Genomic DNA, 112,512 nt, shown 5'->3' with positions numbered 1-112,512 from the left:
ATGGACAGGGGCAGGCCATCGGCCACGCGCAGTTGCTCGATCACCAGGTCCACGCCCGTGGTCTGCTCGGTCACGGGGTGCTCGACCTGCAGGCGCGTGTTGACTTCGAGGAAGGAGATGGCACCCGTCTGGCTCAGCAGGAATTCCACCGTGCCCGCGCTGACGTAGCCGGCCGCCGCGCAGATGTCGCGTGCGGAGCTGTGGATGCGGGCGCGCTGCTCGTCGCTGAGGAAGGGCGCCGGGGCCTCTTCCACCAGCTTCTGGTTGCGCCGCTGCAGCGAGCAGTCGCGCGTGCCCAGCACGACCACGTTGCCATGGGTGTCGGCCAGCACCTGGGCCTCGATGTGGCGGGGGCGGTCCAGGAATTGCTCGACAAAGCATTCGCCGCGGCCGAAGGCGGTGACGGCCTCGCGCACGGCCGAGTGAAAGAGTTCCTCCACCTCGTCCATGCGCCACGCGATCTTCATGCCGCGCCCGCCGCCGCCGAAGGCGGCCTTGATGATGATGGGCAGGCCGTGCTGCTGGGCAAAGGCCAGCACTTCGCCGGCATCCTTGACGGGGTCCGGCGTGCCGGCCACCAGGGGAGCGCCGACCTGCAGGGCGATCTTGCGCGCCTCGACCTTGTCGCCCAGCTTGGCGATGGTCTCGGGCGTGGGGCCGATCCAGCGCAGGCCCGCATCCAGCACGGCGCGCGCAAAGGCTTCGCTTTCGGACAGGAAGCCGTAGCCGGGGTGCACGGCGTCGGCGCCGCTCTTGTGCGCGATGGCGATGAGCTTGGCGATGTTCAGGTAGGTGTCGGCCGGGCGCTCGCCGTCCAGGCCATAGGCCTCGTCGGCCATGCGCACGTGCAGGGCGTCGATGTCGGCATCGGCGTAGACGGCCACGGATTTCACGCCGTAGTCGGCGCAGGCGCGGGCGATGCGGACGGCGATCTCGCCACGGTTGGCAATCAGGACTTTTTTCATGATCAGCTTCTTTCAGTTGCGGGCAGGCGCCACCGGGCGCTCCCCGCGTTCAGTTCTTGGAGCCTTGCGCGCCGGGGGTGTATTCCTCGAAGGCGCGGATGGGGTTGAAGCGGATCCAGGCGCCCACGGGAATCTGGCCGGCCAGATCCAGGTGGTGCGGCGCCACGCAGCCGATGACGGGATAGCCGCCCGTCAGCGGATGGTCGGCCAGGAACAGCACGGGCTGGCCGCTGGGGGGCACCTGGATGGCGCCCAGCGGCGTGCCTTCGCTGGGCAGCTCGCCGGCCACGGCGCGCGCCAGGGGCTGCTCGCCCGCCACGCGCAGGCCCACGCGGTTGGACTGCGGCGTGACCTGCCAGCGCTGCGCGGCCAGCAGGGCCACGGCCTCGGGCGTGAACCAGTCGGTGCGCGGGCCCAGCTCCACGTCCAGCACCACGTCCTGCCCGGTGGTGGGCAGGGATTCGGGCGGCAGCTCGGGTGCGGCCACGGCCTTGCGGTCCGCAGGCCGAACGGGCAGGACCTGGCCCACGGCCAGGGCGGCTGGGCCGACATTCGCCAGGGTGTCGGTGCAGGCGCTGCCCAGCACGGGCGTGACGGCAAAGCCGCCGCGCACCGCCACATAGCAGCGCGCGCCGGCCACGGGCTGGCCCACGGTCAACTGGTCGCCATCGGCCAGGGCCACGGCCTGGTAGCGCGGCACGCTCCAGCGCTGGCCGGACCCGGTGGTCACGGTCAGGGGCGCATCGGCGCCCGTGATGGCGACCACGGTCTCGCCCTGGCTTTGCAGCGACAGGCCACCGCCCACGGTCTCCAGCACGGCCAGGTCGCTGGCATTGCCGACCAGGCGGTTGGCGGCCTTGAAGGCTGCCTGGTCCATGGCGCCCGAGGCCGAGACGCCCTGCCCGGCCTGGCCCAGGCGGCCCCGGTCCTGGAACAGCGTCATCAGGCCCGTGGCCTTGACGCGCAGCGCGTTGCCTTCATGCGGCGCGGCCTGCGCCACGGCGGGCGCGGGCGCGTCATCCACCTGGGCCATGCCGGCCGCATCGACAAAGCGCACGCGGTAGCCGGGCTGCAGCAGCGCAGGCAGTTCGCGCGCCAGGTCCCACATGCGGGCCGAGGTGCGGCCTATCAGTTGCCAGCCGCCCGGGCTGGCCTGGGGATAGACGGCGCTGAACGTGCCGCCCAGCGCCACCGAGCCGGCCGGCACGCGCGTGCGCGGCGTGGTGCGGCGCGGCACGTTGAAGATCGGATCGCCCCCGCTGAGGTAGGCAAAGCCGGGCGCGAAGCCCGTGAAGGCCACGGCGTACTCGCTGCCCGTGTGGCGGCGCACGACTTCCTCGGGCGTGATGCCCAGCAGCTGCGCCACGTCGGCCAGGTCCTCGCCGTCGTAGTGCACGGGAATCTCGACCAGCACATTGCTGCGCTCGGCCCGCTGGCCCAGGTCGCGCGCGGCAATGCGGCGCACCAGCTCGGCCACGCCCAGCCTGGCGGGCGTGAACTGCACGAGCACGGTGCGCGCGGCCGGCACCAGCTCCTGCACGCCATCGATGGGCTCGCGCTGCAGCGAGCCCAGCAGGGCCAGGGTTTCATCGAGATCGGCCAGCTCCACCATCAGGGCCTGCCGGTTGACGGGTAGAAAACGCATGGTTTGCCCTCAGCCCACGAAGGAGGAAATGCGCACGCCCTCCTGCTCGAAACGTTCGCGCAGGTGGCGTGCAATGGCCACGGCACCGGGGCTGTCGCCGTGCACGCAGATGGAGTCGGCGGCAATGCGCACCAGGCTGCCATCGACGGCCTCGACCACGCCGTCGCGCACCAGGGACAGCATGCGCGCGGCGATCTGGTCCACATCGTGCAGCACGGCGCCCGGATCGCGGCGCGAGACCAGGGTGCCCTCGGGCGTGTAGCCGCGGTCGGCAAAGGCCTCGGCCACCACGGTCAGGCCCGCATCGCGCGCCCAGTCGATCAGCGGCGAGCCCGCCAGCGCCACCAGCACCAGGCTGGGGTCGATGGCGCGCATGGCCGTGATCACGTCCGCGGCCTGGCGCCTGTCGTGGGCAATGGTGTTGTAGAGCGCGCCGTGCGGCTTGACGTAGCGCACCTCGGTGCCGGCCACGCGGGCCAGGCCCTGCAGCGCACCGATCTGGTAGATGACGCCGGCCACCAGGTCGGCGCTGGCCACATCCATGTTGCGCCGGCCGAAGCCGACGAGGTCGGGATAGGACACATGGGCGCCCACCATGGCACCGCGCTCGCGGGCGGCCTTGAGCGTCTCCAGGATGCCTGCCGGGTCGCCGGCATGGAATCCGCAGGCCACGTTGGCGCTGCTGACGATGTCGAGCATGGCGGCGTCGTCGCCCATGCGCCATCCGCCCAGGCTCTCGCCAAGATCACTGTTCAGGTCAATTTTCATCGTTCTCTCCTCGCCGGACTCGGTGCACAGGCTCTCAGTGCAGCTGGCCGGCGTTTTCCTTCAGATCCTGGGTCACGGTCAGGGCCGTGCGAATGGTCTCGCGCACGGCGGCCACCTGGTCGGCCAGGCACATGCTGGGCATGCCCGGCTTGCGCGCTGCCTGCTCGGGCAGGGCCGGCACGTGGATGAAGCCGCCACGCGCGCCCGGCGCCGCCTTGCCCTGGGCCAGCCAGTGCATGAGCGCGAAAAACACGTGGTTGCAGACAAAGGTGCCCGCCGTGTTGGACACGGAAGACGGAATGCCCCGCGCGCGCAGGTTGTGCACCACGGCCTTGATGGGCAGCGTGGAAAAGTACGCGGCGGGCGCGCCCGGGATCACCACCTGGTCCACGGGCTGGCGCGCCGCATGGTCTGGAATGCGGGCGTCGTCGATATTGATGGCCACGCGCTCGGGCGTGAACTCGCTGCGGCCACCGGCCAGGCCCAGGCTGATGACCAGCACCGGCTGCAACTGCGCAAGCGCCTCCTGCAGCTGGCGCAGCGACTCGCCGAACACGCAGCGCAGCTGCAGGCCATGGACGGTGGCGCCGGCCACGGTCTCGCCATGCAGGGCACGCGCCACTTCCCACGAGGGATTGACAGGGTCCTGCTCGAACGGCTCGAAGCCGGTCACCAGGATGCGCGGGGAAGTGGAATCGGTCATGGCAACAGTCCGTCCTTTAACGGAACATCAGGAAGTACAGCAGGAAGACATTGGCGGTCAGCAGGGCCAGGGCCGTGGGCACCTGGGCGCGGATCACGGCATTCTTGTCGATCTCCAGCAGCGCGGCGGGCACCAGGTTGAAGTTGGCCGCCATGGGCGTCAGCAGGGTGCCGCAGTAGCCCGAGAGCATGCCGATGGCCGCCATCACGGCCGGGTCGCCATGGTAGACGCCGACCAGGATGGGCACGCCCACGCCGCCCGTCATCACGGGGAAGGCCGCGAACCCGTTGCCCATGACCACGGTGAACAGCGCCATGCCCAGCACGTAGACGGCCACGGCCACGAAGCGGATGTCCATGTTGATATAGGTGGTGGTCACATAGGCCACGGCCTTGCCCACGCCGGCGTCCGAGAACACCAGGCCCAGCATGCCCAGCATCTGGGGCAGGACCAGGGCCCAGCCCAGCGCATCGGTCAGGCGGCGCGATTCGCGCATGCCCTGGGCCGGCGTCTCGCGGGTCAGCCAGCAGGCCAGGCCCAGCGCCAGCACGCAGCCCACGCCCAGGCTCACCAGCGTGGTGGCCTTGGGGTCCAGCAGGGGCGTGCCGCCGAAGACCAGGTGCGAGGCGCTGAGCGTGCCCACCATGGTGATCAGCGGAATCGCCAGGGCCGGTGCGAACAGCTTGTTGCCCAGGCGCTTGGCGCTGGCCAGGTATTCGGCATCGCTGCGCGGCGCATGGCGGCCGCTGCCCACGCCGCCGAAGCCGGCGATCAGGGCCATGGCCACGGCGATCACGCCCACGACCACGGGCGGCAGTTCATTGCCCACCAGGAAGACGGCTGCATACAGCGCCCAGAACAGGCCGCTGGACCAGCGCTTGGGGTTGCTGGCATCGCGTAGCGTCATCACGGCCGTGACGGCCAGGACGAAGCCGACCAGGTAGTACAGGTGTTGGATGGTCAGCGTCATTTCAGGCTCCCTTGGCTTGGGTGGCGTTGGCGTTGGCTGCGTCGGCTTCGACACCGGCCTTGTACTGGGCCAGTTCGCGCTCCAGCATGCGGTCCAGGCGGCGCAGGCGCCAGGCATGGATCACGAAGGCGCAGATCGCCGTGGGAATGCCCCACAGCGCGACGTGGATGGGCTCGACCTCGATGCCGGCTTCCTTCAGGAAGGTGGTCATCAGCACGATGGCGCCGAAGGCCACGAAGATGTCCTCGCCGAAGAACAGGCCCACGTTGTCCGTGGCGGCCGAGTAGGCGCGCAGCTTGTCGCGCACCTTGGCGGGCAGGATGCCGAAGCGCGACTGGGTCGCACCTTCGGCCATGGGCGCCAGCAGCGGGCGCACCATCTGCGGATGCCCGCCCAGGCTGGTCAGGCCCACGGCGGCCGTCAGCTGGCGTGCGGCCAGGTAGACGATGAGCAGGCGGCCTGCGGTGGCCGACTTGATGGAGCTGATCCAGTTCTGCGCGTGCTGGCGCAGGCCATGGCGCTCCAGCAGGCCGATCACGGCCAGCGGCAGCAGGATGATCAGCGGCAGGTTGCGCGTCTTGATGAAGCCCGTGCCAATGGTGGCCAGCACCTTGTCGACGGGGAAGCCCGCCGCCAGTGCCGTGCCGATGGCCGTGACGATCACGACCAGCATGGGATTGAAGCGCAGCACGAAGCCCGCAACGATGATGGCCACTCCGATAAGCGGCCAGAGATTGACGTCAGTCAGCATGATGATTCCCCCTTCACACCCCGCGGTGCGGGGCGGCCGTCAAGCCGCCCCGCAGGCCCAACCCGGTGGCGTGGAGTGCGCTGCCAACCTGGTTTTGTTCAACAAAACAAAGAATTTGTCTTACAGAAACGAATTGTGAATAAGACAATCAGCGCATGCTGATAGTACAAGCCCGCATATCGTTGCCCAAGGATTGAGCACGCACGGGGTTTTCAAATGCCAAAAACTATCGGATATTGAACATCCATAGAAGGCATGAACACAACAATGCCCCTGCCCCGGTATCGCCTGTGACGAGGCCGCCTCCTACAATGGGCCGCCCTCCCGGCCTGCGGCGCACGCGTGGCAGTCGGCGTGAATGGCACCTTCCTGCTCCCATCCCTTTTGTCCGAGCTCTGAATCCATGCAACGCCGTCAACTTGTTTCCCTGCTTCCCCGTGCTGCAGCCATCGCAGCGGTTCCCGCGCTGGCGCCGGCCTTCGTGCGCAATGCCTTCGCCGATGAGGCAGGCCTGTCCGCCAAGACCATCACCATCGGCTGCTCGGCCGCCATGAGCGGCCCGCTGGCCGGGTTCGGCTCCGACATCAAGCTGGGTACGGAAGCGGCCATGGCGCAGATCAACGCACGTGGCGGCATCCAGGGCCGCACGCTGCAGCTGCAGATGGTTGATGACGGCTACGTGCCCCAGCGCTCGGCCGACAACGTGCGGCAGATGCTCTCCAAGGGCACGGCCTTTGCCCTGCTGTCCTGCGTGGGCACGCCCAACAACGCCGCCGTCATCCCGCTGATCGAGGAAGCCGGCGTTCCCTATGTGGCGCCCTTCACGGGCGCCTCGTCGCTGCGCAAGGGATCGCGCAACGTCTTCCATGTGCGCGCCAGCTACACCACCGAGGTCCGCCGCCTGGTCCAGCGCCTTGCGGGCATGGGGCTCAAGGGCATTGGCATCGTCTACCTGGACAACGCCTACGGCCGCGAAATGCTGGAGGACGCCACGCGCGCCCTGGAGGCCGAGAAGATGGCCCCCGCCGTGCAGGCGGCCATCGCCACCGATGGCAAGAATCTGGCCGATGTGTTGAACAAAGTGGACGCGGCCCACCCCTCGGCCGTGCTGCTGGCCACGGCTGGCACGGTGTCGGTCGATCTGGTGCGCGGCCTGCGCAAGAGCGCGCCCGGCGTGCTGCTCACCGGCCTGAGCGTGACCCTGCCCAACGACAGCCTCAAGCCGCTGGGCGAGGACGCCCGGGGCATTGCCCTGACCATGGTCGTTCCCGCGCCGCACCAGGCCAAGCTGCAGGTGGTGCGCGACTACCAGGCCGCCATGCGCGCCCACGGGCAGCAGGAGTTCTCGCTGGGCACGCTGGAAGCCTATGTGAACACACGCGTGCTGGCCGAGGGCCTGGAACGCGCAGGCCGCGACCCCAGCCAGGCCAAGCTGCGCTCGGCGCTGGCCGGCATCCGCAACTGGGACATGGGCGGCTTCGTCATCGACTACAGCGGCCAGACGCCCCATGTCGGCTCCAGCTTCATCGACCTGGGCGTGCTGGGCAATGCGGGGCGCTTCATCGGTTGATGAAGGCGGGTGGCTTGCGGGCCAGGCCGCTGGCGGATCGGCCCATCGTTTCTTCCTGTCGCTGCACCAAGGAGCCTTCGCCATGCCTGCCGAACGTCACCCACTTCCGCACCCCACCTTGCACGCTGCCTTGCACGCTGCTGCACATCCCGCTTCGCACCGGGGCCTGCAGCGCCGCCTGCTCATCCTGGCAGCGGCTGCCCTGCCCGGTCTTGCGCTGGCGCAGAAATGGCCTGCGCAGCCCGTGCGCATCGTCGTGCCCTACACGGCCGGAGGCGGCTCGGACAACATCGCCCGCGCGCTGGGCACGGAGCTGTCGCGCGAACTGGGCCAGCCCGTGGTCGTGGACAACAAGCCCGGCGCCTCGGCCATGCTGGGCGCCGAGCTGGTGGCACGCGCCGCGCCCGACGGCTACACGCTGCTCCTGGCCGACATGCCGCACACCATCACGCCCAGTCTCTACAAGACACCGTACGACGCGCTCAAGGACTTCACGCCCGTGGCCCTGATCGGCTCCTCGCCGCTGGTGCTGGCCGTCAACCCCAGGCTCAAGGCGCAGAGCGTGAAGGAATACATTGCGATGGCCCGGGCACGGCCCGGCCAGATCAACTTCGCCTCGGGCGGCACGGGCACGGCCACGCATCTGGCAGGCGAGCTGTTCAAGCAACAGACGGACACCTTCATCACCCACATTCCCTACAAGGGCTCGGGCCAGGCCGTCGCCGACGTGGTGGCCGGCCATACCGAGAGCATGTTCTCCTCGGCCCCCACCGTGATCCCCCATATCAAAAGCGGCGCGCTGCGCGCCCTGGCCACCACGGGTGCCCAGCGCTCGCCGGCCCTGCCCCAGGTGCCCACGATGGCCGAAAGCGGCGTGCGCGGCCTCACCGTGCTGCACTGGTTCGGCCTGCTGGCGCCTGCCCGGTTGCCCCCCGGCATACAGACCGCGCTGCACGATGCCGTGGCCCGCGCCATGGCCACGCCCGCGCTCCAGGCCAAGCTGCAGTCCCTGGGGCTGGAACTGACGCCCCGCACTGCGGCGGAGTTCGGTGCCCAGATGGAGACCGACGCCGCACGCTGGGCCCGCGTCATCAAGGAACGCAACATCAAGGCGGACTGAATGCCCTCCCTGCACCATCACCACGACGCCGTTGACCTGCGCAGCGACACCGTCACGCGCCCCACGCCGCAGATGCTCGAAGCCATGGCCTGCGCCCCGCTGGGCGACGACGGCCTGGACGGCGACCCGACGGTGCGTGCGCTGGAAGAGACGGCCGCCCAGCGCTTTGGCAAGGCCGCAGGCCTGTTCGTGGCCAGCGGCACCATGGGCAACCTCGTGGCCGTGCTCGCCCATGGCCGCATGCCCGGCGAGGTGCTGGCCGAGGCCGGCAGCCATCTGCTGAACGCCGAGCGCGCAGCCGCAGGCCTGACCGGCATGCACTACCGCAGCCTGCCCGGCGACGGCGGCCTGATCGCCCTGCGCGCGCTGGAGGCGGCGCTGGACACCTCGGCATCCGCGCGCTGCCCCAGCGCCCTCGTGGCCGTGGAGAACACCCACAACGCACGGGGCGGCAGCGTGGCGGCGCCCGAGTCGCTGGCGGCCCTGCATGCCCTGGCCGCCCGCCATGGCGTGCCCGTGCATACCGATGGCGCGCGCCTGTTCAATGCCGCCGTGGCACTGGGCCTGTCCTGCCGCGAGATCGCCGCGCACACGGACTCGGTCACCGTCTGCCTGTCCAAGGGCCTGTCGGCTCCGGTGGGCTCGGTGCTCATGGGCCCGGCCGACTTCATCACGCAGGCGCGCGGCATACGGCGCATGCTGGGCGGCACCATGCGCCAGGCCGGCGTGATCGCGGCGGCGGGCCTGGTGGCGCTGGAGCACATGGTCGATCGCCTGGCCGAGGACCACGCACGCGCCCGCCGCCTGCACCAGGGCCTGCGCGCCATCCACCCGGCATGGTGCGCGGCCGAGCTGCCGCAGACCAACATCGTGCAGGTGCGCGTGGGCACCAGCGCGGCCGATGCGCGCCTTTGGGAGGCACGCCTGGCCGAAGCCGGAGTACTGGTGCGCACGGGCAGCGCAGGCCTGCTGCGCCTGGTCACGCACCGCCACATTGACGACAAGGCCGTGGACAGCACCCTGCAGACCTTCACCCGGCTGCACCACGACAACTGAGCACCGCGCGAGGCCGGCAGGAGTGCCGGCCCTGGCTACACTGCCCATCGACCCTTGCATCCCCCATCACCATGACCCGCAGCACCGATATCCTCAACCTGACCGACCGCGTGACCGAGCAGCTGCGCAGCAAGCTCATCGATGGTGCCTGGGAGCCCGGGCAAAAGCTGTCGGAGGCCTCACTCAGCGAAAGCCTGCAGATCTCGCGCAACACGCTGCGCGAGGCCTTCCGGCTGCTGACCAAGGAGGGGCTGCTGGTGCACGAGCCCAACAAGGGCGTGTCGGTGGCGGCGCCCAGCATTGCCTCCATCATCGACATCTACCGCGTGCGCCGCATGGTGGAGTGCCAGGCGCTGGCCCAGGCCTATCCCATGCACCCGGCTCGCAGCCTGATGCGCGAAGCCGTGGAGGCAGCGCAGCGCCACCGCGAGGCCCAGGACTGGTCCGGCGTGGGCACGGCCAACATGAGTTTCCACAAGGCCGTGGTGCAGTTGGCCGACAGCGAGCGCCTGGACACCATGTTCGAGCACCTGCTGGCCGAGCTGCGGCTGGCCTTCGGCCTGCTGCGCGACCCGCACTTCCTGCATGCCCCCTATGTGGACATGAATGCGCGCATCCTGCAGCAGTTCGAGGACGGCAAGCCGGCCGAGGCCGCTGCCGCGCTCAATGACTACCTGGTGCATTCGGAGCGGCTGATCCTGGCCGCCTATGCCCGACGCCTGGCTGAGAAGGGCATCAAGGTGTGAAAGCAATAGACACCCCCTGAGTCGCTTCGCGCCTTCCCCCTCTCTCGCTACGCGGGAGGGGGACGACACCCTCGGTGCGGGGCGGCCCTTCCTCGGTGTCCCTCGCTTGGGGTAGCGCCGGTTTCATAGGCGGTGTTCAGCGCACAACACTGGCTCGCATTCAACGCCGCGCGTCCAGGCTCCAGCGCGCCACGGGCGCCAGCATCAGTTGCACGAATCCTCCGGCGATCGCCAGGTTCTTCAGGAACTGCACCAGCTGGCCCTTGTCGCCGAACTGGTTGTGAAACATCAGCGCCGACATGACGCTGAACACGGCCATCACGGCCGCGGCCTCGCGGGTGCGCCAGCCCAGCAGCAGGGCCGTGGCCACGCCCAGCTCCACCACCAGCGCCATGGCATACGACAGCATGGGCAGCGGCAGGCCCGCCTTGGCGATATAGGCCATGGTGCCCTCCGGCCCCATCAGCTTGCCGATGCCGCTGTAGATGAACAGCAGGCTCAGCAGCACCCGGGCCAGCAGCGGTGCGAAGTCGGCCCAGGGCGATGCTGCGGCGTGGGCAGCGCGATGCGTGGCGGCGCGCGTCATCGCATCAGCCCGGGACACGGCCGGAACCCTGGCCTTCGGCCGCCTTCACCGAGCCGCCCAGGCGCTGCACTTCGGCCAGGTACTCGGGGCCGCTGCGCATGCGCTGGTACTGGGCCAGGCGCTGCTGGTAGTCGGCATCCCAGTGGTTCACGTCGGACTCGCGGTAGACGTTGAGGCCGGCGCGGTTCCACAGGGCCAGGTCGGCCTGAACCTCGGCGCGCGACAGCGCGGGGCCGGAGGCGACGGGCTCGGCGCCGAACCAGGTTTCTGCAGATACCGTGGCGGCCGGTGCGGCCGAGGCCATGCCCGACCACAAGGCGGAGGAAAGGGAAACGATGGCGAAGAGGGTCTTTGCGTGCTTCATGGCGAATCCTTTGTCAAATCCTGCAGCGCGTGATTGCGTTCTGCATGGCTGCAGTCTCGTCTTCGCCCGCCTGCGCGTCAGTGCCTAAACGCACAGCTTTGCGCAAACTCTCCGGTTCCCGCGCTCACCGTCCACGTCCACCATCCACGCTCAGGGCCACTGCAGGCCGGGCCGCGCCACATGCAGAGCCTGCAGGGGCTCGGAGCGCCCGCGCACCTGCACCTGCCGGACTTCGCCCAGGCCATCGGCAACGCCCGCGCGGCGCGCCACCTCCAGCGACAGCACCAGCCGGGCCTGGGCGCTCTTGGTGTATTCCTGCAGGCGGCTGGCCGTGTTGACCACTTCGCCCACGGCCGTGAAGGTGGTGGTGTGCTCGAAGCCCACGCGCCCCACGGCGGCGCGCCCCGCATGCAGGCCCATGCCGAAATCCACCGGCTGGCCGAACTGCGCCTCGAAGGTGTGGCTCCATTCCTGCATGCGCCGGTCGATGAGGGCGCTGGCCTGCACGGCCTGGCGGCAGGCCGTGTCCAGGTCGGTGTCCAGGCCGAAGATGGCCATCACGCTGTCGCCGATGAACTGGTTGGCCATGCCGCCGCTGTCGTGCACGGCCTGGCCCACGCGCTCGAAATACTGGTCCAGCACCCAGGACAGGTCCACGGGCCATTGCCGCTCGGCCAGGCCGGACCAGCGGCGCAGGTCCACGAACAGGATGGCCACCGCGCGCACTTCGCGGACCTCGCGCTGCTCGTCACCCCGCCCGGTCTGGGCGGCTGCCGGCGAGCGGAACAGCGGCGCCACCTGCACATCGCCCGTGGGCCGCAGCTGGCAGGCCAGCCGCACGTCCTGCGGCGCGCCCACGCGCTCCAGCGTGAGACGCTCGTCCCGCCCCGGCGCAGGCAGGTGGGCCGCCGGGCCGGACACGCGCACCCGGCAGGTGGAGCAACGCGCCCTGCCGCCGCACAGCGACAAATGGGCAATGCCATGCTCGCGGCTGGCTTCGAGCACGCTCATGCCCTGGGCCACCTGCACGGTGCGGCCCGGATAGTGCAGCAGCACCTGGCGGGCGCCGCGCAGGCGCATGCGCCGCCACAGCCAGGGGCCGGCCAGCAGCGCGGCCAGGCAGGCCAGCCAGCCCTGGCGCAGCCCGGCCGTCAGCGCGCGCAGCCACTGCGATGCCACGGGCGAGGGGCCGGCCGGCGCTGGCAGGCCGGCTGCCGCGATCTCGCGCGCCATGGAGACGATGCCCAGCGCCGCCAGCACGGGCAGCAGCACGGCGGCCGTGAGCAGCAGCGGCTGCCAGCGCCGCCACCAGCCGCGCGCACGCAGGGCCATGTGCAGGCCCATGCAGCCATGGGTCCAGGCGGCCATCATCAGCAGCAGCTGGATGGCCATGCTGGACGGATTCCAGGAAGAACGCACGATGCGCGCATACGAGGGGTCCACGCCCCAGGCCTCCTGCGCCAGCCGCGTGGCCGGCACGTGCAGGGCCAGCAGCAGCGGCAGGCCCAGTCCCAGCAGCAGCCGCACGGCCTCCAGCGCCGGCATGCGCAGGCTGCGCCGCCGCGCGAGCGCCTGCAGCGCCAGCCCCATGTGCACGGCCAGCGCGCCGTAGAGCAGCAGGCTGCCGGGCAGGGATCGCCACACGCCGTGGACCCCCTCGCGCACGGCCTCGGCCGTGCCCAGCGAGACCAGGCCCAGGGCGTGATTGAACAGGTGCAGCGCCGCATAGGTCCACAGCACCAGGCCGGTGGACCAGTGGAGGCTGCGCAGGGACGGCAGAGCCGGATGAGGGACACGGGCCATGGAAAGCGATGATGCGCCCGACGGCGGAAGAAGACAGGAGAAGACCGCAAGAACGGCAGCTTGAAGGAACTTAGGCCGGGCCTGGCCGATCCAGAATCTTTGTACCTTACGCCCGCTATTGGTTCCATGGCCCACCCCACCCAGCCCTCCAGTTTCGCCCTGCGCGGCATCGCCCTGTTCGAGGGCCTGGGCAGCGCCAGCCTGGACCGCATCGCCGCCGACTGCGAATGGCGCCCGCTGCAGGCCCGCCAACCCGTGTTCAGCCGCTGCTCCACGGGCAGCGACGTGTTCTTCCTGGTCAGCGGGCGCGTGCGCATCACCACCTATTCGCCGGGCGGGCGCGAGGTCAGCTTCCGCGACTACGGGCCCGGCGAGCACTTCGGCGACCTGGCGGCCATTGATGGCCAGGCCCGCTCCACCGATGTGGTCACCCTGGAATCCTCGCTGCTGGCCAGCCTCTCGCGCCAGGACTTCCTGGCCCTGCTGGCGCGCGAGCCCGCCGTTGCCCTGCGCATGATGGAGGGCCTGGCCGGCCTGGTGCGCCGGCTGACCGACCGCGTCATGGAACTGAGCACCCTGGGCGTGCCCACGCGCCTGCACATGGAGCTGCTGCGCCTGGCGCGGGAGGCGGGCGTCTCGCCCGAGCACACGGCCCTCATCAGCCCCGTGCCTTCCCACTCGGTGCTGGCCAGCAAGATCAGCACCAACCGCGAGCAGGTCACGCGCGAGCTGGGCGTCCTCACCCGGCGCGGCCTGCTGCGCAAGGAGGGGCGCCAGGCGCTGCTGGTGACCGATGTGCGCGCACTGCAGGCGCTGATAGCGCAGGAAAGCTAGGCGGACTCCATTAGCCAGCCCTGCGGCGACCACACCAGGCGGTCGGTCAGACCGATGGCCTGCAGAAAATCCTCGTCATGCGAGACCACGACCAGCGTGCCGGCGTAGCCGCGCAGCATGGCCTCCAGCGCCTGCAGGGAAGGCAGGTCCAGGTGGTTGCAGGGCTCGTCCAGCAGGAGCAGGGGCGCGGGCGGCTCGGCATGCAGCGCGCAGGCCAGGGCAGCCTTGAGCTGTTCGCCGCCGCTGAGCCGGCCCACGGGTTGCTCCAACTGCCGGGCCGCCAGCCCGAGCCAGGCCAGGCGCGTGCGCAGCACATCCACGGGGGTGCCGGGGCAGGCGTCCTGCAACTGCTCCATCACCGTGCGCCCGGGCTGCAACAGGGACAGGCGCTGGTCCAGGTAGGCACAGGCCTGCATGCGGCGCACCTCGCCCGCCTGGGGCGCAAGGCGGCCCGACAGCACATCCAGCAGGCGCGTCTTGCCGCAGCCGTTGGGACCGGTCACGGCCAGGCGCTGGCCGCCGTACAGAGACAGGTTCAGGCGCGGCCCCGTGGAAAACGAAAACGGCAGCAGCACATCGTCCAGCAGCGCCACCACGTCGCAGGGAGCACCGGCCGGTGGCGGCGCCTGCATGCGGATGCCGGCCTGCAGGTCGATCTGGCGCGCCGCCTCGCGCACGCGCTGGTCCAGCGCCTCGCGCGTGTCTGCATGCTGGCGGCGCAGCCGGCCGGCCGACGCCTCGCTGCGCTCCTTTTGCCGGTCCAGCAGAATGCGCGCCTGGTTGGCCTCCTGGCCCTGGCGGCGGCCGCGCGCCTCGCGGCGCTGCTGGCGCTCCTGCTGCTCGCGCAACTGCTGCGTTTCGCGGCGGCGCTCCAGCTTGCGCTGCTCCAGCAGTTGCACCGCAGAGGCCATCTCGCGCGCCTTGGCTTCGGCATAGAAGGCGTAGCCGCCGCCGTAGCTGCGCAGCCCCTGCGGCGACAGCTCCACGATGCGTTCCATACCCTGCAGCAGACTGCGGTCATGGCTGACCACGACCAGGCCACCGGGCCAGCGCTGCAGTTGCGCGGCCAGGGCCTGGCGGCTTTCGCGGTCCAGGTGGTTGCTGGGCTCGTCCAGCACCAGATGGTCGGCGCCCGACAGCAGCGCGCCCGCCAGGGCCACGCGCATGGCCTCGCCGCCGCTGAGGGCGTGGCCCGGCGTATCGGCACGCAGATGGCCCAGGCCCGCCAGCTCCAGCTGGGCCTGCAGGCGCTGGCGCAGATCCCAGCGGTCGGCCAGCCGCTCGAAGTCCCGGGCATCGCAGCTGCCGCCCTCGATGCGCGCCAGCGCCTCCAGCGCGGGCTGCAGCCCGGCCAGCGCCGCCACCGAAGGCTGGTCATGCCAGTCCGTGCGCTGGGCCAGGTACAGCACCTGCCCCGAGCGCAGGCAGCGGCCCTGCGAGGGCGCATCCAGCCCGGCCAGGATGCGCGCCAGCCGCGACTTGCCCACGCCGTTGCGCCCCACCAGGCCGGTGCGGCGGTGGTCCAGGGTTTCGGAAAGATCGGAGAAAAGGGGGCTGCCATCGGGCAGCACGCAGGAAACGCCGTCGAGCGTGATCGTGGTATTCGTCATATCGCAGTTCATGGATGCCAACGCAGTTCCTTGCCGCTTTGCATGCATTGCGCGTGCGGTGGGCAGGGTCGGGAAAAGCGGGCCGCTGGGACAGCGGCAGCATCAATGGCGCATGGGACGAATACCTCCTGCAATGGCGAACGAAACCGCCATTATAAAAATCATGGGCCGTTCGTGCCGGCCACCGTGGCACCGGCGCCGCGTGCGAAGGCGCCGGCCTGCTCCGCTGGCGGCCCGGAACCGGTGGAGCCGGCGGAGCCGGACTGCCGGGCCGGGTTCGCAGGCGCCGGTGGCGCGCAGGGATTCAAAGACTGTGCCGGCGGGCGGCCCTGAAAGCACAGGGCGTTGAGCGCGATCCAGAGAGGCATGGTTCAGGTTCCGGGGTCGGCAGCAGGCGGCGGCCGGCGCGCGCTGCCGCGCGGCCCGGCGATGCGCCGCTGCCATTCAAGGACGAAGACGAAGAAGACGGGCACGAAGAACACGGCCAGCACCGTGCCGCTGACCATGCCGCCGAACACGCCCGTGCCGATGGCGTGCTGGGTCTCGGCGCTGGCGCCCGATGCCAGCATCAGCGGCACCACGCCCAGCGCAAAGGCCAGCGAGGTCATGAGGATGGGCCGCAGCCGCAGGCGCGCGGCCTTGATGGCTGCCTCGCGCAGGTCCTGGCCCTCCTCGCGCAGTTGCTTGGCGAATTCCACGATCAGGATGGCGTTCTTGGCCGACAGGCCGATGATGGTGATCAGCCCCACCTTGAAGAACACATCGTTGGGCATGCCGCGCAGCAGCACGGCCGCCACCGCGCCCAGCAGGCCCAGGGGCACGACCAGCATCACCGACAGCGGGATGGACCAGCTCTCGTACAGCGCGGCCAGCACCAGGAAGACCACCAGCATGGACAGGGCCATGAGCAGCGGCGCCTGCGCGGCCGACTGGCGCTCCTGCAGCGACTGGCCGGTCCAGGCCACGGCAAAGCCGGGCGGCAGCTGGGCCGCCAGCCGCTCCATCTCGGCCATGGCCGCGCCGCTGGACGTGCCGGGCGCAGGCGTGCCCGAGATGCGCGACGCCAAAAAGCCCTGGTAGCGCACCAGCTGCAGCGGCGTCTCCGACCACACGGGCGTGGCGAACTCGGCCAGCGGCACCATGCCGCCCGAGGCATTGCGCACGTTCAGCCGGAGCACGTCATCGACCTGCATGCGCGCGGGCGCGTCGGCCTGCACGATGACCTGCTGCATGCGCCCGGCGTTGGGGAAGTCGTTGACGTACAGCGAGCCCATGGCCGTGGACAGCGTCTCGCTGATGGCGGCAAAGCCCACGCCCAGGGCCTGGGCCTTCTGGCGGTCGATCTCCAGCCGCACGCTGGTGCCCGAAGGCAGGCTGTCCTGGTAGGCCGAGCCCAGCACGCTGCTGCTGCCGGCCAGCGCCAGCAACTGGTCGGTGGCCGACTTGAGCGCGGCATGGCCCTGGCCCGTGCGGTCCTGCAGGTACATGGTGAAGCCCGAGGAGGTGCCCAGCTCGTCGATGGCCGGGGGCTGCAGCACCATGATGGCGCCCTCGGGCGCATGCTCCATGGCCTTTTGCGCGAGCGAGACTTCCTCGCCCGCCGTGGCGCCGTCGCGCTGGTCCCAGTCCTTGAGCGTGGTGAAGGCCATGGCCGCGTTCGGGCCCGAGCCCGCGAAGCTGAAGCCCAGCACCGAGATGCTGGAGGCGATGCCGGGGCGCTGCGCCACATGCTCCTCATAGCGCTTGACCACGTCCAGCGTGCGCTCGGCCGTGGCATCGGCCGGCAGCTGGATGGACGCCATGAAGTAGCCCTGGTCCTCCTCGGGCAGAAAGGCCGAGGGCAGCTGGCGCAGTGCAAACACCAGGATGGCCACGATGGCCGCGAACAGCAGCATCATGCGGCCCGTGCGCCGGACCAGGCCCGTGACATGGGCCTCGTAGCGGTTCGTCAGCCGCTCGAAGCCGCGGTTGAACCAGCCGAAGAAGCCTTTCTTCTGATGGTGGCCCGCCGCCACCGGCTTGAGCAAGGTGGCGCACAGCGCCGGTGTCAGGCTCAGGGCCAGGAAGGCCGAGAACAGGATGGACACGGCCATGGACAGCGTGAACTGCTGGTAGATCACGCCCACCGAGCCGCTGGCGAACGCCATGGGAATGAACACCGCCGTCAGCACCAGGGTGATGCCGATGATGGCGCCCGTGATCTCCTTCATGGCCTTGAGCGTGGCATCGCGCGGCGACAGGCCTTCCTCGGCCATGAGGCGCTCCACGTTCTCGACCACAACGATGGCGTCGTCCACGATGATGCCGATGGCCAGCACCATGCCGAACATGGTCAGCACGTTGATGGAAAAGCCCGCCACCAGCATCACGGCGAAGGTGCCCAGCAGCGCCACGGGCGCCACGATGGCCGGGATCAGCGTGTAGCGCAGGTTCTGCAGGAACAGGTACATCACCAGGAAGACCAGCACCATGGCCTCGACCAGGGTCTGCACCACCTTCTCGATGGAGATCTTGACGAAGGGCGCGGTATTGAACGAGATGGTGTGCTCCATGCCCCTCGGCAGGATGGAGGCCAGCTCGGCCATGCGCTTTTGCACGGCGGCGGCCGTGCGCACGGCATTGGCGCCCGGCGACAGCTGCACGGCGGCGCTGGTGGCGGGCTTGCCATCCTCGCGGTTGGAGAAGGCATAGGACTGCGCGCCCAGCTCCACGCGCGCCACGTCGCCCAGCACCAGGCGGGAGCCGTCGGCATGGGCGCGCAGCACGATGGCCGCGAACTGCTCAGGCGAGGTCAGCTGGCCCTGCACGGTGAGCGGCGTGGTCACGCGCTGGCCCGGGGCGATGGGCGCATCGCCCACGCGGCCCGGGGCGATCTGCATGTTCTGCTGCTGGATGGCCTGGGTGAGGTCGCCCATGGACAGCCCGTAGGAGATCAGCTTGGCCGGATCGACCCAGACGCGCATGGCGCGCTCGGTGCCGAACAGCTGCACGCGGCCCACGCCCTCGATGCGCCGCAGCTCCTCGACGATATTGCGCGCCATGTAGTCATTGAGTGCCAGCTCGTCGAACTCGCCGCCCGGCGAGATCAGGCCCACCAGCAGCAGAAAGCTCGACGTGGCCGACTCCACCTGCAGCCCGTTCTGGCGCACGGCCTGCGGCAGGCGCGGCTCCACGGCCTTGATGCGGTTTTGCACATCCACCTGGGCCAGCTCGGGGTTGGTGCCGGGCTTGAAGGTGGCCTTGATCTCGGCCGAGCCCGAGGTGTCCACCGAGGACTCGAAGTACAGCAGGTGGCGGACGCTGGACAGCTCGCGCTCGATCAGCGAGACCACGGAGTCATTGAGCGTCTTGGGCGTGGCGCCCGGGTAGGTGGCATACAGGCTCACCGTGGGCGGCGCCACCGTGGGATAGCGCGAGATCGGCAATTGCGGAATGGCAAGCACGCCCAGCAGCACGATGAACAACGCGATGACCCAGGCAAAGACGGGCCGGTGAATGAAGAACTGTGGCATGGACGCGAGGTCTGGTTTTCAATGCACGCCAGGGCGCGCTGCGGAAAAAATACGGCGCCTGGCGCCGACACATCTGAGGGGCCATCCGGATGCAAATCCAGATTGCCAGGAGGCATGGGGATGGAGGAAACTCCTGCCGGTGCGGCTTCGGCCTGCGGCGTGTTGCCGCCAGGGCCATTCATCCATGGAGCCGCTGCAAAGCTAACAGCTCTCCCACCCGCTCATACGGCATTGCCGCTGTGACTTCATATTCAGGGATTTGTTTCGCATGCCGGCCAATTGCGGCGGCACAGGGAAACAGCTTGCGTTCTTTCGATGGCATTTCGGCCCGGGAAATGTGGAAGAACGATGGAGATGAACACAGCCCCCGCCGCGACCCCAAAATGGCTTCTATCATTGCCCAGCCCTTGCCTTTCCAGCCATCGACATCGCTCATCCTCGTCGCCGAGGACGAGCCCGAGATCGCAGACATCCTGTGCGCCTACCTGGCCCGCAGCGACCTGCGCACCGTGCATGCCGCCGATGGCCAGCAGGCCCTTGAACTGCACCACCACTTGAAACCCGATCTCGTTCTTCTCGACGTGCAGATGCCACGCCTCGACGGCTGGCAGGTGCTGTCCGAAATCCGCCGGCGCGGCGACACGCCCGTCATCATGCTCACCGCCCTCAACCAGGACGTGGACAAGCTCATCGGCCTGCGCATTGGCGCGGACGACTACGTGGGCAAGCCCTTCAACGCGGCCGAGGTCGTGGCGCGCGTGCAGGCCGTGCTGCGCCGCTGCGGCCAGGGCCGGCTCCGCGATACCAAGCTGCTGCAGGCCGGTCCCTTTCGCGTGGACCTGGACAGCCGCGAGGTCAGCGTGCAGGTGCAGGGCGCCACGCATGTGCCCGAACTCACCGTGACCGAATTCAACCTGCTGGCCAGCCTGGTGCGTTCGCCCCGGCGCGTGTTCAGCCGCGCCGAGCTGCTGCTGAGCTGCCTGCCCGAAGGCCACACGCTGGAGCGCACCGTGGACAGCCACATCAGCAAGCTGCGCAAGAAGCTCGAAGGCCTGGGCCTGCAGGGCATGCCCGACAGCGTGCGCAGCGTGGGCTACCGGCTGGGGATGGACCCATGAGCGCAGCGGCCGGGCTGCGCCGGCAGGTGGTGCTGACCATGTCGGCCGTCACGCTGGCCGTGGTGGTGCTGTGCGTGCTGGGCTCGTACGCCTTCTATGCGCTGCTGCTGACCTTTCACCCGGCCAGCGTCTCCGACGGCTGGATGCCCTCCAGCGTGGAGCTGGCCTGGGTGCTGCTGACCCTGGTGGTGGCCATGCTGATCGCCATCTTCGTGGCCACGCGGCTGTCGCGGCGCATCCTGCCCTCGCTGGACTCGGTGGCCATCAGCCTGCGCCAGCTGGCCGAGGGCGACCTGTCGGCGCGCGCCAGCACGGACGACAGCGCGCTGCACGAGGCCGCGCAGCTGGTGCACGACTTCAACAGCCTGGCCCGGCGCCTGGAAGGCATGGCGCAGGAGCGCGCCTTCTGGAGCGCGGCCATCGCCCATGAGCTGCGCACGCCCGTGACCATCCTCAGCGGGCGGCTGCAGGGCCTGTCCGACGGCGTCTTCCTGCCCAGCAAGGACATGCTGGCCAGCCTGATGACCCAGGTCGAGGGGCTGACCCGCCTGATCGACGACCTGCGCCTGCTGGGCCTGCAGGAAAACGGCCATCTGCAATTGCAGTTGCGCCAGACCTGCCTGGCCGGCGAGGTGCGCTCGGTGGCCCTGGCCGTGGGGCCGGCGCTGGAGCAGGCCGGCCTGCAGCTGGCGATGGAGCTCGATGACCAGCCCGTGGTCTGCGACCCCGTGCGCATACGCCAGGCCCTGCTGGCCCTGCTGGAAAACGCCATGCAGTACGCGCAGCCTGGCCCGCTGCTGGTGGCCGCGCGCGTGCGCCACGGCCTGTGCACCGTGCGCGTGGAAGACAGCGGCCCCGGCGTGGCGGCCGACCTTGCGCCGCGCATCTTCGACGCTTTCCAGCGCGGTGAAGGCGCCCGCAGCCGAAGGAATGCCAGCGTAGGAGCAGGCAACGGCAGCGGACTGGGCCTGGCCGTGGTGCAGGCCATTGCGCAGGCCCACGGCGGGCGGGCGCAGTGCCTGCCGGGCGAGCGTGGCGGCGCGCTGTTCGAGCTGAGCTGGCCGGCCTGACCTTGTCAGAGCCGCAGATCAGCCTGCGAAATCATCGGCCCGCACATGGCGTGCGTCCCAGGCGGCAGCCAGCGCAGCCGCCCGGCCCAGGCGCACGCGGCCTGATTCAAAGTCCACGATGCCTGCCTCCTGGGCCGCCGCAGGCCGCGCAGGCCGCTCGCGCGTGCGGCCGTCGGTGAGCAGCCACAGCCAGCCCTGGCAGGAGGCCTCTGCGCCGCAATGGCGCTGCAGCAACTGGCCCGCCTGCTCCACGGCCGCCTGCAGCGGCGTGCCGCCGCCCCCGCCAATGGGAGCGATCCAGTCGTCATTCCAGGCCGCTGCCTTGCGCGGCGGCAGGCGCAATTCCACGCGCGTGCCCGCAAAGCAGATCAGCGCCACCTGCTCGCGGCGGCGATAGGCCTCTTCCATCAGCGACAGCAGCACGCCCTTGGCCCGCGCCAGTGCGCCGCTGGCGGCCATGGAGGCCGAGCAATCGAGCACAAAGCAATGCAGCCGCGTGGCCTGGGGCGGCTCACGGCGGCGCTGCAGATGTTCAGGCGCCAGGGCCTGGGCGCCGCGCGCGGCCAGCGTGCGCGTCCAGTCCCAGCTGCCGGTGGGCGGCCCGCCTTGCGCCTGGGCCAGCCGGGGCTGGCCTGCCGCCTGCTGGCCCGCCCCCGCAGCCCTTGCCTGTGGCGCGGGGCCGCGGGGGCTCAGGCTTTTTTTGTGGCGGGCGCTCCCGACTTTGCGGCCTCGCGGGCCAGCAATGAGGGCACGGCGACACGCAGCAGGCCCACGGGCTCGGGCGGCATGGCGCCCCAGTCAGCCTCGGAGGGCGGGCTGTCGCCTGCGCCGTTGGCCGTGGATTCTGCAGGCGGCCGGATTTGTGCCGGCGACTGCGAAGGCGGATTCGATGGCGCTTGCTGTGGTGATTGCTGCTGTGGCCGTGGCTGTGGATGCGGCTGTGGCTGCGGCGCCCCCGGCTTGCGGCGGTGCACCAGCACCAGCTCGGCCACGGCCTGCACATGGTCGGGCGTGACCTCGGCATCGCCCAGCCAGGCGGCCCAGGCGCGGGCGGCGCGCAGCAGCACCAGGTCGGCGCGCAGGCCGTCCACCTGGGCGGCAATGCACAGCGCGCCTGCGGCCTGCAGCACCGCGTCGGACCAGGGCAGCGCGCCGGCCGGCTGCAGGCGCTCGCGTGCCGTGCGCAGCTGGGCTGCCAGCGCGGCCTGGGCGCCTGCATGGCGGGCGCGGAAGGCTGCGGGGTCGGCATCGAACAGCAGCCGCGCGCGCACGATGGCCTGGCGCTGGGCCGGGTCCTGCACATTGGCCAGGCGCACGCACAGGCCCAGGCGGTCCAGCAGCTGCGGGCGCAGCTGGCCTTCCTCGGGGTTCATGGTGCCCACCAGCACGAAGCGCGCCGCGTGGCGGTGCGAGATGCCGTCGCGCTCGACCACGTTGACGCCGCTGGCGGCGGCATCCAGCAGCACATCGACCAGGGCATCGGGCAGCAGGTTGATCTCGTCCACATAGAGCACGCCGCCATGGGCACGCGCCAGCAGGCCGGGCGCGAATTTGAGTGCATGGCCGGCCATGGCCTGGCCCAGGTCCAGCGAGCCGGCCAGATGCTCCAGCGAGGCGCCCAGCGGCAGCGTGACGAAGGGCGCGGCATCGATGAGCTCGGCCAGCGCCCGCGCGGCCGTGGACTTGGCCGTGCCGCGCGGCCCCTCGATCAGCACGCCGCCCAGTTGCGGGTCGATGGCGGCCAGCAGCAGCGCCTGGCACAGCAGGGGCTGGCCGGCGATGGCGGCAAAGGGAAACAGCGGCGGCAGCGCGGGCTGGGCGCCGCTGCCCAGGTCAGGGGAGGCGGTCATCCGCGCAATCCTTCGAGATGGTTTTCATGTTCCAGCAGCAGGTCTTCCAGCTGCTGGCGATAGTCGCCGGGCTGCTCCCACAGGCCGCGCTGCATGGCTTCGAGCAGGCGCTCCAGCATGTCGCGCAGGGCCTGCGGATTGTGCTGCACGAGAAAGTCGCGCGTGGCCGCATCCAGCACATAGGCGTCGGCCACCAGGGCGTACTGGTGGTCGCCCACCTGCTGCGTGGTGGCGTCGAAGCCGAAGAGATAGTCCACCGTGGCCGCCATCTCGAAGGCGCCCTTGTAGCCGTGGCGCTTGGCGCCGTCCATCCACTTGGGATTGGTGACGCGCGAGCGCACCACGCGCGCAATCTCCTCCTTGAGCGAGCGCACGCGCGGCTGGGCCGGGTTGGCGTGGTCGCCGTGGTAGAGCGCGGGCTGGCGGCCCGAGAGATGGCGCACGGCCGAGGCCATGCCGCCCTGGAACTGGAAGTAGTCGCCCGAGTCGAGGATGTCGTGCTCGCGGCTGTCCTGGTTGTGGGCCACCACGTCGAGCTCGCCCAGGCGGCGGCGCAGCGCGTCGCCTGCGGGCACGCCCTCGGCGTCCTGGCCGTAGGCGTGCTGGCTCCAGCCCAGGTAGGCCTGGGCCAGGTCGGCATCGCCCTGCCAGTCGCCGCTCTGGAACAGTCCGCCCAGGCCCGATCCATAGTGGCCGGGCGGCGCGCCGAACACGCGCCAGCCGGCCTGCAGGCGGGCCTGCACGGCGTCCATGCCCTGCGACTGCAGCTGCTCGGCCTCGGCCAGGATGCGCGCGCGTATGGGGTTGTCCTCGGCGTCCTCGTCCAGCGCGGCCACGGCCTGCACGGCCGCGTCGAACATCTGCACGGCGCCCGGGAAGGCATCGCGGAAAAAGCCCGAGATGCGCAGCGTCACATCCACGCGCGGCCGGCCCATGCCCACGCGCGGCACAACCTCGAAGTCCACCACGCGCTGGCTACCGGGCGCCCATTTGGGGCGCACCCCGATCAGCGCAAAGGCCTGGGCGATGTCGTCGCCGCCCGTGCGCATGGTGGCCGTGCCCCAGACCGACAGGCCCAGGGTGCGCGGGTACTCGCCATGCTCCTGCAGATAGCGCTCCAGCAGCCTGAGCGTGGCCTGCTGGCCCAGCTCCCAGGCGGCCTGGGTGGGAATGGCGCGCGTGTCCAGCGTGTAGAAATTGCGCCCCGTGGGCAGCACGTCGGGCCGCCCGCGCGAGGGTGAGCCGCTGGGCCCGGGCGGCACGAAGCGGCCCTGCAGGCCGCGCAGCAGCTGGCGCAGTTCCTCGCCGCCGCAGGCATCCAGCGCGGGCGCCAGCACGGCATGCACCTGTTCCAGTGCGGCGCGCGTCTGCGGCCAGTCACCGGCCGGGGCCTCACCTTCCAGCAGTTGCTGCGCCAGCAGTTCCAGGCGCTCGCGCGTGTCGCCTTCATGGCGCCAGGGCTCGTCGCTCACGGCCTGCAGTGCGGCGGGGCGCGCGCCGGTCCAGGGGCGTGCGGGCTCCATGCGCAGCGGGTCGAACCCGGGGCTGTCCAGCAGGTCGGCGGCCAGCGCTTGGATCAGGCCCTGGCCTTCGTCCGACGGGAAGCGCGCCAGCGCCAGCAGCGTGTCGCGGCGCTGGCGCCCTTGAGGCGAGGCGCCGAAGACATGCAGGCCGTCGCGGATCTGGGTTTCCTTGAGCTCGCACAGGTAGGCGTCTATGCGTTCGAGCACGGCATCGTCATCCTGCGCGGCACCGGGTGCCAGGTCCAGCTCCTGGTCCAGGTGCTGGCGGCGCACGATGTCCAGGATCTGGCGGCGCAGCAGCGCACCGCGCCGCGCATCGACCAGCAGGGCGTCGTAGTACTCGTCCACCAGGCGCTCCAGGTCCTGCAGCGGGCCGTGGTTTTCGGCGCGCGTCAGCGGCGGCATCAGGTGGTCGATGATCACGGCCTGGCTGCGGCGCTTGGCCTGGGCGCCTTCGCCGGGATCGTTGACGATGAAGGGGTAGAGATGGGGCAGCGGGCCCAGGATGGCATCGGGCCAGCACGCGCCCGACAGCGCCAGGCTCTTGCCCGGCAGCCATTCGAGGTTGCCATGCTTGCCCACGTGGACCATGGCGTCCACGGCAAAGCGGTCGCGCAGCCAGAAGTAGAAGGCCAGGTAGCTGTGGGGCGGCACCAGTTCGGCATCGTGGTAGCTCGCATAGTCCTGCGCGCCCATGCCTTTACCGACCAATGCACGCGCCGGCTGTATGCCGACAAAGACATGGCCCAGGCGCAGGCCCGCGATCATGAAGCGGCCCTGGCGCAGCAGCGGGTCGGCCTCGGGCGCGCCCCAGCGCGCCGTGATGGCATCGGCCATGCCGTCCGGCAGCGCGGCCAGGCGCGCCAGGTACTCGTCCAGCGCATAGCTTTGCCAGGCCGGGCGCAGCGGCCACTGGGCCGGGTCGTTGGCAATGCCCTGCTGCAGCAGGTGCATCAGCGCCTCGCCATCGGCGGGCAGCTGCGCGGGGTCGCCCAGCTCGTGCCCTTCGGCCGCCAGGTGCTGCAGGATGGCGATCACCGAGGCTGGCGTATCCAGCCCCACGCCGCTGCCGATGCGGCCTTCGCTGCCCGGATAGTTGGCCAGCACCAGTGCCAGGCGCTTGTCGCGCGCGGGCAGGCTGCGCAGGCGGCACCAGCGCCAGGCCAGGTCGGCCACGAAGTCCACGCGGTCGGGCTCGGGCTGGTAGGCCACCACGTCGGCCTGGGTGAAGGCGCAGCGGTGGGACAGGCCCTTGAAGCTGATGGCACGCGTGATGATGCGGCCATCCATCTCCGGCAGCACCACCTGCATGGCGATGTCGCGCGGGCGCAGGCCCTGGCTGTCGGCCCACCAGTCCTCGCGGTTGCCGCCGCTGGCAATGACCTGCAGCACGGGCGCATCGCCGGCCAGGGCCGTGCCCGATTCCAGCGCCGAAAACGCCGTGGTGTTGAGCACCAGCTGCACGGCATGGTCTTCGCAGAGCTGGCGCAGCGTGGCCAGGCACAGCGGGTCCTTGAGCGAGTCCAGCGCCACGGGCAGCGGGTTCATGCCGCGCTGCTGCAGCGACAGGGCCATGGCGTCGAAGGCTGCCGTATTGCCCGCCAGCAGGTGGGAGCGGTAGAACACCAGGGCCACGGTGGGCGCGCCCGGCGTCCAGGCGCGCTGCAGGTCGTCGATGCCGGCCACGTCATGGGCATGGGCCTGGACCTGGGCATGGCTCCGGGCAGCGAACAGCGCGGGGGGAACGTGGACAGCCGCCTGCGGCAGGGTGCGCGGCGGCAGCGGCGCATCGCCCTGGTCCAGCCCGTGGTAGACGGTGGCCTTGAGGAATTCGCGCGCATTGGCCGCGCCGCCCGAGCGCAGGTACTGCCACAGCTGGCGGCAGGCTGCGGCCGGCAGCGTGCTGCGCGCCAGCAGGTGCGGGTCTTCCTGCAGGTCACCCGAGAACATGGCCAGGCGCTGGCCCTTGCGGCGCGCCAGAGAGCCGATCTGCTCGATGCCGTAGGGCCAGGCCGATTCCGAGCCCAGGTGGTCCACGATGACCACGCGCGCATGGCGCAGCACCTCGTCCACATACAGGTCCAGCGAGGCCGGCTGGCGCAGGTACAGCAGATTGGCCAGCCGCACCGAGGGAAAGTCCGCCGACGCCCCGGCCAGCGCGGCCACGGCCGAGGACAGCAGGGCCAGCGTGGTGTCGGCCGAGCTCAGGATGACGATATCGGCCGGCGTCTGGTCGAGGCGGGTGACGATGCTCTCGTCCTCGACGAAGCCGCCGGGGCGCGTGGACAGCAGGTGCATGGAACAGGTTTCAGTGCGGAATCGGAAGGTCAGGCGGCCACATTCTCCAGGCCCTTGCGCAGCGCTGCTTCGTCAAGGTCTTGCCCGATGAACACCAGGCGCGTGCCGCGTGCCTCGCCCTCGCGCCAGGCGCGGTCGAAATGGTGGTCGAAGCGGCGGCCCACGCCCTGCAGCAGCCAGCGCATGGGCTTGCCCGGGATCTCGGCAAAGCCCTTGACGCGCAGGATGCTGTGCTGCTCCACCAGCGTCTCCAGCGCGGCCAGCAGGCGGTCGCGGTCCACGGCGGGCAGGTCGATCACGTAGGAGTCGAAGTCGTCGTGGTCATGGTCTTCGTCGTGGTCGTGGTGGCTCACGCGCTGGTCGATGGTGGTCTCGGCCGCCTTGGCCAGGCCCAGCACCACGTCCAGCGGCAGGCGGCCCTGGGACGATTGCACGATCTTGACCTCGGGCGGCAGCTCCTCGCGCACCAGGGCGGTCACGCGCGCCAGGGCCTCGGCATCGGCCAGGTCGGTCTTGTTGAGCACCACCAGGTCGGCCGCGCCCAGCTGGTCCTCGAACAGTTCGTGCAGCGGCGATTCATGGTCCAGGTTGGGGTCGGCGCGGCGCAGCTCGTCCACGGCCTGGGGATTGGCGGCGAACTGGCCGCTGGCGGCCGCCGGCGTATCCACCACGGTGACCACCGCGTCCACGGTGAACACGTTGGCGATCTCGGGCCACTGGAAGGCCTGGACCAGGGGCTTGGGCAGGGCCAGGCCCGAGGTCTCGATGATCACGGCGTCGATCTGGTCGCGGCGCTCGGCCAGCGCGCGCATCACGGGGAAGAACTCTTCCTGCACCGTGCAGCACATGCAGCCGTTGGCCAGCTCGTACAGCGCGCCTTCGCGCTCGTTGCCCTCGTCGTCGCAGCCGATGCCGCAGCCCTTGAGGATCTCTCCGTCGATGCCCAGCTCGCCGAACTCGTTGACGATGACGGCAATGCGCCGACCATCTGCGTTGTCCAGGATGTGGCGCAGCAGCGTGGTCTTGCCGCTGCCCAGGAAGCCGGTGACGATGGTGGCGGGAATCTTGGCGGTTTGCATGGAAGGTTCTCCAGAAAAAAGAGGAAGTCAGACGGTGGCGAAAGGCACGGCGCTGCGCAATGAAGGGAGAACCTCCTGCGCAAACAGTTCCATGCCGGCGAGGGCCTGGGCATCGCTCCACAGGCCGTTGGCGTTGAAGACGCAGCGCAGCTGGCCCATGCCCGTGCGCTCGCGCAATGCGGTGATCTGCGCATGGCACTGTTCGGGCGTGCCATGGATGAATTGTTCGGCCAGCACGCGCGGCACATCGATGGGCAGCACCTGGTCGGCCGGCACGCCGCGCTTGCCCGCAAAGTACACGCGCCGCTGGTACAGCTGCGGCCACAGCGTGGCCAGCTGGGCCTGCACGGCGGCCTCATCGGCACCGATGCAGACATAGCGCGCCAGCGATGAACGCGCACGCAGCGCGGCGGCATCGCTCCCGCGCTCCTGCGCGGCCGTGTCCAGGCGCTCCAGCTGCATGCCTTCGGGCGGCTCCAGGCTCAGCAGCAGGGGCAGATTCTGATCGACGGCAAAGCCCAGGGTCTCTGCCGTGGAGCCGGCCACATACAAGGGAGGATGCGGGCGCTGCACGGTCGAAGGCAGGGCGGGCCGGTCCTCGAAGCGCCACGGCCCCTGCCCCGCCACGATGGGCCTGCCCGACAGCGCCTCCACCAGGATGCGGCAGGACTGCTCGAAGCGTTCGCGCGTGCTGTCCGCATCGATCTGCAGGGCGCGCAGCGCGGCCGGCTCCGTGCCCCGGCCCACGCCCACGTCGATGCGGCCGGCGCTTTGCAGGTCCAGCTGGGCAATCTCCTCGGCCAGCATCAGCGGGTGGTGCAGCGGCAGCACCAGCACCGAGGTGCCCACGCGCAGCCGCTCGGTGCGCGCCAGCACGGCGGCGGCCAGCAGCAGGGGCGAGGGATAGGGCCAGGCGGTATCGGGCACGCGGAATTCGTTGAACCACACGCCCTCGAAACCCAGGCGCTCGGCGCGCTCGAACAGCGCCAGGAATTCACGGTGCCCGCCGCGCGTGGCGTCGCGCGTCCAGCCGGCCAGATCGATGCGCATGGGTTCAGTTCTCCTGTTTCAGCCGCGCGCGCAGCAAGGTTTGCGGGGGTGCGTCGATGCGCTCGAAATCCACGCCGAACACGGCATCCAGCCCCGGCGCATGCAGCAGCTCGGCAGGGGCCCCATCGAGCGCAATGCGCCCCTGGTCCAGCACGATGACGCGCCCGAAGTGCGCCAGCGCCAGGTCCAGGTCATGCATGACCACCAGCACCAGCCGCTCGCGCCCACGCTGCGCCAGCGCCTGCACCAGGGCCAGGCGGTGGCGCACGTCCAGCGCGGCGCCGGGCTCGTCGGCCAGCAGCACGGGCGGGTCGGTGGCCAGCACGGTGGCCAGCAGGGCACGCGCCTGCTCGCCGCCGGACAGCGTGGACCAGCGCCTGCGCGTGAAGTCCTGCAGCCCGGCGCCTGCAATGGCCGCCTCGACATCACCCCGGCCCGCCAGCCGCATGTGCATGAGCTCGGCCAGCGTCAGGTCCCAGTGCGGCGCAAAGCGCTGCGGCATGTAGCCCACGCGGCGTGCGCGCTCGGCCACGGGCAGGGTTGCAATGTCTTGCCCGTCCAGCAGCACGCTGCCGGATGCAGGCGCCTGCAGCCCCGCCAGCAGGGACAGCAGGCTGGACTTGCCCGCGCCATTGGGTCCCACCAGGGCCACGGCGCCGCAGGCGGGCAGCTGCAGCGAGACGGCGTCCAGCACACTGCGGCCACGATGGCGCAGCGTGAGGGACCGGGCCTGCAGGCGCGGTGGGGCGCAAGGGATGGCACCGTTCATGCGGACCTCAGCCTGCGCGCCAGCAGCACGATGAAGAAGGGCCCGCCCGCCACGGCCGTGACCAGGCCCAGCGGGATTTCGGCCGGCGGCAGCACGCTGCGCGCAATCGCATCGGCCAGCGTGACGATGATGGCGCCCGTGAGCGCCGACGCCGGCAGGGCCGCGCGGTGCAGCGGTCCCGCCATCCAGCGCGCGATGTGCGGCGCAGCCAGGCCCACGAAGGCCACCAGCCCGCCATAGGCCACGGCCACGGCCACCACCAGCGAGCCGGCCAGCACGGCCAGCGGCGTGAAGCGCGCCACATCCAGGCCGAAGCCCTGGGCCGCATCGGCACCCAGGCCCAGCAGGTCCAGCCCGCGCGCCAGCGCCATGGCCCCGGCCAGGCAGGCCAGGGAGGCACCGGCCAGCAGGCCCAGGCCGCTCCACGACGGCGTCTGTATGCCGCCCAGCACCCAGCTGAGCACCACCTGCAGGCTCACCGTCTCATCGGACAGCGCCAGCATCAGGAACGAGCGCAGCGCGCCCAGCACGGCCGCCAGCGCCACGCCGGCCAGCAGCATGCCGGCCGCATCGGTGGCACCGGCCACGCGCGAGACGGCCAGCACCAGCACGGTCGAACCCCAGGCGCCCGCAAAGGCCAGCACGGGCAGCGTCCAGGCCTGGGACAGGCCGAACAATAGATGCATGGGAACCAGCAAGGCGACGGTCGCCCCCAGCGCCGCGCCGCCCGAGGCGCCCAGCAGATAGGGCTCGGCCAGCGGATTGCGGAACACGCCCTGGAAGATGGCGCCCGACAGGCCCAGCAGCGCGCCCACCAGGGCGGCTGCCAGCACGCGCGGCACGCGCCACTGCAGCAGCAGCCGGCTGCGCAGGCTGTCTTCGCCGCCCAGCGCGGCCAGCAGGTCGGCCGGGCTGGCCCACTGGTGGCCCGCGCAGGCGGCGATCAGCAGGCTGGCCAGCAGCAGCAGGACCGCACCGGCCCAGGGGCGCCACGCAGATGGATGTGAGAGGGAAGTCATGCGGCCTCCCCGGCCCAGGCCGCAGGGTGCAGCCAGCGCGAGAGTTTTTCCACGCCGCCAAAGGTGCGCGGCCCGGGAATCAGGAACTCGGCGCGCGCCACCGTGGTGGCCCGGCCGCCGCGCACGGCACGCAGGTCGCGCCAGCCGCGCTGGCCGATCAGGTCCTGCATGGCCTCCTGCGTGCCCGCGAACAGCAGCACGTCGGGGTCGGCGGCAAGCACGGCCTCGGGCGAGACCTGGGGCACGGTGCCCAGCCCGTCCAGCGCGAACGCGGCGCCCGCGCGCACCATGGCCTCTCCCGTATAGGTGCCCGGCCGGGCCGCCAGCAGCATGCCATTGCCCAGCCGGCCCGTGACCATGAGGGCACGCGGCCGGGGCTGGCCGGCCACCTGCCGGTCCACGCGCAGCAGCCGCGCCTCCTGCGCCAGGGCCAGCGCCTGGCCGCGCGCCTGCACGCCCGTGGCGCGGGCCACCAGGCGCAGGTTGTCCATCACCTCGGCCAGCGAGCGGCTGAGCAGCACCATCACCGGCACGCCGATGCGCTCCATGGGATCGACCAGCTGGTGCGCCGCCTGGCGCGCGGGCGTGACGATGACCAGGTCCGGCTGGCGCGCCACCACGGCGTCCACCGAAAACCCCAGCCGCCCGCCCACCTTGGGAATGCGCTCCACGCCCGGTGGAAAGCGCGTGAAATCCTCCACGCCCACCACGCGGTCCAGCAGGCCCAGCGCGGCCACCAGCTCGGTGTTGGAGGCAAAGATGGAGACGATGCGCTGCGGCGGCGCAGCAATCTCCACGCGCCGGCCCAGCGCATCCTGCAGCACCACCGGACCGCCTGCAGCGACGGTGTCGGCCCAGGCCGCGGGCAGGCCGCAGCCCAGGGCCGCCGCCGCGCCCTGGCGCAACAACTGGCGGCGCGTGGTGCTGGATTGCCTCATGCCATGGTCCTCAAAACTCTGCTTGCAGGCCGACCATGAGTTCGCGCCCCGCCATCGACGTTCCGCAGCCGCCGTTCTGGTACGCCGGGTTGGCGATGCAGGGCGCACGGTCCAGCGCGATGAAGATGGGATGGCGGTTCAGGTCGAACAGGTTGTTGACGGCCGCGAACAGCTTGACGCCGCGCGACACGCGGTAGTCGGCCCGCAGGTTCCAGATGGTGAAGGCGCCCTTGCGGTGGATGAAGGTGCTGCTGGGCTCGCCCTGCGGGATGAGCAGCGCCTCTTCCGTGTCGTACCACATGGGACCGCGCAGCAGCGTGGACAGCTGCAGGCTCCAGTCGCCCTGCAGCCGCCCGCTGCCCTGGCCGTAGCGCACGCCGGCCGAGGCCTCGTAGCGGTACATGCGCTGCACCTTGTCGGTATTGGCCGAGGCGGCCGAGCCCTTGTCGCGCATGCTGAAGTGGTAGTAGCCGCCAGCCCAGGCCTTGAGCTGGTGGCCCGTCAGGTTCAGCGCCCGCGCCAGGTCCATGTCGGCCTGCATTTCCAGGCCGCGCGCCACGATGTCGGCCGCGTTGTTGGCGTAGTCCGAGGTGTTGGTCGTGGCCCCGCGCGAGACGGTGATGATGCGGTCGGTGATGGTGTTCTGGAACAGGGCCGCATCCACGCGCCAGCCGGGCTGCTGCAGCGCGGCGCCGACCTCGATCTGGCGGCTGGTCTCGGGCTTGAGGTTGGGGTTGCCGAAGGTGCGGCCACCGCCGACGGCCGTGAAGTCCGAAGCCAGCTCCGTGGCCGTGGGCGCGCGAAAGCCCGTGGAGGCGGCAGCGCGCAGCGTGAGCCGGTCCGTGGCCTTCCAGGTGGCGCCGGCCGACCAGGTGTGGTTGTCGTAGTCGCGCGTGCTGGCCTGGGCCAGGGCGAGGTTGGGCGTATCGTCGAAACGCGTCGTGCCCCAGGTCTTGCGCAGGCCGGCACGCAGGGTCAGGCGGTCGTCGAACAGGGTCTGCGCGTCCTCGAAGTACAGCGCGTGCACCTGCTCGGTCTGGTTGTTGTCGTAGGGCGCGACCTGGCCCGCCGGGCCGCCCGGCATGGCCACGCGCAGGCGGTCGGAGCGCAGCTTGCTGCGCTCCCAGTCGAAGCCCATCAGCAGGTCATTGGTCTGGCTGACACGCAGGCGCGGCTGAAAGCGCAGGCCCGTGGCGTCCAGCTGGCGATGGTTGTAGTCGCGCGCCGTGCCGGGCACGGCACTGTTGCCCGAGCGGATCACGGGCGATGCCCAGTTGAACTCATCGGTATCGACCAGGCTGTAGAGGTGGGTCGTCCAGCTCAGGCGCTGGCCGGGCAGTGCGCCCTCGTAGGTCAGGTCCAGCGAGCGGTTGCTGCGGTTGTCGCGGCTGTAGATGTTGGCGCCCGATCCGCGAAAACCCGCGTTGTAGATGCCGTCCGTGCGCATTTGCAGCTCCACGCGGTGCAGCTCGTGCAGCTGCCAGCCCAGGGCGCCGCTGGCGCCGCGCCGCTTCCAGCCCGTGTTCTCCATGCGCGTGCCGCCGTCGCCCGACTCGTAGTCGCCGCGCCCGCCTGCGCTCACGCCGAAGTACCAGTCGAAGCGGTCATTGGCGCCGGCCGTCTGCGCATCGGTGCGCCACAGGTCCCATGAACCGGCCGAGATCTGGGCGCGCGTGCCGGGTGCAGTAGCTCCCGTCTTCATGATGATGTTGACCACCCCGCCCATGGCCTGGCTGCCGTAGATCACCGAGGACGGGCCGCGCACGATCTCGATGCGCTCCACATCCGAGGGGCTGAGCTTGGACAGGTTGGCCGTGCCCGCGCGCCGGCCGTTGACCAGCACCAGCACCTGGCTGCGGAAGTCGCGCCCCTGGCCGTCGGTGGAGGCGCCGCGCAGGTTCATCGAGGTCTGGGCCGCCGTCCATTCGCTGAGAAAGCCCACGGCGTTCTCGGCCAGCAGGTCGGTGACCGAGCGCGCGCTGGAGCGCTCTATGGCCTCGCGGTCGATGGTCTGCGTGGTGCCCGCGATGCGGCTGCGCGCCTCGGGCCGCGCGGTGGCGGTCACGAAGACGGCGTCCAGCGCATCGTCGGCGGAGTCTGTGGATCGGCCCGAAGCCGGCTCCTGCGCGGCGCCGGCCGCTGCAGCGCAGCTGGCCAGCAGGACGGCGGCCGCTACGGGCCGCAGGCTGGCGACAAGAGGGAGAACAGAGAGAAGGCCGGAGGAATCGGCGGCCGAGGAAGCGAAGCGCATGCGTTGACCCAACTGCCCCACTCACCCGCGGGGCCTATCGTCTGAACCACGCCGCACAGCGCGCACGCCGGAGCCGGCCACGGCAGCGCAGGCTGGGGCCGGACCGGACAGGCGCACTCCCGCGGCGTCCGAAAGCAGTGCAGAAGGCCGGTATCCGGGCTTGCGGAACGCTGCGGCGCGCAGGGTGGGCGCGCTGCGGCAGGCATCCCCGCCTTCCCATGTCCGTCCAGACACAGTGGCTTGCGGCGCGCAACCGGTGGGTGGCGCGCCAGCGTGGGGAGTTGTATTCCGCTGACCGTTGCGGGGGCAGCGCAGGCATTGCGAGCGGCCACCTCGATGGCATCGCGCACCTGCTTCCCGTTGAACCCCTGGCCGGCAAGCGGCATGGGGCACCTTCAGCAACAGCGCACCGCCACGGCCCAGGGGCTGCGGCGGTGCGCCAGCGGCGGATTATCGCTGATGCTGTCTAGAGCCAGAAGCCCGGCACCCGGGCCAGCGCCCGCAGCGCGCGGCGGCTGCTGCGCGCGCTGGTGGCCAGGCGGGCCTGCAGGTAGCCGGCGGCGAACCAGGCGCGCGGGTCGCGCGCGGCCTCGGCATGGAAATGCTCGGCCGCCACGGCCATGTCGTTGTGCAGGCCCAGCGCGTCCTGGGCGGGCACCAGCGCCTCGGCAAAGCGCCGGCCCTTTTTGCCGGGCCACATTCCGGGCGCGAATTCCCGGGCAAAGTCCGCCAGGTAGCGCAGGCGCTTGAGCCGCTTGCGCACGCGGTGCTGCTGCGCCAGCGGCAGGCGGTCGAAGTGCCGGCCGTCGCGCAGCACCTGGCGGTGCAGGCGCGCCAGCCGCCGGGCCAGGTACTTGCGCGTGCCTGCGGCGGACAGGTGGGCAAAACGGGCCGATGGCTCTGCCTGCGCCAGCGCCTGGATCTCGGCCAGCGCGTGCAGGAATGGCGGCTCGCGCACGGCAGCGGCTGCATCCGCCTGCACGGCCTGCGGCGCCTGCCACTCGCACAGGGGCGCATGGGCGGCCTGCAGCAGCGGGCGCACCACATCGGCCAACGTATCGGCATCGCGCAGCGTGCCCAGTTGCGCAAAGGCCTGGGCCAGGGGGTCATCCCATTCGGCGCGCATGCCGGGCGCCAGCCCTGTGCACTCACGCAGCACGGTGCGCAGGCGCCGCAGGGCCACGCGCAGCTGGTGAATGGTCTCGGCATCGCTGCCACCGCCCTCCAAAACCGCCAGATGCGACTGCACCTGGGCCAGGGCAGCAGCCAGCGCCGCACGCACAAAGCCGGCCGCATCGGGCCGGTCAGGGTGCTGCTTCGCAGGGGTGGACATGGTCAGGAGAGGGTGTGCGGGCGCTGCTGCGATTGTGGGCACCGCCCGGCCCCCGGGTCAATCGGCGCCATCCCCGCTCAGGCTGTGCAGCGCGGGCCGGGCAATGCGCACATAGTCGGCCGAGTCCAGCACGATGGAGCGGTCCAGCCGGCCCGCGTTGAAGGCGATCTCGCCAAAGCGCTCGACCAGGGCCGGGTCCACCACCAGGCGCACCTGCGGGTTGAAGGAGAACGGCGGCACCGATCCCATCACGCAGCCCGTGGCGGCCTGGGCCTCCTCGGGCGAGGCCAGCGTGGCCTTGCGCACGCCCACGGCCTGGGCCAGGCGCTTGAAATCCAGCTTGCGGTCGCCGGGCAGCACGGCCAGGAACAGCTGGGGATCGCCCGCACCGGACGCATCGCGGCTCTTGCAGAGCATGGCCTTGGCGCCCTGGCCGGGGGCGGTGCCCCGGATTTCGGCGACCAGGTCGGAGCGGCCTTCGGCCGGATGTTCCAGCACGCGAAAACGCGCGCCCTGGGATTGCAGCAGGTCTACAAGGGTGTCGAACATGGTGGAAAGCGCAGAGAAGTCGTCTGGATTTTGACATTTTGTCCAATTCAAAACAAAATGTCCAATATGACCCAACGAACTCCTGAACAGCGCCAGCTTCTGGACCAGTTGGCCCAGATCGCCGAAGGCCTGGGCCAGACCTTTGCCCCGTTCTGCGAGGTGGTGGTGCATGACCTGCTCGACCCGTCCCATGCGGTGCTGGCCATCCACAACAACCTGTCGGGCCGCGAGGTGGGCCAGGGCGCGACGGAGCTGGGCCTGGCCCGCATCCTCGACCCCGGCTACGAACAGGTCATCGCCAACTACCCCAACCAGTTCGCCGATGGCCGCCAGGCCAAGAGCACGTCCATCGGCATCCGCGACTCCGAGGGCCGCTACATCGCCGCGCTGTGCATGAATGTGGACCTGACGATGTTCCAGGGCTTCCAGGGCATGCTCAACCGCTTTGCCGCCGTCAGCGGCGACACCCCCGCGCGCGAAATGCTGGACCCCACGGGCGCCGGCGCAGGCGCCGACACGGTGCGTGCCCGCATCGACCAGTTCGCGGCCCGCCTGGCGACCACGCCGCGCGCCCTCAAGCCCGAGGAGCGCCGCGCCCTGGTCCGCGAGCTCAAGGGCGCCGGCCTGCTCGATGTGCGCCGCTCCATGGAGACCATTGCCGCCCACCTGGGCGTGTCGCGCGCCACGGTCTACAGCTACGCCAAATAGCTTCCGGCACCCCGCCGGTCTGCAACCCCTTCTCTCCCGTACCGATGACAAGCCTTCCCACCTACGACGACGTGGCCGCAGCGGCCCAACGCATCCAGGGCCATGCCCACCGCACGCCCGTGCTTACCTCGCGCACGCTGGACGATGCGCTGGGCGCCCGCGTCTTCCTGAAGTGCGAGAACCTGCAGCGCATGGGCGCCTTCAAGTTCCGCGGCGCCTTCAACGCCCTGTCTCGCTTCAGCCCGGCGCAGCGCAAGGCCGGCGTGGTGGCGTTTTCCTCGGGCAACCACGCCCAGGCCATCGCCCTGGCAGCACGGCTGCTGGAGATCCCCGCCACCATCGTCATGCCGCATGACGCGCCCGCCGCCAAGGTGGCGGCCACCAAGGGCTATGGCGGCCAGGTGGTGGTCTACGACCGCTATACCGAAGACCGCGAGCAGATCGGCCGCGACCTGGCCGAGCGCCACGGCCTGACCCTGATCCCGCCCTACGACCATGCCGACGTGCTGGCCGGCCAGGGCACGGCCGCCAAGGAACTGTTCGAGGAAACCGGCCCGCTGGACGCCCTCTTCGTGCCGCTGGGCGGCGGCGGCCTGCTGTCAGGCACCGCCCTGTCCACGCGTGCGCTCAGCCCCGAGTGCGCGCTCTACGGGGTGGAACCCGAAGCCGGCAACGACGGCCAGCAGTCGCTGCGCGCAGGCCGCATCGTCCACATAGACACCCCCAAGACCATTGCCGACGGCGCCCAGACCCAGCACCTGGGCGGCATCACCTTCCCCATCATCCAGCGCGACGTGACCGACATCCTCACCGCCAGCGATGCCGAGCTGGTCGACGCCATGGGCTTCCTGGCCACGCGCATGAAGCTCGTGGTCGAGCCCACCGGCTGCCTGGGCCTGGCCGCCGCGCGCCAGAAAAGCGAAGAGCTGCGCGGACGGCGCGTGGGCATCATCCTCAGCGGCGGCAATGTGGACATGCAGCGCTTTTGCAGCCTGCTGGGCGCCTGATCCTGGTCCTGATCGAAGGCCGCCCTCACCCGCGCGGGCTGAAGGTGCGCGGAAACACCACGGGCGCGCTGCGGTCGGCCAGGCGGTAGCCCATGGCCGGGCGGCGTGACGTGCCCTCCACCTGGCCGGCCTCGACCAGAAAGCCGGCCGCCATCATGCGCGTGCGAAAACCGCTCTTGTCCACGGGGCGGCCCAGCACCACTTCGTAGGCCTGCTGCAGCTGCGGCAGCGTGAAAGGCTCGGGCAGCAGAAAGGCCGGCAGCGAGGTGTATTCCACCTTGCCCCGCAGCCGCTCCACCGCTGCGCGCAGGATCTCGCCGTGGTCGAAGGCCAGCGCAGGCTCGCGCAGCAGTTCATCGACGGCAAACCACGACACATCGGCCGCATTCGCGCCCTTGGCCAGGATCAGGTCGTGCCCCGGGATCAGCGCGAAATACACATGCGTGGCCGACCAGCCACGCGGGTCGCGCGCCGCGCCGCCCCAGCTTCCCAGCTGCTCCAGGTAGGGGCTGTCCACGCCCGTCTTGTCCAGCAGCTTGCGCCGCGCGCAGGCCAGCAGGTCCGCGTCCTGGCGCACATCCACAAAGCCGCCGGGCAGCGCCCACAGCCCCGGGAAGGGCTCGCTGCCCGCCGTGGGGCGCTGCACCAGCAGCACCTGCAGGGCATCGTCTGCCACCGTGAAGATGACCACGTCCACCGTGGTGAACGGGCGCGGGAAGTCCAGCGCGCCCTGCGGGGATGGGGAATTTTTTTCAGCCATGGGATGGATTGTGCTTGACGTGCCGAATTTTAAGTTGCACTATGCAACCCATACAAGTTGCACAGAGCAACTTAAAGGAGAAGCACCATGTTCGGCATCCGTTTCATCAAGTCCCAACCCACGGTCCACCTCATGCAGTTCCGCGCCGGCAAGGTGGTGCGCGAGGGCGCGGGCCAGTCCTTCTTCTACTACGCGCCCACCACCACCCTGGTCGCGGTGCCCGTGGGCAGCCAGGACTGCCACTTCATGCTGGAGCTGGTGACGGCCGACTTCCAGAGCGTCACCGTGCAGGGCCAGGTCACCTACCGCATCAGCACACCGCGCCAGACCGCCACGCTGATGGACTTCTCCCTGGCGCGCGACGGCCAGAAATACATGTCCGAAGACCCGCAGCGCCTGGGCGACCGCGTGACCATGCAGGCCGAGGTCATCATCCAGCAGGCCGTGCAGGCGCTGGAGCTCAAGCAGGCGCTGCGCTCCTCGGCGCTCATTGCGCGCACGGCCCAGCAGGAGCTGGCCGCCCAGCCCGAAATCGAGGCGCTGGGGCTGGAGATCCTGGGCGTCTCGGTCATGGCCGTCAAACCCACGCCCGACATCGCCCGCGCCCTGGAGGCGGAGGCGCGCGAGTCCAACCTCAAGGCCGCGGACGACGCCGTCTATGCCCGCCGCATGGCTGCCGTGGAAAACGAGCGCGCCATCCGCCAGAACGAGCTCGATACCGATGTGGCCGTGGAAAAGAAAAAGCGCCAGATCCGCGAGGCCCAGCTGGAAGCCAAGGCCGCCCAGATGCGCAAGGAAAACGAGCTGCGCGCCGAACAGATGTCCGCCGACGTGGCGCTGGAGACCAGCCGCCGCGACTTCGTCGAAGGCCAGGCCGCCAACAGCCGCACCCTGGCCGAGGCCGAGGCCTACCGCGTGGGCGCCGTCATGCAGGCCCTGGAGAAGGCCGATCCGCGCATCGTGCAATCGCTGGCAGCCGTGGGCATGCAGCCGGGCCAGCTCATCGCCCAGGCCTTTGGCGGCATTGCCGAGAAGGCCGAGCGCATCGGCCAGCTCAACGTCTCGCCCGAGCTGCTGCAGTCGCTCATGGGCGCCGGTGCAGGCCCTGCAGCCGCCGTGGCCGATCCCGAACCCGCAAGGAGCCGCCGTGAACGCCAATGAACGCAAGACCGTGCTGGTGGTGCGGCGCACGCGGCTCGATGAGCTGGTGGCCAGGTACCACACGCTGTCCCAGGCGCGCTTCTACATCGAGCACCTGGGCGCAGACTTCGGCGACTACCTGCGCGAAAGCGCCGCCTACGCCGCCGCCCTGCAGGCCGTGGTGCAGGCGCTGGAGGCACGCGGCCGCTACCAGATCGTGGACCGCGCCCTGGTGCCCAACTTCGTCTTCGGCGCCGACGACATCGTGGTGGCACTGGGCCAGGACGGCATGGTGGCCAACACCATGAAATACCTGGACGGCCAGCCGCTCATCGGCGTCAACCCCGAGCCCGCGCGCTGGGACGGCCTGCTGCTGCCCTTCGCCCCCGCCGACCTGGCCGCCCTGCTGGGCGACGTGGCCGCCAACCGCCGTCCCACGCGCGCGGTGACCCTGGCCGAGGCACGCCTGAGCGACGGCCAGGTGCTGCGCGCCGCCAACGACCTGTTCATCGGCCCGCGCAGCCATACCTCGGCCCTGTACGACATCGCGCTGGGCGAGCGGCAGGAGTCCCAGTCGTCCTCCGGCCTCATCGTCGCCACGGGGCTGGGCTCGTCGGCCTGGATCAAGAGCATCGTCACGGGATCGATGGGCATTGCCCGCGCCGTGCGCGGCGCATCCACCGACTTCGACTACCAGCCCTTCGCCTGGGATGCGCCACGCCTGGACTTCGCCGTGCGCGAGCCCTTTCCCAGCCGCTCCTCCACGGCCGAACTGGTCTACGGCCAGGTCACGGCCGGCCAGCCGCTGACCCTGCGCTCGCGCATGCCCGACCATGGCGTCATCTTCTCGGACGGCATGGAGGCCGACTACCTGCAGTTCACGGCGGGCATGCAGGCCACCATCGGCCTGTCGGACCGGCAGGGCTGCCTGGTGGTGTGAAGGACCGGCCCTGCAGCGTGGCGCAGCACCCTCAGAACACCTACAACAACGACAACGACAACGACAACGACAACGACAACGACAACGACAACGACAACGACAACGAACAGACCATGAATCTCGCAACAGCACCCTACCTGCAGCAATCTGCCACCTGGCCTTCCGAGGGAGAGCACATCCTCGCCCACTACGACGACTCCACCGTGGTGGTCTACCAGGCCTATCGCCCGGCCATCGGCCTTCATGCACTGGAGCATGGCCAGTTCGGCGGCCCGGACTTCAGCTTCACGCGCATGAGCTGGATCAAGCCCAATTTCCTCTGGATGATGTATCGCTGCGGCTGGGCGACCAAGGCCGGCCAGGAAGTCATCCTCGGCCTGCGCATACGCCGGACTTTCTTCGAGAGCCTGCTGGATGCCGCCGTACCTTCCACCTTCAACCCCCGGCTCTACGCTGGCCTGCCCGAGTGGCAGCAAGCGGTGGCCACCTCCGAGGTGCGCCAGCAATGGGATCCGGACCATGCCCCCAGCGGCGCCAAGCTGCCGTTGCGTGCCATCCAGCTGGGCTTGCGTGGCAAGCTGCTACGCAGTTTCGCCACGGAGGAACTGCTGGAGGTCATTGACATGACATCCTTCGTCATCGAGCAGCGGGCCCATGCCCAGGATGGAAATCCGATGCTCATGACTCCAGTGGAGCGCGTCTACGTGCGGCTCGACAGGAAGAATTGCGCACCTGAGAACTCCGTATGACCACCACAGACCACATCGCCTCCCTGCAAGACCTCCAGAACGCCATGGCCCAGGGCCTCACCCCGCGCTTCCTGCCGTTCTGGGGCCACCAGCCTGCGGCCGATGGCTCCATCGGCAAGACCTGCATGAGCCAGTGGTTCGAGGCGGGCTTCGAGGTCGATGGCCAGCACTACCCCACGGCCGAGCATTTCATGATGGCGGGCAAGGCGCGGCTGTTTGGCGACGAGGCGGCGCACGCGGCCATCGTGCGCTGCCGCACGCCGGGCGAGGCCAAGAAGCTGGGGCGTGGCATCCAGGGCTTTGATGAAGCGGCCTGGGTGGCCGCGCGCATGGGCATCGTGGTGCACGCCAACGAGGCCAAGTTCTCCCAGAACCCGGCCCTGGCCAGCTATCTGCTGAACACGGGCGACCGGGTTCTGGTGGAAGCCAGCCCCGTGGACGCCATCTGGGGCATCGGCCTGGCCGCCGACGATGTGCGCGCCACCGACCCCGCGCGCTGGCAGGGCCTGAACCTGCTGGGCTTTGCCCTCATGCAGGTGCGGGCGCGGCTGCGCAGCACCGCTCCCTGACCAACCATGAGCAAGAGCACAGGCATGGCCATGGACACGCTGGACCGATACCGTGGTGCCCTGCTGGGCCTGGCCTGTGGCGACGCCGTGGGGACCACGCTGGAATTCCAGCCGCGCGGCAGCTTTGCGCCGCTGACCGACATGGTGGGCGGCGGCCCGTTCTCGCTGCCCGCAGGCAAGTGGACCGACGACACCTCCATGGCCCTGTGTCTGGCCGAAAGCCTGCTCCATCGCGGCGGCTGCGACCCGCGGGACCAGATGATGCGCTATGCCAACTGGTACGAATGGGGCTACTGGAGTTCCACCGGCAACTGCTTTGACATCGGCATGGCCACCAGGGCGGCCATCCAGCGCTTCCTGGCCACCGGCGATCCGCTGGCCGGGTCGCCCAACCCGGACCAGGCCGGCAACGGCTCCCTGATGCGGCTGGCGCCCGTGCCCATGTTCTTCGGCCCCGACGAGGACCTGGTGCAGCGCATGGCTGAACTCAGCTCACGCACTACCCACGCGGCACCTGAATGCCTGCAGGCCTGCCGCCTGTTTGCCGTGGCGCTGTGCCGGGCGCTGCAGGGACTGCCCCGGTCGCAGGTTCTGGACCTGGGCGGCGTTCTGCAAGACGGCGCCAGCCCATGCCTGCGGGAGATTGCCCGTGGCGACTATCGCGACAAGCCGGCCGCACAGATTCGCGGCAGCGGCTACGTGGTGGACAGCCTGGAGGCGGCCCTGTGGTGCTTTGCGAGGCATGACAGCTTTGAAGGCGCGGTACTGCAGGCCGCCAACCTGGGCGATGACGCCGACACCACGGCAGCCATCACGGGCCAGTTGGCCGGAGCCCTCCACGGCGCCAGCGGCATTGCGGACCGCTGGCTGGAACGCCTGCACCTGGCCCCTGAGATCACAGCGCTGGCCGATGCGCTCTGGCAAGCCGCCAGAGGTGCCAGGGACGCTTCTCCGAACGTACCTCTCAGTACCTGAGCGGCCTGGCGCGCTCACGACAAGGACAGTCGCCGGGGCTGCGAGCGGACTGGACCGGGCTTGTCTGCGCAACCTCCCACGCACCCGAGCTCCGTGACACTCGGGCCTTGCTCTTTACGAATGGCGTGCATGAGCGGCTTTTGACTGAGCCACGCTCCATTATCAGAGCAGTCTGATTGCATCACCTCATATCTTCGGCGTAGAGTGCGAAATACTAAAGAGGCCACCCATCGAATGATTCGATGCTTTCATTTCCAGCCCCTCATTATTCACTCAAAAGTTCAATAAAACTATTGCGTGATATTTTCGAGAATCATACTTCAGCAATGGAGCGAATCAGTATCATGCATTTTTCTTTCATTCCCTCATTTTTCTCGCAAGTACGCCGCCTTGCATTGATCGCCATTCCATTTATCATCGCCTTTTCAGCGGCAACGATGAACACCAATGCCTTTGCCGGGGGCGTATTCTCCCCCACCAGCTCCAGCATTTCACTGCCCGAGGAAATAACAGTACCCGGAAATTACTCCAACGGATCGACGCTATGGAAGTCTACGGCAACCGTATTTCATCTTCGAGCAGTGCTGAACACGGCATTCGAGTACGATGTTTCCAAAGCTGTTGTAGCCGCCAATGTTCAATCCGGAAACAAGACGCCCGGATACAATAATGTCTACAGCACCAATATTCCCGGCATTGGAATCCGCTGGTGGGCAACATGGCGCGGCCCCAGCGCTCCCAGTGGCAGAACCATGCCCATTACCACCGAATCAGAAAATCATTCTGGCGCGCTGGGTTATTTCTGGAATGCTTCATCCACCCAGGATGTCTGGATCGAGCTGGTGAAAACCGGCAGCGTTTCCGCTGGCACGCTAACGGGCTCCGGGATGAACGTCGAGATGCGATTCCAGTGCCCCAGCTGCACCGCAGGAAACGTCAACCTGTCCGGCCGCACCAGGGTGGTGGTCGGTCCCTCCTGCTCGGTGGCCGCCTCGACCATCTCCGTACCCATGGGCGCTGTGCCCATCCTGCGTTTCACGGGCCTCCAGTCCACCTCCATCCCCCAGCACTTCGACATCACGCTGGAATGCAAGGGCGGTGCGCCCGAAAGCGTTCTGCGCCCCCACATCACGCTCACCGATGCCAACGACACCAGCAATCAGAGCACCGTCCTGACCTTGAGCCAGACCGCGCCAGACGGCAAGCCGGTTGCCACCGGAATAGGCATACAGATACTGAAGGATGGCACCGCTCTCGGCTACGGCCCGGATTCCAACGTGCCTGGCAACACCAACCAATGGAGTGCGGGAACCATCGTCCAGGGCGTTGCCCAGTTCAAGATCCCGCTGACTGCCAAATACGTGCAGACCGCTGCGGCAGTCACGACGGGGCAGGCCAACGGCAGGGCCACCTTCACGCTGAACTACCAGTGAGCAGCGTCCCCGCCCTCAGGGCTTCTTGTCCAGCTGCATTTCCCAGGACTTGAGCTGCTTGGTGCGGGCGCGGGCGAAGTCGCTCCAGCAGTTGGCGCGCGCATCGTCCTTGGCAAAGCTGGCGGAATTGAATTCAGAGAGGAACTCGCAGGCACTGCGCGCGTACTGCACCCAGTTCCTCTGCGCCACTTCCAGCTCTTCCGACGCCTGGGGCATGCGGGCCTTGAGCTTGAGCGACAGCGAGGCGTAGGCGGCCTTGACCATGGCCACGTTCTGCTCGTGCAGGCAGGCGCGCACCTCGGACATGTTGGTGGAGCTTTCCTCGCAATTGCCCGAGCTGGTGGGATTGGCGGCCCAGGCCACGGGGCTGGCACACAGCAGGGCGGCGCAGGCGAGAGGGGCGAGTAGGTACGCTAGGGCTTGGTGCATGGAAGAGGGCTCGCTGGGAGGTGCCGGTGGGCGCAGCACCCCGGCCGTCGCGATTACACCATCGACCCGCCTTGCCTCGGGCCCACATTCCCCTGGTGATCACCCTGATGCAGCGACGCAAAGTGCATAAACATGCTCCCAAAGCTTTGTTGCCGTGGGTCAAGGGCGGCCAGAAGATGCGGGCGTACGCATCTTTCGTTCGTCCCGACCGCCCCTGCTCCCGCCATGCACACAAGCCCCACCCTGCGCCGCCAGCCCCGCGCCACCCTTTCCGCATCCCTGACCTTCATCGCCGCCGCGCTGGCCCTGGCCTGCACCCAGGCCCGGGCCGATGCCACGCTGGACAAGATCAAGCAGCGCGGCAAGGTCACCATTGGCGTGCTGGTCAATGGCGGGCCCTTCGGCTCCATCGACCCGTCCACCCAGCAGCTCGTGGGCTGGAACCCCGAGCTGGCACGCGCCCTGGCCAAGGGCCTGGGCGTGGAGGCCGAGCTGGTCCAGGTGCAGACCGCCACGCGCGTGCAGTTTCTGCAGGCCGGCAAGGTGGATCTGCTGATCGCCTCCATGGAGCTGAACCCCGACCGTGCCGAGACCCTGGGCTACGCGCCCACGCCCTTCTACCGCGTGGGCGGCATTGCCGCCGTGCGCAAGGGCAGCGGCATCGCCAGGTGGGAAGACCTGCGCGGCAAGCCCGTGTGCGTGTCCCAGGGCAGCAGCTTTGCCAAGCCGCTGGCCAGCGAGTACGGCGCCCAGGTGCATGGCTACAAGAGCTCGTCGGACTCGCTGCTGGCGCTCAAGGGCGGCAACTGCGTGGCCGCCGTGCATGACAGCACGCTGATCTACCCGCTGCTGCGCAGCAACCCCGAATGGGCGCAGTACTCGGCCCCCATCGCCGGCGAGGTGCTGCCCGCGCCTTCCGTGGTCTGGACCCGCAAGGGCGAGGCCGACACCATCGCCGCCGTGGACAAGGTGGTGCAGGACTGGCACCGCACGGGCTGGCTGATCGCCGCCGAAAAGCGCGTGGGCATCGAGCCGGCCAACCCGCTGCTGCCCGAGCTGCAGGCCAAGTTCAAGTCCGCCAGCTGACCGCCGACCGCCACGGCGGTCCACCCCTGCTTTTTTTCGACCACCCAGGCCCAGGCCCCGCAAGACGGAGCCGGGCCTTCCGTTCCCTGATGGATTCACGCATGCCCCGCCTTCTTCCCCCCCTTGCCGCTGCCCTGGCCCTGCTGCTGGGCGCCGGTGCCGCCCACGCCGATGCCACGCTGGACAAGATCAAGCAACGCGGCAAGCTGTCCGTGGGCATTGATGGCGCCAGCCCGCCGTTCGGCGTGCTGGACCCCGCCACCGGCAAGACCGGCGGCTACCAGACCGAGCTGGCCGCCGACATCGCGCGCCGCCTGGGCGTGCCGCTGGAGACGGTTCCCGTGACGGCCTCCACGCGCGTGCAGTTCCTGCAAAGCGGCAAGGTGGACCTGTTGATCGCCAACATCCAGTGGACGCAGGAGCGCAGCGAGATCCTCTCGTTCGCGCCCACGCCCTATGACCTGATCGGCGGCGGTGCCCTGGTGGCCAAGGCCAGCGGCATCAAGCGCTGGGAAGACCTGCGCGGCAAGGTGGCCTGCGTGTCGCAGGGCAGCAACTTCGCCAAGCCCCTGGCCGAGAGCTATGGCGCCGTGGTCAAGGGCCTTCGCGGCATTCCCGAGTCGCTGCTGGCGCTCAAGGGCGGCACCTGCGCGGCTTCGGTCCATATCCAGCCCGCGCTCTATGAAAAGCTCACCGGCCCGAATGCAGCCGAGTGGAAGGACTTCGAGCTGGGCACGCAGGACCAGTTGATTCCCTCGCCCACCGTGGTGTGGACGCGCCGCGGCGAGGCCGACACCCAGGCCTTCGTGGACAAGGCCATCCAGGACTGGCACCGCACGGGCTTTCTGCTCAAGGTGGCCCGCGCCAGCGGCGTGCCCGACACCTGGATCGCCGAGCGCCACGAACGCGCGCTGAAGGGCCAGTTCGACCGCGCGCCCTACGACTTCGCGGTGTATGCGGCAGCGCAGGCCGATGCGCAGGCAACCCAGGCCGCCGCCAAGGGAGCCAAGCCATGAAGCCGACTCGCACCGCACTGGCGGCCCTGCTCGCCCTCACGGCCCTGGCAGCCCATGCCGACGCCACGCTGGACCGCATCAAGCAGCGCGGCAAGATCGTGGTGGGGGTGATGCTTTCGGGGCCGCCGTTCGGCACCATCGACCCCGTCACGCAAAGGCACGTGGGCTACAACGTGCAGCTGTCCGAGGGCGTGGCCAAGGGCCTGGGCGTGGGGGTGGAGACCGTGCAGGTCCAGCCGTCCAACCGCGTGCAGTTCCTGCAGCAGGGAAAGGTGGACATCCTGATCGCCAACATGCAGTGGACGCAGGAGCGCAGCGAGATCCTGTCCTTCGTGCCCACGCCGTTCGAGGAAGTCGGCGGCGCCGCCATCGCCAAGAAGGGCAGCGGCGTGCGCCAGTGGGACGACCTGCGCGGCAAGCCCGTGTGCGTGTCGCAGGGCAGCAATTTCACCAAGCCGCTGGCCGATCAATACGGCGCCCAGATCAAGGCCTTCCGGGGCCAGCCCGAGTCGCTGCTGGCCCTCAAGGGCGGCAACTGCGCGGCCGCCGTGCATGTCAGCCCCACGCTGCGCGAACTCGTGGCCAGCAATGCGGACTGGAAGGACTACGAGATCGTCTCGCCCGCCGACATCATTCCCTCGCCCTCGGTGATCTGGCTGCGCAAGGGCGAGTCCGACACGCAGGCGGCCATCGACCGCATCGTGCAGGACTGGCACCGCACGGGCTGGCTGATCGAGGTGGAGCAGCGCAACGGCATGACGCCCACGCCGCTGCTGCACCAGCTGCACGACAAGTTCAGGAAGGCGCCCGCATGAGCACCCACACCCACACCAGCACCAACACCAGCACCAGCGGCCACATCACCGGCCCCGCCGACCTTATCACCGCACTGCGCCACGCCCTGGGCGACGCCCATGTGCTCACGGGTGCCGATGCGGCCGGCTACCTGACCGACCAGCATGGCCGCCTCACGGGCCAGGCCCTGGCCGTGGCACGGCCTGCCGACACGGCCCAGGTGGCGCAGCTGGTGCGCCTGTGCCGCGCCCACCGCACGCCCATCGTGGCCCAGGGCGGCAACACCGGGCTGATGGGCGGCGCCACGCCCGACGCCTCGGGCCACGCCGTGCTGCTGTCGCTGGCGCGCCTGAACCGCGTGCGCGCCATCGACACCGACAACGACACCCTGACCGTGGAAGCCGGCGCCGTGCTGGCCCATGTGCAGCAGGCTGCGCGCGATGCGGACCGGCTGTTTCCCCTCAGCCTGGGCTCCGAGGGCAGCTGCACCATTGGCGGCAACCTGTCCACCAACGCGGGCGGCACCCAGGTGCTGCGCTACGGCAACGCGCGCGAGCTGGTGCTGGGCCTGGAAGTGGTGACGGCCGAGGGCGACATCTGGGACGGCCTGCGCGGGCTGCGCAAGGACAACACCGGCTATGCGCTGCGCGACCTGTACGTGGGCAGCGAAGGCACGCTGGGCATCATCACGGCGGCCACGCTGCGCCTGCATCCGCTGCCCCGCGCCCAGCACACGGCCCTGCTGGCCTTTGGCTGCATACGCGATGCGGTGGCCTTCCTCAGCCAGGCGCGGGCGGGCTTCGGTGCCAGCCTGACGGCGTTCGAGCTGATGTCGGACACGGCACTGGGCCTGATAGCCCGCCATGTGCCCGAGCAGCCGATACCGCTGGCGCTCAAGGCACCCTGGTTTGCGCTGATCGAGCTGTCCGACAGCGAGGGCGAGGACCATGCGCGCCAGCGCTTCGAGTGCGTGGTGGGCCAGGCCTTCAAGGACGGCCTGGTCACCGATGCCGCCATTGCCGAGAGCCTGCAGCAAAGCCAGGCCCTGTGGCGGCTGCGCGACCAGGCCCTGGGCGAGGCCCAGCGGCGCGACGGCCGCAACATCAAGCACGACGTGTCGGTGCCCATCTCGCGCATCCCCGACTTTCTTGCGGCCACGGCCGCGCTGCTGCAGGCGCGCTTTGGCGCCGTGCGGCCCGTGGCCTTCGGGCACCTGGGCGACGGCAACCTGCACTACAACGTGTCGCACGCGCCGGACAGCACGCCCGCGCAGCTGTTTGCCCAGGAAGACGCCATCCACGAGGTGGTGCACGACAGCGTGCACGCCCATGGCGGCTCCATCAGCGCCGAGCACGGCGTGGGCCAGACCAAGCGCGACCTGCTGCCCCGCTACAAGAGCGCCGTGGAGCTGCAGCTCATGCGGCGTCTCAAGCAGGCCTTCGACCCGCTGGGCCTGCTCAATCCCGGCAAGGTGCTGCAAGCCCTGCCGGACGATTTGCCGCACGACTTGCCGCAGGTTTCTCCAACGCCAACCGCCGCATTCCAGGAAGGCCCCACGCCATGACCACGCCCTTTCCCCTTTCGCAGCGCGTGCAGCGCGTCAGGCTCTCGCCCAATGCCGCGGCCAGCGCGCGGGCCACGGCCCTGGCCCGCCAGGGCCGCGACATCATTGCGTTGACCACGGGCGAGCCCGATTTCGACACGCCCGAGCCCATCAAGCAGGCCGCCATCGCGGCCCTGGCCCGTGGCGAAACCAAGTACACGCCCACGCCCGGCACGGCCGCGCTGCGCCAGGCCATCAGCGCCAAGTACCGGCGCGAGAACGGGCTGGACTTCGACGCCGGGCAGATCATCGTCAGCAACGGCGGCAAGCAGGTGATCTACAACGCGCTGGCGGCCACGCTGGACGCGGGCGACGAGGTCATCGTGCCCGCGCCGTACTGGCCTTCGTTTCCCGACATCGTGCGCGTGAACGACGGCACGCCGGTCATCGTGGATTGCGGCATTGAGCAGGGCTTCAAGCTCACGCCGGCCGCGCTGCAGGCCGCCATCACGCCGCGCACGCGCTGGCTGGTGCTGAACACGCCGGGCAACCCCTCGGGCGCCGTCTACAGCCGCGAGGAACTGGCCGCCCTGGCCCAGGTGCTGCGCCAGCACCCGCAGGTTCTGGTGCTGCTGGACGAGCTGTACGAGCACATCTGGTTCACGCCCCAGGCCCCCGCGCACTGGCTGGCGGTGGCCCCCGACCTGCGCGAGCGCACGCTGCTGGTCAACGGCGTCTCCAAGACCTATGCCATGACCGGCTGGCGCATCGGCTGGGGCGCAGGCCCGGCCGCGCTGGTGCAGGCCATGGTGGTGATCCAGTCGCAGGCCTCGTCAGGCCCCAATTCCGTGGCCCAGGCCGCAGCCACGGCGGCGCTGCAGTCGCCCGACCAGAGCTTTGTGCAGCAGGCCCGCAACGCCTATGCGCGGCGCGCGCAACGGGTCACCCAGGCGCTGGACCAGGTGCCGGGCCTGGCCCTGCTGCCGCCGGGCGGATCGTTCTTTGCCTTTGTGCACTGCGGCGCGCTGATAGGCCACCTGCGCCCGGACGGCCAGCCCATCGCCAGCGACACTGACCTGACCGAATGGCTGCTGGAGTCCGAAGGCGTGGCTGCCGTGGATGGCGGGGCCTACGGCCTGTCGCCGTACTTCCGCATCTCCACGGCCGCCAGCGACGAGGTGCTGGCCAAGGCCACGGCCCGCATCGCACGTGCCGTGGCCGCGCTGAAAGACCCCGCTGCGCAAGCGCATGCGCATGCACAGCCGGCTGCCCTGGAGGCCGTGCCATGAACGACAGCCTGCTTGCCCAGGGCGTGCAAGCGCTCAAGGGCCTGGGCCTGAACTACGCCTTCGTGCTGGACGTGTCCGAGCGCCAGGCCTTTGTGCGCGGCATGTTCGTGACCGTGCAGCTGGCCCTGCTGACCATTGCCGGCAGCCTGGCGGCCGGCGTGGCGCTGGCGGCGGCCCTGACCTCGGGCCGTGCCTGGCTGGCACGGCCTGCGCGCGCCTTTGTGGAGGTCACGCGCAACACGCCCACGCTGGTGCAGCTGTACTGCGCCTTCCTGGTGCTCAACATGCTGATCACCCAGCAACTGCGCGACTGGGGCGCGGGCAACAACCCTCTCACGCCTTTTGTCTGGGTGGTGATCGTGGTCTCGCTGCACAAGGGCGTGTTCCATGCCGAGGCGCTGCGCGCCGGCATCGAGGCCGTGCCCGCCACCACGCTGGAGGCAGCGCGCTCGCTGGGCTTTTCGCAGCGCCAGCTGCTGGTGCGCGTGCAGCTGCCGCTGGCCGTGCGCTTTGCCCTGCCCTCGCTGACCAACAACCTGGTGGACCTGGTGAAGATGACGGCCGTGGCCTCGGCCATTGCCGTGGGCGACGTGACCTACGAGTCCATCATGATCTGGTCCCAGCGCGACAACGTGCTGGAGCTGCTGCTGCTCATCCTGCTGTGGTTCGGCCTGCTGACCTGGCTGGTCAGCCTGGCGGGCCGCTGGCTGGAACAACACCTGAGGATGCCCGGCTATGGCCAATGAAGCCACCTTTAACCCCAGCGCCGCGCCCCGCCCGCTGCCTGCCGCCCTGCTGCGCGCGGTGCGCAGCCCCTGGCTGATCGCAGGCGCCGCACTGCTGGCCCTGTGTGCCTGCTGGGCCGCCACGGACAGCGCCCCGCCCGCCTTCGTGCACCTGTGGAAATGGCTGCCCGCGCTGCTGCGCGGCCTCCTGGTCAACATCGAGATCAGCGTGCTGGCCGTGGCCATCGGCACCGTGGCCGGCCTGGTGCTGGGCGCCCTGTCGCTGTCGCCCACGCCGGCCGTGCGCACCGGCGTGCGCTGGTATGTGCAGCTGTTTCGCAATGCGCCCATCCTGGTGCTCATCTACTTCACCACCTATGTGTTCCCGTTCGAGCTGAAGCTGGTGAGCTGGACCTTTCCGTTCCCCGACTGGGTCAAGGTAGTGCTGGGCCTGGCCCTGCCCACCAGCGCCAACGTGGCCGAGATCTTCCGGGGCGCCATCCAGTCCATTCCCAGCGCGCAGTGGGAGGCGGCCCAGTCGCTGGCCTTTCGCCGCAGCGAGATCTTCCGCCTCATCGTGCTGCCGCAGTGCGTGCGCCGCATGCTGCCGCCGTGGATGAACCTCTACGCCAGCATCACCATGAGCACCTCGCTGGCCTCGCTGGTGGGCGTGCACGACGTGGTGGATACCGCCCAGATCGCCAGCAACACCGTGGCACGCACGGACTTCACCATCCTTGTGTACTTCACGCTGCTCGCGCTTTTCTTTGCCTATTGCTATCCCATCGCCCGGGCAACCCGGGCATTGGAGCGACGCCATGAACGCCACTGACTCCTTTCTCTCCCAACTCGCCACGGCCGATGCCCCCGCGGGCACGGCGCCCGCACTGGTCCACCTGCAGGATGTGCACCTGTCCTTTGGCGACAACCAGGTGCTCCAAGGCATCGACGTGCAGGTGCGGCGCGGCGAGGCGGTGACCATCATCGGTCCCTCGGGCTCGGGCAAGTCCACCATCCTGCGCTGCATCACCGGCCTGCTGCGGCCCCAGCGCGGCGCCATCTCGGTGGCGGGCACGCGCGTGGACCAGCTGCGCACCGAGACCGAGCTGATCGCCCTGCGCAAGCGCGTGGGCTTCGTCTTCCAGCAGTACAACCTGTTCCCCCATCTGTCGGTGCTGGAGAACCTGGTCATCGCCCCCACGCGCGTGGTCGGCCGCGACCGCGCCACGGCCGAGCGCGAGGCCCGCGCCCTGCTGCAGAAGGTGCGCCTGGACCACAAGGAATCCGCCTACCCCGGCGAGCTGTCCGGCGGCCAGCAGCAGCGCGTGGCCATTGCGCGCGCCCTGGCCATGCGGCCCGAGCTGATCCTGTTCGACGAAGTGACCTCGGCCCTGGACCCCGAGACCGTGGGCGAGGTGCTGACCGTGATCCGCGACCTGGTCAGGGACGGCATGACCTGCGTGCTGGTCACGCACGAAATGCGCTTTGCCGAAGAGGTCAGCGACCAGGTCTATTTCACCGAGGCCGGCCGCATCGTCGAGCACGGCCCGGCCGCCCAGATCTTCGGCAGCCCGCGCAGCGAGCGCACGCGCGAATTCCTGCAGCGCGCCCTGGGCGATGGTGCACGGCCCAGGCCTGCGCCAGCCGCCCCGGCCACAACGCCGCTGCCCTTCAACAGCCTGCGCTTTGCCCTTTGACCCCCCACCTCCAGGAGCACATCCCCATGACCGCAGAAACAACGACTGAAACCCCGGCCGGCACAGGCGCAGATACAGGCACCCATACAGACGCCGCCGCCCGGCGCCGCCAGGCCGTGGACGCCGCCCTGGCCGACGTGCGCCAGCTGCTGCAGGCCGGCGCGCCCGACCGCAGCACCCTGTCGGCCATCACCACACGCCTGGAGCAGCTGGCCGCGCACAAGGCCTTGTTCAGCCGCGCGGACTTTCCCCCGCCCGCGCAGACCGAGGGCGTGGGCGCCTCCACGCGCTACCGCCTCAACCCGGCCGATGGCGATGCAGGCCTGGCCCTGTACCTGAACTCCATCAACCCCGGCAAGACCACGGCGCCGCACAACCACACGACCTGGGCCGTGATCGTTGCCGTCGAAGGCCAGGAGTTCAACCGCCTCTACGAGCGCACGGACGACCGCAGCAACCCCGCACGCGCCAGCATCCACCTGGCGCGCGAATTCACCGTGCAGCCGGGCGCCTCCATCGCCTTCCTGCCCGATGACATCCACAGCATTGCCGTGGTGGGCGAGCAGCCCACGCTGCACTTCCATCTCTACGGCCAGCCGCTGGAAACCCTGAGCGGCCGCGTGGCCATCGACCCCGACACCGGCGAAGTCAAGAACTACAACGCCGCCTACTTCCGTCCCAGCGAGGCCGTGGCATGAGCACCCCCCAAGACAAGCAACGGCCCCTGGGCCCGTCGACCCGCCTGCTGCACGCAGGCACGCCGCCGCTGCAGGGCGGCTCCGGCCCCGTCAACGTGCCCGTGGTGCGCACCAGCACCGTGCGCTTTGCCGACAGCGCCGCCTACGCCGACCTGCACCACCGCCGCGAGGCCGGCGAGCGCGTGGCCTCCTACGGCCGCCACGGCCTGGACACGCACCGCGCGCTGGAAGACGCCGTGGTCGCGCTGGAGGGCGGGCACCGCGCCTTTCTCACGCCCTCGGGCCTGTCCGCCATCACCCTGGTGCTCATCGCCCTGCTCTCGCCCGGCGACCATGCCCTGGTGGCCGACAGCGTCTACTCTCCCGTGCGCCGCGTGGACGCCACCTTGCTGCAGCGCCTGGGCATCACGCTGGAGTACTTCTCGCCCTCGCACGACGATCTGGCCGGCAAGATCCGCCCCAACACCCGCCTGGTCTACCTGGAATCGCCCAGCTCCCTGCTCTACGAGGTGCTGGACCTGCCCGCCCTGGCCGCCGTGGCACGCCAGCACGGCATTGCCGTGGCCACCGACAACACCTGGAGCGGCGGCTGGTTCTACCAGCCCCTGGAGCACGGCGCCAACCTCTCCATCCAGGCCGCGACCAAGTACATCGCCGGCCACTCCGACGTGATGCAGGGCATCGTCATCACCGACGGCCCCGCGCTGTCGAAGAAGATATCCACCGCCTACGAGGCCCTGGGCCTGACCATAGGCGCCGACGACGCCTACCTGGCACTGCGCGGCCTGCGCACCCTGCCCGTGCGCCTGGCCCAGCACCAGCGCCACGCCACCGAAATCGCGCAGTGGCTGGAGCAGCAGCCCCAGGTCGGCCGCGTCTTCTACCCGGCCCTGCCCTCCGATCCCGGCCATGCGCTGTGGAAGCGGGACTTCAGCGGGGCCAGCGGGCTGGTGTCATTCGCGTTTGCCGAAGGGGTGGACGCCGGTGCCGGCGCCGTGTTCGTTGACTCGTTGCGGCAGTTTGCGCAGGGGGCTTCCTGGGGCGGGTACGAGAGCCTGGCCCTGGTGGCGCAGCCTGAGCGGTTGCGGGAGCACAGTGTGTGGACGGGGACTGCGCCTGTGGTGCGGCTGCATGTGGGGCTGGAGGATCCTTTGGATCTGATTGCGGATCTGGAGAGGGGGTTTGGGGGGGTGGTGGAGCGGTTCAGGTTGGCTGCCTGAGCTTCCTTTTTGACTCTGTCGCACCTCTGGCGACAGAGGCCGGGTCTCGGCCCGGCAGCCGACTGCCCTTTCTTGATTCGCCAAGAAAGGTCAGATCAAAGAAGGCGACCCGGATGTCCGCGACCCCTTCGCTTCGCTACGGGGCAACCTGCGTCGTGGCGGTTGCGGGGTTCGCCGTGAAACTCTCTTCGCGCTGCGCGCTACGTTCAAACATCACGGCGAGTCAGATCACGAAGCAGTCCTGTCCTTCGGCAGGACTGCAACCCCGCAACCACCACGCCGCAGGCGCTGACATACGGGGAGTTTGCCCGGGCCTTCGCTTCGCTCGGCCCCTGGTTTGAAGCCGAACGCAGTGATGGCGACGGCTGTTGGCTGTTGGCTGTTGGCTGTTGGCTGTTGGCTGTTCCCCAGCCTCCCCCCTTCTGCCCACGCCTGCGTTGGGCGGGAGGCGGGGTGGCAAGCCTGCCGAAGGACAGGCTTGCTTCGTCATCTGACTTGCCGCAGTTGTTTGAGTGAAGCGCGCCAGCGCGCAGCGAGTTCTGCGGCACACCCCGCATCCCGCCCAACGCAGGTCGCCCGCAGCGAAGCGAAGGGTCGTGAGCAGTGCGGGGCGCGCTTCTTTGCTTCCTTTCTTATCGCGCGATAAGAAAGGGAGTCGGCTGCCGGGCCGAGACCCGGCCTCGAAAAACAACCACCCGGCAGGGACAAAAAAAGCAACTCAGACAGGCACCAGCCGAATCTCAGCAGCCCACCCATCCCTCTCCAACTGCCCCACCAACCCCAACTCCCAATCCAGATAAGCCCGAAACCCCGCATCCCTCAACCCCAGATCCCGATGCGCATAAGGGCTGTACCACTGGTCATCATCCCCCGTCAGCACATCCGCATCCCCCTGCCCCAGCGGCAGCCCGGCAGCAGCCCAGGCAGAAGTGCCACCGACAACGGAACGCACATCGCGCCCCGTGCGCGCCGCCAGTTCGGCCGCCACTCCACGGGCCAGCACGCCGTCCGGCGAGGTGAGCACCACGACCTGCGCTGGCGGCAGGGCCTGCACGAAGGAGGGCAGACGATCAGGCACGGCAAAGCGCGCGCCGGCGATGTGCTGCTTCTCGAAGGCGGGCCGGCTGTCCACGTCGAAGACGATGGCCCGGCCTTCGCCCAGCAGTTCCTGCGCCTGCTGCACGGACAGCTGGGGCGCAGGCGCGTGGGAGGCGAGCACGCGCACGGGTTCGGCGCCGACCTCCAGGGTGGCCAGCGTGGGCGGAACGTAGGTGAAGACTTCCCAGCCCAGCTGGGCCAGCCAGGCGCCGGTGGTGAGGGCGCGCACGCCGTCCCAGTCGGCCAGCACGATGCGTGCGCCGCGCGTGGCCGCGTATTCGTCGGTGGCCTGCACGAGTTGGCCGCCAGGAGCCCAGCGCCAGCCGGGCAGGTGGCCGGCCTGGTATTCCTCGCGGGTGCGCACGTCGAAGCGGTAGAGCGTGCGTTCGGTGGATTCGGATTCGAAGCGGGCCAGTTCGGCCGCATCAATGGATTGCACGCCAGCGCGCTGTGCCACGCTGGCTGCGCGCTCGCGTGCGGTGGCCAGGGCGACGGCGCCGGGCTCGGGCAGCGGGGTGCGGCGGCCATGGGCCAGCCTGCGGCCGGTGAGCAGCCAGTCCATGGTGCCGTTGCGCAGCGAGACGACCTGGTTGGGGATGCCGGCGTCGATCAGGGTCTGCGCGCCCACGATGGAGCGCGTGCGGCCCGCGCAGTTGACGACGACCAGGGTTTGCGGGTCCGGGGCGATTTCGCCGATGCGGTAGACCAGTTCGGCCCCCGGCACGCTCAAGGCAAAGGGCAGGCTGAAGGCCGCGAATTCCTCGGGCGTGCGGCTGTCGACGACGACGATGTTGTCGCCGCGCTGCACGCGCGCGCCCAGCTCGTCCGAGGTGATCCAGGGCGTGTGCTTTTCATGCTCGATGACTTCGCCAAAGGCCTTGCTGGGCACGTTTGTGCCGCTGAAGATTTCCAGCCCCTCGGCCGCCCAGCCTTCGGTGCCGCCTTCGAGCACGGAGACATTGGGCCAGCCCAGGCGCACGAGCTTGGCGGCGGCTTCATGGGCCAGCGTGCCGTCGCCATCCACCAGCACGATGCGCGTGCCGCGGCGCGGCACCAGGCGGTCGATGAGCTGCTCCAGACGCCAGGCCGGGGCGGGCGCCGCGAACAGGATGTGGCGGTGTGCGAAGACACCGGCCTCGCGCACGTCGAGCACGGCGATTTCCTCGCCGTCGGCCAGGGCCTGCCGAAGAGCGGCCGGTGTGACCAACGCATGGCGAATGGACTTGGGCGGGCCGAAGGTGCGGAACGTGCCGCCCTCCAGGCTCTCGAAGACCACGCGCTCGGGCATGCGCTCCAGGCCGCGCCCGTAGAAATGCAGGTGCAGGCCGGGCTCCTCGCCGATCAGCTCGATGGTGTGCACGTCGGTGGGCGTGAGCACTACCGAGGTTCCGCTGCCCACATCGACGCTGCGGCCCACCGCCAGGGTGTCGCGCAGCGGGTCGTCGGTCTTGCCGCGCGTGAAGAACACGTTGCGCTCCACGCCTTCGACGCCCGCGATGATGGCCCAGGTGGTGTGGTCATGCGGCGGCTGAGACTTGCCCGGCAGGCCGGTGGACAGGTACAGCGCATAGCGCCCGCCCAGGTCTTCGCTGAGCCGGTAGACCTGGGCCGGGTTGCTTGACGAGACGGGGAAGTGCGCATGCGGGAACAGTTCGCGCTGCAGGCCCAGCGCCTCCAGCTCGCGGGCCACGGCCTGCAGTTGCTCGGGCGTGGCCCGCTCGGGATCGGGGAGCAGGCGCCGGGCAGTGGCGATGAAGCCGGTGATGGCGGCTGCGCGGCGGCTGGCCACGTCGCTGCCGCTGAAGTCGATGGAGAGGTGGGTCTGTGTCATGGGAGTGCCTGGGAGGACGTTCGCGGGAGGACACGAAGTTAGGCCTCTCCCGCCCTGGCGCCAACGACGCATTGCAGATATGGATATGAGCTTTGGGCACTGCGCGCGCATGCGTGGCGCAAGCGTGACGCACGTTGTGCGGCAGCCGCATATGCATAGCCGCAATGCTTAGTTCACGCCGCGCCAGGAGCCTCCCAGACTGCGGGCATCGACTCTCTGCACTCCGGCACTCCCATGATCCGCACCCCGTCTGCGCTGCGCGCGCTGCTGCTTCCCCTGTTCTCCGCCCTGGCCCTGCACGCGCCGGCGGCCCTGGCCTCGGCCGACAGCTTTCCGAACAAGCCGGTGCGCATCATCGTGCCCGTGGCGCCCGGGGGCAGCGCCGACAAGCTCACGCGCACGCTGGCCGACAAGCTGGCCGCGCTGTGGGGCCAGTCGGTGGTGGTGGAGAACGTGGCCGGGGCCAGCGGCACCATCGGCGCGGCCAAGGTGGCCAAGGCCGCGCCCGACGGCTACACCCTGCTGCAGCAGGGCGAGGGCCTCACACTCAACGGCCTGCTGTTCGCCCAGCTGCCCTACGACACGCAAAAGGCCTTCACGCCCATCATCAAGGCCGTGGTCAATCCGCAGGTGCTGGTGGTCAACCCCGGCACGGGCCTGAACACGCTGGGCGACTACCTGGCCCGCGCCAAGGCCAAGCCGCAGAGCATCAGCCTGGGCCTGCCCGGCAATGGCGGCATTGCCCATGTGGCGCATGAAATCCTCACGCAGGAGACGGGCGCCAAGGTCAACTACATCCCCTACCCGGGCGGTGGCCCCGCCTCGCTGGACGTGCTGGGCGGCCATACCGACGCCACGCTGATCACGCTGGCCGCCGTGACCGAGTACGTGCGCGCCGGCAAGCTGCGCGCCCTGGCCGTGACCACGCCCTACCGCTCCGACGCCCTGCCCCAGGTGCCCACCATGGCCGAGGCCGGCGTGCCCGGCTTCTCGGTGGAGAGCTGGCAGGGCTACTTCGCGCCGGCCGGCACGCCCGCGCCCATCGTCGCCAAGATCAACCGCGACCTGCAGACCGTGCTGCAGGCGCCCGATGTGCGCGCGCAGCTGGAGCACATGGGCTTCAAGGTGGCGGGCGGCTCCCCGGCCGACCTGGGCCAGAGCCTGCAAAGCGAGCGCCCGCGCTACGCCCGCGCGATCCAGTCGGCGGGGCTGTCGCTGCGCTGAGGCGCTAGGGCACGGCGCTCCAACGCTTGGTGTGCGGCGCCACGCCGGGCAGGACCACCGTGATGTCCGCGCTGCCGACAGCCAGCGCCTTCACGGCAAGGTCCATGCACGGCTGGCCTGCGGGCCACGCAACGCTGGCACTGCCCACGCTAAGGATTGAAGGCTGGGAAGAGACCACACTGGCCTGCAGATCGGCCAGCGGATAGCTGAGCATGGCCCATGAGGTATCGCCCAGGCAGATGGCATAGGACTGCTGGTCGCCCACGGTCATCTGCACATTCGCCTGATCGGGGTCATCCCACTTCCAGCGATCGAAAGACAGCCGGGGCTCGACGACCTCAATGCGCTCGCGGCCCGGCTCGGGATAGAGATCGGGCATGGAGGGTGCCGAGACCTCCAGGTCCGTCGCGCCCAGCGCCAGTCCGAGCACCCGGGCCGTGCCGCTGTTGCCGTCGGGCGCGATCTCGACCTGTTCCTGCGCGGAGCAAATGGCCGCATCGATGCAGCGCAGCCGCGCCTGCATGGGCTGCTCGGGAAGCTCCTCGCTCCCGAGATAGGTGGGCCTGAGCACCACATCGGACGCAAACCCCTGGGCCACAGCCATGTCGCTGCAGTCGCCGCAGGGACGGTTGACGGTGAGGCCCCGGTCCGGCAGGACACGAATGATCTCGCTGCGTACACTTTGGCCTCCCGGCAGGTCGGCCCCTATGCGGTAGCTACCCCGCTGCGTGGCCTCCTCCACGAACAGCGCCGGTGTGCAGCCGCTCCAGGTCTGGATGAAGGCCTTGTCCACGACATCGCCGTCCTGCCTCAGGTCGCGGATGTGCTGGACCACATCGGCCGGCGAGCGATCGTACAGGCCCACGTCCACGCGCATGTCCGGGGCCACGGGGCGCTGCCGGTCGTAGGGCGCGGCCTCGGGCACGGACAGGCAGGCATGGAAGCCCTGGCGCAGGGACATGTAGCGCTGCGGGGTCAGCGCAGAGCTCGCGCTGGATATCTCGGCCGATCTGCGGGTGGACATCTCGTCCTGGACGATGAGTGCTACGGATTGCGGGCCCACCACCTCGACGGGGATGGTGGCCGTGGTCAGTTGCCGCCCCCCCGCGATCAGGCGCGTGGTGCCTGGGGCCAGGCCGATGATTTCCACGTACTCGGAGGTGCTCCACTCCGACATCTGCACAGACGAACGCACGGTCTGGCAGATCTCCGGGTTCTCGCAGCGCAAATCGACTGACACGCCTGAATACTGGTGCAGGCTGTCCGCATCCTTGCGCCACGACACGCGCACCGCCTGCGGCGCCGTCAGGCGCTGGCCGACCACCACCTTGCCGCTGTCGGCCGTGGCCGCAAGCGACAGCACCGTGGGCATCCAGACCTCGATCTCGCGGGACTCGCCTTCCGCAAAATCGCCATGCACGAGCACGCTGGCCCGTCCCGGGCCGACGCCCTTGACCGTGACGGGCGCGTCGTACTGGTACATCTGGCCTTCGGCCAGCTGCGTTTCGGCGGGGGCCACAGCCAGGACCGCAGGATTGGAGCTGGACAGGCGGGCCTTCAGCCCTCCTGCGGGCGGGGGCGGCAGCACCGGCGCGATGATGAAGGTCTCTTCCTCGCCCACGACGAGGATGCTGGGGGCGTAGTCGAGGCCGACGCGGACCTTGTCCGTGAACGTCAGCCAGACAGGTTCCTCGCCCAGGTAGTTGCGCGCCTTGGCGGACAGCAGCGTAGATTCGCCCAGCGCAGCCGCCGTGCCCTGGATCTGCATGTCCTGCGACGTTTCCCCTGCCGCCACCTTCACGCTGGCGGGGTGCGCCACGCGGCCTGCGGGCGTGCTGGTCAACTGCACCTCCACGCCTTCGGCAGGCGCGGGGTGGGACAGCTGGACCGAGGCCCGGTGGGGATGACCGATCAGCATCGCGCTGTGCGGCACTTGAAGACCGACCCGTGGCAGGTCGGCCACCGTGATGCTGGCCACGGCCTCGCCCAGATCGGGATGCCTGGCCGTGACCCGCGTGGTTCCGAGGTTGTAGGCGGAGCCTGTGACGTTGAAATCGGCTTGCGTCTGACCTTCCTCCAGATGCAGGCTGGAGCCGACGCTGGCGATGTGGGTGGCACCAGTCGCGAGGCTCACGGTCCGCCCGCCCGCAGGTGCCGGAACGCCCAGGTGGAGCGTCATGGTGCCGGTCCTGTCCCTGCCCACGGTGATCTCGGCAGGCTCGATGGAGAAGGGTGCGCGCCCCACCTCGATCAGGCCACCCTCCACCAGATAGGGAATGCCCGTCAGCGCCCATTGGACGGAGGTGGTGATGACACCCGCCGGCACCAGCACGGCATCGAGCCCGTTGCCCTCGGCACGCAGGCCGCTGCCGCGAGGCGAGGACTGCAGGTCCATGCGCAGGGCCGGGCCCTTGTGGTGGAGGATGGCGACATGGTCCAGGCCGGGCGAGGCACCCGCGACAACCATGCCGCTGCCGTATTCGATGCGCACATGGTCCCATTGCGTGGCCCCGCTCCGCGTCCCCGCGAGAAAGCGCCATTCGCCCCAATCGCCGGGCGCAGGCTGGGGCCGCGAGGAAGTGATGGTGATCGGCTGCTGCGCTGTGCCCATTGCGCGTACGGCGCCGTCCCGCACGGTGAAACTGGCACCCGGCTCCATCTGTATGACGAGCCCGGGCTCCAGCGTCAGCGTGGCACCGGACTCCAGCACCACATCCCCCTGCAGGAGCACGGGCGAACTGGCTGCCGGCCAGGACGCATTGCTACCGATGGACCCAGAGATACGCATGTCCGCCTGGGCCGGCAGCATGGCGGTCATCCAAAAAAGCGACCCCACAACCATCCACGCGAGCAGGCTGGCGACCCTGCGCAGCAGGAACAAAGCCTTCCGCGGACACTGGATCTGCGCCGCCTTGGCGCGCCGTCCCGGCAGGGAATGCCCGCCGCAGTTGCGGGAAATGGGAAAGGCAGAAACAAGGGCGCATTGCAGCAATGCGCCTCCTCCCGGCAGACTGACGCGCATTGGCGCTCCCTCGGCAGTGGTTTTGGTATCAGGATATCTGAGGGGTTGAAACTCCCCTCGCAGGACCGGCTCTCTTTACCGGCGGGCCATTGTATTGGCGCTTTGTCGCCGCATCAAATTCCATTGACTGGTTTTTTGACCATAGACACACATTCATCCGAGCATCAGCCATTCCATATCATGGCCTGTTCGATTGCATACCAACCAAATCCATTGCATTACCCATAATCGGCCGTATGCACTGCGTCATATGAAGCAAGACAGGGCCAACAGCAAAGCCGGCAGCTGCGGCGGCCAATCGAACGCGAGGTCCGGTTGTCCTGCCGCCATTTTCCGCACGGAGGCCCGCCAGGCTGCGCAGATCGCAGGTTGGAGCGGGTCGGCGATGGTGGGCAGGTGAAGTTGGCAGCGGCGCTCAGAAATCGCGGCCCCGTTGCCTCTTCCTGAATATGCGGCACGATGGGTTCCGCCGCAATACGCACGAAATCATCGATGGGTTGTCCGCCAATGAAGCAGCAAGCCTTGGCCAGGGTTTCCAAAACCACGCCCACGTCCAATTTCGGGAGTTTGCTGTAAATACCCGTGATGCACCGGTCGACGGCCTGCTTGTCCTCACCACCGAACGCATGCCCCTTGTCGGTGGATGTTCCAGATAGACCCAGTCTTGTCCTGGGTACAAGGCAACGGTTCCTGGTCCTGTGCCGCCAGGGCCCTATCCACCAGGGTCTCGGCCAATATGAAGACATGCTTGGGAAACGGCGCAGACGTCGGCCAGGTCTGCGGTCACGTTCGCTACGCCAGTTCCATCTGCATGGGTACGAAGGCCACCCCGTTCTTCTCCAGCGGCGCGCTGGTGGCCCGAAAACCCAGCCTTTCGTAGGCGGGTACGGCAAACGGCGTGGAGTTGACGGTGACGCTGCCGGCGTCCGGGTGGATGGCAGGCTGCAGCGCCTGCCACAGCCGCCTGGCCAGTCCCTGCCGCTGGAACGGCAGGCCAACGAACAGATGAAACAGATGGCGCCCGTCACGCAGGGCCGCCATGCCTGCCAGGGCATCGCCCTGCCTGGCAACGATGAAGAGGTAGCGGGGGTCCTGCAGGTAGGCCTGGAACGCCTGCGGCCCCAGGGCCTTCAGGAATTCCTGCGCGCCCTGGCTGCCGGAGTCCAGGGTGAAGAGGTGCGACACGCTGGAGACCAGCGCGCTGAACTCTTCGGCGTCTTCGATGTGTGCGGGACGAATGTGCATGGGGAAAAGTGCAAGGGCCGGAGGTGGAAAGGCCACGGGACCTGTCCCAGGTCCCTCCCCCGCAAGCCTCTCAGTAGGCGGCAGGCCGATTGTCCAGGCGCCACTTCTCCCCCTCGGGCGTGCCCGGCACGGGCGGGCGCAGGCCCTGGATGCTCCACAGGCTGAAGGGCGTCTCGTCCACATGCATCTCCCAGCGCAGGCCCCGGTCGGCAATGAAGGGGGACAGCTGCCGCCGCACGCCTTCGAGGAACCGTGTCTTGGTCTCCTCGTCGCGTATCTGCCGCGCGATGTGGTCCACGGAGATGCGCACGAAATCATCCGCAGGCTCGCCGCCGATGAAGAACGAAGTGCGGGCGACGGCCTCGAACACCACGCCCACGTAAAAGCGCGGCAGGTCGCCGTAGACGGCCGTGATGCGCTGGGCGATGGCCTGTTTGTCTTCATCGCTGAAAGCGTTTTCGGGGTGGTAGATCTTCCACAGGGGCATGGTTTTCTCCGGGTGCAAAAAAGAAAAGGTTTCGGGAAATCCGGGCTGGCGACGCGGCGGGCCGTCAGGCGGCGGGCCGTCAGGCGTCAGGCGGGCTGGCCTGCATCCGCACCCTGATAGCGCGCTGCCGGCACGCCGCTGAGCGTCAGCGCCTTGACGAGATTGGCGCGCGATTGGTCAAAGTCCAGCCAGGCGGTCGTGCTGCCCAGCGTGGGAAAGCAGATGGCCTCGCCCTGGTCGAGTGCGACCAGGGCCGTATCCACCAAGGACTCGGGCGACATGAACAGGTGCTCGGGAAACGGCGCGGGCTTGCCGCCGAAGAATTCGGAGTGCACCAGGCTGGGCATCACCGCCTGCACCATGACGCCGCTGGAAGCGAGCTCGGCCTGCAGCGAGCGCGTGAAGTTCAGCACATAGGCCTTGGAGGCGCCGTAGCTGGAGGCGCCCGGCACCGGCATCACGGCCAGGATGGAGCCGATGTTGATCAGCGTGCCCCGGCCGCGCGTGGCGAACAGCCGCGCCGCCGCCAGCGACAGCCGCGTCAGCGCATGGATGTTGACCATGACCATGCGATCGACCTCGCCTGCATCCACCTGGGCGGCCGGGCCCAGGGCACCCAGGCCGGCGCAGTTCACCAGCATGCGGATGTCACGCTCACCCGACAGCAGCGCCGCCACGCGCTGCAGGCCGGCGGCGTCGGCCAGGTCGGCGGCCACCACCTCCACCTCGCTGCCATGCGCGCTGCGCAGGCGCTGCGCCAGCGCCTGCAGCCGGTCCTCGCGGCGGGCCACCAGGATCAGGGAATGGCCCCTGGCGGCCAGGCGGTCTGCGTAGACGGCGCCAATGCCGGATGAGGCGCCAGTGACGATGGCGGTGCCTTGATGCGTGCTCATGAAGGAGGTCCTTGCTTGAAAAAGCCGTGGTTGATAGTGGCTCCAAATATAAACTCCAATCATTAGAGTTACAAGCACGCAATCCACCTTTGCGGGCCGGGCTTGCGTTTTGCTGAGACACTCCAGGCCTGCGACAACCGCGAACACACAAGGGAAACCCCATGCGATCCAAGAGCTTCGAGGGCATGGCCTGCTCGATCGCCACCGCGCTGGAGGCCGTAGGCGACCGCTGGGCCATGCTGGTGCTGCGCGACCTGATGCTGGGCCTGAGCCGCTATGACGACCTGAGAAAGTCCACGGACATCACCAATGCCACGCTGACCGACCGCCTGCGCCAGCTGGAGCAGACCGGCCTGGTCGAGCGCCGCCTCTACCAAAGCGGCCCGGACCGCTATGAGTACCTGCTCACGCCCAAGGGCCGCGACCTGTCCCTGGTGATCCAGGCGCTGGCCCAGGTCGGCGACCGGTGGCGCCTGCAGCAGCAGGCCCAGCCGCCCATGCGCTTTGTGCGCGCGCAATCGGGCACGCCCCTGCGGCTGGCGCTGGTGGAGGAGGAATCGGGCCAGAGCGTGCCCTTTTCCGAGCTGCGCGTGGAGGCCGGCCCCGGCGCGGACGACCTGACGCGCTGGCGGCTGTCCAAGCTGGCCGCGCAGGCCAGGACGCCGGCAGCGGCCCCCGGCGCGGATTGAGACCGGCCATGGCCGCGCCAATACCCGGCAAGCGCCCGCAACGCGCCCTGACCTACCGCCGCCACTGCGCGCTGGGCGGCGTGGAGATTCTCAGCGGCCATGCCGTGCAGCACCGCTATCCGCGCCACTTCCACGACACCATGGGCATTGCCGTCATCCACGGCGGGCGCGAGCTGTGCTGGAGCCGGGGCGCCGAGCGCGAGTTCACGGGGGGCGATATCGCGCTGTTCAACGCCGGCGAGATCCACGACGGGCGCCCGGGCGGCGAGCAGGGCTGGACCTACGACATGCTGCATGTCGAGCCCGCCCGCATGCACGCGCTGCTGGGCGTGCGCGATGGCTGGTTCGACGCCGTCAGCCTGCACGACCCGCAGACCCGGGCCTGCGCCCGGCAGTTGCTGCAAGGTCCGCAGGACGGCCTGGCCGCCGACGAGGCCCTGCTGGCGTTGCTGCGCCGCGTGGTGCACAGCCCCGGCCGGCCGCATGCGCCCGATGGCGCCAGCGCGGCGCTGCTGCGCGAGTTCATCGACGCCCATGCGGACCAGGAGCTGGGCGCCGCGCGGCTGGCCGCCGTCTGCGGGCTCAGTCCCGAGCACGCCATCCGCAGCTTCAGCCGCCGCTACGGCATCACGCCCCATGCCTACCACCAGGCCCGCCGCGCCGAAAGCGCCCGCGGCCTGCTGCGCGGCACGCTGGCGCTGAGCGAGGTGGCACTGTCTCTGGGCTTCTACGACCAGAGCCATTTCTCCAACTGGTTCCGCCGCGCGCATGGCGTGGCGCCTTCGCAGTACCGCCAGGCCATGCGGCCCTGAGCGGCCTTGAGCGGCCCGGCCTGATCAATTCCGTCCAAGACCGCGCGCTGCGGCCTGCCTAAGCTGCCACTCCTCGACAGACAGGAGTGGTGGATGAAGACACGGACCGTTGGATTTTTCGTCTTTGATGGCGTGGTGCTGCTGGAGTTTGCAGGGCCTTTGCAGGTGTTCGACGTGGCCGCGCGCGTGGCGGTGCGGCGCGGGCTGGCGGCCTCGCCCCCGTTTCAGCCCGTGGTGATCAGCCGCAGCGGCGCCGCCGTGCGCACGCGCGAAGGCGTGGGCATACAGGCACAGGCCAGCCTGCAGGACCATCCGCCGCTGGACCTGCTGATCGTGGCCGGCGGCGCCCTGCAGGCCGAACTGGCCGCGCCCGAGGTCGCCGCCTGGCTGCGGCAGGTGGCCGGCAGCAGCGAGGTGACGGGCTCCATCTGCGTGGGCTCCTTCCTGCTGGGGCGGGCAGGGCTCCTGGACCAGCGCGAGGCCACCACGCACTTCGAGGACACGGAAGACCTGCGCGCCATTGCCCCGGCTGCCCGCGTGAGCGCCGACAGGCTGTGGATCGATGAGGGCGCCATCGTCACCTCGGGCGGGTTTGCGGCGGGCATCGACATGGCCCTGCACCTGGTGGAGCGCCTGCTGGGCGCGGAGATCGCGGCCGAGACGGCGCGCCAGCTCGAGTACCAGCGGCGCAATGCCGCCGACCGGCAAGCGTGACGGGGCCATGCGCATGAACGGAAAGACAAGCTACCTGGCGCTGCTGGCCGTGGGCGGGCTGATCCTGAGCCTGTCCGGCGTGGCCGTGGCTTTCAGCAGCATGGGCACCAGCGCCATGGGCTTTTACCGCATGCTGCTGGGCGGCCTGGGGCTGGCCGGCTTTGCCCTGTGGCGCGGCCTGCGCTGGCGCATGACGCGCCAGGCCCTGCTGTACGCCTGCCTGGCCGGCGCCGCGCTGGCGCTGGACCTGTACTGGTGGCACAAGAGCATACGCATGGTGGGGCCGGGCCTGGGCGCCATCCTGACCAACTGCCAGTCGTTCTTTCTGGCGGGGCTGGCCTGGGCGGTGTTCCGCGAGCGCATCACGGTCGTCTACTTCGTGGCGCTGGTGCTGGCGGCCACCGGCATCCTCATGGTGTCGGGTGCGGGGCTGCCCGTGGCCGCAGGCCCCGATTCGGCGTCCGAGCACTGGCTGGGCGTGGCCCTGGGCCTGGCATCGGCTGCGGCCTATGCGCTGTGCGTGGTCTTCATCAAGAAGGGGCAGACCCCGCCGCACGCCACGCATCCGGCCGTCAACATGGCCGTGCTGTGCGCCGCCGCCGCGCCCTGCCTGCTGGCAGCCGCGTGGCTGGAGGGCGAATCGCTGGCCATTGCCAGTGCGGCCGATTTCGGCACGCTGCTGCTGTACGGCCTGCTGGTGCAGGGCGTGGCCTGGCTCATGGTGAGCACGGCCGTGCCGCATGTGAAGGCCTCGCTGGCCGGCCTCATCCTGCTGGCCGAACCCATAGGCACCTATGCCATCGACGTGCTGTTCTTCACCGCCCGGCCCACGCCGATGGCACTGGCCGGCATGGCACTGACGCTGGCGGCCATCTATGCGGGATCGACCTATGGGGGCGCGCCCTCTGGCGGGGCGCCCTCTGGCGGCGCGCCCTCCGGCGGCGCACCCGCAAGGCGCATGGCGAAGGCGCAAGGCTCCGGCCACTGACCACGGCGGTCAGTGGCCGGCCCGCTCGCTGCCTGTGCCGCTCACTTGGGCAGCAGCACCTTGTCGATCACGTGGATCACGCCGTTGGACTGGTAGACGTCGGGGATGGTCACCGTGGCCGTGCCGCCCTTTTCATCGGTCAGCATGATCTTGGAGCCGCTGGACTTGGCCACCAGCGTGCCGCCGCTGACGGTCTTGATGCTGGCCATGCCCTTGCCGTCCTTGATCATCTTGGACAGCGCCGCCGCATCCCACTTGCCGGCCACCACGTGGTAGGTCAGCACGGTGGTCAGCGTGCCCTTGTTCTCGGGCTTGAGCAGGGTGTCCACCGTGCCTGCGGGCAGGGCCTCGAAGGCGGCATTGGTGGGCGCGAACACGGTGAACGGACCCGGGCCCTTGAGCGTGTCGACCAGGCCCGCCGCCTTGACGGCTGCGACCAGGGTGGTGTGGTCCTTGGAGTTGACGGCGTTGTCGATGATGTCCTTGGACGGCAGCATGGGTGCGCCGCCCACCATCACATCGGCCATGGCAGCCACGGAGGCAGCCGACATCACGATGGCCAGGCCGAACGAGGCCAGCTTGCGGGTGTTTTGAATCGAGATCATGGAATGCTCCTAGCGGGTTGATGACGAGCCGAACGATTCCGGCTGATCTGGATACGCAGCGCAGCGGGGTCTGGATTCAAAAAAAACGGCGATCGACGCCAAACACAAAAAGTTACAACCACTTTCAATTGCGGCACATCCAGACCTGCGCGGCCTGCGTACTGCCGGATAGCGGGGACGCATCCCATTCCCCTGGAGCAGGTGGCCACCTCTTCAGTGGAACGCGCTTTCGCCACACCCGTGTGCTTTCGGCCGGAGGCGCATTCTTCACGTTGACCGTTCGCGCCTGCCGCGAACCGAGAGGAACCATCATGTCTGACGAATCAGTGTTGATCGGGGTTTTGCAAAAACGTGCCAAGAAGCTGGAGGACAGGCGCCAGTTCTTCCGCAAGACCAGCGGCGTGGCCGTGGGCATGGCGGGCGGGGTGATCCTGTCCGCCTGCGGCGGCGGCGGAGGCGATGCGAATGCGCAGGCCAACGGGCCCACGGATGCGGAGATCCTGAACTTCGCCCTCAACCTGGAGTATCTGGAGTCGCAGTTCTATCACTACGCGGTGTTCGGCACCGGCCTGCCCGCCAACCTGCAGTCGGGCGTGGGCACGCAGGGCGCCATCACGGGCGGCCGTGCCGTGGCCTTCAAGGACCCCGTGGTGGCGCAGTACGCCAAGGAGATCGCCCAGGACGAGATCGCCCACGTGGCCTTCCTGCGAGCGGCGCTGGGCTCGGCAGCGGTGGCGCAGCCGCAGATCGACATCGGCGGAACCGACCCGAACGGCGCCTTCTCGGTGGCGGCGCGAGCGGCCGGGCTGGTGGGCGCGGGCACGGCCTTCGATCCCTATGCGAGTGACGAGAACTTCCTGCTGGGGGCCTTCATCTTCGAGGACGTGGGCGTCACCGCCTACAAGGGCGCATCGCCGCTGATCACCAACAAGACCTATCTGGAGGCAGCCGCCGGCATCCTGGCCGCCGAGGCCTACCACGCAGGTCTGGTGCGCACGGTGCTGTACGCCAAGGGACTGGCCACGCCCGCGCTGCGCACGGCGGCCGGCGCCATCTCTGATGCGCGCGACAGCCTGGATGGCTCCACCGACGTGGACCAGGGCATCACGGGGGACGCCACCACGTCCAACATCGTGCCGCTGGATTCCAACGGCATCGCTTTCAGCCGCTCGCCGGGCGACGTGCTGAACATCGTGTACCTGACCAAGGACACGGCGACCAAGGGCGGCTTCTTCCCGGCCGGCGTGAATGGCTCGCTGGTGATGAGCAGCGCCTACGCCTGACGCGGACCGCCCGCCTGCCCCGCACCGGCCGGGGCAGGCGGGCTTCCCCGGGGCTGGCCCGAGACAAGCGTTCCCCTGCCAAGGAGTTGCCATGATGTCCCTTCTGCCTTCCTCATCCGCCCCCCGCACTCCGGCTCATACGCCGGCCCGCACGCCACGGCGCCTGAAACCTGCCACCGTGGCGCGCCGCTGCGTGGGCAGCCTGATTCTGCTGGCCGGCGCGGTCATCTTGACCGGAGATCTCGTGGCGCTGTGGCGCGGCGCAGGCACTGATGCCGCACCCGCCGCCGCAGCCATTGCGCCCGCCAGCGGCGTGGTGCCAACCGCCCGATAGGCATCCCCCTGCAACCGCGTGCCCCCCGCCGGCGGAAAGGCCCCCATGAACGACACCGTGCTTGCGGCCGAACAGGGCCGCTTCGGCACCATCGAGCCGGACCACGGCCACGCGGGCACGCCCAGCCTGCCGCAGGTGCATCGCAGCATCGCCGTGCCGCGCGGCGACAGCCGCTCGGACAACGCGCGCCGCGTGCTGGCGTTTGCCGGGCCCGGCTACATGGTGGCCGTGGGCTACATGGACCCTGGCAACTGGGCCACCTCCATCGCGGGCGGCTCGCAGTTCGGCTACTCGCTGCTGGCGGTGATCTTTGCCTCCAACCTGATGGCCATGCTGTTCCAGGCGGCGGCCGTGCGCCTGGGCCTGGCCAGCGGGCGGGACCTGGCCCAGGCCTGCCGCGCGCAGTTTTCCCCGCGCATCAACCTGGTGCTGTGGTTCTTCTGCGAGATCGCCATCGTGGCCTGCAACCTGGCCGAGGTGCTGGGCATGGCCATCGGCCTGAACCTGCTGTTCGGCCTGCCGCTGGTGGCCGGGGTGTGCATCACGGTGGTGGATGTGATGCTGATCCTGGCGCTGCAAAGCCGGGGCTTTCGCTGCCTGGAGTCGGTGGTGATCGCCCTGGTGGCCGTGATCGGCCTGTGCTTTGCCGCCCAGCTGGTGTGGCTGCAGCCGCCCGTGGCGGCCGTGCTGCGCGGCCTGCTGCCGGGCATGGAGATCGTGGCCAATCCGCAGATGCTGTACCTGGCCGTGGGCATCGTGGGGGCCACGGTGATGCCGCACAACCTGTACCTGCATTCGTCCATCGTGCAGACACGCCGGCATGACACCACGCCCCAGGGCACGCGCCAGGCCATCCGCCTGGCCACGCTGGACTCCACGGTGGCGCTGGGGCTGGCGCTGTTCGTGAACGCCGCCATTCTGGTGGTGGCGGCCGGCGCGTTCAACCGGCCCGGCCAGGCGCCGGTGACCGAGCTGTCGGACGCCTACCACCTGCTGTCGCCGCTGCTGGGCGTGGGCATCGCCAGCGCGGTGTTCGGCGTGGCGCTGCTGGCCTCGGGGCTGAGTTCTTCGGTCACGGGCACGCTGGCCGGGCAGATCGTGATGGAAGGCTTCCTGCAGATCCGCCTGTCGCCTGCGCTGCGCGCCCTGCTGACACGCTGCATTGCCATCGTGCCCGCCGTGGTGGCCACCGCCTGGTACGGCAGCACCGGCGCCAGCGCCCTGCTGGTGTTCAGCCAGGTGGTGCTGAGCCTGCAATTGCCGTTTGCCATCGTGCCGCTGCTGCTGTTCACCACGCGGCGCAAGACGCTGGGCGAGCTGGCCTTTGGCCCCCGGATGTCGGCGGTGCTGTGGGGCTGCGCGGCCCTGGTGGTGTCGCTGAACCTGTGGATGCTGCAGCGGCTGCTGACGGCCTGAGGCGCCCTGAGGCTGTCCCGAGGTGGCCCCGGCGCCACGCGGCGCCTTCATAGACGTTTTGCTTCTATCAAACGCCGCTCTTGTTCGTTGGTGGCTTGCCGCGAAGTTCTTAGATTGGTGCCTATAGCCACCAACCCGCGAATTCTCCGCAAGGACGACGACATGACAGCCCTCACTTTGGAAACCGCCTTGCCCCGGGCGCTGCAGGAGGCACAGGACCACGCCCACGCACAGGGGCTGGGCCACGCAGGCGGCGTGCGCCCGCCCGTGGCCTGGGCGCTGGTGCAGGCCGGCCAGGCCGTGCTGGTCGATGTGCGCACGGCCGAGGAACGCAAGTTCGTCGGCCAGGTGCCCGGCACCCTGCACGTGCCCTGGGCCACGGGCACGGCGCTGACGCGCAACCCGCGCTTTGCCCGCGAGCTGGAAGCGCGCCTGGCCCCGCACGGCGGCAAGGAGGCCGTGGCCCTGCTGCTGTGCCGCAGCGGCAAGCGCTCGGTGCTGGCGGCCCAGGTGGCGGCCCAGGCCGGATTCGCCCATGTGTTCAACGTGCTCGAAGGCTTCGAGGGCGAGATCGACGCGCGGCAGCAGCGCGGCAAAAACGACGGCTGGCGCTTCCACGGCCTGCCCTGGATTCAAGACTGAAGGAGCACGCAGATGGCCAGTTTCGACATTGCCGGACTCACCCAGAACCTGCATGCGGCGCGCCGCGAATGGCGCGAGGCCCACGGCCGCACCCAGGAGCCCGGGGCGCGCGAGTTTCCCTCGCGCGACGCGCTTTCCACCCTCATCGACCAGCTCAAGGCAGCCCTGTTTCCCATGCGCCTGGGCCCGCACGACCTGCGCCAGGAAAGCGAGGACATCTTCGTGGCCCACCAGCTGGACTCGGCCCTGCATGCGCTGCTGGGCCAGATACGGCTGGAGCTGCGGCTGTCCGCGCCCCACACGGCAGCGGGCGCCGACGCCATGGCGCTGGACATCGCACGCGCCTTTGCCGAGTCCCTGCCCCAGATCCGCCGCCTGCTAGACAGCGATGTGCTGGCCGCCTTCCACGGCGATCCCGCCGCGCGCAGCGTGGACGAGGTGCTGCTGTGCTATCCGGGCGTGCTGGCCATGATCCACCACCGCCTGGCCCACCAGCTGTACCTGCTGGAGCAGCCGCTGCTGGCGCGCATCGTGGCCGAGCTGTCGCATGCGCAGACGGGCATCGACATCCACCCGGGCGCGAAGATCGGGCGGGGCTTTTTCATGGACCACGGCACGGGCGTGGTGATCGGCGAGACCGCGGTGATCGGCGAACGCGTGCGGCTGTACCAGGCCGTCACCCTGGGCGCCAAGCGCTTTCCCACTGATGAGCACGGCCACCTGCGCAAGGGCCTGGCGCGCCATCCGGTGGTGGAGGACGACGTGGTCATCTACGCGGGCGCCACCATCCTGGGCCGCGTCACGCTGGGGCGCGGCGCCGTCATCGGCGGCAATGTCTGGGTGACCGAGGACGTGCCGCCCGGCGCCCACGTCACCCAGGCCCATGCGCGCGAGCACGCGCAGCAGCCCCGGGAGGTGGCCCTATGAGCACCCGGCTTGTCACCAGCTTCGGCATTGCCGTGCGCCAGGCGCGCGAGGCCCATGGCTGGTCGCAGGAGCGGCTGGCCGAGCACTCGGACCTGAACCGCTCCTACGTGGGCGAGATAGAGCGCGGCCGCGTCATCGCCTCGCTGCTGACCGTGGAGAAGCTGGCCGTCTCGCTGGGCGTGCAGCCCTCGGCCCTGGTCATGCGCGGCGAGACCGTGGCCCACGACCAGCTGGTGCGCGGCCTGCGCTTGGCGGCTATAGCATGTTGAAGACATGTGCGCGGGCCGGGACACTGGCCCTGTTTTCCCTCCTTCCCCTTCCCTTTTTCCTGAACTGATCACGGAGTCTGCACATGTCGGCAACAGTGGGCGGCACGACCGCGCTAGGCGACAACGCCGCGCGGCAACTGGCCAACGCAACCAAAACCGTTCCCCAGCTTTCGACCATCAGCCCGCGCTGGCTGACGCACCTGCTGCAATGGTCGCCGGTGGAGGCGGGCATCTACCGCCTCAACCGCGTCAAGAACCCGGAGGCCATCAAGGTCACCTGCACGGCCAAGCAGGAAGACAACCAGCTGCCGCGCACCTATGTGGACTACGAGGAGCAGCCGCGCGAGTACTTCCTCAACGCCGTCTCCACCATCCTGGATGTGCACACGCGCATCTCCGACCTCTACAGCAGCCCGCATGACCAGATCAAGGAACAGCTGCGCCTGACCATCGAGACCATCAAGGAGAACCAGGAAAGCGAGCTGATCAACAACCCCGACTACGGCCTGCTGGCCCAGGTCACGGACGAGCAGCGCATCTTCCCGCTGACCGGCGCGCCCACGCCCGACGACCTGGACGAGCTGCTGACCAAGGTCTGGAAGGAGCCCGCCTTCTTCCTGACCCATCCGCTGGCCATTGCCGCCTTCGGCCGCGAGGCCACGCGCCGCGGCACGCCGCCGCCCACGGTCAGCCTGTTCGGCTCGCAGTTCATCACCTGGCGCGGCATTCCGCTGATCCCCTCGGACAAGGTGCCCGTGGCCGATGGCAAGAGCAAGATCCTGCTGCTGCGCGTGGGCGACAAGCGCCAGGGCGTGGTCGGCCTGTACCAGCCCGGCCTGCCGGGCGAGCAGAGCCCGGGCCTGTCGGTGCGCTTCATGGGCATCAACAACCATGCCATCGCGTCCTACCTGATCTCGCTGTACTGCTCGCTGGCCGTGCTCACGCCCGACGCGCTGGCCGTGCTCGACGATGTCGAGATCGGCAAGTACCACGACTATCCCGACACCTACAAGTAAAGAGGCCGGGCGTTGACCGTGTCTGCAATCACCTCCGTGGCGCCCCAGGCGCCCTTCGACCCCGAGGCGCTGGCGCGCATGGCCAACGCCCTGTTCTCCGCCGCACCGGGATCGGCTCCTGCCCTGCCGGGTCTTCCGGGTCTTCCCGGCCTGCCTGCTGGCGTGCAGGCCCCCGTGAACGTGGCGCCGCCCGGCTCGCCGCTGGCCAGCCCCGCAGGCCTGGGCCCCGGCGTGCCGGGCACGCCCATCCCGCAGGGCCAGGCGCCGGGCAGCAACCTGCTGCCGGCCTCGCCCGCGCCGCTGGCCTCGCTGGCCCACCGCGCGCCCGCGCTGCTGCCCCATGCCCAGGCAGGCAACGGCGTGCCCGACCATGTCGTGAGCGCCCTGCCCGCCTACGAGCCGCGCCTGGGATCGCAGGTGCTGGGCGTGCCCCAGCGCCAGGGCGATCCGCTGGATGCGCTGGCCGCGCTCCCGTTCACGGCACCTGCTGCACCTGCTGCACCTGCGGCACCCGCCGTGCCGCGCATCGGCGTGCCCACCGAAGGGCCCGGCATTGCGTCCACCGTGCCTTCGGCCGAGCCGCGCTTTTACTTTGTCGATCCCGTAGTGCTGCCCGCCGGCTACACCACGCCGGCCCATCCGCTGCAGCGCCAGCAGGCTTCGCACGGGGCAAGGCATGGCACGGCCGGCGTGCAGGCGCCCTTCGACGTGCATGCCGTTCGCCGGGACTTTCCCATCCTGTCCGAGCGCGTCAACGGCCGTCCGCTGGCCTGGCTGGACAACGCGGCCACCACGCACAAGCCGCGCGCGGTGATAGAGCGCATCCGCCACTTCTACGAACACGAGAACTCCAACATCCACCGCGCAGCCCATGAACTGGCCGCGCGCGCCACCGACGCCTACGAGGGCGCGCGCGAGCGCGTGCGCCGCTTCATCAACGCGCCCGACGTGAACGAGGTCATCTTCGTGCGCGGCACCACCGAGGCCATCAACCTCGTGGCCAAGAGCTGGGGCTGGCAGCATGTGGGCGAGGGCGACGAGATCATCGTCTCCCACCTGGAGCACCACGCCAACATCGTGCCCTGGCAGCAGCTGGCGGCCGCCAAGGGCGCGAAGATCCGCGTGATCCCGGTGGACGACTCGGGCCAGGTGCTCATCGATGAATACCGCAAGCTGCTGAACCCGCGCACCAAGATCGTCTCCGTCACCCAGGTCTCCAACGCGCTGGGCACGGTCGTGCCCGTGCAGCAGATCGTGGAGCTGGCCCACCAGGCGGGCGCCCGGGCCCTGGTCGATGGCGCGCAGTCGGTCTCGCACATGGCCGTGGACGTGCAGGCCATCGGTGCGGACTTCTTCGTGTTCTCGGGCCACAAGGTCTTCGGGCCCACGGGCATCGGCGTGGTCTGGGGACGGCGCGAGGTGCTGGAGGACATGCCGCCCTGGCAGGGCGGCGGCAACATGATTGCCGACGTGACCTTCGAGAAAACCGTCTACCAGCCCCTGCCCAACACCTTCGAGGCGGGCACCGGCAACATTGCCGACGCCGTGGGCCTGGGCGCCGCCATCGACTACGTGCAGGCCCTGGGCATGGAGCGCATTGCGCGCTACGAGCACGATCTGCTGCAGTACGGCACGCAGGCGCTGGCGCCCATCCCCGGCCTGCGCCTGATCGGCACGGCGGCCGACAAGGCCAGCGTGCTGTCCTTCGTGCTCAAGGGCTGGACCACGGCCGAGGTGGGCGAGGCGCTCAACGCCGAAGGCATCGCCGTGCGAACCGGCCACCACTGCGCCCAGCCCATCCTCAGGCGCTTCGGCGTGGAGACCACGGTGCGGCCCTCGCTGGCCTTCTACAACACCACCGAGGAAATCGACCGGCTGGCGGCCGTGGTGCAGAGGCTGGCGGCGCGCAGGCGGGGTTGAGCCACCGGCTCAGCCCAGGCGTCTTGCAAAGGCGTCGCCCGTGGCGGCCGTGCCCAGGTGGCCGCCCACGTCGCGCGTGCACTCGCCCGCCTGGATGGCGGCCACAACGGCCTCCTCGATGGCGTGCGCCGCCGCCTCGAAGGCCTGCAGTCCCCGGCGCTGGCCATGCCAGCCCAGCAGCTGGCCGGCCGACAGGATCAGCGAGAACGGGTTGGCAATGTCCTGCCCCGCAATGTCAGGCGCCGAGCCATGTGCGGCCTGGCCCATGGCGTGGTCCCGGCCCGCATTCACCGAGCCGCCCAGGCCCAGGCTGCCCGACAGCTCGGCCGTCAGGTCCGACAGGATGTCGCCGAACATGTTGGTCGTGACGATCACGTCGAAGCGCTGCGGCGCCCGGACCACGTGGGCCATCATGGCGTCCACGATGAAGTCATCGACTTGCACCTCGGGGAAGTCGCGCGCCACTTCGTGGCAGACGTCGATGAACATGCCGTCGCCCAGCTTGAGCACATTGGCCTTGTGCACGATGCTCACATGGCGGCGGCGCGCCATGGCCAGCTCGAAGGCGCTGCGCGCGATGCGCTCGCAGCACAGGCGCGTGATGCGGCGCAGCGAGACCACGACATCGGGCGTGATCAGCATCTCGCTGCCGCCCGACTCCACGTTGCGGTCCGCGTAAAAGCCCTCGGTGTTCTCGCGCACCACCACCAGATCGAACGCGCCCACCTTCTGCTCCATGCCCGGATAGGTGCGCGCGGGACGGATGTTGGCGTACAGGTCCAGCTCCTTGCGGAAGAACTTGGAGGGGTTGATCTCGCCCCTGGCCTCGTCCTTGAAGTCGTAGGTGGCCATGGGGCCGAGCATCAGGCCGTCGGCGGCCCGCACCTTGTCGAGCAGGGCGGGCGTAACCGTAGCGCCGTGGCGGCGCAGGCTTTCGTGGCCGGCCACATCGTGCTCCAGCACCAGGCCCAGGCCGAAGCGCCGGGATGCGGCCTGCAGCACCTGCACGGTGGCCGCCATGGTTTCCGGGCCGATGCCGTCGCCGGGCAGAACAATGATTTTCATGAAGCGTTTTCCAGACTGTGTTGAGAGGTGTTGGGGGAGGGGTGTGATGAAGGGACACCGGCCGGCGCCCCTGCCGTCATTTGTGCTGCAGCCCCGATTTGGCGGCAATGCCGCGCCACAGCGCCAGTTCCTTGCGCAGCTCCTCGCCGAAGGCGGCCGGCGTCAGGCGCACGGCGCTGGCGCCTTCGTGCTCCAGTCGGCCGGGCATGGGTTCGGCGGCGGCGGCTTCGTTGACGGCGCGGTTGAGCGCATCGACGATGGCTTTGGGCGTCTTGCCCGGCGCCAGCACGCCCCACCAGGTGCCGACCTCGAAGCCGGGCAGGCCTGCCTCGGCCACCGTGGGCGTGTCGGGAAACAGCGGCGAGCGCCGCGCGCTGGTGACGGCCAGCAGCGGCAGCTTGCCCTCGCGCACCTGGGCCAGGATGGTGGGCACGGTGGCAAAGAACAGGTCCACGCGGCCGGCCAGCAGCTCCACCGTGGCCGGGCCGCTGCCCTTGAAGGGCACATGCGTGAGCTCCAGTCCTGCGCGCTGGCGGAACATCTCGCCGGCCAGGTGGTTGATGCTGCCGTTGCCGGCCGAGCAATAGTTCAGCCCCTGCGGCTGCGCCCTGGCCGCCGCCACCAGCTGGGCCACGCTGGTGGCGCCCACCTGGCGCGAGGCCACCAGCAGCAGCGGCCCCCGGCCGATCATGGCCACGGGCGCGAAGTCCTTGAGCGGGTCGTAGGGCAGCTTGGCCTCCACGGCGGCATTGGTGATGAAGGTGGAGGTGGCGAACAGCAGCGTGTAGCCATCGGCCGGCGCCTTGGCCACGGCAGCTGCGCCAATGGCGCCGCCGGCACCGCCCCGGTTGTCCACCACCACGGGCTGGCCCAGGCGCTCGCCCAGGTTCTTGGCGATGTCGCGCGCAATGCTGTCGGTGCCGCCACCGGGCGCAAAGGGAACGACCAGGGTGATGGCGCGCGCCGGGTAGGACGGCTGGGCCAGGGTGGCCAGCGGCAGGGTCAACAAGGCCGCCAGCGTGGCGCGCAGCAGAAGAAAGGGGGGCATCGGTGTCTCCGGTTCTTGGTCTTCGGGAGCGGCGCACCGGACCCGGTCACCGCATGCCTTGAATGTTTACCGCACGCACTCATGCTGTAAATTGCAAAAATCCTTTTGATTGAACCGATCTGCGCATGAATTTCGACCTGGCCGACCTGCGTGCCTTTGTCTCCGTTGCCGACCTGGGCAGCTTTCGCGCGGCGGCCGAGGCGCTGCATCTTTCCCAGCCCGCGCTGTCGCGCCGCGTGGACAAGCTGGAGCAGGCGCTGTCCTTTCGCCTGTTCGAGCGCACCACGCGCAAGGTGGAACTCAATGCCATGGGGCGCAGCTTCCTGCCGCGCGCACGCCATGTGCTGGCCGAACTGGAGAGCGCGCTGCTGGGCATGGGCGAGCTGTCCGAGCGCATCCACGGCCTGGTCTCCATCGCCTGCATTCCATCGGCCGTGGAGCATTTCCTGGCCGGCACCGTGCGAGCCTTCCACCAGCAGTTCCCGCGTATCCGCGTGCGGCTGCTGGACCAGAGCGCGCCCGACATCCTGCTGGCCGTGGCCCGGGGCGAGGCCGACTTCGGCATCAGCTACCTGGGCACGCAGGAGCCGGACCTGGATTTCGAGCCCCTGCTGTCGGAGCCCTTCGTGCTGGCCTGCCGCAGCGACCACCCGCTGGCGCGCCGGCGCAGGCTGCAATGGGCTGAACTGGACGGGCATGACTGCGTGATGCTGGCGCCGGGCAGCGGCAACCGCATGTTGATCGACCAGGCGCTGGGCACCACCGCGGCGCGCGTGCGCTGGAGCTGCGAGGTGCGCCATGTGCCAGCCCTGTTGAGCCTGGTGCAGGCCGGCGTGGGCGTGGGCGTGGTGCCGCGCCTGGCCATGCGCCCGGGCCTGGTGGGCATTCCCCTGGTGGAGCCGGCCGTGGCCCGCAGCGTGGGCGTGGTGCGCCCGCGCGGCCGGCCGCTGGCGCCCGCCGCGCAGGCGTTCAGGGACCTACTGGGCGCAGGGGCAGCCGGGAACGCCTGATGCTCAGAACAGATGGGACACGCCGATGGCCGTGAACGAGGGATCGGCGCCTGCGCCGGCGAGGGCCAGGCCGTTGAGGGTGATGGCGGAAGCCCCTTCGTTGTTCACGCGCGCATAGCGGGCATAGAGCGTGGTGCGTTTGGACAGCGCGTAGTTGTAGCCAAGTTGCAGACCGGTGGCCCGGCTGTCCGTACCGCTGACGCGCCGCTGCGCCAGTTGTGCGATCAGCGCGTGCGGCCCCTGCACGTTCCAGCGTGCCGACAGCATGCCGTTGCTGCTGGCCGGCACCCCCGGCAACTGCGACAGATTGCGGTTGAAGGTGGCATACAGCGTGACATCGCCCAGCCGGTAGGTGGCGCCCAGAAAGTGCGATTCACTGAAACGGGGCTGGGCCACAGGCGCCGCCGCCGTACCGTTGTAGTTGCGCTGGTAGCCGTAGCCCAGATAGACCGGGCCCTGCGCATACTGCAGGTTGAAGCCCAGGCCGCGCCCGGAGCTGTTGCCGGCCTCGCCCGCCGTGACCATGGCCTCGCTCCAGACACCACCCACGCGCGGGCTGGTGTAGCGCAAGGAGTTGTCCTGAAAGCCCGGCGTGAAGGCCGTCGATGTCGCGCCCGTCTGCTGCAGGAACATGTTCCAGCCCAGCGAGGTGCGGTTGCGTGCCAGCGGATCGGAGGTCAGCCCGACAACGAAGGTCGGCGACCACATGCGCCCCATGTCGATGGCGCCCCAGGGCCCGGACAGGCCCACATGCACCCAGCGCCCGAAGAACTTGGAGGCATTGTTCTGTGTGCCTTCGTCGGCATTGATGGCCGATTCCAGGCGGAAGCTGGCCCTGAGCCCGCCGCCCAGGTCCTCGCTGCCGCGAAAGCCGAAGCGCGACACCGTCTGCAGCCCCGAGCTGAGCCGACCCACATGCGACTGCCCATTGCTGGCGCGCTCCATGCCCAGGTCCACCGCACCGTAGAGGGTGACCTGCGAGCGTCCGCTGCCTGCGGCCTCCTGGGTGTCTGCATCCGCCTGGGCAAACGCCGGCACTGCCGAGGCCAGCGTGCCTGCGGTGGCCACGCCGATGAAAAATGTCTTGCCGTACATGGACCGGGAATCCTTTGACTGAAAGTGCTCTGGAAAGCGTTGAAAGATCGGGCCGGGGCAGGGGTTGCGGTGGGCCGTGGCGGGTTGCAGCGGATCGCGGCACCCGCCGCCTGCGCAACGTCCTGCCCCTTGAAATCCAGTCTAGGCAGCGCCTGTGGTTTCGACTATTCGAAGCTGGGGATCACGCGATGCGTGTTTGGGATCACGGCGCCTTGGGCTCCACCCAGGCACGGGAGAAGCTGCCGGCAGATTCCTCCACGCCCTCCAGCAGCCCGTGCACACGGCGGCTCCACACGTTGCCGCGCGGCACGCTGACCAGGGGCAGCAGCGGCAGCTCGTCCATGGCGATCTTCTGCAGGCGATGCCACAGCGCGGTGCGACGCGTCTCGTCGGTCTCCAGCGCGGCCTGCGCCAGCAAGTCGTCGGCCTGCGCATTGCGAAAGCCCGAGGCATTGACAAAGGGAATGCCCTTGCCCGCATCGGCCGAGGCATACAGGCGCTGCACGCCCGCCGTGGGGTCGAACAGGGCGCCCAGACCGTTGACCTCGAAGTCGAAATCGCGCTGCTTGTACACGCGCTGCACAAAGCCACCCAGGTCCTGGCTGCGCACGGTGACATGGATGCCCACCCGCGACAGCGCCGCCTTCACGTAATCGGCCACCAGCTTGAGCGTGGCGGTGGGAAAGTAGTCCAGCGTGACCGAGAAGCGCCGCCCGCCCTGGCCCCGGGCAAAGCCTGCCTGGTCCAGCAGCGCGTTGGCGCGGTCCACATCGTGGGCATAGGGCCGCAGCGTGGCGTCATGCCAGGGCGCCAGCGCGGGTGGCACGGGCGTGGCCAGCGGCTGGGCCAGGCCCTGGTAAGCGGCCTTGTTGAGAAAGTCCAGGTTGAGCGCGTGGGCCACGGCACGGCGCACCTGGGCATGGGAGAAATGCGGATTGCCGAGATTGAACTCCACGGCCGCGATGTTGTTCAGGTAGGCACTGGGCAGAGCCTGTGCATGCAGGCGCGGATGTTTTGACAGCCGGGCGATATCGTTGAGCGATACGGAGGTGCTGAAGTCTGCGGCCCCCGTCTCCAGCGCAGCGGCAATGGCCGCAGGATCTGCCGAAAAGCGGTAGATGAGGCGGTCCAGATAGGGCAGTCCCACGTCCCAGTAATCGGGGTTGCGCTCCAGCTCGGCATGCGAGCCGCGCACCCATTGCCTGAAACGGAACGGCCCCGTGCCCACGGGCGCGGCCGCGTTGCGCGCTGCCGCCTCCGGGCCCTGGGCATGGAGATGGCGCGGCACGATGGGCGACTCGGCCGATGACAGCGAGCGCAGCAGATAGGGCGCAGGCGCCTTCAGGTGCAGCACGGCCGTGTGCGCATCCGGCGTCTCCACCCGCTCCAGCTGGGCCAGCGTGCCACGCCCGCGCGGATTCACACGCTGCAGCTCCTGCAGGGAAAAGGCCACGTCGGCCGAGGTAAAGGGCTGGCCGTCGTGCCAGCGCACATTCCGGCGCAGCGTGAAGCGGTAGCGCCGGCCGTCGGCCGAGACCGACCATGCCGTGGCCAGCAGCGGCTGCGGCGCAAAGCGGTCGTCAAAGCGCAGCAGCCCTTCGGTGATCTTGGCCGAGATGTCACGCGTGCCCACGGTGATGTTCGCCAGCGATAGCAGGGCCGGCGGCTCGGCGCCAATGACGGTGAGCGTGCCGCCCCGCACCGGCGGGGGTAAGGGCAGGGAGGAAGAGTCCTGGGCGCGGGCGCACCAGGGAAACAGCAGGCCAGGGCCGGCCAGGGCCAGAAAGCCCCGGCGCGGCATGCCGTGGACAACAGACATAGACACTCCAGTCAGACAGGTAAGGAAACAGGGATGCGCACGGGGTTCACACAGGGGCCACACAGGGCGGGCGCTGCTGCGCCCAGGGAGCCAGGCATTCCAGCGCGGCGGCCAGCTGCAGCAGCCGCAGCTCGCCATGCCAGGGGCCGACCAGTTGCAGGCCCACGGGCAGGCCGGCGCGCGTCCAGCCCACCGGCACGGTCAGGGCAGGATGGCCGCTGAGGTTGAAGGGATGACAGTGGTGTATCCAGGCCGTGCGCAGCGGGCCCCAGGCCTGTCCGTCGATGATCAGATCGGCCGATGGTTCGGCCTCGGCCAGCACGGCCGGGGCCGACAGCGTGGGCGTGGCCACCACATCGGCCTGCTCGAACAGCGCCTGCACCTGCCGGAACATGGCCGTGCGCCCGTGCAGTCCCTGCAGCAAGGGCTCCCTGCCCAGCCGTGCACCGGCCTGCAGGCGTTGGCGGAATGTGGGAGGCAGTGCGGCAGCGTGCTCGCGCAGCAGGTCGCCGAAGCGGTGCTGGTTCACGGCCGCAGCCACAGCCCCGAGGATGGCGCTGGAAGCGCCGAGGTCCACGTGCCCCTCTTCCACACCCGCCCCTGCACCGGCCAGCCTGGCCAGTGCCTGCTCGCACAGCGCGCGCACTTCCGCGTCCAGCCCTTCGGCGCCTTCACCGCCAGCCATGAACGGCAACCAGCGCAGGCGCAAGCCAGGAATGGCGCGCAGGCTGCGGCCGGCCTCGGCCGCTTCACGCAGGCCCGTGGCAGGCGGCGCGGCCTGCGACCAGGGATCACCGGCATGGGGGCCTGCAATGGTCTGCAGCACGGTGGCCAGGTCATGCACGGTACGCGCCATCGGCCCGGTCTGCCCCAGGGAGCCGAAGCCGTCGGGCGGATCGTCACTGGGGATCAGGCCATGCGTGGCCTTCAGGCCCAGCACGCCGCAGCAGGCGGCCGGCACGCGCACCGAGCCGCCCGCGTCCGTGCCCAGTGCCAGCGTGCTGGCGCCCACGGCCACGCTGGCCGCACTGCCGCCGCTGGAGCCGCCCGGTGTGCGGCGCGCGTCCCAGGGGTTGAGCGCGGTGCCATAGTGGGCGTTCTGGTTGGTCGGCCGGTGGCCGAACTCGGGCATGTTGTTCATGCCGACGAAGACAGCGCCAGCAGCGCGCAGCCGCGCCACCGCCGGATCGTCGTGTGCGCACAGCTGTCCGCCGAACAGTGCCGATCCATGGGTGCGCGGTGCCGCCCGCACGGCCAGGCAGTCCTTGACGGAAAAGGGCACGCCGCACAGCGGATGGTTGTCGCGCCGCTCGCGCCAGGCACGCTCGGCGCGGTGCGCGGCCTGCAGTGCGGCATCGCGCCCGGTCCAGGTGAACAGGCGCAACGGCGTGTCCAGCGCCTGCATCGCCTCGATGCGTTCGAAGGTGGCGACCGCCACCTCCACGGGGGAGAGTTCACGCGCGGCGAACCGCCGGGCCAGGTCCTGGGCGGACAGCAGGGTGATATCCATTGGGGGGCCGCCGTCAGCGCCCTCGCAGGCGCGGGTTGAGGTGGTCGTTGAGCGCATCGCCCACCAGGTTCAGGGCCAGCACCACCACCGAGATGGCAGCGCCGGGCAGTGTGCTCAGGTACCAGTCGGTGCGCAGCGCATCGCGGCCCGCGCCTATCATGCCGCCCCAACTGAGCACCTCGGGGTCGCCTATGCCCAGGAAGGACAGCGCGGATTCGAGCAGGATGGCGCTGGCCACCATCGCCGAGGCGGTGACGATGACGGGCGCCAGCGCATTGGGCAGGATTTCGCGGCAGATGATGTGCAGATCGCCAAAGCCCTGGCTGCGCGCGGCCAGCACAAAGTCGGCCTCCCGCAACTGGCGAAACTGGGCCCGTACCAGGCGGGCGCAGCCCGGCCACGACGCCAGGCCGATGGCGAAGGCCACCGTGCGCGATGACGGGCCTGCAATGGCGACGATGACCACGGCCATGAGCAAGGTCGGCGTGGTCTGGAAGAGTTCGGTCAGGCGCGTGAGCGCCTTGTCCGCCCAGCCGCCGTAGTAGCCGCCCACGGCACCGGCCACCGTGCCTATGGACAGTCCCACCAGGGCCGCGCAGGCCCCCACCTGCAGCGAGGCCCGGGCACCATGGGTGAGCTGGGCTGCCAGATCACGTCCCAGCGCATCCGTTCCCAGCGCAAAGGCGGGGTCCTGCAGGGGCCACAGCAGTGCAGGACCGGCCATGTCCAGCGGATCACCCGGGTAGAGCCAGCCCGCCAGCGCGGCGGTGACGACAAACAGCGCAAGAATGGCCAGGCCCAGCAGAGCAGACAGGGAAATGCGCGATGGCATGGCCCTACCCTCCCGCCGCCGTGGCGGCCCTGGATGCCACGGACATGCGCGGGTCAATGGCCGCATGCAGCAGATCGACCAGCACATTGGCCACGATGACCACCAGCGAGGCCAGCAGCAGGACGCCCAGCAGCAATCGGAAGTCGCGCGCCATCACGGCCTCCAGCGCCAGGCTGCCCATGCCGGGCCAGCCGAACACGGTTTCGATCACCACCGAGCCGCCCAGCAGGTTGCCGATGTGCAGGCCAGCCACCGTGGTGACGGGAATGAGGGCATTGCGCAGCACATGGCGCAACTGCACGGTCACCGGCCCCACGCCCTTGGCGCGCGCCGTGCGTACGAAGTCCTGCCCGGCCATCTCCAGCATGGCGGCGCGCGTCAGCCGCGCATAGATGGCCACGAAGAAGGTGGACAGTGCCAGCGCGGGCAGCGCCAGATGCCAGGCCCGGTCCGTCCAGGCAGACCAGCCCTGCAGGTCTGACCCGGCAGAAAAGCTGCCGCCGCTGGGAAACCAGCCCAGGTGCACGGCAAAGCCCACCACCGCCATCAGGCCGACCCAGAAGCCCGGCATGGAATACAGCACCAGCACCCCAGCCGACAGCAGCCGGTCGGGCCAGCGCCCCGCACAACTGGCCATGACCACACCGGCAGCCATGCCCGCGGCCAGTGCAATGGCCCAGGCCGAGAGCATCAGCTGCAAGGTGCCCGGCAGACGCGAGGCGATCAGCCCGGCCACGGGGGTCTGATAGCGCAGCGACTCGCCCAGGTCCAGCCGCGCCAACCCCAGCAGATAGTGGGCCAGCTGCATGAACAGGCCCTGGTCCAGCCCGAAGCGGGCCCGCCACTGCGCCATCAGCTCGGCCGTGGCGCTGCCCGACTCGGCGGCCAGCACATCCGCCGCGTCGCCGGGAACCAGCTGCAGCAGCAGGAAGTTGAGGATGACGATGCCCAGCATCGTCGGCAGGGCCTGGGCCGCCAGGCGGCACAGGCGGGACAGCAGGGGGAAGGAGGCAGGCATGGGCGAGGGATCGCAGGGCGAGGGAAGACGGTCAGCGGCCACGGGCATCGAGGCTAAAAGCCGGTGCAACGGGTGCAGGCAGTGCGGACGAAAGCGCTGAACGGCCGTAAGAAAGGACGGAAGAGGCAGCGCGGCAATTCACCACGCCAGGAGCATGCGCAAAGTCTAGGAGCGCATGCCCCTTTTGCCGTGATCGAACGCGGGGATCACCCCATGCAGCTTTGCGATCACCCGCTTGCAGCATGGCATGGGGGCAGGCACTGCACATATGCGAGGTCCGAGCAAACTCATGCGCATCGCTTCGTTCACGCGAAGGGGCTGTACGGCCAACATGGCCCCTCCCGCAGCAGGTGGGGAACATGTCTCCGGTGCAAGCCGGAGTCGCCAGCCAGCCTGCCAGCAGCCCCGCTTGCATGGATTCCAAGGCGCACCATGACCCTTCCCGCCCCGCCCACGATCGCCACTCTTCCGTTTCGCCTCAAGTTCCGCCAGCTTGTGCTGCTCGATGCCCTGGGCGCATCGCAGTCGCTGCGCAAGGCGGCCGCACAGACACACCTGACCCAGCCGGCGGCCTCTCGCGCCATGGCCGAACTGGAGTCGGCCTTTGGCGTGCAGCTGTTCGAGCGCTCGCATTCGGGCATGGCTCCCACGGTGTACGGCAATGCCCTCATCCAGCATGCACGCCGCGTGCTGTTCGACGTGCAGCAGGCCCATGCCGAAATCCAGGCCCTGCGCTCGGGTTCGCAGGGCGTGGTGCGCCTGGGCTCGCTGCTGCCGCCTGCCACTGGCCTGCTTCCCAAGGCCGTCGGAGAAATCAAGAAGCGCCTGCCCCATCTGCGCATTTCGCTGGAGCAATTGCCCCAGAAGCCGCTGGTGGACCGCGTGCGCGAGGGCAGCCTGGACATCGCGCTGTGCCGCCACATCACCGACCGGGACGATACCGCTGGACTGGAGCAGTCCGTGCTTTTCGACGAGGACTATGTGCTGGTCGCAGGACGCAGCCACCGGTTCGCGCGCTCGCGCAGCGTGAAGCTGGCCGAGCTCATTGACGACCCCTGGATCCTGCCCCACGGCAGCGGCCCATTCCACGCCCATGTGCAGGCCCTGTTCCTGGGCCGCGTGGGCTGCATGCCCGCCAACGTGGTGGAGTCGTCCACGCCGCTGGCCGCCAACCTGCAACTGGTGGAGCAGTACGGCTTTCTCAACTTCATGCAAAAGACGGTGGCCCAGCGCTACGCGCAGCGCAGGCAGCTGTCCATACTGCCGATCACGCTGAGCAATCCGCTGGGCCCCCACGTCATCGCCGTGCGCGCCAACATGGGCGCATCGCCGGCCGTGCGCACCGTGCTGGAAGCGCTGCGCGATGCCGCCGCCGCAGAGCTGCCCGAGAACCAGCAGGCACTGCAGGCCCTGCGCGCCTGACCTGCGGGCCGCCCGCGCACCACAAGCCGGGTGAACCGATTTGCGCAACACCCGAGGCCGTCTTTCGAATAGGCGGCGCGGCCTTGTGCTCCTATTCTGAAAGTCCGCCGCGCCATGGGGCGCGGACCCTCAGGACGAGATGAGCACACCACCCGCCTCCGCGTTTCGCACCACCAATCCCCCCGCCCTGGGCGAGCCTCTGGGCAGCTACTCGCAGATCCTCGAAGCGCCCGCAGGCAGCGCACTGGTCTTTCTTTCAGGCCAGACGCCCCGGCGCGATGACGGCAGCATCCCCGCCGACTTCGCGCAGCAGGCCGAGCTGGTCTGGCAGCGCATCGCAACGGCGCTGCAGGCCGTGGACCTGACACCCGCCCACATCTGCCGCGTGGTCACCTACCTGACCGACGCCAGTGACGCGCCCACCCACGCCCGCATCCGCAGCCACTACCTGGGCAGTGCACGGCCGTCATCCACGGGCGTGGTGGTGCCGGCGCTGTTCCACCCCGACTACCGCATCGAGGTCGAGGTCACGGCCGCCCGTCCTCCTGGCAGCCCATGAAAACAGGACATCCCATGCATACATCTGCGCCATCGCCCTTTCCTTCCTGGACCTTTTCTTCCTCGGTCATTACCCGGCGCCGCGCCCTGGCCGGCGCCCTGGCCGCCCTGGCCGCTGCAAACGCCACGGCCCGGGACAGCGCTCCCGCCTATCCGTCCGGCGTCATCCGCATCGTGGTTCCCACATCGGCTGGCGGCTCGGTGGACTCCACGGGTCGCCTGCTGGCAGAGGCACTTGCCAAGCCGCTGGCGGCCAAGATTGTGGTGGAGAACAAGGCCGGCGCGGGCGGCCTGATCGGCATCGACAGCGTCATCAAGAGCCCGGCCGACGGCCACACGCTGGCCCTGGGCATTGCAGCCACGCTGTCGGTGCAGCCCGCCGTGCGCAGCCAGCTGCCCTATAGCGCCACGCGCGACCTGGCGCCCATCGCGGTCTTCGCGCAGGGCGGCCTGGTCATTGCCGTGCCGGCCTCCAGCCCCGTCCATACGGTGCAGGACCTGAAGGCGCTGGCCAAAACACGGGGCGAGCTGAGCTTCGGCACCGGCGGACAGGCCACCTTCGGCCATCTCACGGGCGAGGTGATAGCCCATGCGCTGGGCATAGGCATGCGCCACATCCCCTATCGGGGCGCCGCACCGGCGGTCACCGACCTGGCCGGCGGCCTGCTGGACCTGGCCATTCCCGATGCCTTCTCAGCCGCACCTCAGGTGCAGGCCGGCAAGCTGCGCGTGATCGCCATCGCAGGCCCCGACCGCCATCCCACGTTTGCGCAGGTGCCCACGCTGGCCGAATCGGGCATTCCCTTCGACCGGGGAACCTGGCTGGGCCTGTTCGCGCCGGCCGCCACGCCTGCGCCCGTGCTGGAGCAACTGACCGCAGCGCTGCGCCAGCTTTCGGCGTCCCGCGAATTCCAGGACAGCGTTGCCCGGCTGGGCTTCACGCCCGTCTTCATCGCACCCGACGCCGTGCGCCAGATGCTGGCGCGCGAGATCGCCGCCTGGCAGGCCGTGGCACGCCAGGCGCACATACAGCTCGATTGATTTCCCATGCATTCCCACTTCAGAAAAAACACCATGACTTCAAGCATCCTGGACCACCACGGAGACGGCTTCATCCACGCCAACGGCCTGCGCCTGCACTACGAGCAATGGGGCGATGGCCCCCATGTGGTGATCGCACTGCACGGCACCTCCCTGCACGGGCGGGTCTGGGCGTGGCTGGCCGCCTCGCTGGGCCCCGAGTACCGGCTGATCGGTCTGGACCAGCGCTCGCATGGTGACTCGCAGCGCGCCGGTAGCGGCCAGTACCAGGTGGAGCACTACGGCGCCGATCTGGAAGCCTTCATCGACCGCCTTGGCCTGGAGCGCGTCAGCCTGGTCGGCTCGTCGCTGGGCTCACGCGTGGCGCTGTGGTATGCGGCCCGCCATCCCCGCAAAGTGGCGGCGCTGGCCCTGCTGGACCTGAGCTTCGAGATGCCCACCGAGGCCTCGGAGCACATGGTCTCGGCCCATTTGTCACGCCCGCGCCGGTTTGCGGATATGGATGCCGCCCTGGCCTTCTCGCGCACCCTGCCCCAGCGTCGCCGCTTCAGTGACGAAGTGCATCTGCGCACGCTGCAGGGCGATCTGCGCAGGCTGGACGATGGCCAGCTCGAATGGCGCTATGACCGCGATGCCGCCATCGAGACCCTGCGCTGCGCGGCGCGCGACATGTGGGACAGCGTGCGCGCCATCGAAGCGCCCACCACCATCCTGCGCGGTGCCGACAGCGACGTGCTCATCGCGCCCACCGTCCAGCGGCTGCAGCGCGAACTGCCGGGTCTGCACATGCTGGACGTGCCCGATGCAGGCCACTCGATCTGGGGCGACAACCCGCAGTTCACGGCCCGCGCCATCGAAGAGGCTCTGCGACGCGCGCGACCCGCTCCCGCCGCCGAGTCCGAGGATGCCTGCGCGCCCGCGCCGCTGTCCTGGACACAGGGGCGCCCGCTGTCCATTGCCACCGGCAGCCTGCGCTTTCATGCGCTCGAATGGGGCCAGCCCAACGCACCGGCCCTGGTCTGCCTGCACGGCACGTCCATGCAGGCATCGGCCTGGAGCGCGCTGGGCTCGGCCCTTTCGGCCCACTGGCGCGTGATCGCCATCGATATGCGCGGCCACGGCCAGTCCGACAAGCCGGCCAGCGGCTATGCGCTCACCGACTATGCCGACGATCTGCGTGCCATCTTCGATGCGCTGGGCCTGGCGCAGGCCAGCCTCATCGGCAGCTCGCTGGGCACCCAGGTGGCCATGGCCTTTGCGGCTCGCCATCCGCAGCGCGTGCAGCGCCTCGTCCTGTCCGATCCCAGCTGCCTCATCGCACAACAGGCCATAGACCAGTACGTGGCCCTGCACCGCTCGCGCCCGCGCAGCTTCACCGGCTGGGACGAGGCCCTGGCCTTCTCGCACAGCCTGCCCCAGCGCAGGCGGTTCTCGCCCGAGGTGCACCGCTTCACGCTGCAAGGCGACCTGGGCGTCGGCGACGACGGCCGGCTGCACTGGCGCTACGCACTGGACCCCATCCTGCAGACCTTCGAGGCGCTCACGGTGGACCAATCGGCCGACATTGCCGCCACGCGCGCGCCCGTACTCATCCTGCGCGGCAGCGAGTCGCATGTGCTGTCCCGCCCCGATGCGCTGCGCCTGCTGGACGCCTTTCCCCAGGCCGAACTGGTGGAGATTGGCGAGTGCGGCCACACCATCTGGGGCGACCAGCCGCAGGTGATGGCGCAGCATGTGCAGGCTTTCCTGGCCTGAAGGCACAGCCCGCGCCATGGTCACAGCCCTCCCTCGGACAGCAGCCCCGCCGCTGCTGGACATACGCCAGTTGCGCATTGCTTTCCCGGGCCGCGCCGGTGCTGTCGAGGCCGTGCGAGGCCTTGACCTCGAACTGCGACGCGGCCAGACCCTGGCCCTGGTCGGCGAGTCAGGCTGCGGAAAATCCACCACGGCCCTGGCCGTGCTGCGCCTGCTGGCACCGGGAGCCCAGGTGAGCGGCCGCATCCTGCTGCAGGGCCGCGACATCCTGGCCCTGCCGCCGGCCGAACTGCGGGCAATACGCGGTCGTGACATCGCCATGGTCTTCCAGGAGCCCATGACGTCCCTGAACCCGGTGCACACCATCGGCGAGCAGATCACCGAGACGCTGCGCCTGCACGCAGGACCCGATGAACGGCTGAATGCCGCAGCCGCACGCCGCCGCGCCATCGAACTGCTGGAGCGCGTGCGCCTCCCGGAGCCCCAGCGCCGTATCGACGACCATCCCCATCACCTGTCGGGCGGCCAGCGCCAGCGGGTGATGATTGCCATGGCCATCGCCTGCCGCCCCCGCCTGCTGGTGGCCGACGAACCCACGACGGCGCTGGACGTGACCGTGCAGGCGCAGATCCTGGAACTGCTGGACAGCCTGCGCCGCGAAATGGACATGGGCATGCTGCTCATCACCCATGACCTGGGCCTGGTCAGCCAATGGGCAGACCGTGTCGCCGTGATGCATGGTGGACGCAAGCTCGAAGAGGCAGACACACCCACCCTGTTCAGGACGCCCACCCACAGCTATACGCGCGGCCTGCTGGGTGCCTCGCTGCACGGCGAGGCAACGGGGGCTACACAGGTGCGCCACCACGGCCAGGGCCCGCTGCCCGAGATCCGCATCCACTCGGAGCCGGGAACGAAGGAGGCGCGCTTCACGCTGTTCACTCCCCAGGTCGCGTCACCGCCTGCCCATGCACTGCAACCGGCCCTGCAGGCCACCGTGCCCTTGCTGCAGGTACAGGCGCTGCGGGTGGAGCACATCCGGCGCGACGCCAGCGTGCTGCGCGCCGTAGACGGTGTGGACTTTCATATCGGCGCGGGCGAGACACTGGGGCTGGTGGGCGAATCCGGCTGCGGCAAGTCCACCCTGTCGCGTGCGCTGCTGCGGCTGCAGACACCCGCGTCCGGGCGCATTGCACTGGACGGGACCGACCTTGTCCCGCTCCATGGCCGCGCGCTCAGGCCGTGGCGGCGCCGCATGCAGATGGTGTTCCAAGACCCTTATGGATCGCTGAATCCGCGCCACCGCGTGCAGGACATCCTGGACGCAGTGCTGGCCGTGCATGGCGAGGCCTCGCGCGCGCGGCGGCAGCAGCGCATCGCTGCCATGCTCGACCGCGTAGGCTTGCCGCGCGGCGCGGCCGAGCGCTATCCGCACGAATTCTCGGGCGGACAGCGCCAGCGCATAGGCATTGCGCGCGCCCTGGTGGTGCGGCCCTCCCTGGTGGTGCTGGACGAGCCCGTTTCCGCGCTCGACGTGTCGGTGCAGGCACAGATACTGAACCTGCTGGTGGAACTGAAAAGGGACTTCGGCCTCTCCTACCTCTTCATCTCTCACGACCTGTCCGTGGTGCGCTACATCGCCGACCGTGTCGTGGTGATGCACCAGGGCCGCATCGTGGAAAGCGGCGACCACGGGCAGATCTGGCATGCCCCCCGCCATGCCTACACCCGCAGCCTGATCGACGCCATTCCCGGAGCCCGCAAAGGCCGACCCGGGTGAGGCAAGACCAGGACAGATGCAAAGGCCGCCTACTCCGCCCTGGCCGTAGTTGAGCTGGCCCGGCCTGGCGCGCGCCGCCTCCAGCAGATCGTTGACCGAGCGCAGCGGCGAGGCCAACAGCAGCAGCGACCACCCGCTGGCGCGCCGGCGCCGGCCGGATGGCCTGCGAGGCCATGTGCGGAAAAGCGGACGGAACACGGCATTGGAGTCATGAAAAAGCATTGCCAAAATAAGAATGATCCTATGGATTTTCATAAATCATAGGAATAGACTTTGGAGCACGCCCATCAAACTCTCCTGCATCGTTTCCGGTTTCATTCATATGAAAAAAATCAGATATTTTCTCATTCCGGCAACGCTTTGCTTTTCTGTAAGCTCCATTTATGGAGGCATGTTTACCCCGGCAGTATCCATCGTCCAATTACCGGAACTCATCAACGTTCCCGCAGGAAATATCATGAATGGATCAGTGCTATGGGAGTCGCCCATGGTCAAATCCACTCTCGACACCATTTCCTACAGTGTGCTTTCGGGGCCATCTTCAGAAATATGGCCCCAAATCATGAACCCCACTACGCTGGACGGCGATATCTACTCCACATCTTTGCGCGGAATAGGAATCCGTTGGCGAGCCACATGGAAAGCCAGGAATTTCCCCAATGGCAAAACCATGTCCATCACCACTCAATCCAACAATTCAGGAGCCACGGGATGGCAAAAGGATGATGTACATGAGCAAACCATATGGATGCAACTCATCAAGATAGGCGCCGTTCAATCGGGCACTTTCAGCGTCAGCAGCTATGCAACCGCCCGGTTTGACTGCAATAGCCTTTGCAATATCTGGTCCGTGATGGCGGCCGGCAGCACCGTGGTGCGCACAGGCGCCAGTTGCCGGGTGAAGACGAGCAACATCGCCGTGAACCTGCAGCGAATCAACAGGTCGCAGTTCAACGGGATAGGCGCTACCTCCGCGCCCCAGCCATTCGATCTGGAACTGATCTGCACCGGGGGCGATGCCAATTCAACCCTGCGCCCGTTCGTCACGCTCACGGATGCCAACGATGCCGCCAACCGCTCCGATGTGCTGACGGTGACCGGAGGGGCTGCCGGCATCGGCATCCAGATCCGCAGCAGCGACAAGGTCATCAGCTACGGCGAGGACTCCGCCAACTTCGGCAATCCCAACCAGTGGCAGGCGGGCATCATCACCCCAAACACCAGCAACCACGTGATTCCATTGACGGCGCGCTATGTCCAGACCCAGCCCTCCGTCACCACAGGCCTGGCCAACGGACGGGCCACCTTCACGCTCAACTACCAGTGACCTGCCAGTGACCTGCCAGTGACACGCTGGCTGCATTGCGGCTGTGCAGGCGCCCGTGCCGATCCTGCGTGGCCGCCCGCCCCCGGCTGCGCTCACTCGGCTCTGGCCCCCGACACCCGCACCTGCTCGGCCGCCACGGGCATCTGTTCGCGCACGAAGCGCCAGAATGCGTCCACGCCCATGGGCTTGACGGGCAGCGAGCCCTGTTCGATGAACTGCTTTTGCACCTCGGGATTGCGCAGCGCCGTGGCCAGTGCGCCGTTCAGGCGCTCCAGCGCCGCACGCGGCGTGCCGGCCGGGGCAACCAGCCCGTACCAGGAGTCGGTGTAGAAGCCCTTGACGCCTGCTTCCTCGAACGTTGGCACATCGGGCAGGGCCGGCAGGCGCTGGCGTGAGGCCACGGCCAGGGCGCGCAGCTTGCCTGAGCGGATGAAGGGGATGGCGCCCGTGGTGAGCACGAAGTCCACGCGGCCCGCCATCAGGTCGGTCATGGCCGGGGCCGTGCCCTTGTAGGGGATGTGGGTGACATCCACGCCCGTGAGCTGCTTGAAGCTGGCGCCCGCCAGGTGCTGGCTGGAGCCCACGCCGCCCGAGCCGTAGTTGAGCTGGCCCGGACTGGCGCGCGCCGCCTCCAGCAGATCGTTGACCGAGCGCAGCGGCGAGGCCACGGGCACCAGCAGCACGCTGGGCGAGGTGGTGATCATGCCGATGGGCGCGAAGTCCTTGAGCGGGTCGTGGTTCAGTTTGGCGTAGAGCGCGGAGTTCAGGCCGTGCGAGGCCACGGTGGCCAGCATGATGGTGTTGCCATCGGGCCTTGCGCGGGCTGCCGCGTCGCTGCCCAGGTTGCCGCCCGCGCCGGCCCGGTTGTCGATGGTGATGGGCTGGCCCAGGGCCTCGCTCATGCGCGTGGCCGCCAGCCGCGCCACGTTGTCGGAAGGGCCGCCCGCAGGCCAGCCCACGATGAGGGTGATGGGGCCTTGCGCCAGGGCCGGCAGGGCCAGGGCGCACAGGGCCAGCGCAGCCAGGCTGCGGCGCGACAGACAGTGCATGGCGGTCGTCCTTGTGAATTCAAAGGTTGGCATGGGCATGGCCTTCAGGGCTTGCCGTCCTGCCAGGGCATTTCGGTCCAGAGCTTGCGAAAGCCGGCCTCGGTGCGCTCCAGTTCGGCCGCGTAGGCCGGCGGCGCCAGGTAGCGCAGCGGCGCGTACATGGCCTCGGCCTGCTGCCTGAACTGCGGGTCGGCCGCGATGGCGGCCACGGCATCGACCAGCTTTTTGCGCACGCCTTCGGGCAAGCCCTTGGGCGCGGCCAGGCCGCGCAGGGAGGCCAGCTCGATATCGATGCCCTGCTCCTTGAACGTAGGCACCTGCGGCGCCAGCGAGCTGCGCGCGGCCGACATCTGGCCCAGCAGGCGGATGGGAGTGCCGCCCTTCTGGTAGGCCAGCACCTCGCCCACGTTGATGGCGCCGATGGTGATCTGCTGGCCCGTGGCGGCGGCGCGCACCTCGCCCGCGCCCTTGTAGGGCACATGGGTGAGCTGCGTGCCCGTGGCCTTGGCGAACAGCAGCATGGCCAGGTGGTCGTCCGAGCCCGTGCCCGTGGTGCCCACGGTCACGGCGCCGGGGTTGGCCCGGGCGTAGGCGGCCAGGCCGGCCAGCGTGGTGATGGCGTTGCTGTTGTGGATGGCAAAGCCCCCCGGGTCGTCCACCAGGTTGCCCAGCAGGTCGTACTGGCTCCAGTGGAAGCTGCTCTTGCGCTCGATGGGAATGGTCAGCACGTTGGGCGTGTTGATGAAGCCGATGGTGTAGCCATCCGGCTTGGCGCGTGCCAGTTCGCCAAAGCCGATGCCGCCGCCTGCGCCGGGGCGGTTGAGCACGACCACGCTGCCGCCCAGCTTCTTTTCCAGATGGCGGGCCAGCAGCCGCGCCACCAGGTCGGTGCCGCCGCCGGGCCCGTAGGCCACGATCATCTCGATGTTGCGCGAGGGATAGGGGACCTCGCCCTGAGTCTGGGCCTGGGCCAGGGCCGGCAGCGCCATGCAGGCGGCGGCCAGGCCTGCGCACAATGCGCGCCTTGCTTGCTGTGTCATCTTTGTCTCCTGGGTCGCCTCTTGCAGTGGTCTGAGAGGCTTTGTAGTCATGGTGAAGGAAGCGGCTCAACGGGACGGGGAAAAGGACAGGGAACGGGACGGGTCCAAGGCCCTGGCGATGCGCTCGCGCGCATGCGGCCAGACCTCGGGATTGACCAGGCGCGCGGGCCGCTGGCCATTGGCCAGCAACTGCACGATCTGGGTGGCGGCCAGCTCGGCGTTGTTGCGCCGGGCCTCGTGCGTGACACCGGCGGTGTGGAAGGTAGCCACCACCTGGGGCAGGGCCAGCAGCGGATGGGAGGCGGGCGGCGGCTCCTGGTCCCAGACATCGAGCCCCGCGCCCGCCAGGTGGCCGCTGGCCAGGGCGGCGTGCAGGGCGGCCTCGTCATGGATACCGCCGCGCGCCGTGCTCACGAAGATGGCGCCCGGCCGCATGGCCGCAAAGGCAGCGGCGTCCATCAGCCCCAGCGTGGAGGCATCGCGCGGGCAGTGCAGGGAGACGATGTCCGCGCGCTGCAGCAGTTCGTCGAAGCCGACGGCCTCGGCCCCGCGCGCCGCCAGGCCGGCTGCGTCGTAGGCCGGGTCGCAGCCGATCACCTGCATGCCGAAGGCCCGGCCCAGGGCCGCGACGCGGCTGCCGGCCTCGCCCAAGCCGACCAGGCCCAGGGTGCGGCCGCGCAGCTCGTGGCCCATCACGTCCTCGCGGCTGAAGCCCCGGGCGGGGGCGCGCAGCAGGCGGTCGGATTCGTTGATGCGGCGCAGCACGGACAGCATCAGCCCGATGGCCATCTCGGCCACCGAATCCGCGTTGCCGCCCGACTGGTTCATCACGGCCACGCCGGCGCGCGTGCAGGCCTCGATGTCGATGGTGTCGCAGCCCGACCCGCTGGAGGACACGGCCAGCAGATCGGGGCAGCGCGCCAGCAGGTCCGCCGTGGCGAACCAGTGGCGCGGCAGCTCGTCCTTGGCGGCCGTGATCTGGTAGACCTGTGCGCCGGCCAGGGCCTGCCAGGCGGCGGCATCGTCGCCCTCGCGCCGGCAGGTGACCAGCTGCACGCCAGGCGCGGCCGAGACGATGCGGTCGAAGGCCGCGTCCAGCCAGTAGTCGAAACGGACAACGCGGCGGTCCATCACAGCACCCCCTTGGCGGCCAGCGTGCGCACCACCCAGGAGCGGTCGGCGCGGCCTGCGGCAATGGCGGCGAGCACGTCGGCCTCGTCGCGCTGTATGGCCTCCACGCGGTCGGCAATGGCGGCGGCCTCGGCGGCGGGCACGGCCAGCAGGCCGTCGCCATCGCCCAGCACCAGGTCGCCCGGGTGGACGACCATGCCGTCGATGCTCACGGGCACATGCAGCTCGCCGGGGCCATCCTTGTAGGGACCACGGTGCGAGACGCCGCGGGCATACACGGGCAACTCGTGCTGGCCGATGGTGTCGCTGTCGCGGATCAGCCCGTCGATGACGATGCCGGCCGCGCCGCGCGCCATCATCAGCGCCAGCATGATCTCGCCAATGATGGCGTTGGGCCCGGCGCCGCCCGCGTCCACCACGATCACGTCGCCGGGGCCGCAGATGTCGATGGCCTGGTGCACCATGAGGTTGTCGCCGGGCCGCGTGCGCACGGTCAGCGCACGGCCCACCAGCGGCCCCTGGCGGCGGTGAAAGGGCCGCAGCGCCGAGGTGCCCGTGGTGCGGCTCATGGCGTCGCTGACATTGGCGACCGGAAAGCCGCGGTAGCGCTGCAGCAGCGCATCGCCAAGGGCGGCCTCGGGCCGGGCGTGGATATGGAATCCGGGAATCTTGCTCACTGCTGTGTCTCCGTCTGTGTCTGTTGTCTGTTGTCTGTGCCGATACCGTTGTCTTGCCGCTCAGAACGCATCCCAGGCCTGCGCGTGGCGCACGCAGGCCGGCGTGATCTGGTCCAGGCGCGTGGCGCCCAGCATGGCCATGTCGCGCAGCACCTCCTCGCGCAGCAGGGCCATGGCGTGGGCCACGCCCGCCGGCCCGGCCACCGAGGCCGCGTAGTTGAAGGGCCGGCCCACGAACACGCAGCGCGCGCCCAGGGCCAGGGCCTTGAGCACGTCGGTGCCCCGGCGCACGCCGCTGTCCAGCATCACGGGCAGGCCGGGCACGGCGCGCACGATGCCGGGCAGCACGCGCAGCGGTGCCACGGAGCCGTCGAGCTGGCGCCCGCCGTGGTTGGAGACGATGAGGCCGTCGGCGCCGTGATCGCGCGCCAGCACGGCGTCTGCGGCCGAAAGAATGCCCTTGACCACGAGCTGCCCCTGCCAGCGCTGGCGGATGGCGGCCAGATGCGGCCAGGCCAGGTGGGAGCGGTCCGAGAAATCGCGCATCACGCTGGCCGACAGGATGGGCGCGCCCCGGTGCGCATAGTTGTTCTCGAAATGCGGCATGCCGTGGCGCCACAGGGTCTTGAGAAAGCTGCCGAACAGCCAGCGCGGGTGGCTGATGCCCTGCCAGGCCAGGCCCGGCCCGGGCCGCAGCGGCGTGGAGAAACCGGCGCGCACATTGTTCTCGCGGTTGGCGGCCACGGGTGTGTCCACGGTGATCACCAGGGTCTGCACGCCGGCGGCGGCCACGCGGTCCAGCAGCGTATCGATCTGGTCCTGGTCGCCCGGCAGGTAGGCCTGGAACCAGGTGTGGGGCGCGGCCGCCATCACCTCCTCCAGCCGGATCAGCGAGGAGCCGCTCATGATGGCCGGCACGCCCGCCTGCTGTGCGGCCTGGGCCAGCACCAGGTCGCCCCGGTAGGCCGACAGCGCGGCAATGCCCATGGGCGCCACGCCGAAGGGCGCGCCGTAGCGGCGCCCGAACAGCTCGAAGGAGGGGTCGCGCTGTGCCACGCCCACCAGCGCGCGCGGCACGAAGGCCAGCTCGGCAAAGGCGCGGCGGTTGTCCGCCAGCGAGGCGTTGTCCTCCACCGCCCCGCTGATGTAGGCATGGATGGGGCGCGGCAGATGGCGCCGCGCCAGCCGCTCGAAATCATCGAGCGACAGCACCTGGCGCAGGCGGCGCGGCGGCCGGGCAGGAGCTGGTGCAGCAGCTGCGGAAGCGGTGGCGGTGGTGGAGGGGACGTTGTTGGCAGGCATTGCCGGCCAATGTAGAAGGGCCAACCTGCAAAGAAAAGCGAAATAAATAAGAATCGATATTTCGATTTTGGAAGAATGTCGCCATGACCCTCAAACAGCTCGAAGCCTTCTACTGGGCTGCCACCTGCCTGAACTTCAGCGTGGCGGCCGACCGCGTGCACCTGTCGGTCTCATCGCTGTCCAAGCGCATTGCGGAGCTGGAGGCTTCGCTGGGAGTGCAGCTGTTCGACCGCAGCGGCCGCGCCGCCGAACTCACGCCCCAGGGCGAGCAGCTGCTGCCGCGCATCCGCGAGCTGCTGCACGGCGCCGCCCAGCTGCGCGAGGCGGCGGGCCGCAGCGTGGGCCTGCAGGGCCGCTGCCGCATCGGCTTTGGCGAGCTCAGCGGCCTGACCTGGCTGCCCCGGCTGGTGCAGCGCGTGGCCGAGCTGCACCCCGACCTGCAGCTGGAGCCCCACACCGACATCGGCCAGGTGCTGGAGCAGCGCATCGTCGATGGCGAGCTGGACTGCGTGGTCATCGCCGGGCCATCGTCGCGCAGCAGCCTGGCCTTCGAGCAGGTCGCCCAGGTGCGCTTCGTCTGGGCCGCCAGCGACGACTTCATCGCCCGCGCCGGCACCGGCCTGCCCCGGCGCCTGGTGCGAGAGCAACTGCTGATCGCCCTGCCCACCGGCTCGGGCGCCACGCGCACGCTGGACGACTGGCTGGGCCGCCACGGCCTGGCCGTGGAGCGGCGCCTTTCCTGCAACAGCTGGGGCGCCGTGGTGGGCATGGTGGTGGACGGCCTGGGCTTCACCTACATGCCCGAGCAATGGGCCCTGGCCCTGCAGCAACGCGGCCGCCTGCGCGTGCTGGACGGCAGCGCCGAGGCCGCAAAGCACAGCGCGCTGGCCCCGCTGACCTACACCGTGCAATGGCGCCGCGACGATGCCCGGCCGCTGATCACGGAAATGCGCGAGATCATCCGCAGCGTGATCGATTTCCCGGCGCCGCGCTGTTTGAGTTGAATATCACTGATTTCAGGGATATTCAAAATGGCAATCCTGTAGTATTTGAATGAACAATCAATATCAACAATAAACAACATCAATGCATTGATAGGGCATTGTCAATTTCAAATATCAATCGATTCAGATATTTCCCTATGGAAGCACTCATCTTCCGCATGGATTTCTTGGCATACTGAAAATCCTTTCTCAAAGAAATTTGACAATCCTTTGCAAAACCTGCCTATGATTTAACAACTCTTTTCAATTATTCCCGACTGGAACTCCTGCGTTTCCAGTCGATTTCCATTCATGAGCACTGCGCCTGCCCATACCAGTCTCCGCAGCCCTCACGCTGAATCCTGCGGTGCGCTGGCGCTTCAACCCATTGGTTCCGGCGACGAAGCCGCTCTCCTGGCCATCTTCGCCTCCACACGCGAGCAGGAGCGCGAACAATTCGGCTGGCCCGAGGAGCAATGGAATGCCTTCATTCGCCAGCAGTTCATGGCGCAGCACACCCAGTATTCGACGGCCTACGCCAACCCCAGTTTCGATCTGGTGCTGCGCGATGGCGAGATAGCGGGCCGGCTGTATGTGGACCGCAGCCCGCAGGAAATCCGCGTGGTGGATATCGCCCTGCTTCCCAGGCATCGTCGCCAGGGCGTGGGGCGGCAGTTGCTGCAGGCTTTGACGGATGAGTCAGACGCCCTGGGCATTGACCTGGGCCTGCATGTGGAGAAGAACAACCCCATCCTCGGCCACTACCAGCGCCTGGGCTTTGCCACCGAGGCCGATCGCGGCGTGTACTGGTATATGCGCCGCGCGCCACAGCCTGCGCGCATGCCCGGCCTTGAGGATTTCACCGGCCTGGTCGGCACCGATTTCGCGTTGCAGCTCCCCGGTGCCGCGCCCGTGGCGCTGCGCCTGGAAAAGGCCACGGTCACGCAGGGATTGCTGGCCTCGCGCTGCTCGCTGCGTTTCAAGGGGCCTGACATCGGCCGCCCGACCCACGACACCTACCTGCTTTCCCACGAACGCCTGGGACGCTTTGCTCTGTTCCTGGGGCCCGTCGTGGATGCGGAGCCGGGGCAAACCAGCTACCAGGCACTCATCACACGCATGAACACGTCGATCAAGGAGGAGGAGACGCCATGAGCGAGGCATATATTGGAGAAATCCGTCTTTTTGCGGGCAACTTTGCCCCCCAGAACTGGGCATTGTGCGACGGCAGGCTGGTTGCCATCAGCGAGAACGAAGCACTCTTCGTGCTGCTGGGTACCACCTATGGCGGCGATGGCGTCACCAACTTCGCACTGCCCAACCTGCAGGGCCGACTTCCTATTGGCCAAGGCCAGTTGCCGGGCGGGAGCAACCGCCTTCTGGGCCAGCAGATGGGTGCGGAAGACGTAACGCTGAACATCAGCCAGTTGCCCGGGCACACCCACCCGTTCTCGGCAGCCGGCGCCGCCAGCACCAGCAAGCCGCAACAGCAGGTACCGGCAGCCGTCACGGGGTTCAACCTCTACGCCCCCTCACCCGCCACGACTGCCGCCACCCTGGGACCCAGCTCGGTGCAGATCGTCGGCGGCGGGCAGCCGCACAACAACGTCATGCCCAGCCTGGTGCTGAGCTACATCATCTGCCTCTTGGGCATCTTCCCCAGCTTCACATAGCACGGACAGGAGCACTTCATGGAACCCTTTCTCGGAGAGATCCGCGCATTCGCCTTTGGCCAGGTCCCAAGGGGCTGGCTGCTGTGCAACGGAGCGATTCTGCCGATCAGTACGAACCAGGCCTTGTTTGCGCTGCTGGGCAACCGATACGGCGGCAATGGCTCGACGAACTTCGGCCTGCCCGATCTGCGTGGTCGCGCGCCCATTGGATACGGCGGCGGCGTTGTGCTCGGCTTGATCGACGGTACGGAAAACGTCACGCTGACCCCCAGCCAGATGCCCCAGCACACACACCAGCTGCTGTCCAGCGCTGCGGTGGCCACCACCAATGTCCCCGGCGGCAATGTGATGGCCGAGGCCGCCAATGGCCTGTCTGCCTATGGCGCGCCCACCAATTCCTTCATGGCTGCCGCCGCCGTGGACATCAGCGGCGGCAGCCAGCCTCACCAGAACATGCAGCCCTCGCTGGTCATCAACTGGTGCATCGCCAGCTCCGGGATCTTCCCGCCCCGCAACTGAACAAGCCTCCCCCCAAGGAAACATCCATATGGCAGATCCCTTCTACGGCGAGGTCCGCGCATTCGGCTTCTCCTTCGCTCCTGTCAACTGGGCCTTTTGCGCAGGCCAGACCATACAGGTACAGCAGAATGCAGCGCTTTTTGCGGTCATCGGAAGCCGGTTCGGCGGTAACGGAACCACCAACTTCATGCTGCCCAATCTGCAGGGCAGAGCCGCCATGGGCGCCGGCACGGGACCTGGACTGAGCTTCCGCGACATCGGTGAAACCATGGGCACAGCCACCGAAACGCTGACCCTTGCGCAGATACCGGCGCACAGCCACGGCATCAGCGCCCAGGGCGCCGGCGCCACGGCTGCCATCCCCAGCGGCAACTTGCTGGCGCAGGGCATGCAAGGCGTACCGCCCCGGGGCAGCGCCAGGCCCACCTATGCAGCGGGAGCTGCCACTTCGGCCATGGCGCCGACAGCGCTGCTGCCCGTCGGCGGCAACCAGGCCCACAGCAATATGCAACCCGTTCTGGCGCTGAATTTCTGCATCTGCCTGTCCGGCGAATTCCCCGTCAGGCCCTGACGTTCTTCCACCTCCAGCCATTGCCCGCCATGCCCACCAACCACACCCCCAGGCCCAAGTCCGCTTCACGCATGCTGTCCATGTGGTTTGCGTGGTTCATAGGGTTGGTGATGGCACTGGCGGCTCCGGCCCATGCCGCAGTGACTTCGGGCATCATCGGTTTCGGGACCGGCGCCGCCTCTGGCTACCCTGCGGTCACCTCGAACTACAACGGGCTGGACTTCATCAGCGACTGGTCCTATTTCGCTGAAGTGGACCTGATAACAGGCACTCCGGGGATCGTCACCTCTGGCGATGCGATCACAGCCACCGCCCTGGACGGCACAGCCCGCATCATGGCAGTCAATGGCACGGACCGCTTCAGCCTCGCCCAGGTGCGCATCTTTGCGTACGGTGACATGACTTCATTCACGTTCACCGGCTATCGGAGCGGCAGCCCTGCACCTGGCGCAGTCGTGAACGTCCCCAGGACGCCCGAAATGACCACGCAATTCGTCACGGTCAGCCTCGGCGCATTGGTGGACGTGGATGAAGTGCGCGTGTCCAACAACGGCGCCACGGAACCACTCAACTTCGCCTTCGATGATCTGGCCGTCGATGTCTATCCCCCAGCCACACCCACGGCGACGGCGCTGTCGCCCGCGAGCGGCCTGGCCGCTGGCGGATATCCGGTCACCATCACCGGTGCCAACTTCACCAACGTGATCGGCAGCTCCATCGTGACCGCAGTGAGCTTCGGCGGCACGCCGGCGACCAGCTTCACGGTCGACAGCGCCACCCAGATCACGGCCACGGCACCGGCAGGATCGGGCACGGTGAACGTGACCGTCACGACGGCAGGCGGCACCAGCGTCACTGCCGCAGCCAATCAGTTCACCTATCTGCCCGCGCCCACGGTGACCTCCGTCTCGCCCAACTTTGGCCCGCAGGCTGGCGGCACCAGCGTGGTCATCACCGGCACCAACCTGTCCGGCGCCACCGCCGTGCTATTCGGCGCGACAACCGCCAGCTATGTCGTCAACAGCGCCACCCAGATCACCGTCACCTCGCCTGGGGGCACAGGCACGGTCGATGTGCGCGTCACAACGACGGGCGGCACCAGCGCCATCAGCGGGGCCGATCAATTCAGCTACCTGGCAACGCCCACGATCACCAGCATCGCGCCCACGGCAGGCCCTCAGGCGGGCGGCACGGCGGTCACCATCACGGGCACGAACTTCATCGGCACCACGGGCGTGAACTTCGGCGCCTCGGCAGCGACCGGCTTCACGGTCAACAGCGCCACCAGCATCACGGCCACGGCGCCACCCGGAACGGGCACGGTGGACATCCGCGTCAGCAACTCCGTCGGCACCAGTCCCACCGTTGCCGCTGACCAGTTCACCTATGTGGCGGCACCGTCGGTCACCTCCATCTCGCCCACGGCAGGTCCCACCGGCGGCGGCACCACGGTCATCATCACGGGCACCGGCTTCGCCGCAGCACCTGGCACCGGCGCCGTGCGCTTTGGCGCCGCGACCGCCACCTACACCATCAACAGCAACACCCAGATCACAGCCACCGCGCCCGCGGGCAGCGCCGGCACGGTCGATGTGACGGTGACCACGGTGGGCGGCACCAGTGCCACCAGCGCAGCCGATCAGTTCACCTATGTGTCAGCACCCACGGTGACTTCCATCTCGCCCACCAGCGGCCCGACCAGTGGGGGCACCACGGTGACCATCACCGGCACCAACTTCTCCGGCACCACTGCCGTGACCTTCGGCGCCACGGCCGCCACAGGCTTCACGGTCAACAGCGCCACGCAGATCACGGCCACCGCGCCTGCCCACGCAGCGGGCACGATCGACGTGCGGGTCACCACAGTGGGCGGCACCAGCGCCACCAGTGCGGCCGACCAGTTCACCTATGTGGCCGCGCCCACGGTGACTTCCGTCTCGCCCACGGCAGGGCCAGCCGCAGGAGGAACCTCCGTGGTCATCACTGGCACCAACCTCTCCGGCGCCACGGCCGTGACCTTCGGCGCCACGGCCGCCACGGGCTTCACGGTCAACAGCGCCACGCAGATCACGGCCACCGCGCCTGCAGGGTCGCCGGGCACGGTCGATGTGCGCGTCACCACGGTGGGTGGCACCAGCGCCACCAGTGCGGCAGACCAGTTCACCTATGTCACGGCGCCCACGGTGACCGCCATCTCGCCCACGGCCGGGCCTGCAGGCGGTGGCACCACGGTCACCATCACCGGCACCGGCTTCGCCGCAGCACCTGGCACCGGCGCCGTGCGCTTCGGCGCCACGACCGCCACCTACACCATCAACAGCAACACCCAGATCACGGCCACGGCGCCGGCCGGTGCTGCCGGCACGGTCGATGTCACCGTCACCACGGTGGGCGGCTCCAGCGCCACCAGCGCCGCCGACCGGTTCACCTATGTTGCAGCGCCCACGCTGACCTCCATCTCGCCCACGGCAGGTCCCACGGCCGGAGGCACCTCGCTGACCCTCACCGGCACGAACCTCACGGGTGCCACGGCCGTGACCTTCGGTGCCACGGCAGCGAGCGGCTTCACCGTCAACAGCGCCACCAGCATCACCGCCACCGCGCCCGCAGGCGCCGCCGGCACGGTCGATGTGCGCGTGACCACGCCGGGCGGCACCACTGCCACCAGCGCGGGCGACCAGTTCACCTATGTGCCTGCGCCCACGGTGACTTCCGTCTCGCCCGCAAGCGGTTCTTCGATTGGTGGCACCACGGTCACCCTGACCGGCACGAACTTCACCGGCGCCACGGCCGTGACCTTCGGCGGCACGGCCGCCACGGGCTTCACGGTCAACAGCGCCACGCAGATCACGGCCACCGCGCCTGCAGGATCGGCGGGCACGGTCGATGTGCGCGTCACAACGACCGGCGGCACCAGCGCCACCGGCGCGGCAGGCCAGTTCACCTATGTGGCCATCACGGTGACGCCCGCGACGCTGGCCGGCACGCCCAAGGTAGGCGTCTCGTTCAGCGAGACCCTGACCGCCAGCGGCGGCGCAACGCCCTACACCTTTGCAATGGCCAGCGGCAGCACGCTGCCCACAGGCCTGTCGCTGTCACCCGCCGGGGTGATCAGCGGCACGCCCACGGCGGCCGGGGCCTTCAGCTTCACGGTGCAGGCGACCGACAGCAGCAGCATCACCGGCCAGCGCACCTACAGTGGCAGCGTGGCGGCAGCCACGGTGGTGCTGACGCCCGCAGCTTCCACGCTGCCGGCCGCCAGGCTGAACACGGCCTATGCAGGGCAGACCTTCACTGCCAGCGGAGGCACGGCGCCCTACACCTACGCCAGCAGCGGCACGCTGCCGACCGGAATGACGTTCAACGCCAGCACCGGTGTTCTGAGCGGCACGCCCACCGCGGCGGGAAGCTTCACCTTCACCATCACGGCCACGGACTCCTCCACGGGCACGGGTGCTCCGTTCACCTCGGGCAGCACCAGCTACACCCTGGTGGTGAACTCCACCAACGCCGACCTCAGCGCCCTGGCACTGAGCAGCGGCACGCTCGCACCGGGCTTTGGTGCAGGCACCCTGGCCTACACGGCCACCGTGCCCAACACCAGCAGCACTGTCACGGTGACGGCCACCGCAGCCGATGCGGGCGCCACGATCCTGGTCAACGGCGCAGCGGCCTCCACCCCGGTGGCGCTGAATGTGGGCAGCAATACCGTGTCCATCGAAGTCACGGCGCAGGACGGCACGACCAAGAAAACCTATGTGGTGACGGTGACGCGCGAGGCCAGGCAAAGCGCCTCGGGCTCGGGTGTGGATCTGGGCATTGCCAACAGCAGCCCCACCTGCACGCTGACTGCGGCCAGCTTCACCTCGCCTTCTGCCGTGGCCGGCTCGCTGGGCCCGCTGCCGGCGGCCTTCACCTACCCGCAGGCCGCCGTGGACTTCACGGCCAAGCAGTGCGCCCCCAGCAGCACGCTGACCGTGACACTCACCTTCACGTCCCCCGTACCCGCCAACGCGCAGCTGATGAAGTACGACGCCACCGCAACGCCCAAGTGGCAGCCCTTCACGCCCACCATCAGTGGCAACCAGGTCAGCTACACCATCGTGGACGGCGGCCTGCGCGATGACGACAAGACGGTCAATGGCGAGTTCGTCGATCCCGTCATCCTGGCCCTGCCTGGAGCCCCCGCAGGAGCGCAGAGCATCCCCACGCTGGACCGCTGGGGCCTGCTGCTGCTGTCGCTGATGGCGGGAGCCGCCGGCTTCATGGGCATGGCGCGCAGGCAGCGTACCGGACGGTAAGACGCGTCAACAAGCAACCCGCGCTGCTGCATGTCGGCAGCGCGGGTTTGCTTTTGGTGCTCTACAGAAAGCCCCGTGGCGCGAGACAATCGCCCCCATGACCACCGCGCCGATTCCCGTTTCCGCAGATCCCGCCGCCTCCGCCGACCCCATGCCCCAGCCGCCCGAGCAGCCCGACCTGGACGCCTGCTGCGGCAATGGCTGCGACCCCTGCATCTTCGACAGCTATGACCTGGCCATGGACGAGTACCGCCAGGCGCTGCGGGCCTGGAAGGCGCGCAACGAGACGCCGGCGGGCCAGGGATAGGAATAGGGATAGGGGTAGCGCGATCAGTCCACGCGGGCGATCAGGTCCAGCTCCACGGCCGCGCCCTTGGGCAGCTGCAGCACGCCCACCGAAGTGCGCGTGTGGGCACCCACAGGGCCCAGCACCCGGGCGATGAGGTCGGAGGCACCATCGGCCACCTCGCTTTGCTGGGTGAAATCGGGCGCCGAGCGCACATAGACGGTGATGCGTGCAACGGCGCGCACGGCATCGAGCGAGCCGGCCGCGCGCTGCACGAAGGCCAGGGCGCGCATGGCGCAGATGGCGGCGGCCGTTCTGGCCGATGCCAGGTCGATCCCGGCGCCGACCGTCCCCACGTAGAGCACTTCATCGCCCACGCGGGGAATCTGCCCGCTGACGAACAGCTGCTGGCCGTCGCGCACGACGGGGCTGTAGTTGCCGCCTATCTTGATCTCGCCATCGAAGCGGTGGCCGAGCTCGAGGGCGGCCTGGGCGAAGCGTTCATCTGCTGTCATGGTCTGGTGTCCGGAGTAAGGCAAGCGCGCAGTCTAGAGCGTGTTATGCACTTTTACGTGCCCGCGAAAGCCGGGAAAGGGGCCCGGAACGAGGCGTAGCACGCGCCGCGGTTGCCACACCGCAAGCGGGCTGCAACGAAGGGCCGGGCCCCTTTCCCGGCTTTCCCGAAGGGTTGGCGGGTACTTAAAAGTGCATAACACGCTCTAGAGCCTGTGGTGCACCGGCGCCTGCGGCGGCTTCAACTGCCCGTGGACGCGTAATGCCTCACCCCCATGCGCCAGGCGCCCGAGGCCAGCCAGAGGAAGGCAAAGCCGGCCAGCGGCGAGACCCAGCCCAGCCAGGCTGGTGCGCCCAGCGGGTCGGGCTTGCCCAGCACGGCCAGCGCCGGGTAGTAGGCCACGCAGGCCAGCGGCACGGCGAAGGTCAGCAGGCGGCGGAACCACTGCGCGTACAGGGCCAGTGGGTACTGGGCGGCCTCGACGCTGCCGTAGCTCAGCACATTGGCGGCTTCTAGGCTTTCCACGGTCCAGAACGAGAGCGCGCCCTGCAGCACCAGGATGCCCAGGAACAGCGCCACGCCGCCCGCCACGGCGAACAGCGCCACGGCGACGGCCTGGGGCGTCCACACCACGGCGCCCTGGGCCGTGGCAAAGCCCAGCACCAGCAGGCCCTGCAGCAGGCGGCCCAGGCGGCTGATGCGCACGTCATGGCCCATGAGCTGCAGCCACACGGGGCGCGGGCGCAGCAGCAGGCGGTCGAAGGCGCCCGTGCGCAGGAACTGCGTGCCCAGCACGTCGAAGCCCCGGCCCAGCGCATCGGCCAGGGCGAACATGCAGTTCACCAGGCCATAGAACACGGCCACTTCGCCGATGCGCCAGCCCTGCACCTCGCCAAACCGGTGGAACAGCGCCCAGACGGCGATGACCTCGATGCCCGTGACCAGGAACTGGCCCAGGGTCAGCATCAGCGCCGAGGCCGGGTAGCGCGCCTGCCCGCCCAGCGAGGCCAGCGCCAGGCGCAGGAACATGGACAGCGATCCTTTTTGCTTGGCCATGGCGCTCACCCGCCCTGCACTTCGAGGCCGCGCATGGTGCGCGCCATGGCCACGCGGCCCAGGGCCACGATCACGGCAATCCACAGGGCTTGCAGCGCCAGGCAGGCCAGCATCTGCGCACCGGCCATCTGGCCGAAATAGATGCGCGCAGGAATGTCCATCACGCCGGCCAGCGGCTGCAGCAGCAGCGCGGTCTGCCAAGCGTCGGGCATCAGCGCCAGCGGCAGCAGGTTGCCCGACAGCACGATGACCACGGGCGCGGCCAGCGTGTTGATGCCTTTTTCATTGAGCGCGGCGGCGGCGGCAACGTTCAGCAGCATGACCAGTGCCGTGGACAGCAGCAGCGCCAGCAGCATGGAGGCAGCAAAGCCCAGGCCTGCGGCCCAGCCGGCCGGCGGCTGCCAGCCCCAGGCGCCCAGCCCCATCAGCGGCAGGGCCAGCCCTGCAAACGCCACCATCAGCGCCACGCGCGGCAGCACGCGCGCGGCGATCCAGCCAGCCGAGCGCACGAACCACAGCGCATAGGCATCCACGGGCCGCAGCCGGTCATAGGCAACGGCGCCCGTGCGCACGGCCAGGGCCACGTCGGGGTCGCCGCTCCAGGGCAGCAGCGCGAACAGGCCCTGCGCCAGCCAGGTGTAGGTGATGGCGTGCTCCAGCGAAATCGGCGCGCCGGCCGATGCCGAGGCGCTGCCATAGAACGCCGCCAGCACCATGGTCTTGATGGCGCCCCACCAGCACTGCGTGGCAAAGCCCGCGTAGGCGGCCGTGCGGTACTGCAGCATCAGCAAAAAGCGCGAGGCGAAGGCGGCCTTGTAGGGGCGCAGCAGGTGTTGCAGGCGGTGCAGGCGCTGGTGCGATCCCATGGCGCTCAGACCTCCGAGGCACCATGCATGGCGTAGAAGCGGGCGATCACGGCCTCGATGGCCATGTCCTGCCCCTCGCCCTCGCCTTGGCCTTCACCCGTGCCATCGCGCTGCGCCGCCACCACCTGGGCGCGCAGCGCATCGACCGCGCAGTCGGCCAGCACGCGGCCATGGCCGATGACGATGACGCGCCGCGCCAGCGCCTCGATGTCGTGCATGTCATGCGTGGTCAGCAGCACCGTGGTGCCGCGTTCGCGGTTGGCGCGCAGCACGAACTCGCGCACGGCCAGCTTGGAGGGTGCGTCCAGGCCGATGGTGGGTTCGTCCAGGAACAGGATCTCGGGCTCGTGCAGCAGGGCCGCGGCGATCTCGGCGCGCATGCGCTGGCCCAGGGACAGCTGGCGCACGGGCTGGTCCAGCAGCCGCTCCAGGCTCAGCATGGCCACCAGCTCATCGCGGGTGCGCGCAAAGCGCAGCGGATCGACGCGGTACAGGTCGCGCAGCAGGTTGAAGCCGTCGCCCACGGGCAGGTCCCACCACAGCTGCGAGCGCTGCCCGAAGACCACGCCGATGCGGCCCACATGGCGCTGGCGGTCGGCAAAGGGGTCGCGCCCATCCACCTCCACGCGCCCGCCATCGGGCCGCAGGATGCCCGACAGAATCTTGATGGTGGTGGACTTGCCCGCCCCGTTGGGCCCGATGAAGCCCAGCAGCTCGCCACGCTCCAGCGCGAACGACACACCCTGCAGCGCCTGCACCGTGCGGTGGCGCGGGCGCACCAGCGCGCGCAGCGCGCCCATCACGCCGGGGTCGCGCTCATGGATGCGGTAGGTCTTGCGGAGGTCGTGGACGAGGATCTGGGGCATGGCGCTGGGCGGTGAGGTAAGCGCAGAGGGGAGCACAGAGGGGGCGCGATTCTACACAGGACCGGGCTTTGCTATCCTGCGCGCAAATTCGCGGATGGAAATCCGCCTTGCCGCACGCACGCACAAAGGAAACACAACATGGCAGCTGAAGGCAATGCAAGCCAGCTCGTAGGAATCGTCACGCTGCTGGGGGCCGCCGTGGTGGCCGTGCCGCTGTTCAAGCGGCTGGGCCTGGGCGCCGTGCTCGGCTATCTGGCGGCCGGGCTGGCCATAGGCCCCTACGGGCTAGGCCTGGTGACGGATGCGCAGACCATCCTGCACGTGGCCGAGCTGGGCGTGGTGATGTTCCTCTTCGTCATCGGGCTGGAGATGAAGCCCTCGCACCTTTGGGACCTGCGCGGCCAGATCTTCGGGCTGGGCAGCCTGCAGGTGGTGGTGTGCGCGCTGCTGCTCACGGGCGTGGGCATGGCCTTCGGCTTTCCGTGGCAGGTGGCCTTCGTGAGCGGCGCGGGCTTTGTGCTGACCTCCACCGCCATCGTCATGCAGGTGCTGGCCGAGCGTGGCGACATCCTGGCGCCGCGCGGCCAGCGCATCGTCTCCATCCTGCTGTTCGAGGACCTGCTCATCGTGCCGCTGCTGGCCGCCGTGGCCTTTCTTGCTCCGGCCGATGCGGCGCCCGTGGCCACCTCGCCCCTGTGGCAACGCGCGGGCGTGGCCCTGCTGTCGCTGGGCGCGCTGGTGGGCGCGGGCCTGTGGCTGCTGAACCCGCTGTTCCGCATCCTGGCCAAGGCCAAGGCGCGCGAGGTGATGACGGCCGCCGCGCTGCTGGTGGTGCTGGGCGCAGCCCTGCTGATGGAGATGGGCGGCCTGTCCATGGCCATGGGCGCCTTCGTGGCGGGCGTGCTGCTGTCCGAATCCTCGTTCCGCCACCAGCTGGAGGCCGATGTGGAACCCTTCCGCGGCCTGCTGCTGGGCCTGTTCTTCCTGGGCGTGGGCATGGCGCTGAACCTGGAGGTGGTGGCGCTGAACTGGCGCATCGTGGGCATGGGCGTGGTGGCGCTGATGCTGGGCAAGGCGCTGTGCATCTATGCCGTGGCCCGCGTGGCGCGCAGCAGCCATGCCGATGCGCTGGACCGCGCCATCCTCATGGCCCAGGGCGGGGAGTTCGCCTTCGTGCTGTTTGCCGAGGCGCTCAAGCTCGGCGTGCTCGACCCCGAGGTGCATGCCAACATGACGGCCATCGTCGTGCTGTCCATGGCCATCACGCCGCTGGTGGTGGTGCTGCACAAGCGCCTGGCAGGCGCCGAGGCCGTGTCGCTGGACGGCGTGGAGGCGCCGCAGGACCTGCGCGGCAACGTGCTGGTCATCGGCTTCGGCCGCGTGGGCCAGATCGCCAGCCAGGGGCCGCTGGCCCGTGGCGCCAAGCTGTCCATCATCGACAACGACCCCGACGTGATCCGCAACGCCGAGCCCTACGGCTTCAAGGTCTACTTCGGCGACGGCGCGCGCGCCGACATCCTGCATGCGGCCGGCGCCAGCCATGCCAGCGCCATCCTGGTCTGCGTGGACAGCAAGGCCGCCGCCACGCGCATCGTGGAGAACGTGCGCCACGAATGCCCTCACGCCCGCCTCATCGTGCGCGCCTATGACCGCGAGCACGCGCTGGAGCTCATCCAGAAGGACGCCGACCATGTCGTGCGCGAAAGCTTCGAGTCCGCCCTGCTCATGGGCCGCCATGCCGTGCTGGCCCTGGGCGCCACCGAGGACGAGGCCCAGACGCTGGAGGCCGAAGTGCGCGGCCGCGACACCGAGCGCTTTGCGCTGGAGACCGCCGGCGGCAACTTTGCGGGGCGTGCCCTGCTGCTGGGCAATATCGAGCGCATCGATCCGCCCCGGCACGACAAGCCCACCGCCAGGGACTGAGCGCGCAAGGGCTGCAAGGGCCGCAGGCCCCGCTCAATGCCGCTGGTTGATCTGTATGAGATTGCCGCAGGTGTCGTCGAACACCGCAATCGTGACCGGCCCCAGATGCGTCGGCGGCCTGGTGAAGCGCACGCCGGCCGCGCTCAGGCGCTCGTACTCGGCCTGCACGTCGTCCACGCCGAAGAAGGTGGCCGGCACGCCGTCGGCATGCAGGGCGGTCTTGAAAGGCCTGGCGGCCGGGTGCATGTCGGGTTCGAGCAGCAGCTCCACGCCATCGGCATCACCGCGCGATGTCAGGGTGAGCCAGCGCGCATCGCCGCCCATGGGAATGTCGTGCTTGAGGACGAAGCCGAGCACATCGCGGTAGAAGGCCAGGGCCTTGTCCTGGTCGTCGACGAGCACGCTGGTGATGACGATCTTCATGGAATGCT

At 69.3% G+C, this 112,512-nt stretch carries 102 protein-coding genes and 1 riboswitch (1 of these 103 running past the window's edge); of the genes, 53 read left to right on the top strand and 49 right to left on the bottom strand.

Annotation, left to right across the window (positions count from 1 at the left end; genetic code table 11):
* The 6 genes in view from IB269_RS22575 to IB269_RS22550 are tightly spaced (at most 49 nt apart) and all read right to left on the bottom strand, a layout consistent with a single transcriptional unit that may run on beyond the window.
* Positions 1-965 carry the 5' portion of an acetyl/propionyl/methylcrotonyl-CoA carboxylase subunit alpha gene (locus IB269_RS22575; RefSeq protein ID WP_013800623.1) on the bottom strand. 763 nt of this gene lie to the left of the window's left edge, so only the first 965 of its 1,728 coding nucleotides appear in the window; its start codon is at positions 963-965; its stop codon lies beyond the left edge, outside the window.
* A gap of 49 nt (positions 966-1,014) precedes the next feature.
* Entirely contained in the window at positions 1,015-2,610 is a 1,596-nt protein-coding gene (locus IB269_RS22570) for an urea amidolyase family protein (RefSeq protein WP_192368371.1), read from the bottom strand.
* Between the two features lie 9 nt (positions 2,611-2,619).
* Positions 2,620-3,378, bottom strand: a complete 759-nt coding sequence (locus IB269_RS22565; protein ID WP_013800621.1) for a LamB/YcsF family protein — start codon at positions 3,376-3,378, stop codon at positions 2,620-2,622.
* Between the two features lie 34 nt (positions 3,379-3,412).
* Positions 3,413-4,081 carry a pyroglutamyl-peptidase I gene (gene pcp, locus IB269_RS22560; protein ID WP_013800620.1) on the bottom strand — a complete coding sequence of 223 codons (669 nt, stop codon included), beginning with the start codon at positions 4,079-4,081 and terminating at the stop codon, positions 3,413-3,415.
* A 16-nt stretch (positions 4,082-4,097) separates the two neighbouring features.
* The gene (locus IB269_RS22555) at positions 4,098-5,051 is read right to left on the bottom strand and encodes a DUF979 domain-containing protein (protein ID WP_043825613.1); all 954 of its coding nucleotides are present in this window, start codon (positions 5,049-5,051) and stop codon (positions 4,098-4,100) included.
* Position 5,052: 1 nt separating this feature from the next.
* A complete protein-coding gene (locus IB269_RS22550; protein ID WP_012207528.1) occupies positions 5,053-5,802 on the bottom strand; it encodes a DUF969 domain-containing protein in 750 nt (249 codons plus the stop codon).
* A 403-nt stretch (positions 5,803-6,205) separates the two neighbouring features.
* Between IB269_RS22550 and IB269_RS22545 the strand changes: the two genes are divergently transcribed.
* From IB269_RS22545 to IB269_RS22530, 4 genes are all read left to right on the top strand, one after another.
* The gene (locus IB269_RS22545; protein WP_043825611.1) at positions 6,206-7,372 is read left to right on the top strand and encodes an ABC transporter substrate-binding protein; all 1,167 of its coding nucleotides are present in this window, start codon (positions 6,206-6,208) and stop codon (positions 7,370-7,372) included.
* A gap of 82 nt (positions 7,373-7,454) precedes the next feature.
* Entirely contained in the window at positions 7,455-8,492 is a 1,038-nt protein-coding gene (locus IB269_RS22540) for a tripartite tricarboxylate transporter substrate binding protein (RefSeq protein ID WP_192368370.1), read from the top strand.
* Positions 8,493-9,548, top strand: coding sequence for a threonine aldolase family protein (locus IB269_RS22535; RefSeq protein ID WP_192368369.1), 1,056 nt, complete (start codon positions 8,493-8,495; stop codon positions 9,546-9,548). It abuts the gene before it with no gap.
* 71 nt (positions 9,549-9,619) lie between these two features.
* Entirely contained in the window at positions 9,620-10,294 is a 675-nt protein-coding gene (locus IB269_RS22530) for a GntR family transcriptional regulator (RefSeq protein ID WP_012207532.1), read from the top strand.
* A gap of 160 nt (positions 10,295-10,454) precedes the next feature.
* On the opposite strand, the gene IB269_RS22525 is transcribed toward IB269_RS22530, so the two are convergent.
* The 3 genes from IB269_RS22525 to IB269_RS22515 all read right to left on the bottom strand — a co-directional run bounded on the left by IB269_RS22525 (position 10,455) and on the right by IB269_RS22515 (position 13,047).
* On the bottom strand, positions 10,455-10,898 hold the full coding sequence (locus IB269_RS22525) for a DoxX family protein (protein WP_227468487.1): 444 nt from the start codon (positions 10,896-10,898) through the stop codon (positions 10,455-10,457).
* Entirely contained in the window at positions 10,885-11,244 is a 360-nt protein-coding gene (locus tag IB269_RS22520; protein ID WP_012207534.1) for a DUF4148 domain-containing protein, read from the bottom strand. Before IB269_RS22520 ends, IB269_RS22525 begins: the two co-directional genes overlap by 14 nt.
* A 150-nt stretch (positions 11,245-11,394) precedes the next feature.
* Positions 11,395-13,047, bottom strand: coding sequence for an adenylate/guanylate cyclase domain-containing protein (locus IB269_RS22515; RefSeq protein ID WP_192368368.1), 1,653 nt, complete (start codon positions 13,045-13,047; stop codon positions 11,395-11,397).
* A 126-nt stretch (positions 13,048-13,173) separates the two neighbouring features.
* On the opposite strand from IB269_RS22515, the gene IB269_RS22510 reads away from it, so the two are divergent.
* Positions 13,174-13,881 carry a Crp/Fnr family transcriptional regulator gene (locus IB269_RS22510; protein ID WP_192368367.1) on the top strand — a complete coding sequence of 236 codons (708 nt, stop codon included), beginning with the start codon at positions 13,174-13,176 and terminating at the stop codon, positions 13,879-13,881.
* Here the strand turns inward: IB269_RS22510 and IB269_RS22505 are convergent.
* The 3 genes from IB269_RS22505 to IB269_RS22495 form a co-directional block, all read right to left on the bottom strand.
* Positions 13,878-15,503: an ABC-F family ATP-binding cassette domain-containing protein gene (locus IB269_RS22505; RefSeq protein ID WP_192368366.1), complete on the bottom strand. Its 1,626-nt coding sequence runs from the start codon at positions 15,501-15,503 to the stop codon at positions 13,878-13,880. The two genes, IB269_RS22510 and IB269_RS22505, sit on opposite strands and share 4 nt — an antisense overlap.
* Positions 15,504-15,652: 149 nt before the next feature.
* The gene (locus IB269_RS22500) at positions 15,653-15,859 is read right to left on the bottom strand and encodes a hypothetical protein (protein WP_192368365.1); all 207 of its coding nucleotides are present in this window, start codon (positions 15,857-15,859) and stop codon (positions 15,653-15,655) included.
* 3 nt (positions 15,860-15,862) lie between these two features.
* On the bottom strand, positions 15,863-19,003 hold the full coding sequence (locus IB269_RS22495; RefSeq protein WP_192368364.1) for an efflux RND transporter permease subunit: 3,141 nt from the start codon (positions 19,001-19,003) through the stop codon (positions 15,863-15,865).
* A 383-nt stretch (positions 19,004-19,386) separates the two neighbouring features.
* Between IB269_RS22495 and IB269_RS22490 the strand changes: the two genes are divergently transcribed.
* Complete coding sequence (locus IB269_RS22490) at positions 19,387-20,121, top strand: response regulator (protein ID WP_016448779.1); 735 nt, start codon at positions 19,387-19,389, stop codon at positions 20,119-20,121.
* Positions 20,118-21,191 (top strand): ATP-binding protein, encoded by a 1,074-nt coding sequence (locus IB269_RS22485; protein WP_013800609.1) that lies wholly within the window; start codon positions 20,118-20,120, stop codon positions 21,189-21,191. Before IB269_RS22490 ends, IB269_RS22485 begins: the two co-directional genes overlap by 4 nt.
* An 18-nt stretch (positions 21,192-21,209) precedes the next feature.
* Here IB269_RS22485 and IB269_RS22480 read toward each other — a convergent pair whose 3' ends face one another.
* The 11 genes from IB269_RS22480 to IB269_RS22430 form a co-directional block, all read right to left on the bottom strand.
* Entirely contained in the window at positions 21,210-21,671 is a 462-nt protein-coding gene (locus IB269_RS22480) for a vWA domain-containing protein (protein ID WP_084027467.1), read from the bottom strand.
* Positions 21,672-21,880: 209 nt separating this feature from the next.
* Complete coding sequence (locus tag IB269_RS22475; RefSeq protein WP_192368363.1) at positions 21,881-23,041, bottom strand: ATP-binding protein; 1,161 nt, start codon at positions 23,039-23,041, stop codon at positions 21,881-21,883.
* Complete coding sequence (cobN, locus tag IB269_RS22470) at positions 23,038-26,862, bottom strand: cobaltochelatase subunit CobN (RefSeq protein WP_192368362.1); 3,825 nt, start codon at positions 26,860-26,862, stop codon at positions 23,038-23,040. The genes IB269_RS22475 and cobN overlap by 4 nt, the downstream gene beginning before the upstream one ends.
* A gap of 29 nt (positions 26,863-26,891) precedes the next feature.
* Entirely contained in the window at positions 26,892-27,941 is a 1,050-nt protein-coding gene (cobW, locus tag IB269_RS22465) for a cobalamin biosynthesis protein CobW (RefSeq protein ID WP_017407718.1), read from the bottom strand.
* Positions 27,942-27,968: 27 nt separating this feature from the next.
* Positions 27,969-28,991 (bottom strand): LLM class flavin-dependent oxidoreductase, encoded by a 1,023-nt coding sequence (locus IB269_RS22460; protein WP_192368361.1) that lies wholly within the window; start codon positions 28,989-28,991, stop codon positions 27,969-27,971.
* A 4-nt stretch (positions 28,992-28,995) separates the two neighbouring features.
* Complete coding sequence (locus IB269_RS22455) at positions 28,996-29,760, bottom strand: ABC transporter ATP-binding protein (RefSeq protein ID WP_043823898.1); 765 nt, start codon at positions 29,758-29,760, stop codon at positions 28,996-28,998.
* Entirely contained in the window at positions 29,757-30,779 is a 1,023-nt protein-coding gene (locus IB269_RS22450; protein ID WP_192368360.1) for a FecCD family ABC transporter permease, read from the bottom strand. Before IB269_RS22450 ends, IB269_RS22455 begins: the two co-directional genes overlap by 4 nt.
* Positions 30,776-31,717, bottom strand: coding sequence for an ABC transporter substrate-binding protein (locus IB269_RS22445; RefSeq protein ID WP_046985167.1), 942 nt, complete (start codon positions 31,715-31,717; stop codon positions 30,776-30,778). The genes IB269_RS22450 and IB269_RS22445 overlap by 4 nt, the downstream gene beginning before the upstream one ends.
* A gap of 10 nt (positions 31,718-31,727) precedes the next feature.
* Positions 31,728-33,968, bottom strand: a complete 2,241-nt coding sequence (locus IB269_RS22440) for a TonB-dependent receptor (protein WP_192368359.1) — start codon at positions 33,966-33,968, stop codon at positions 31,728-31,730.
* Between the two features lie 127 nt (positions 33,969-34,095).
* Positions 34,096-34,380: riboswitch (cobalamin riboswitch) on the bottom strand.
* Between the two features lie 54 nt (positions 34,381-34,434).
* Positions 34,435-35,301 carry a CHAD domain-containing protein gene (locus IB269_RS22435; RefSeq protein ID WP_192368358.1) on the bottom strand — a complete coding sequence of 289 codons (867 nt, stop codon included), beginning with the start codon at positions 35,299-35,301 and terminating at the stop codon, positions 34,435-34,437.
* Between the two features lie 57 nt (positions 35,302-35,358).
* Positions 35,359-35,850: a YbaK/prolyl-tRNA synthetase associated domain-containing protein gene (locus tag IB269_RS22430; RefSeq protein ID WP_192368357.1), complete on the bottom strand. Its 492-nt coding sequence runs from the start codon at positions 35,848-35,850 to the stop codon at positions 35,359-35,361.
* 66 nt (positions 35,851-35,916) lie between these two features.
* Here IB269_RS22430 and IB269_RS22425 point away from each other — a divergent pair, with 66 nt between their 5' ends.
* Together IB269_RS22425 and IB269_RS22420 are read left to right on the top strand one after the other, a co-directional pair.
* Positions 35,917-36,558, top strand: a complete 642-nt coding sequence (locus IB269_RS22425) for a transcriptional regulator (RefSeq protein WP_013800599.1) — start codon at positions 35,917-35,919, stop codon at positions 36,556-36,558.
* A gap of 44 nt (positions 36,559-36,602) precedes the next feature.
* Positions 36,603-37,565: a threo-3-hydroxy-L-aspartate ammonia-lyase gene (locus tag IB269_RS22420; protein WP_192368356.1), complete on the top strand. Its 963-nt coding sequence runs from the start codon at positions 36,603-36,605 to the stop codon at positions 37,563-37,565.
* A 25-nt stretch (positions 37,566-37,590) separates the two neighbouring features.
* On the opposite strand, the gene IB269_RS22415 is transcribed toward IB269_RS22420, so the two are convergent.
* Positions 37,591-38,325 carry an NUDIX hydrolase gene (locus IB269_RS22415; RefSeq protein ID WP_012207554.1) on the bottom strand — a complete coding sequence of 245 codons (735 nt, stop codon included), beginning with the start codon at positions 38,323-38,325 and terminating at the stop codon, positions 37,591-37,593.
* Positions 38,326-38,412: 87 nt separating this feature from the next.
* Between IB269_RS22415 and IB269_RS22410 the strand changes: the two genes are divergently transcribed.
* From IB269_RS22410 to IB269_RS22385, 6 genes are all read left to right on the top strand, one after another.
* Positions 38,413-39,486 carry an SPFH domain-containing protein gene (locus IB269_RS22410; RefSeq protein ID WP_192368355.1) on the top strand — a complete coding sequence of 358 codons (1,074 nt, stop codon included), beginning with the start codon at positions 38,413-38,415 and terminating at the stop codon, positions 39,484-39,486.
* Positions 39,473-40,405, top strand: coding sequence for a hypothetical protein (locus IB269_RS22405; protein ID WP_046985172.1), 933 nt, complete (start codon positions 39,473-39,475; stop codon positions 40,403-40,405). The genes IB269_RS22410 and IB269_RS22405 overlap by 14 nt, the downstream gene beginning before the upstream one ends.
* A gap of 17 nt (positions 40,406-40,422) precedes the next feature.
* Positions 40,423-41,154: a DUF4291 domain-containing protein gene (locus IB269_RS22400; RefSeq protein ID WP_318652179.1), complete on the top strand. Its 732-nt coding sequence runs from the start codon at positions 40,423-40,425 to the stop codon at positions 41,152-41,154.
* Positions 41,151-41,723, top strand: a complete 573-nt coding sequence (locus tag IB269_RS22395; RefSeq protein WP_192368353.1) for an NADAR family protein — start codon at positions 41,151-41,153, stop codon at positions 41,721-41,723. The genes IB269_RS22400 and IB269_RS22395 overlap by 4 nt, the downstream gene beginning before the upstream one ends.
* Positions 41,724-41,729: 6 nt before the next feature.
* Positions 41,730-42,698: an ADP-ribosylglycohydrolase family protein gene (locus IB269_RS22390; protein ID WP_225614258.1), complete on the top strand. Its 969-nt coding sequence runs from the start codon at positions 41,730-41,732 to the stop codon at positions 42,696-42,698.
* Positions 42,699-43,042: 344 nt separating this feature from the next.
* Positions 43,043-44,131, top strand: a complete 1,089-nt coding sequence (locus tag IB269_RS22385) for a fimbrial protein (RefSeq protein ID WP_225614257.1) — start codon at positions 43,043-43,045, stop codon at positions 44,129-44,131.
* A 15-nt stretch (positions 44,132-44,146) separates the two neighbouring features.
* On the opposite strand, the gene IB269_RS22380 is transcribed toward IB269_RS22385, so the two are convergent.
* The gene (locus IB269_RS22380) at positions 44,147-44,560 is read right to left on the bottom strand and encodes a lysozyme inhibitor LprI family protein (RefSeq protein WP_192368352.1); all 414 of its coding nucleotides are present in this window, start codon (positions 44,558-44,560) and stop codon (positions 44,147-44,149) included.
* 225 nt (positions 44,561-44,785) lie between these two features.
* On the opposite strand from IB269_RS22380, the gene IB269_RS22375 reads away from it, so the two are divergent.
* The 10 genes from IB269_RS22375 to metC all read left to right on the top strand — a co-directional run bounded on the left by IB269_RS22375 (position 44,786) and on the right by metC (position 54,629).
* Positions 44,786-45,646 (top strand): transporter substrate-binding domain-containing protein, encoded by an 861-nt coding sequence (locus tag IB269_RS22375; protein ID WP_012207562.1) that lies wholly within the window; start codon positions 44,786-44,788, stop codon positions 45,644-45,646.
* 101 nt (positions 45,647-45,747) lie between these two features.
* Positions 45,748-46,662: a transporter substrate-binding domain-containing protein gene (locus tag IB269_RS22370; protein ID WP_034397150.1), complete on the top strand. Its 915-nt coding sequence runs from the start codon at positions 45,748-45,750 to the stop codon at positions 46,660-46,662.
* Positions 46,659-47,477 carry a transporter substrate-binding domain-containing protein gene (locus tag IB269_RS22365; protein WP_016448804.1) on the top strand — a complete coding sequence of 273 codons (819 nt, stop codon included), beginning with the start codon at positions 46,659-46,661 and terminating at the stop codon, positions 47,475-47,477. Before IB269_RS22370 ends, IB269_RS22365 begins: the two co-directional genes overlap by 4 nt.
* The gene (locus tag IB269_RS22360) at positions 47,474-49,021 is read left to right on the top strand and encodes an FAD-binding oxidoreductase (RefSeq protein WP_192368351.1); all 1,548 of its coding nucleotides are present in this window, start codon (positions 47,474-47,476) and stop codon (positions 49,019-49,021) included. Before IB269_RS22365 ends, IB269_RS22360 begins: the two co-directional genes overlap by 4 nt.
* Positions 49,018-50,289, top strand: a complete 1,272-nt coding sequence (locus tag IB269_RS22355) for an aminotransferase class I/II-fold pyridoxal phosphate-dependent enzyme (protein WP_192368350.1) — start codon at positions 49,018-49,020, stop codon at positions 50,287-50,289. The genes IB269_RS22360 and IB269_RS22355 overlap by 4 nt, the downstream gene beginning before the upstream one ends.
* Positions 50,286-51,035 carry an amino acid ABC transporter permease gene (locus IB269_RS22350; RefSeq protein WP_034397155.1) on the top strand — a complete coding sequence of 250 codons (750 nt, stop codon included), beginning with the start codon at positions 50,286-50,288 and terminating at the stop codon, positions 51,033-51,035. Before IB269_RS22355 ends, IB269_RS22350 begins: the two co-directional genes overlap by 4 nt.
* Positions 51,025-51,846, top strand: coding sequence for an amino acid ABC transporter permease (locus IB269_RS22345; protein WP_192368349.1), 822 nt, complete (start codon positions 51,025-51,027; stop codon positions 51,844-51,846). Before IB269_RS22350 ends, IB269_RS22345 begins: the two co-directional genes overlap by 11 nt.
* Complete coding sequence (locus IB269_RS22340; protein ID WP_225614256.1) at positions 51,833-52,711, top strand: amino acid ABC transporter ATP-binding protein; 879 nt, start codon at positions 51,833-51,835, stop codon at positions 52,709-52,711. The genes IB269_RS22345 and IB269_RS22340 overlap by 14 nt, the downstream gene beginning before the upstream one ends.
* Before the next feature lie 26 nt (positions 52,712-52,737).
* Positions 52,738-53,409, top strand: a complete 672-nt coding sequence (locus IB269_RS22335; protein WP_192368348.1) for a cysteine dioxygenase family protein — start codon at positions 52,738-52,740, stop codon at positions 53,407-53,409.
* Positions 53,406-54,629, top strand: coding sequence for a cystathionine beta-lyase (metC, locus tag IB269_RS22330; protein WP_192368347.1), 1,224 nt, complete (start codon positions 53,406-53,408; stop codon positions 54,627-54,629). The genes IB269_RS22335 and metC overlap by 4 nt, the downstream gene beginning before the upstream one ends.
* Before the next feature lie 718 nt (positions 54,630-55,347).
* Here the strand turns inward: metC and IB269_RS22325 are convergent.
* Positions 55,348-57,558 (bottom strand): rhodanese-like domain-containing protein, encoded by a 2,211-nt coding sequence (locus IB269_RS22325; RefSeq protein ID WP_192368346.1) that lies wholly within the window; start codon positions 57,556-57,558, stop codon positions 55,348-55,350.
* Positions 57,559-57,792: 234 nt separating this feature from the next.
* Here IB269_RS22325 and IB269_RS22320 point away from each other — a divergent pair, with 234 nt between their 5' ends.
* Entirely contained in the window at positions 57,793-58,782 is a 990-nt protein-coding gene (locus IB269_RS22320; protein WP_013800577.1) for a tripartite tricarboxylate transporter substrate binding protein, read from the top strand.
* A 4-nt stretch (positions 58,783-58,786) separates the two neighbouring features.
* Here IB269_RS22320 and IB269_RS22315 read toward each other — a convergent pair whose 3' ends face one another.
* The 5 genes from IB269_RS22315 to IB269_RS22295 all read right to left on the bottom strand — a co-directional run bounded on the left by IB269_RS22315 (position 58,787) and on the right by IB269_RS22295 (position 64,429).
* Positions 58,787-61,600: a hypothetical protein gene (locus IB269_RS22315; protein ID WP_225614255.1), complete on the bottom strand. Its 2,814-nt coding sequence runs from the start codon at positions 61,598-61,600 to the stop codon at positions 58,787-58,789.
* Positions 61,601-62,022: 422 nt separating this feature from the next.
* The gene (locus tag IB269_RS29340) at positions 62,023-62,550 is read right to left on the bottom strand and encodes a tautomerase family protein (RefSeq protein ID WP_192368344.1); all 528 of its coding nucleotides are present in this window, start codon (positions 62,548-62,550) and stop codon (positions 62,023-62,025) included.
* 46 nt (positions 62,551-62,596) lie between these two features.
* A complete protein-coding gene (locus IB269_RS22305; RefSeq protein ID WP_192368343.1) occupies positions 62,597-63,049 on the bottom strand; it encodes a GNAT family N-acetyltransferase in 453 nt (150 codons plus the stop codon).
* A 70-nt stretch (positions 63,050-63,119) separates the two neighbouring features.
* Positions 63,120-63,536 carry a tautomerase family protein gene (locus IB269_RS22300; RefSeq protein WP_043824385.1) on the bottom strand — a complete coding sequence of 139 codons (417 nt, stop codon included), beginning with the start codon at positions 63,534-63,536 and terminating at the stop codon, positions 63,120-63,122.
* A gap of 86 nt (positions 63,537-63,622) precedes the next feature.
* Positions 63,623-64,429, bottom strand: a complete 807-nt coding sequence (locus IB269_RS22295) for an SDR family NAD(P)-dependent oxidoreductase (RefSeq protein WP_192368342.1) — start codon at positions 64,427-64,429, stop codon at positions 63,623-63,625.
* Positions 64,430-64,590: 161 nt separating this feature from the next.
* Here IB269_RS22295 and IB269_RS22290 point away from each other — a divergent pair, with 161 nt between their 5' ends.
* The 4 genes from IB269_RS22290 to IB269_RS22275 all read left to right on the top strand — a co-directional run bounded on the left by IB269_RS22290 (position 64,591) and on the right by IB269_RS22275 (position 67,632).
* Positions 64,591-65,118, top strand: coding sequence for a winged helix-turn-helix transcriptional regulator (locus tag IB269_RS22290; protein WP_012207577.1), 528 nt, complete (start codon positions 64,591-64,593; stop codon positions 65,116-65,118).
* Positions 65,119-65,126: 8 nt separating this feature from the next.
* Entirely contained in the window at positions 65,127-65,930 is an 804-nt protein-coding gene (locus IB269_RS22285; protein ID WP_192368341.1) for a helix-turn-helix domain-containing protein, read from the top strand.
* Positions 65,931-66,023: 93 nt separating this feature from the next.
* A complete protein-coding gene (locus IB269_RS22280) occupies positions 66,024-66,644 on the top strand; it encodes a GlxA family transcriptional regulator (RefSeq protein WP_192368340.1) in 621 nt (206 codons plus the stop codon).
* Positions 66,645-66,657: 13 nt separating this feature from the next.
* On the top strand, positions 66,658-67,632 hold the full coding sequence (locus IB269_RS22275; protein ID WP_225614254.1) for a DMT family transporter: 975 nt from the start codon (positions 66,658-66,660) through the stop codon (positions 67,630-67,632).
* A gap of 41 nt (positions 67,633-67,673) precedes the next feature.
* On the opposite strand, the gene IB269_RS22270 is transcribed toward IB269_RS22275, so the two are convergent.
* Complete coding sequence (locus tag IB269_RS22270) at positions 67,674-68,237, bottom strand: fasciclin domain-containing protein (RefSeq protein WP_012207581.1); 564 nt, start codon at positions 68,235-68,237, stop codon at positions 67,674-67,676.
* Between the two features lie 311 nt (positions 68,238-68,548).
* Here IB269_RS22270 and IB269_RS22265 point away from each other — a divergent pair, with 311 nt between their 5' ends.
* The 8 genes from IB269_RS22265 to IB269_RS22230 all read left to right on the top strand — a co-directional run bounded on the left by IB269_RS22265 (position 68,549) and on the right by IB269_RS22230 (position 76,044).
* On the top strand, positions 68,549-69,520 hold the full coding sequence (locus IB269_RS22265) for a ferritin-like domain-containing protein (RefSeq protein ID WP_012207582.1): 972 nt from the start codon (positions 68,549-68,551) through the stop codon (positions 69,518-69,520).
* Between the two features lie 91 nt (positions 69,521-69,611).
* Complete coding sequence (locus tag IB269_RS22260) at positions 69,612-69,854, top strand: hypothetical protein (protein WP_192368338.1); 243 nt, start codon at positions 69,612-69,614, stop codon at positions 69,852-69,854.
* A 45-nt stretch (positions 69,855-69,899) separates the two neighbouring features.
* Complete coding sequence (locus tag IB269_RS22255; protein WP_192368337.1) at positions 69,900-71,270, top strand: Nramp family divalent metal transporter; 1,371 nt, start codon at positions 69,900-69,902, stop codon at positions 71,268-71,270.
* Between the two features lie 162 nt (positions 71,271-71,432).
* A complete protein-coding gene (locus tag IB269_RS22250; RefSeq protein WP_192368336.1) occupies positions 71,433-71,912 on the top strand; it encodes a rhodanese-like domain-containing protein in 480 nt (159 codons plus the stop codon).
* 12 nt (positions 71,913-71,924) lie between these two features.
* A complete protein-coding gene (gene epsC, locus IB269_RS22245) occupies positions 71,925-72,839 on the top strand; it encodes a serine O-acetyltransferase EpsC (protein WP_012207586.1) in 915 nt (304 codons plus the stop codon).
* Positions 72,836-73,108, top strand: a complete 273-nt coding sequence (locus IB269_RS22240; RefSeq protein WP_012207587.1) for a helix-turn-helix domain-containing protein — start codon at positions 72,836-72,838, stop codon at positions 73,106-73,108. Before epsC ends, IB269_RS22240 begins: the two co-directional genes overlap by 4 nt.
* Before the next feature lie 83 nt (positions 73,109-73,191).
* Complete coding sequence (locus tag IB269_RS22235; protein WP_013800566.1) at positions 73,192-74,124, top strand: family 2A encapsulin nanocompartment shell protein; 933 nt, start codon at positions 73,192-73,194, stop codon at positions 74,122-74,124.
* A 12-nt stretch (positions 74,125-74,136) separates the two neighbouring features.
* Positions 74,137-76,044 carry a family 2A encapsulin nanocompartment cargo protein cysteine desulfurase gene (locus IB269_RS22230; protein ID WP_192368335.1) on the top strand — a complete coding sequence of 636 codons (1,908 nt, stop codon included), beginning with the start codon at positions 74,137-74,139 and terminating at the stop codon, positions 76,042-76,044.
* A gap of 9 nt (positions 76,045-76,053) precedes the next feature.
* Here the strand turns inward: IB269_RS22230 and IB269_RS22225 are convergent, their stop codons facing one another.
* Both IB269_RS22225 and IB269_RS22220 read right to left on the bottom strand, forming a co-directional pair.
* The gene (locus IB269_RS22225; protein WP_192368334.1) at positions 76,054-77,109 is read right to left on the bottom strand and encodes an isocitrate/isopropylmalate dehydrogenase family protein; all 1,056 of its coding nucleotides are present in this window, start codon (positions 77,107-77,109) and stop codon (positions 76,054-76,056) included.
* A 76-nt stretch (positions 77,110-77,185) separates the two neighbouring features.
* Positions 77,186-78,157, bottom strand: a complete 972-nt coding sequence (locus tag IB269_RS22220) for a tripartite tricarboxylate transporter substrate binding protein (RefSeq protein WP_063328422.1) — start codon at positions 78,155-78,157, stop codon at positions 77,186-77,188.
* 125 nt (positions 78,158-78,282) lie between these two features.
* Here IB269_RS22220 and IB269_RS22215 point away from each other — a divergent pair, with 125 nt between their 5' ends.
* A complete protein-coding gene (locus tag IB269_RS22215; protein ID WP_192368333.1) occupies positions 78,283-79,167 on the top strand; it encodes a LysR family transcriptional regulator in 885 nt (294 codons plus the stop codon).
* Positions 79,168-79,170: 3 nt separating this feature from the next.
* On the opposite strand, the gene IB269_RS22210 is transcribed toward IB269_RS22215, so the two are convergent.
* The 5 genes from IB269_RS22210 to IB269_RS22190 form a co-directional block, all read right to left on the bottom strand.
* Complete coding sequence (locus IB269_RS22210) at positions 79,171-80,262, bottom strand: porin (protein ID WP_192368332.1); 1,092 nt, start codon at positions 80,260-80,262, stop codon at positions 79,171-79,173.
* A gap of 202 nt (positions 80,263-80,464) precedes the next feature.
* Entirely contained in the window at positions 80,465-82,081 is a 1,617-nt protein-coding gene (locus IB269_RS22205; protein ID WP_192368331.1) for an ABC transporter substrate-binding protein, read from the bottom strand.
* A 46-nt stretch (positions 82,082-82,127) separates the two neighbouring features.
* On the bottom strand, positions 82,128-83,591 hold the full coding sequence (locus IB269_RS22200; protein WP_063328426.1) for an amidase: 1,464 nt from the start codon (positions 83,589-83,591) through the stop codon (positions 82,128-82,130).
* A 13-nt stretch (positions 83,592-83,604) separates the two neighbouring features.
* Positions 83,605-84,423 carry an ABC transporter permease gene (locus IB269_RS22195; protein WP_225614253.1) on the bottom strand — a complete coding sequence of 273 codons (819 nt, stop codon included), beginning with the start codon at positions 84,421-84,423 and terminating at the stop codon, positions 83,605-83,607.
* A gap of 4 nt (positions 84,424-84,427) precedes the next feature.
* Positions 84,428-85,441 carry an ABC transporter permease gene (locus IB269_RS22190; protein WP_192368329.1) on the bottom strand — a complete coding sequence of 338 codons (1,014 nt, stop codon included), beginning with the start codon at positions 85,439-85,441 and terminating at the stop codon, positions 84,428-84,430.
* Between the two features lie 432 nt (positions 85,442-85,873).
* Here IB269_RS22190 and IB269_RS22185 point away from each other — a divergent pair, with 432 nt between their 5' ends.
* From IB269_RS22185 to IB269_RS22160, 6 genes are all read left to right on the top strand, one after another.
* Positions 85,874-86,863 (top strand): LysR family transcriptional regulator, encoded by a 990-nt coding sequence (locus IB269_RS22185; protein WP_192368328.1) that lies wholly within the window; start codon positions 85,874-85,876, stop codon positions 86,861-86,863.
* 139 nt (positions 86,864-87,002) lie between these two features.
* Positions 87,003-87,422, top strand: coding sequence for a RidA family protein (locus tag IB269_RS22180; protein WP_063328429.1), 420 nt, complete (start codon positions 87,003-87,005; stop codon positions 87,420-87,422).
* A 14-nt stretch (positions 87,423-87,436) separates the two neighbouring features.
* On the top strand, positions 87,437-88,462 hold the full coding sequence (locus tag IB269_RS22175) for a Bug family tripartite tricarboxylate transporter substrate binding protein (RefSeq protein ID WP_192368327.1): 1,026 nt from the start codon (positions 87,437-87,439) through the stop codon (positions 88,460-88,462).
* Positions 88,463-88,495: 33 nt separating this feature from the next.
* Positions 88,496-90,217: an alpha/beta fold hydrolase gene (locus IB269_RS22170; protein WP_192368326.1), complete on the top strand. Its 1,722-nt coding sequence runs from the start codon at positions 88,496-88,498 to the stop codon at positions 90,215-90,217.
* A gap of 16 nt (positions 90,218-90,233) precedes the next feature.
* The gene (locus tag IB269_RS22165) at positions 90,234-91,997 is read left to right on the top strand and encodes an ABC transporter ATP-binding protein (RefSeq protein ID WP_192368325.1); all 1,764 of its coding nucleotides are present in this window, start codon (positions 90,234-90,236) and stop codon (positions 91,995-91,997) included.
* Between the two features lie 322 nt (positions 91,998-92,319).
* Positions 92,320-93,324, top strand: coding sequence for a fimbrial protein (locus tag IB269_RS22160; RefSeq protein ID WP_225614252.1), 1,005 nt, complete (start codon positions 92,320-92,322; stop codon positions 93,322-93,324).
* A 92-nt stretch (positions 93,325-93,416) separates the two neighbouring features.
* Here IB269_RS22160 and IB269_RS22155 read toward each other — a convergent pair whose 3' ends face one another.
* The 5 genes from IB269_RS22155 to IB269_RS22135 form a co-directional block, all read right to left on the bottom strand.
* A complete protein-coding gene (locus tag IB269_RS22155; RefSeq protein ID WP_192368324.1) occupies positions 93,417-94,373 on the bottom strand; it encodes a tripartite tricarboxylate transporter substrate binding protein in 957 nt (318 codons plus the stop codon).
* Between the two features lie 44 nt (positions 94,374-94,417).
* Positions 94,418-95,413: a tripartite tricarboxylate transporter substrate binding protein gene (locus IB269_RS22150; RefSeq protein WP_192368323.1), complete on the bottom strand. Its 996-nt coding sequence runs from the start codon at positions 95,411-95,413 to the stop codon at positions 94,418-94,420.
* A gap of 66 nt (positions 95,414-95,479) precedes the next feature.
* Complete coding sequence (locus IB269_RS22145; RefSeq protein ID WP_192368322.1) at positions 95,480-96,544, bottom strand: hydroxyacid dehydrogenase; 1,065 nt, start codon at positions 96,542-96,544, stop codon at positions 95,480-95,482.
* Positions 96,544-97,221, bottom strand: coding sequence for an RraA family protein (locus IB269_RS22140; RefSeq protein WP_192368321.1), 678 nt, complete (start codon positions 97,219-97,221; stop codon positions 96,544-96,546). The genes IB269_RS22145 and IB269_RS22140 overlap by 1 nt, the downstream gene beginning before the upstream one ends.
* 60 nt (positions 97,222-97,281) lie before the next feature.
* Entirely contained in the window at positions 97,282-98,523 is a 1,242-nt protein-coding gene (locus IB269_RS22135) for an alpha-hydroxy acid oxidase (RefSeq protein ID WP_192368320.1), read from the bottom strand.
* 83 nt (positions 98,524-98,606) lie between these two features.
* Here IB269_RS22135 and IB269_RS22130 point away from each other — a divergent pair, with 83 nt between their 5' ends.
* From IB269_RS22130 to IB269_RS22100, 7 genes are all read left to right on the top strand, one after another.
* Positions 98,607-99,527: a LysR family transcriptional regulator gene (locus IB269_RS22130; protein ID WP_012207596.1), complete on the top strand. Its 921-nt coding sequence runs from the start codon at positions 98,607-98,609 to the stop codon at positions 99,525-99,527.
* A 291-nt stretch (positions 99,528-99,818) separates the two neighbouring features.
* Positions 99,819-100,661 (top strand): GNAT family N-acetyltransferase, encoded by an 843-nt coding sequence (locus tag IB269_RS22125; protein WP_099752663.1) that lies wholly within the window; start codon positions 99,819-99,821, stop codon positions 100,659-100,661.
* Positions 100,658-101,179 (top strand): phage tail protein, encoded by a 522-nt coding sequence (locus tag IB269_RS22120; RefSeq protein WP_013800556.1) that lies wholly within the window; start codon positions 100,658-100,660, stop codon positions 101,177-101,179. Before IB269_RS22125 ends, IB269_RS22120 begins: the two co-directional genes overlap by 4 nt.
* Before the next feature lie 18 nt (positions 101,180-101,197).
* Positions 101,198-101,698, top strand: a complete 501-nt coding sequence (locus tag IB269_RS22115) for a phage tail protein (protein ID WP_192368319.1) — start codon at positions 101,198-101,200, stop codon at positions 101,696-101,698.
* Between the two features lie 28 nt (positions 101,699-101,726).
* On the top strand, positions 101,727-102,269 hold the full coding sequence (locus IB269_RS22110; RefSeq protein ID WP_192368318.1) for a phage tail protein: 543 nt from the start codon (positions 101,727-101,729) through the stop codon (positions 102,267-102,269).
* Positions 102,270-102,298: 29 nt separating this feature from the next.
* The gene (locus tag IB269_RS22105; RefSeq protein ID WP_192368317.1) at positions 102,299-106,570 is read left to right on the top strand and encodes an IPTL-CTERM sorting domain-containing protein; all 4,272 of its coding nucleotides are present in this window, start codon (positions 102,299-102,301) and stop codon (positions 106,568-106,570) included.
* A 97-nt stretch (positions 106,571-106,667) separates the two neighbouring features.
* Positions 106,668-106,877, top strand: a complete 210-nt coding sequence (locus IB269_RS22100; protein ID WP_013800552.1) for an oxidoreductase-like domain-containing protein — start codon at positions 106,668-106,670, stop codon at positions 106,875-106,877.
* A 23-nt stretch (positions 106,878-106,900) separates the two neighbouring features.
* On the opposite strand, the gene IB269_RS22095 is transcribed toward IB269_RS22100, so the two are convergent.
* From IB269_RS22095 to IB269_RS22080, 4 genes are all read right to left on the bottom strand, one after another.
* Positions 106,901-107,371: a RidA family protein gene (locus IB269_RS22095; protein WP_012207603.1), complete on the bottom strand. Its 471-nt coding sequence runs from the start codon at positions 107,369-107,371 to the stop codon at positions 106,901-106,903.
* A gap of 239 nt (positions 107,372-107,610) precedes the next feature.
* Positions 107,611-108,426 carry an ABC transporter permease gene (locus IB269_RS22090; protein ID WP_043796569.1) on the bottom strand — a complete coding sequence of 272 codons (816 nt, stop codon included), beginning with the start codon at positions 108,424-108,426 and terminating at the stop codon, positions 107,611-107,613.
* A gap of 5 nt (positions 108,427-108,431) precedes the next feature.
* Positions 108,432-109,292: an ABC transporter permease gene (locus IB269_RS22085; protein WP_192368316.1), complete on the bottom strand. Its 861-nt coding sequence runs from the start codon at positions 109,290-109,292 to the stop codon at positions 108,432-108,434.
* A 5-nt stretch (positions 109,293-109,297) separates the two neighbouring features.
* Positions 109,298-110,158 carry an ATP-binding cassette domain-containing protein gene (locus tag IB269_RS22080; protein ID WP_192368315.1) on the bottom strand — a complete coding sequence of 287 codons (861 nt, stop codon included), beginning with the start codon at positions 110,156-110,158 and terminating at the stop codon, positions 109,298-109,300.
* 138 nt (positions 110,159-110,296) lie between these two features.
* On the opposite strand from IB269_RS22080, the gene IB269_RS22075 reads away from it, so the two are divergent.
* Entirely contained in the window at positions 110,297-112,081 is a 1,785-nt protein-coding gene (locus IB269_RS22075; protein WP_099752812.1) for a monovalent cation:proton antiporter-2 (CPA2) family protein, read from the top strand.
* Positions 112,082-112,114: 33 nt separating this feature from the next.
* On the opposite strand, the gene IB269_RS22070 is transcribed toward IB269_RS22075, so the two are convergent.
* The gene (locus tag IB269_RS22070; protein ID WP_192368314.1) at positions 112,115-112,504 is read right to left on the bottom strand and encodes a VOC family protein; all 390 of its coding nucleotides are present in this window, start codon (positions 112,502-112,504) and stop codon (positions 112,115-112,117) included.
* Positions 112,505-112,512: the final 8 nt, after the last annotated feature.

The sequence above is a fragment of the Delftia sp. DLF01 genome, assembly GCF_014852125.1.
Taxonomy (GTDB): Bacteria; Pseudomonadota; Gammaproteobacteria; order Burkholderiales; family Burkholderiaceae_C; genus Comamonas; species Comamonas acidovorans.
Note: the sequence above shows the minus strand (reverse complement) of the source record. Positions and strands in the feature narration are given on the sequence as shown.

Excerpts from the sequence above, each read along its gene's own strand:
- IB269_RS22415 (WP_012207554.1), bottom strand. The coding sequence starts at position 38,325 with ATGGCTGAAAAAAATTCCCCATCCCCGCAGGGCGCGCTGGACTTCCCG.
- IB269_RS22260 (WP_192368338.1), top strand. The coding sequence starts at position 69,612 with ATGATGTCCCTTCTGCCTTCCTCATCCGCCCCCCGCACTCCGGCTCAT.
- IB269_RS22150 (WP_192368323.1), bottom strand. The coding sequence starts at position 95,413 with ATGACACAGCAAGCAAGGCGCGCATTGTGCGCAGGCCTGGCCGCCGCC.
- IB269_RS22200 (WP_063328426.1), bottom strand. The coding sequence starts at position 83,591 with ATGGATATCACCCTGCTGTCCGCCCAGGACCTGGCCCGGCGGTTCGCC.
- IB269_RS22130 (WP_012207596.1), top strand. The coding sequence starts at position 98,607 with ATGACCCTCAAACAGCTCGAAGCCTTCTACTGGGCTGCCACCTGCCTG.
- IB269_RS22145 (WP_192368322.1), bottom strand. The coding sequence starts at position 96,544 with ATGGACCGCCGCGTTGTCCGTTTCGACTACTGGCTGGACGCGGCCTTC.
- IB269_RS22385 (WP_225614257.1), top strand. The coding sequence starts at position 43,043 with ATGCATTTTTCTTTCATTCCCTCATTTTTCTCGCAAGTACGCCGCCTT.
- IB269_RS22255 (WP_192368337.1), top strand. The coding sequence starts at position 69,900 with ATGAACGACACCGTGCTTGCGGCCGAACAGGGCCGCTTCGGCACCATC.
- IB269_RS22505 (WP_192368366.1), bottom strand. The coding sequence starts at position 15,503 with ATGAACTGCGATATGACGAATACCACGATCACGCTCGACGGCGTTTCC.
- IB269_RS22170 (WP_192368326.1), top strand. The coding sequence starts at position 88,496 with ATGACTTCAAGCATCCTGGACCACCACGGAGACGGCTTCATCCACGCC.
- IB269_RS22185 (WP_192368328.1), top strand. The coding sequence starts at position 85,874 with ATGACCCTTCCCGCCCCGCCCACGATCGCCACTCTTCCGTTTCGCCTC.
- IB269_RS22455 (WP_043823898.1), bottom strand. The coding sequence starts at position 29,760 with ATGAACGGTGCCATCCCTTGCGCCCCACCGCGCCTGCAGGCCCGGTCC.
- IB269_RS22275 (WP_225614254.1), top strand. The coding sequence starts at position 66,658 with ATGAACGGAAAGACAAGCTACCTGGCGCTGCTGGCCGTGGGCGGGCTG.
- IB269_RS22125 (WP_099752663.1), top strand. The coding sequence starts at position 99,819 with ATGAGCACTGCGCCTGCCCATACCAGTCTCCGCAGCCCTCACGCTGAA.
- IB269_RS22380 (WP_192368352.1), bottom strand. The coding sequence starts at position 44,560 with ATGCACCAAGCCCTAGCGTACCTACTCGCCCCTCTCGCCTGCGCCGCC.
- IB269_RS22155 (WP_192368324.1), bottom strand. The coding sequence starts at position 94,373 with ATGCACTGTCTGTCGCGCCGCAGCCTGGCTGCGCTGGCCCTGTGCGCC.
- IB269_RS22545 (WP_043825611.1), top strand. The coding sequence starts at position 6,206 with ATGCAACGCCGTCAACTTGTTTCCCTGCTTCCCCGTGCTGCAGCCATC.
- IB269_RS22570 (WP_192368371.1), bottom strand. The coding sequence starts at position 2,610 with ATGCGTTTTCTACCCGTCAACCGGCAGGCCCTGATGGTGGAGCTGGCC.
- IB269_RS22175 (WP_192368327.1), top strand. The coding sequence starts at position 87,437 with ATGCATACATCTGCGCCATCGCCCTTTCCTTCCTGGACCTTTTCTTCC.
- IB269_RS22355 (WP_192368350.1), top strand. The coding sequence starts at position 49,018 with ATGACCACGCCCTTTCCCCTTTCGCAGCGCGTGCAGCGCGTCAGGCTC.
- IB269_RS22300 (WP_043824385.1), bottom strand. The coding sequence starts at position 63,536 with ATGCCCCTGTGGAAGATCTACCACCCCGAAAACGCTTTCAGCGATGAA.
- IB269_RS22365 (WP_016448804.1), top strand. The coding sequence starts at position 46,659 with ATGAAGCCGACTCGCACCGCACTGGCGGCCCTGCTCGCCCTCACGGCC.
- IB269_RS22325 (WP_192368346.1), bottom strand. The coding sequence starts at position 57,558 with ATGACACAGACCCACCTCTCCATCGACTTCAGCGGCAGCGACGTGGCC.
- IB269_RS22280 (WP_192368340.1), top strand. The coding sequence starts at position 66,024 with ATGAAGACACGGACCGTTGGATTTTTCGTCTTTGATGGCGTGGTGCTG.
- IB269_RS22240 (WP_012207587.1), top strand. The coding sequence starts at position 72,836 with ATGAGCACCCGGCTTGTCACCAGCTTCGGCATTGCCGTGCGCCAGGCG.
- IB269_RS22420 (WP_192368356.1), top strand. The coding sequence starts at position 36,603 with ATGACAAGCCTTCCCACCTACGACGACGTGGCCGCAGCGGCCCAACGC.
- IB269_RS22440 (WP_192368359.1), bottom strand. The coding sequence starts at position 33,968 with ATGCGCTTCGCTTCCTCGGCCGCCGATTCCTCCGGCCTTCTCTCTGTT.
- IB269_RS22510 (WP_192368367.1), top strand. The coding sequence starts at position 13,174 with ATGGCCCACCCCACCCAGCCCTCCAGTTTCGCCCTGCGCGGCATCGCC.
- IB269_RS22270 (WP_012207581.1), bottom strand. The coding sequence starts at position 68,237 with ATGATCTCGATTCAAAACACCCGCAAGCTGGCCTCGTTCGGCCTGGCC.
- IB269_RS22555 (WP_043825613.1), bottom strand. The coding sequence starts at position 5,051 with ATGACGCTGACCATCCAACACCTGTACTACCTGGTCGGCTTCGTCCTG.
- IB269_RS22535 (WP_192368369.1), top strand. The coding sequence starts at position 8,493 with ATGCCCTCCCTGCACCATCACCACGACGCCGTTGACCTGCGCAGCGAC.
- IB269_RS22180 (WP_063328429.1), top strand. The coding sequence starts at position 87,003 with ATGAGCACACCACCCGCCTCCGCGTTTCGCACCACCAATCCCCCCGCC.
- cobW (WP_017407718.1), bottom strand. The coding sequence starts at position 27,941 with ATGCAAACCGCCAAGATTCCCGCCACCATCGTCACCGGCTTCCTGGGC.
- IB269_RS22235 (WP_013800566.1), top strand. The coding sequence starts at position 73,192 with ATGTCGGCAACAGTGGGCGGCACGACCGCGCTAGGCGACAACGCCGCG.
- IB269_RS22425 (WP_013800599.1), top strand. The coding sequence starts at position 35,917 with ATGACCCAACGAACTCCTGAACAGCGCCAGCTTCTGGACCAGTTGGCC.
- IB269_RS22220 (WP_063328422.1), bottom strand. The coding sequence starts at position 78,157 with ATGCCCCCCTTTCTTCTGCTGCGCGCCACGCTGGCGGCCTTGTTGACC.
- IB269_RS22540 (WP_192368370.1), top strand. The coding sequence starts at position 7,455 with ATGCCTGCCGAACGTCACCCACTTCCGCACCCCACCTTGCACGCTGCC.
- IB269_RS22410 (WP_192368355.1), top strand. The coding sequence starts at position 38,413 with ATGTTCGGCATCCGTTTCATCAAGTCCCAACCCACGGTCCACCTCATG.
- IB269_RS22500 (WP_192368365.1), bottom strand. The coding sequence starts at position 15,859 with ATGCCTCTCTGGATCGCGCTCAACGCCCTGTGCTTTCAGGGCCGCCCG.
- IB269_RS22495 (WP_192368364.1), bottom strand. The coding sequence starts at position 19,003 with ATGCCACAGTTCTTCATTCACCGGCCCGTCTTTGCCTGGGTCATCGCG.
- epsC (WP_012207586.1), top strand. The coding sequence starts at position 71,925 with ATGGCCAGTTTCGACATTGCCGGACTCACCCAGAACCTGCATGCGGCG.
- IB269_RS22475 (WP_192368363.1), bottom strand. The coding sequence starts at position 23,041 with ATGACCGCCTCCCCTGACCTGGGCAGCGGCGCCCAGCCCGCGCTGCCG.
- IB269_RS29340 (WP_192368344.1), bottom strand. The coding sequence starts at position 62,550 with ATGTCTTCATATTGGCCGAGACCCTGGTGGATAGGGCCCTGGCGGCAC.
- IB269_RS22285 (WP_192368341.1), top strand. The coding sequence starts at position 65,127 with ATGGCCGCGCCAATACCCGGCAAGCGCCCGCAACGCGCCCTGACCTAC.
- IB269_RS22485 (WP_013800609.1), top strand. The coding sequence starts at position 20,118 with ATGAGCGCAGCGGCCGGGCTGCGCCGGCAGGTGGTGCTGACCATGTCG.
- IB269_RS22395 (WP_192368353.1), top strand. The coding sequence starts at position 41,151 with ATGACCACCACAGACCACATCGCCTCCCTGCAAGACCTCCAGAACGCC.
- metC (WP_192368347.1), top strand. The coding sequence starts at position 53,406 with ATGAGCACCCCCCAAGACAAGCAACGGCCCCTGGGCCCGTCGACCCGC.
- IB269_RS22160 (WP_225614252.1), top strand. The coding sequence starts at position 92,320 with ATGAAAAAAATCAGATATTTTCTCATTCCGGCAACGCTTTGCTTTTCT.
- IB269_RS22190 (WP_192368329.1), bottom strand. The coding sequence starts at position 85,441 with ATGCCTGCCTCCTTCCCCCTGCTGTCCCGCCTGTGCCGCCTGGCGGCC.
- IB269_RS22265 (WP_012207582.1), top strand. The coding sequence starts at position 68,549 with ATGTCTGACGAATCAGTGTTGATCGGGGTTTTGCAAAAACGTGCCAAG.
- IB269_RS22225 (WP_192368334.1), bottom strand. The coding sequence starts at position 77,109 with ATGAAAATCATTGTTCTGCCCGGCGACGGCATCGGCCCGGAAACCATG.
- IB269_RS22565 (WP_013800621.1), bottom strand. The coding sequence starts at position 3,378 with ATGAAAATTGACCTGAACAGTGATCTTGGCGAGAGCCTGGGCGGATGG.
- IB269_RS22105 (WP_192368317.1), top strand. The coding sequence starts at position 102,299 with ATGCCCACCAACCACACCCCCAGGCCCAAGTCCGCTTCACGCATGCTG.
- IB269_RS22075 (WP_099752812.1), top strand. The coding sequence starts at position 110,297 with ATGGCAGCTGAAGGCAATGCAAGCCAGCTCGTAGGAATCGTCACGCTG.
- IB269_RS22530 (WP_012207532.1), top strand. The coding sequence starts at position 9,620 with ATGACCCGCAGCACCGATATCCTCAACCTGACCGACCGCGTGACCGAG.
- IB269_RS22375 (WP_012207562.1), top strand. The coding sequence starts at position 44,786 with ATGCACACAAGCCCCACCCTGCGCCGCCAGCCCCGCGCCACCCTTTCC.
- IB269_RS22070 (WP_192368314.1), bottom strand. The coding sequence starts at position 112,504 with ATGAAGATCGTCATCACCAGCGTGCTCGTCGACGACCAGGACAAGGCC.
- IB269_RS22100 (WP_013800552.1), top strand. The coding sequence starts at position 106,668 with ATGACCACCGCGCCGATTCCCGTTTCCGCAGATCCCGCCGCCTCCGCC.
- cobN (WP_192368362.1), bottom strand. The coding sequence starts at position 26,862 with ATGCACCTGCTGTCCACGCGCCCCGGCGGCTTCGTCGAGGACGAGAGC.
- IB269_RS22435 (WP_192368358.1), bottom strand. The coding sequence starts at position 35,301 with ATGTCCACCCCTGCGAAGCAGCACCCTGACCGGCCCGATGCGGCCGGC.
- IB269_RS22515 (WP_192368368.1), bottom strand. The coding sequence starts at position 13,047 with ATGGCCCGTGTCCCTCATCCGGCTCTGCCGTCCCTGCGCAGCCTCCAC.
- IB269_RS22110 (WP_192368318.1), top strand. The coding sequence starts at position 101,727 with ATGGCAGATCCCTTCTACGGCGAGGTCCGCGCATTCGGCTTCTCCTTC.
- IB269_RS22345 (WP_192368349.1), top strand. The coding sequence starts at position 51,025 with ATGGCCAATGAAGCCACCTTTAACCCCAGCGCCGCGCCCCGCCCGCTG.
- IB269_RS22490 (WP_016448779.1), top strand. The coding sequence starts at position 19,387 with ATGGCTTCTATCATTGCCCAGCCCTTGCCTTTCCAGCCATCGACATCG.
- IB269_RS22165 (WP_192368325.1), top strand. The coding sequence starts at position 90,234 with ATGGTCACAGCCCTCCCTCGGACAGCAGCCCCGCCGCTGCTGGACATA.
- IB269_RS22095 (WP_012207603.1), bottom strand. The coding sequence starts at position 107,371 with ATGACAGCAGATGAACGCTTCGCCCAGGCCGCCCTCGAGCTCGGCCAC.
- IB269_RS22250 (WP_192368336.1), top strand. The coding sequence starts at position 71,433 with ATGACAGCCCTCACTTTGGAAACCGCCTTGCCCCGGGCGCTGCAGGAG.
- pcp (WP_013800620.1), bottom strand. The coding sequence starts at position 4,081 with ATGACCGATTCCACTTCCCCGCGCATCCTGGTGACCGGCTTCGAGCCG.
- IB269_RS22340 (WP_225614256.1), top strand. The coding sequence starts at position 51,833 with ATGAACGCCACTGACTCCTTTCTCTCCCAACTCGCCACGGCCGATGCC.
- IB269_RS22295 (WP_192368342.1), bottom strand. The coding sequence starts at position 64,429 with ATGAGCACGCATCAAGGCACCGCCATCGTCACTGGCGCCTCATCCGGC.
- IB269_RS22085 (WP_192368316.1), bottom strand. The coding sequence starts at position 109,292 with ATGGGATCGCACCAGCGCCTGCACCGCCTGCAACACCTGCTGCGCCCC.
- IB269_RS22335 (WP_192368348.1), top strand. The coding sequence starts at position 52,738 with ATGACCGCAGAAACAACGACTGAAACCCCGGCCGGCACAGGCGCAGAT.
- IB269_RS22370 (WP_034397150.1), top strand. The coding sequence starts at position 45,748 with ATGCCCCGCCTTCTTCCCCCCCTTGCCGCTGCCCTGGCCCTGCTGCTG.
- IB269_RS22080 (WP_192368315.1), bottom strand. The coding sequence starts at position 110,158 with ATGCCCCAGATCCTCGTCCACGACCTCCGCAAGACCTACCGCATCCAT.
- IB269_RS22290 (WP_012207577.1), top strand. The coding sequence starts at position 64,591 with ATGCGATCCAAGAGCTTCGAGGGCATGGCCTGCTCGATCGCCACCGCG.
- IB269_RS22320 (WP_013800577.1), top strand. The coding sequence starts at position 57,793 with ATGATCCGCACCCCGTCTGCGCTGCGCGCGCTGCTGCTTCCCCTGTTC.
- IB269_RS22115 (WP_192368319.1), top strand. The coding sequence starts at position 101,198 with ATGGAACCCTTTCTCGGAGAGATCCGCGCATTCGCCTTTGGCCAGGTC.
- IB269_RS22430 (WP_192368357.1), bottom strand. The coding sequence starts at position 35,850 with ATGTTCGACACCCTTGTAGACCTGCTGCAATCCCAGGGCGCGCGTTTT.
- IB269_RS22205 (WP_192368331.1), bottom strand. The coding sequence starts at position 82,081 with ATGTCTGTTGTCCACGGCATGCCGCGCCGGGGCTTTCTGGCCCTGGCC.
- IB269_RS22305 (WP_192368343.1), bottom strand. The coding sequence starts at position 63,049 with ATGCACATTCGTCCCGCACACATCGAAGACGCCGAAGAGTTCAGCGCG.
- IB269_RS22445 (WP_046985167.1), bottom strand. The coding sequence starts at position 31,717 with ATGAGGCAATCCAGCACCACGCGCCGCCAGTTGTTGCGCCAGGGCGCG.
- IB269_RS22315 (WP_225614255.1), bottom strand. The coding sequence starts at position 61,600 with ATGACCGCCATGCTGCCGGCCCAGGCGGACATGCGTATCTCTGGGTCC.
- IB269_RS22350 (WP_034397155.1), top strand. The coding sequence starts at position 50,286 with ATGAACGACAGCCTGCTTGCCCAGGGCGTGCAAGCGCTCAAGGGCCTG.
- IB269_RS22450 (WP_192368360.1), bottom strand. The coding sequence starts at position 30,779 with ATGACTTCCCTCTCACATCCATCTGCGTGGCGCCCCTGGGCCGGTGCG.
- IB269_RS22460 (WP_192368361.1), bottom strand. The coding sequence starts at position 28,991 with ATGCGCATCGATCTGGCCGGCTGGACGCGCGACGCCACGCGCGGCGGG.
- IB269_RS22090 (WP_043796569.1), bottom strand. The coding sequence starts at position 108,426 with ATGGCCAAGCAAAAAGGATCGCTGTCCATGTTCCTGCGCCTGGCGCTG.
- IB269_RS22360 (WP_192368351.1), top strand. The coding sequence starts at position 47,474 with ATGAGCACCCACACCCACACCAGCACCAACACCAGCACCAGCGGCCAC.
- IB269_RS22550 (WP_012207528.1), bottom strand. The coding sequence starts at position 5,802 with ATGCTGACTGACGTCAATCTCTGGCCGCTTATCGGAGTGGCCATCATC.
- IB269_RS22215 (WP_192368333.1), top strand. The coding sequence starts at position 78,283 with ATGAATTTCGACCTGGCCGACCTGCGTGCCTTTGTCTCCGTTGCCGAC.
- IB269_RS22135 (WP_192368320.1), bottom strand. The coding sequence starts at position 98,523 with ATGCCTGCCAACAACGTCCCCTCCACCACCGCCACCGCTTCCGCAGCT.
- IB269_RS22195 (WP_225614253.1), bottom strand. The coding sequence starts at position 84,423 with ATGCCATCGCGCATTTCCCTGTCTGCTCTGCTGGGCCTGGCCATTCTT.
- IB269_RS22390 (WP_225614258.1), top strand. The coding sequence starts at position 41,730 with ATGAGCAAGAGCACAGGCATGGCCATGGACACGCTGGACCGATACCGT.
- IB269_RS22210 (WP_192368332.1), bottom strand. The coding sequence starts at position 80,262 with ATGTACGGCAAGACATTTTTCATCGGCGTGGCCACCGCAGGCACGCTG.
- IB269_RS22120 (WP_013800556.1), top strand. The coding sequence starts at position 100,658 with ATGAGCGAGGCATATATTGGAGAAATCCGTCTTTTTGCGGGCAACTTT.
- IB269_RS22520 (WP_012207534.1), bottom strand. The coding sequence starts at position 11,244 with ATGAAGCACGCAAAGACCCTCTTCGCCATCGTTTCCCTTTCCTCCGCC.